Below are 98,901 nucleotides of genomic sequence, written 5' to 3' on the forward strand. Positions count from 1 at the left end.
TCGCGGCCTTCTACGAGAGCCAGTTCCAGCAGGCCGTCATGCAGTCCCAGATGAGCGGTGAAGAGCCGGACGAGGACGCCATCAAGGAGCAGTCCCTGGAGTCCATGATCGGCAACGAGCTGCTCATCCAGGACGCCGAGGACTCCGGCTACGAGGCCAGCGAGGGCGACGTCGAGGCGCTGTTGGAGGACACCGCGGAGCAGTCCGGCATGGAGTCGGTGGACGGCCTCATCGCCGCCTATGAAGAGCAGGGCATGGACGAGGAGCAGCTCCGGGAGGACGCCCAGAACCAGGTGCTCATCGATCAGGTGGTCGAGGACATCAACGTCGAGGAGCCCTCCGAGGAGGAGCTGCGGGACTACTACGACCAGTCCGTGGGTCAGCAGGCCCCGCCCGAGGAGGGCGCTGAGGAGGGTGCCGAGGGCGAGGCCCCCGAGGCCCCGGAGTTCGAGGACGTCAAGGACGAGCTCGAGGACCAGCTGACCAGCCAGAAGCAGGGTGAGGCCGCCCAGGCCCACGTGGACGAGCTCCGCGAGGACGCCGACGTGGAGACCCACCTCTGAGCCACTGACACGCATCGATCGGTCGATTCGAAGGGATTCTGAGGCCGGGGAGGCTGAGGGATCCCTTCGAATCGACCGATCGATGCGTCTGAGGTCAATGACCCATCAGGCTGCTGGAAGCGCGAACTGCGCGACGACGGCGGCCGCCAGATACGCGGAGCCCAGGGTGAGGAACCCGATGAGCACGACCTTCCAGCTCATCCTCTTCAGTCCTTCGATGTCGCGGCCGAGGCTCAGCCCGAGCATCGCGATCTGCGGAAGGCCGACCAGCAGCACATTGAGGTCCTGAGTCATGGCCACCAGGAACTCGGAGCCGGGGAAGAACGGCGCCGAGGCCAGGGTCGCCATGCCGAGCACCCAGATGCTCGCCGGCACTCCTCGGGTGTAGCGGGCCAGGAGGAAGGCCAGCACGGAGAGCCCGGTGACCATGGTGATGCCGATGATGCCGGTCAGGTTCAGCTCGCCGGTGCCCTGCCAGTTGATCAGCAGCCCGGCGACGCCGGTGAAGATGAAGGCGGCCACCCAGGCGGCGATGGTCTTCGGCGGCGGCGGGTCCTGAGGCTTCTTCGCCCGCGCGGAGCCCTCCTCCGGGGCGGGGGCAGGCTCGGCGGCGATGCTGCGCGCATCGGCCTCCTCCTTGCGGAGGATCTTGACCCAGACCCGGTAGAACCAGCGGGCGAAGGGCAGCACCACATAGACGCCCATGTAGAAGCCCACGATGTTGGTGACCAGGTTGGAGATCGCGGCCAACGCCATGATCTCGCCGGCCATCTCGGGGTAGAGCACGGTCAGTGAGCCGGCGCCGCCGAGCATCATGGACGCGGAGCCGAGCCCGCAGGCCAGGGCGAGGGCGCGGGGGTCGAAGATCTCCAGGCCGCCGGTGACGCCGGCGATCAGAGAGATGAAGGCCGCGCCGAAGACGGTGCCGAGCAGCCAGACGCCGAACACGCCCTGGTACTCCGGCGCCCGGACACCCCACTTGTCGATCGCGTAGGCCAGGTAGGACTCGCGGTTGGCCGACCAGGTTGCGCCGATGGCCACCCTCCCCAGTCCCATGGCCACGGCCACTGGAATGCCGATGATGACGGTGCCGAAGGCGTTGCCCAGCTCCTGCAGGGCGATGGCGGGTCCGATGTCCACCAGGTCCGGCAGGGAGGGGCCGATGCCGGTGCCCAGCAGGGCGAGGAAGACGACGATCCCGACCCGGATCAGCAGTTCGCTGACGGCTCGCGTGGGCCCGGTGACGGGACGCCAGGGCTGGAGTCCGACGACGGCGCCGATCAGCACTGCCCACAGCAGGGGGAACAGCACGATGGCGGCGAGGCCGATGGTGAGCTCATAGGTGCCGATGAGGACGGCGGCCGCCGAGACGCCGACGCCGAGTCCCATGGCCCACATCCAGGAGCGGCGTGTATGCCGCTGGAGCGGTGATTCGACGGCGATCGGTTCCGACTCCGCCGCAGTCTGTCCGGTGGTCTGCATTCAAGCCTCCCGCGTGAATTGGTATACCAAAACCATAGGGAGCCGTGTGACGTCCGTCAATAGCTGCTGTGAGGCATTTCACAGAGTGAGAAGGTTCTGTCGCTCAACAGCAGGCGCGGCGTCGCGACGCGGACGAGCCGGCCCGGGAGCAGGGGGAGACTCCCGGGCCGACCCGTACGGCGGCGCCGGTCCATGGCGCCGATCAGGGGAGCAGCGCCCTCTCAGGCGCGGCGTTCAGCGGATCGGGAAGCTCGGCGGCTGCAGCTCCTCCAGGCTCCGTCCGGCATGGTCGCTGACCGTGTGGGAGGCGATGTACTCGTCCAGGAGCTCCTGGGCGCGCGGGAGGTAGTCGCCGTCGTCGACGGTGAGGATCGCCCCGTCCTCGACGATGGTCCGTCCGGCCACCACCACGCGGGTGATGTCCCGGCCGTCGCCGTTCATCACCAGAGTGCGCACCGGGTCCGCATGGGGGCCCACATGGGTGCCGGTCAGATCCATCACGAAGTAGTCCGCCTGCGCGCCCGGCGCGAGCCGCCCGAGGTCCTCCCTGCCCAGGGCGCGGGCCGGGTCCAGGGTGGCCGAGCGGAACAGGTCATGCGGCTGGGCCGCCGGGCCCCGGCCGGTCAGCGTCTTGGTCATGGCCATCGCCAGGTCTAGGGCGCGGACCATGTTCGGCGGGGCGGAGTCGGTGCCGATCACCACCCGCACTCCGCGCTCCCGGTAGGACTCGTAGGTGTCCATCGCGGAGCCGTAGTGCCCGCTGGGGATCGGGCAGAAGATCACCGAGGTCCCGGACTCGGCCAGCAGCGCCAGGTCATCGATGCTGTCCCCGCCAGCCCCATGCTCCGGACCGCTGATCTCGGCAGGCATGTGCCGATGCCCCGGCATGGTCCAGGCATGCGGAATGAACGTGCGCTCGCCCAGGAAGCCGATCTCCGCCAGATGCGGCAGCGAGCGGCGCGCGGTGCGGGCGATCATCTCCCGGTTCTCCTGGATCCCCTGGGCGGCGTGCAGGCGGATCGGCACGTCCAGGTCGTCGGCCGCCTGCCGGGTGAGCCGCAGCGTCTGCTCGGTCTGCGTCTCGATGCGCGCCGGCAGCAGCGCCCCGCGGATGAGTCCGCCGGCGGCGCCGTCGTAGTCCTGGATGAACCGCACCGCGTCGTCCAGCCCCTCCAGGCCCTTCCGCTCGTCCCGGTGCAGCAGCATCTGCGTGCCGTCGGTGTAGGGCACATGGGTCCGGTAGCTGGGCCCCAGGTAGGCCCGGATGCCCAGCGCCTCTACCGCCTCGGCGGTGTCGGCCATGTCCTGGTAGTCCTCGCACCATTCCTTGTAGGTCTCGGCGGCGATCGGCATCATCGTGGTGATGCCGTTACGGATCAGCTGGCTGATCGCGAATTCGCGCCGGAACTTCTCCTGGGATCGCGTGAAGCGCGGACCGTGATCGTGCAGGTACTCCTCGGACCAGGCCAGGCCCAGCAGCCGGGAGGCGTCGGGCCAGCAGTCGAACAGGGCGTGGTCGATGTCGGCCAGTGCGTTGAGGTCGATGAAGCCGGGGGAGATGACGGCGTGGCCGGCGTCGATCTCCCGGTCGGGGGTGCCCGGCCAGTCACGGCCCACGAAGAGGATCTCGGCGTCGTCGTGGACGAGCTCGCCGTCGGGGATCAGGCAGTGGTCGCCGTCGGCGTAGCCGATGACGAACCGGGCGCGGATGCGGGTGATCATCAGCGGACACCTCCGATCAGCTCGCCGCCGGAGGCCACCAGCCGGCCGGCGGAATAGACGTCACGTGCGGCAGGGCTGTCCATGACCGCCGCGGTGACCGTGTCGGCCTGCAGCAGGATGAAGTGCGCGGGAGCGCCGACGGCGAGGCCGAACTCGGCGTCGTCGAGAAGGCTCACGCCCTCGGGGCGGGCTCCGGCCATGACCATCGCCCCGCCGCGGGAGGCGATGTCCACGCAGGCCTCGACGTCGGCGTCGCGGCGGAACCCGTTGGTGAAGGCCAGCTGCCAGGTCCGGCGCAGCAGGTCGCCGTCGCCGTAGGGACTCCAGTGGTCACGCTGCCCGTCCTCGCCCAGGCCGAGTGCGACCCCGTGCTCACGCAGCAGGCCCTGAGGCAGGGAGCCGATGGAGGGGGCCACCGTGGTCAGCGAGACGCCGGCCTCGGCGAGCTGCTCCACCACGCGGGCCACCTCCTTGTCCGGATTGGTGTGCAGGGCGAAGGCGTGGGAGACCGTCACCTTGCCCTGCAGGCCCAGTTCCCGGGTGCGGTGGGCGATCTCCTCCATCGAGAAGATGCCGGCGGTGCCGGACTCGTGCAGGTGGATGTCGGCGCCCGCACCGTGTTTCTCGCACAGCCCGAACACCACGTTGAGGTGGGAGACCGGGTCGCGGTCATAGAGGACGGGGTCCAGGCCGCCCACCAAATCCGCGCCCTCGGCCAGCGCCTGGTCGAGCAGGTCGACGACGCCGGCCTCCCGCTGGATGCCGGCCTGGGGGAAGGCCACGATCTGGTGGTCGATGATGTCGGTGTACCGGGAGAGCCCCTCCTGCACGCCGTGGAACCGCTCCAGGCCGCAGTCGGAGTCCACCTGGGCGTGGGAGCGGATCCGCACTCCGCCGGAGGCGATGATCTGCGCCAGCGCGTAGGAGGCCTGGTCGGCCACGCTGCGCTCGCCGTCGCGCCATTTGCGACGGTCGTTCATGATGTAGCCGTGCAGCGTGCCGTCTGCGGTGTGGGGCAGGAAGGTCTGCCCGAGGCGGTTCGAGTCCAGGTGGGAGTGGACGTCGCCCAGGGCCGGAAGCAGGACGCGGCCGCCGCCGTCGACGATGTCCGCGCCGTCGGGGGCGGGAGTGGTCCCGGCCGGGATGATCTCCGCGATGCGGCCGTCCTGGACCGTGAGGTCGACGGCGGGTTCGTCGGGGGTGCGCGGGAAGAGTCTGACGTCGGTGAATCGGGTGGTCATCCGCTGTCTCCTGGATGGTCGGTGATGTCGGGCGTCGACGGCGTCGGTGGAGCTGACAGGGTCAGTCTCGGGCGACCTGCCGAGGGAGTGGGAGAAATCACGTCCAGGTATTATGGTATACCAAACAGGAGTGGCACGATATTGAGGTGACAGGATCAGGAGGCGGGCATGAGAACTGACGCGCAACCCGGACGGGGCGCGACGGCCCTGGCCGTCCTGGCCCTGGCGCTGCTGGCCGTGTGCCTGCGTCCCGCCGCGACGTCGCTGGGCCCCGTGCTGGCCGAGGTCGAAGCTGCCTTCGCGCTGCAGGGGTGGCAGTCCGGACTGCTCACCGCGCTGCCCGGAGCCGCCTTCGTGATCTTCGGGGCGATCTCCTTCCTGCTGCTGCGTCGACTGGGTCTGTTCTGGTCCCTGGCCATCTGCGCGGCGGCCATCGGCACCGGGCTGGGCCTGCGGGTGCTGGTGGACAGCTGGTGGGGCTTCGCGGCGTTCACCACGCTCTCGCTCGCCGGCATGGCGATGGGCAACGTGGTGCTGCCCGTCTTCGCCAAAGCGCGTTTCCCCGAACGCCAGGCCGTCTCGGTGACCGTCTTCATGGTGGGACTGGGGCTCGGCGCCTCCGTCCCAGCCCTGCTCACCGCGCCCCTGGCCGAGCATGTCGGCGGGTGGCGCCTGGGGCTGGGAGTGTGGGCCGGACTGCCGCTGGTCGCGCTCATCGCCTGGGCCGCCCTGCGGCGCCTGGGCGGCGTCCCGGCCGCCTCCACCCAGAACCGCGGCGCCTCCGGGGCGGTCGGCCGCATCACCGCTTCGTCCGGGGCCTGGATCCTGCTGCTCTACTTCGGGCTGCAGTCCCTCCACGCCTATACGCACTTCGGCTGGCTGGCCCGGATCTACCGCGACGCCGGCCTGGACCCTGTCGCCGCCGGCGCCATGGTCGCGATCATCGTTGCCGGAGGCATCCCGGGCGGCTTCATCGCCCCCCAGATCGTGGTGCGCCGCTGGCATGTGCGCAGCGTGCTCATCGGCTACGGCCTGATCTCCGCCGTCGGCTACACCGGTCTGCTGGTCGCCCCCACCGCCACCCCATGGCTGTGGGCGATCTGCCTGGCCATCGGCGGGTTCTCCTTCCCCTCGGCGCTGGCGCTGATCACCGCCCGCACCCGGGATCCGGAGGTCACCGCGCGGGCCTCCGGCTTCATCCAGTCCGGCGGCTACGTCTTCGCCGCCCTCGGCCCTCTCGCCATCGGCGTGGTCCTGGAGCGCACCGGCACCTGGACCGTGCCGCTGGTGGGGCTCATCGTGCTGGCCCTGGCCATGGCCGTCGTCGCCTGGTGGGCCTCCTCGCCCGACTCTCTGGATGATGAGGTGGCGCCCGACGGGCCGCCGCCGGGCGAGTCGCAGGAGGCGGCCGATGCGAAGACGGGCGGCGCGGAGACGAGCATTCCCGAGGCGGGCCCAGCAGACGCGGAGTGGAACAATGAGGCCTATGGCCGAGCCAGAGAACAGAGAGTCCGAGACGACGCGCGTGGCCACCCGGCTGCGCGAGCAGATCATCGACGGTGAGCGCCCGCCCGGCAGCAGGCTCGTCGAGCGTGAGCTGGCCGCCGAGCTCGGCGTGAGCCGGGTGCCCGTCCGCGAGGGTCTGCGCCTGCTGGCCGCCGAGGGTCTCATCACGCCCCGGCCCCGGACCTGGGCCATCGTGCGCGAGTTCACCGAACGTGATGTGCGCGAGCTCGAGGAGGTGCGCACCTCCCTGGACACGCTGGCCTTCACCTCGGCCGCCCGGCGCCACGACGATGCCGGACTGGCGCGCCTCGAGCGTGTCCTGGTCAACGGGGAGGCCGCGGCCCAGGCCGGCGACGCCGTCACCGCCCACCGTGCCGCGGCCGCCTTCCACTCCACCGTGGTGGAGCTGGCCGACAACACCCACCTCCAGGAGCTGTGGGGCACCATCCAGAGCCGGGTCCGCTGGATGCTCAGCCAGCATGACGACCTGCTGGTGGTCACCCAGGAGCACCGCGGCCTGTTCGAGGCGCTCGCCTCCCGGGACGAGGAGCTTCTCGAACGTCTGGTCGTGGAGCACGCCCAGACCAGCCGGGACCAGCACCGCGAACGTCAGGCCCGCCGCAGCTGAGCGGCGACCGTACGAACAGGAGCGGCGGATGTGGCGGGGACCGAGCTCCGAGACATAACGTTCCGTGGGGTCACCTATAATCAACTTATCGTTTTGTGATGTCCCATCCACTGTCATTATGAAGTGCACCACACTTCTGTACCGATGACCCGTGGAGGACAAGATGAGGAACCGCAGTGCACTCTTCGCCCCTTGGGCGGTTCTGGCCTTGCTGGCCGTGACGGCCTGCGGGCCGCAGGGCGGAGACGGCTCTGACTTCCCCTCCCAGAACGTGGAGCTTCTCGTCGGCTTCGCGGCGGGAGGCCATAATGACGCCACTGCGCGCAAGTTCGCCGAAGGGCTCGAGGCCGAGCTCGATGCGAACGTGCTGGTGGTCAACCGGGAAGGCGGAGGCGGCGCCATCGCCGCGACGGAGGCTGCGAATGCGGCCGCCGACGGCCACACGTTGCTCTTCGCCCCAACCGGTGCCTTCACGTCGGTGCTGCTTCAGCAGGACGTCTCCTACGGCATCGAGGATTTCCGTTCCGTGGAAGCCGTCGCTGAGAACGCGTTCGTGATCGTGGTCCCCGATGACTCGCCGGTGGAGAGGTTCGAGGACCTTGAAGACGTCGGCGACCGGATGACCTACTCGGCCTTCGGCGAGGGCCACCAGACTCACCTGATCGGAGAGGGGATCGTCCAGGGTTACGGCCTGGACGCGGAGGTGGCGACCTTCCCAGGCGGCGCCCCTGCCTTGCCCGCGCTCGTCAATGGTGATGTCGACTGGGGCGTCCAGGACATCACCAGCGCCCTGCCACGAGTCCGGTCCGGGGAGCTTCGCATCCTGGCCATCAGCACCGACTACCTCCCCGACGCTCTCGATGAGGAGGTCCCGACACTCGGCGAGTTGGGGTTCGAAGAGCTTCAGACGGCCGGTTCCCAGGCCCTCGTGGTACCGGCCGATACGCCCCAGGAGGTCTACGACGTGCTGGCCGCGGCGTCGACCGCTGTCGTCGAATCCGACGAGTTCGTGGAGTTCGTGGAGCAGTCCGGCGGTGCGGTCCCAGATGTGGAGGGAGAAGCCTGGTTCAGCGAGTACATGCCGACTGAGCTGGAACGGTTCCGGTCGCTGTTCGAGGATCTGGGCCTTGAGGTTCCGTGAGTCCGATGGCGATGCGGAACTCTCAGCCCGCACGGGAGCAGGAGCCCCTGCGCGAGCACCTCGATGACTTTGAGGGCACTCCTCAGCTGGATGAACCCGGACCCGTCGACTGGTGGTCGCCGGTGGTTCTGGCTGCCCTGGCCGCCGTCGTCATCATCCCCGCGGTCCAACTGGGCCTTGGCTCCATCGCCAGGCCGGGTCCGGGCCTCTGGCCCTTCCTCAACGCGATGCTGGTGGTGGCGGCCATTCCGCTGCTGCTGGCGACCCGGCACCGGTTCCATCCGCCGAATCGGTCTGAGCTGACCCGGGTCGCCCTCGTGGCCGGCCCGCTCCTGCTCTTCGTCCCCGCCTATGACTGGCTGGGCCTGATTGGGGCGGGGGCTCCCGTGATGTTGATCGTGGCGCGCTTCGTGGCACGCATGAGGTGGCGGACGTCGATCCTGATCGCTGTGATCGCACCCGCCGCCGTCTACGCGCTCTTCGCCCTGGCCCTCGGGGTCAACCTCCGTCCGTTCTGATCCACCTGAGAGAAGCGACTTTTCCCATGACCGACATCCTCGCGGGGCTGGGGCACGGATTCAGCGTGGCGTTCCAGCCCGAGAATCTGCTCTTCGTCCTCATCGGCGTCACGGTGGGCACACTGATCGGCCTGATCCCGGGGCTCGGGCCGGTGGCGACCATCGCACTGCTGCTCCCTCTGACCTTCTCGCTCGACCCCGCCGGTGCCGTGATGATGCTCGCCGGGATCTACTACGGATCCATGTACGGGGGTCGGATCCCCGCTATCCTGCTGCGTCTGCCGGGTGACGCCTCTGCGGTGGTGACCACGTTCGACGGATATCCGCTGGCTCAGCAAGGCCGTGCCGGACCTGCGCTGGGGATCACGGCGATCGGTTCGTTCCTCGGGGGCACGGTGGCCATCATCGGGTTGTCCTTCCTTGCTCCGACGTTGGCAGGGGTGGCCAAGTCGGTCGGAAGCCCGGACATGTTTGTCCTGGCCGCGATGGGGTTGCTCATGATCGTGTTCCTCGGCTCGGGGTCGAAGGTCAAGGCGATCGTCTCGGCCGCGCTGGGGGTGATCGTCGCCACTGTCGGGTTGGATCCCACCACGGCTGATCCACGGCTGACCTATGGCAGTTTCGAGCTGACGGCCGGTGTCAGCATCGTCGCCGTAGCAGTGGGGCTGTTCGGGATCGGCGAGATCCTGTACAACGCACAGCAGGGCTTCTACGGCGGTCTGGCCCGATCGGCGATCGGTAGGGTCCTCCCAACGCGCGCGGACTGGCTGATGACCCGGATGGCGATCCTGCGGTCCTCGATCATCGGATTCTTCATCGGCATCATCCCAGGAGGAGGGGGCACGATCTCCGCGGTGGTGGCCTATGGGGCCGAGCGGCGGTTCTCCCGCCATCCGGAGAAGTTCGGCAAAGGTGCCATGGACGGCCTGGCCGCCACGGAGACCGCCGACAACTCTTCGTCGAACTCTTCCTTCCTCCCGCTCCTGACCTTGGGCGTGCCCCCGAATCCGGTCCTCGCCCTGATCTTCGGTGCGCTGCTGCTGCACAACATCACGCCGGGCCCGCAGCTCATCGATGAGCACCCGGACGTCTTCTGGGGCGTCATCGCCTCCATGTACGTCGGCAACATCCTGCTGCTGATCCTCAACCTGCCGCTGATCGGCCTCTTTGTGAGACTCCTGCGCATCCCGGGCGGAATCATGGCTCCGATCATCCTGATGGTCGCCGTGGCCGGCGTGTACTCGGTCCGGAACTCGATGTTTGACGTGCTGCTTGCGGTGATCTTCGGCATCGTCGGTTACGTGCTGCGCACTTTCAACTTCGGGCTGGGACCCTTCGTCCTGGGGTTCATCCTGGGACCGCTGCTGGAGGAGCATTTCCGGCGCTCAATGGTGCTCTCGGACGGATCGTTCATGATCTTCCTGACCCGCCCGATCCCCCTGGTGCTGATGTCGCTGCTTCTCGCGGTGATCATCTGGACCGTGGTGGACTCCCGCCGGAAGAACATGCGCCCCACCATCGACCAGTTTCGGGAGGCCGAGCGTGCGGAGGGTGTGGTTGCCGAGTCCGACTCAGGAGCCCGCCCGGGGTCAGAGGGCGAGCCAGTTGCAGAGGGTGACACGCCGCGTCATCCGGGAACCGATCCTCGACACGACGCCTGACGTCAGACCATCTGGTCCTGAAGGTGCCGCAGCGCCTCTCGCACGCGTGCAGGCAGCTCTTCGGAGGGAGCGGTGAGCGCGATGATGGGATTCGCTGGGATGTCGTCGAGGATCGGCACGTAGGACACCTTCAGGCCGTCATAGGTGATGTCCGTCTGAGGAGTCACATTCACGAACGCCCAGCCGAGTCCGTGCCCCACGAGAGACCGGACCGTCTCGAAGTTCGACGACGACCACTGGACGCGGGGCTGCAGCCCAAGGTCCATGATGATCTGGGTGACGCGTTCGACGCTCGGCGGAATGTCCACCATGATCATCGGCTCCTGGATGAGTTCGCGAAGCTGAATGCCGGGACGATCGGCGAGCGGGTGCTCCGCAGGGAGCATCACGTGATGCTGATTCGTGCCGATCCGCGTCTCGTCGAGATCCTCGGCTGACTGGCGTGCATAGGCGAACCCCAAGTCGGCCTGTCCGCTCCGCAGCATCTGATGGATCTCGGGAACGGTGGCCTCCGCGATGGTCACGTCCACCGCGGGATGCTCCGCAGCGAAATGTGACACGAGTCGAGGAAGCACGTGCGGTGACACAGTCATTGAACTGACGACGCGCAGCGTGCCGCGAATCTCGGAATGGTCGTTGCTGACCGCCTCTGATGCATCAGAGATGGCTGTGGCGGCCCGCCGGGCATGGGGCAGCAGGGCCTGGCCGGCAGGTGTGGGTTGGGCGCGACGTGCCGGAGCTCGGTTCAGCAGCTCTGCGTCCAGGCCCTTCTCCAGCTGCCGGATCGCCACAGAGATGGCCGCCTGGCTGATGTGCAGCTGCCGGGCTGCGGCGCTGATCGAGCCGTGGTCAACCACGGCGAGGAAGTACTCCAGTTGACGAAGGGTGATCTCCGGCATCGTGTCTCCTCGAGGCGTGGCGAGTCGAGCATGAACTTAATCTGAGTCGAAGTCTGCCATGACTTAAATTCGCTTTCCACTATGGGGCAGCCCGAGCAGACTGGATCCACGAGACGGGCGTGAGCAGGCGCCAAGCGGACAGTGAGGAGCGGAGACCCGTGAGCGGACTGACGAAGCAGAGTGGACACCACGTGATCACACTGGGCACGGCCGGCGGGCCGCGGTTCTGGCGGGACTCTTCGCGCACCGGCATTGCCACGGCCATCGTGGTCGACGACGGCTTCTATCTGGTGGACTGCGGCCACGGTGTCGGCCGCCAGATCGAGAGGGCAGGGCTCGAGATGAGCAGACTCAAGGGCATCTTCCTCACGCATCTGCACTCGGATCACACGGTGGACCTCAACACACTGGCCCTGTTCGGGCTCTTTGAGCTCCAGGACAGGATCGGCCGACCTGTGCCGATCATCGGTCCCGGTGACCGGGGCGCCCTGCCGCCGGTGTCTCCACTGGCCGCCGTCGCGCCCAGTCCGGTGGCTCCGTACAGTCCCACCCCGGGGACTGCGGAGATGTTCCTGCGGCTGATGGAGGCCGCTGCGACAGACCTCAACGACCGGGTCATCGATGCCCTCAGGCCGTCGCCGCTCGACATCTTTGCTGCGCAGGACATCGAGATCCCCAGCTCCTTGGAGTTTCACCCCAATGAGAATCCGGTGCCGGCGACGAACGGCTTCGAGATCTTCCGGGACGAGTCAGTGGTCGTCACGGCCACCCTTGTGCAGCACCCGCCTGTCGCCCCGGCCTTCGCTTTCCGCTTCGACACGGCCCAGGGCTCGGTGTGCGTCTCGGGGGACACGACGTACACACCGAATATGGTTCGACTGAGCCGGGACGCCGGACTGGTACTGCACGAGGCCATCGATTTCGACTTCATGGAGTCGATGTACCGGGGCAAGGACGACGAGATGTCGCGTGCTTCCTTGGCGCATCACTACAAGTCCCACACCTCGGTGGCCGATGCGGTTCGCGTGGCCCGTGAGGCGGGGGCGCGGCGTCTGGCGCTGCATCACCTGGTGCCCGGCTCCGGCGCCATTGCCTGGGAGCGGGTGGCGGCTGAAGGGTACTCGGGAGAGTTCCTCGTGCCAGATGACTTGGCGGTCATCCCTTTCGGGACCTGATGTCGCCCCTGTCTGCCGCCTCGGAGGGGACTTCCTGCATGGCAAGCTTGTGTCCACGGGCCTCACGGCGGTCCGAGCGATGACCGAGGAGGGGAGCCCCAATGTCTGTGCCCATGGTGGTCCTCGTCCTGGAGTTGGTGGGCACTTTCGCCTTCGCAGTCTCCGGGGCGCTGCTGGCTGCGCGCAAGGGCTTCGACCTGGTGGGCTCACTGCTGCTGGCCAGCCTCGCCGGCCTCGGTGGAGGGGTGATCCGGGACCTGGTGCTGAACACCGGGGTTCCCAACGCCTTCGCCGCCCCGCAGTACCTCGTGCCGGTGGTGCTCGCAGTGCTGGCGGTGTTCATCCGGCTCATCCATGAGGACAGGCTGCGGCGCACGCTGCTGGTCTTCGACGCGCTGGGTCTCTCGCTGTTCTGCGTCATGGGCGCGACCATCGCCCATGAGGTGGGGCTGAATCCCATCGCCGCGGTGCTGCTGGGGGTGACGACCGCCGTCGGGGGAGGGACGCTGCGGGACGTAGTGGCCAATGAGGTGCCGCAGATCTTCAACCCCCGAGGCGTCTACGCCGCGCCCGCCTTCCTGGGCGCCGGGGCGACCGCCCTGCTGCTGGAGGTCGGCCTCTTCAGCGCCGTCAGCGCTGTGGTGGTGGCGATGCTGGTGCTCACTCTGCGGCTTCTGGCACTGCGCTACCGGTGGCGGATTCCCCTGGCCGTGCTGAAGCGGGGATGAGGCCATGATCGGCGAACGGGCCGGTGAGATTCCGAGGAACGAGCAGCTCATCGAGGGCCTCTCTGCTCATCAGGCCCTTGTTGAGGACCGTCTCCGTGATGGTGCGCCCGGAGAGCAGGGCCTCCTGGGCGACGAGCGACGCCTCGGCGTACCCGATGTACGGGCACAGGACTGTCACGAGTCCGATCGATCGATGGACCGTGTCGTGGAGCTCCTCCTGGTTGGCGGTGATCCCCCGCACGCACTTCTCATCGAGGGTCCGGCAGGCCGCTGTGAGGTGCGTCAGCGAACGGAGCAGGCTGATCGCGATCACCGGCTCGAAGGCGTTGAGCTGGAGCTGCCCGCCCTCTGCCGCCAGCGTCACCGTCACATCGTTGCCGATGACCTCGTAGGCCACCTGGTTGACGACCTCAGGTATCACCGGGTTGACCTTCCCCGGCATGATGCTCGACCCCGCTTGCACGGGCGGAAGGTTGATCTCGTTCAACCCCGCTCGAGGTCCGGATGAGGTCAGACGAAGGTCGTTGCAGGTCTTCGAGAGTTTGACAGCGACTCGCTTCAGCACGCCGGAAAGCTGGACGAAGGCGCCGACGTCCTGGGTTGCTTCGATGAGGTTCTCTGCCGTGCGCAGTTCTGCGGAGACCAGCTCGGAGAGTCTTGAGCGCACCAGCTCGGCGTAGTCGGGATGGGTGTTGAGCCCGGTCCCGATGGCTGTCCCGCCGAGATTGATCTCGGTCAGCAGGCCCGTGGCCTCCACCAGTCTGCTGCGGTCCTCCTCGAGCATGACGGCGTAGGTGAAGAACTCCTGTCCCAGAGTCATGGGGACGGCGTCCTGCAGCTGTGTCCTTCCCATCTTCATGACATGTGAGAATTCCTGAGCCTTGTCGCGGAACGTGCTCGCGAGATCTCGCATGGCACGGCGGAGCAGGCGAAGCTCGCCGAGGAGAGCGATCTTCAGCGCAGTGGGATACACATCATTGGTGCTCTGCCCGAGGTTCACGTGGTCAAGAGGATGAAGGTTCTCATAGGTGCCCTTCCTCAAACCCATTCGTTCGAGGGCGACATTGGCGATCACCTCATTGGCGTTCATGTTGGTCGACGTGCCTGCACCGCCCTGGAGCACATCCACGACGAACTGGTCATGGAAGCCGCCGTCCCGGATCTCAGAACACGCGCCTTCGATGGCGTGGGCGCGTTCTGCGCTGAGGCCTCCCAACGAATGGTTCGCGTGAGCGGCGGCCTGCTTCACAGCTGCGAGCGCGTTGATGAGGCCCGGGTACGCGGATATGGGCGTGCCGCTGATGCGGAAGTTTTCGGCCGCGCGGGCGGTGTGCACACCGTAGTAGCACTCGGAAGGGATAGGCAGAGTGCCCAGGAGATCGTGTTCTGTTCGGGTGGTATGCATGACTGTGCTCTTCCTGGTCCTCATGCCGGCGATCCGTCAGCGGATGTGCGTCGTGTCTGCGGCCGAAGTCGTCTCCGGCTCGGCGAGGGTGTCGTCCCAGCGCTCCTCGTCGAAGTCTTGCTGGCGACGTCGAATCTTGAGAAGCAGGTCGGAGCTTCGTGGCCTCGTCAGAAGGCTCACGCTGATGAAGACGACCACGTTCAGCAGAAGCGACAGCAGGCCGGCGCCATGGACGCTGAACGGGCCGGGGACCAGCGCCGGGAAGATCGTGAACAGCACGAGAGTGGTGATTCCCACGATCAAGCCTGAGGTCGCACCAGCCACGCTGGCACGTCGCCAGAAGAGCGCCCCCACAGTCGGAACGATCACTTGGGCGAGTCCTGCGTAGGCGACCAGGCCGATGGCGATGAGCAGCCCAGGAATATAGAGGGCCATCACATAGGCGATGGCGCAGAAGGCCAGGATCGCCCAGCGGCCCACCCAGATGCGCTTCCGCTCAGGCAGGTCCTTCTGGATGTAGCGACTGTGGAAGTCGATGGTGTAGCTGGCCGCCATGGCGTGGACCTGGGAGTTCGCCGTGGACATGGCAGCGCCGGCGCCCGCCGCGATGACCAGCAGTGCCAGCAGCAGCGGCGCGTACTCGAGGAGCATGATCGGCAGTACATGGTCAGGCTGCTCGACGTCGGGTTCGAGCAGGACTGCCGAATTGCCGATCACCATGGCCCCTATGTAGGCGATCGCCACGAGACCCAAGAGGAACGGCATCAGGTCGAACGATCGAGGGCTCTTCGCCGCGTACATCCGTGTCCACAGTTGGGGCGTCATGAGCGCACCGACCGGTGTGATGACCGCCAGAGCGATCCAGTACATCCACATGCCGTCGCCGAGAATGAGGTTCTCCGGACGTACCTGTTCGATCTGGTCGAACATGGTGCCCATTCCGCCCACCTCGCCCAGGACGAACACGCCTGCGGCGATGAGCCCGAAGAAGATCCCGACGCCGTAGAAGATGTCGGTCCAGGCGATGGCGCGGAGTCCGCCTGCCCAGACGTAGGCGATGATGACGGTATAGAAGAGTAGGCCACCCACCCAGAAGGGGATGGTGCCTCCGGAGGCCACGTCGATGAGGTAGGCCCCGCCCGTCAGCTGGATCTGCAGGTGAGGAAGGGAGAAGACGAGAAGGATGACAGCGATGAACGTGGCGAGTCGAGGTGACCGATAGAGGTCGACAAAGAAATCACGAGCTGTCAGGTATTTTCCTGTCTTTCCGTGGAACCAGACCTTTTTCCCGATCCAGTAATACATGATGCCGAAGAAGATGTTGAAAATGACGGCCGTCCAGTAAGCCGGGCCATAGAGGTAGAAGTTTGCGTTGGACCCGAGGAAGGCGAAGGCGCTCCACCACGTGGCCTGTACGGTGAAGAACAGGGCGATCGGCCCCATTGCTCGTCCCTGGACGAAGTAGTCGCTGGTGGTCGGACGCGCCTTCATGGAGGCGATCAGTCCGATGACCAGTGGAATCGCGAGGGCCCCACCGATGGCTGCAATGCCGAGGATCTCCTGGGTGTTCATCAGTCTCTGTCCTTCTGAGCGTCGACGGCGGTCGTGGCGGTGCGTGTGTTGCGGCCCCAGTGAGCGATGTGCGCCCAAAGGAGGACACTGCAGAGGAGTGCCCAGATGATGATGATGTATCCGTAGATGAATGGCATGCCAAAGATCCTGGGTTCTGCTGCGTCATGGAAGAAGAGCACGCCGGGAAACAGAGATATGCCCAGGAGAGTGATGATGAGTGACCAGATGACCTTGGTCTTGAGTGTGTAGGGTCCTGTTCGCACACGATCCTCCTCGTCCGGCGCTGAGTGCCGCTGGTGCGCCGCAGTGCCAGCGATGTTTTGGGGTGGCCCCATTCTTTATTGCGAAGGAAGCGTGTTCAATAAGTGAAAAAAGAGGAGGTGCATCACAAGATGTGATGTCAGGCGGCCGGCGTGGGCGACGGCCCCAGGGTGGATGATTCGACCGCCGTCGAGGGGGTGCAACGGTGCCCAGCAGTACCGAGCCTCCTCAAGGTGCAGAGCCCGCCCAGCCCTCCGCTGTCGATGCATGAACGGCAGTGCCTGCTGCAGAACGAGCGGCGAACCCTGTGGGGCATCTCGTGGCCTCCCCGGGGGGAGTGCAGCGGGTTGTTCGAGATCACCACCCGGGCGGCGTCGTTGATGATGGTCAGGCTGGGGAGGACATTGCTGGAGGTGCCAGGATGATCTCCAGGGACTCGACTGCGACGTTCGGGCAGCTGACGCCGATGAGCCGATCGTCCAGGATCAGTGGCACGGAGCTGGTGAGTGTGACTTCCGTGCTGCACAGGTAACCCACGGAGGATTCGGTGACGTTGGAGCGATGGGTCTGCGCAGGGATCCGGAACCACTCCAGGCGTTGAGACTCTACGAAGTAGCGGTTGCAGGACTCGGCCTTGCCCGGCAGTCAGTCATCCGGGATGCGGAAGACGTCGGCGACGAAGTGGTTCACGGCGTCGATGGTAAGCAGCATAGCAGCGCACTCGGCGATGGGCCGCTCAGCGGAAGGCGGCCTCCCCCGTGAGCCGCTGGCCGATGATCAGCGTGTGAACCTCATCAGTGCCCTCATAGGTGCGCACCGACTCCAGGTTGTTGGCATGCCGCAGCGGCGAATGCTCGGCGGTGATGCCATTGCCGCCCAAGATGGTGCGGGCCTCTCGGCAGATCTCGATGGCGGCCCGGCAGTTGTTCAGTTTGCCTACGGAGATCATGTGGTTCTCCAGCGTGCCGGTGTCCTTCGCCCGGCCCAGCTGCAGGGCCAGCAGCTGGCCCTTGGTGAGCTCCAGGGCCATGTCCGTGAGCTTCTTCTGGGTCAGCTGGTAGCCGGAGAGCGGGCGACCGAACTGCTGGCGCTCCGCCGCGTAGTCCAGGGCCGCCTCCAAGGCGTCTCGGGCCGCGCCCATCGCGCCCCAGGCGATGCCGTAGCGGGCCTCCGAGAGGCAGGAGAAGGGGCCCCGCAGGCCCGGGTGCTTCGGCAGGATCGCATCGGCCGGCAGGCGGACGCCGTCCAGGACGATGTCGCACTGCAGCGAGGCCCGCATGGAGAGCTTCCGTTCGATGGCCTCGGCCCGGAACCCGAGGGTGTCGGTCGGCACGATGAAGCCGCGCACCACCTCGCCCGCGTCGTCGGGTCGGGTGCGGTGCTCATCCTCGACGGCGGCCTCGGAGTCCGCGGCTGCGACCTTGGCCCAGATGATCGCCACATCGGCGATGCTGGCCAGCCCGATCCAGCGTTTGGAGCCATTGAGGACCCACCCATCGCCCTCGCGGCGGGCCCGGGTGGACATGCCGCCCGGGTCGGAGCCGGCGGTCGGCTCGGTCAGCCCGAAGCAGCCGATGATCTCCCCGGCCGCCATCCCCGGCAGCCAGCGCTGCTTCTGCGCTTCGGAGCCGTGCTTGTGGATGGCCGACATCGCCAGCGAGCCCTGCACTGAGACCACCGTGCGGATCCCCGAGTCCCCGGCCTCCAGCTCCTGCATGGCCAGCCCGTACTCAGTGGCGCTGCGCCCCGCGCAGCCGTAGCCGCTCAGGTGCATGCCGAACATCCCCAGCTCCGCCATCTCACCGAACAGCTCCGTAGGCAGGACCGCCTCGTCGTACCACCGAGCGATGTGCGGACGGATGCGGCGATCCACGAACTCCGCCACCCTGTCCCGGGTGGCGATCTCCTCGGCCGAGAGCTGAGCCTCGATGCCCATCAGATCGGTGCGGCGGAGGGCGGGGGTGCTGGTGGTCATCAAGACTCCTTCGTCGCGTGGCGCGGGCGGGCTGCGGGCGGGAGGCGGAAGCGTGAGGATTCCGACGGCCTGCCCCTCACTGTGGCTGACAACACGTAATCAGCGTCTGGAGCGTTTGGCAACGTGGACCCTGCGGTCCAGGGGGTTGAAGGCCGCCGGTGGCTGCCGTGCGGGGTTCAGTTCGGGGGAGTGAGGCCCGATCCGGCGCGCTATTCCGTCACAATGCATATTCTGGGGAAGATTGATACGGATGGAGGAAGAATCGTCGGCGACGTCGGCGGCTCACCGGGACGGGGAAGGCGATCGCGGATCGGGGAAGGCGTCCTGCGCGATCTCGATCACCGTGTGCAGGGCGGGATTGTCATCGGTGCGCCGCCAGATCATGCGCACTTCCAGAGGTCTGTCTTCCCCGGCGATGGAGCTGAACACGACGCCCTCGGAGGAGACGTTGTCTCGGACGGAGTCCAGGCTGAGTCCGCACCCCATCTGTGCGCCGACCAGCACCACCTGGGTCCAGGAGTCCGGGGCCGTCTGCGCGACCCGGGGGACGAAGCCGGATGCCATGGCCAGAGAGTTCAGGCGGTTGGGCAGGGCCGCCCCCAGTCCGCCGGGCAGCGTGATCCACGCTTCTTCGGCCAGGTCGGCCATGTCCACGGACGACTGTGAGGCCAGCGGATGAGCGGAGGGGAGGACGACCATGACCTCCTCCAAGGCGATCACCGCGGAGTCTACTTCGGCAGGGAGGAAGTCCCAGCGGCCGATCACCAGGTCCAAGGAGCCGTCCAACACCCGCTCCAGCCCGAGGTGGGAGAACTGGGAGCTGTAGAGCTCGAGCATCAGCCCGGGGCGGGCCGTGCGCACCTGCCGGGCCAGCTCGCCGACCTTCCTGTTGATGGAGGCGCCGGCGAATCCGACGCGCACGCGACCGGTCTCCCCCGTGAGGGTGCTGTGCACTGCCCGCTCCGCCGCCTCGGAGGCTTCGACCAGATGGCGAGCCGGATCCAGAAGGGCCCTTCCTGCCGCGGTGAGCTTCACGTGGCGGGTGCTGCGCTCGAAGAGCGGGGCGCCCAGGGAGCGCTCCAGCTGCTTGATGAGCCGGCTCAAGGGCGGCTGGGCCATGCGGAGGCGGGCCGCCGCTCGCCCGAAGTGCAGCTCCTCGGCCACTGCGATAAAGGCCTGTGCCTGATGAACCTCCACCGAGACCCTGCTTCCTCACCGTCCGGCGATTATTGCTGATGCGGCATCAGCTGTGACGCGAATCTGTCTTAGACAAAGCCTAATCACCGTGGTTGTGTGGTGCCAGACACAGCATCGACGGCGATCGGGGGCAGGATGGCAGACACTGCAGAGGTGGGCCCCGGCCCGCTGGCCGGCGTCGTCGTCGCGGACTTCTCCCGAGTGCTGGCCGGGCCCTACTGCACCATGCTGCTGGCCGATATGGGAGCCACCGTGATCAAGGTGGAGGGCCCCGGCGGGGATGACACCCGCCAGTGGCTGCCGCCGGAGCGCGACGGAGTGAGTACCTACTATCTCTCGGCGAACCGCAACAAGCAGTCGATCGTCCTGGATCTCAAGGAGCCCCGTGATCTGCAGACCGCCCACGAGCTCCTCGATGTCGCCGACGTCTTCGTGGAGAACTTCAAGCCGGGCGGGCTGGAGAAGTTCGGCCTCGACGCCGCCTCGGTGGCTCGCCGCTGGCCTCAGGTGGTGCATGCCAGCATCACCGGATTCGGCACCGAGGGTGGCCGGACGATGCCCGGATATGATCTGTTGGCCCAGGCGGTCTCCGGCTTCATGTCGGTGACCGGGGATCCGGATGGGGCTCCGCAGCGGGCCGGAGTGGCGATGTTCGACGTCATCACCGGGCTGCACTGCGCTGTGGGGATCCTCGGGGCCCTGCGCGAGCGGGAACGGTCCGGCCAGGGGCAACACCTGGAGCTGGATCTGCTCTCCTCGGCACTGTCCGGACTGGTCAACCAGACCTCCGGGTACGTGGCCGCCGGCAACGTGCCGCGCCGGCTGGGGAATGACCATCCCAGCCTCTACCCGTACGGGCCGTTCCCGGCGGCCGACCGAGACTTGGTCATCTGTGTGGGCAACGACCGTCAGTTTCTCAAGCTGGTCGGTGTGCTGGGCCTCGCGGAACTGGGTGAGGATCCACGGTTCGCCACGATGGCGGGGCGGAACACGAACCGTGATGAGCTGCGGCCCCTGCTCGTGGAGGCACTGGCGACGTCGTCGGCCGATCACTGGTTCGAGGCTCTGCAGGCTGTCGGCGTCCCATGCTCGCCCATCCTCGGCATCGATGAAGGCGTCGAGTTCGCGGCCTCGTTGGGACTGGCGCCCGTGGCACAGGCCGGGGAGGGCGACGACGCGGTCCCGACCGTCCGGCACCCGGTGACCTACAGTCGGACGCCGGCGACGTACGCGAAGCGCCCGCCGACACTGGGGGAGGACCAGGAATCCGTGCTCGAGTGGCTGCGGCGGCGCCGGGCGGAGTGAGCCTGACGGGGCCGGCTCAGGGATCCAGCCGCTTGACCAGCAGCTCTTCGGTCTCCGCGGCAATGCGGGCCACGCCGTCGTGGTCGAGGTAGGAGTACGTGGTGGTGGTGCGCTCGCCGGTGGGCCGGTAGCCCAGCCGCTTGTAGAGCCGCCGGGCGGCAGGGTTGTCCAAGCCCACGTGCAGCCGGAGCTCCAGCGCCTCTTCGTCATCGGCAGGATCACCATCGTCCGGCGGCTCCCCCTGTGCGGCCCGCTCCAGCACCGCCTGCTCAGCCGCGTTCATCAGCGCGGTGCCGATGCCGCGCCCGCGCCAGGGCCCGACGACGTGCACGTTCCTCACCTCGGCAGGCCAGGTCCAGCACAGCTCCAGTGACCCGGTCAGCTCCTCCCCGCAGAAGGCCACCAGGCCCGTGCCGATGCCGTTGGTCTGCTGGCGCACCAGGTACGGGCCCATGCTCGCGGCGTCCGGCCGGGCGGTGAGGAAGGCCGGGAGGTCGGTCGCGCGGATCTCGCGGACCTGGTGGCGAGCGGCAGGGGCGGTCGTGGTCATCTATTGATACTTCCACGGTCGCCGACGCTCCTGGAGCGGCACGGATTTCGTTCAGCTGAGGTACCCGTATCGGTCCGGCTCGACGCGCTCACCCCACTACGCGCGCCGGCGCCGACGGCTCCACAGTCAGGAACCGCGGAGCGGTGAACCCCTGCTCCTGGCACACCCGGGCCGCGGCTCCGATGACCGCATCCTCACGGTCGCGGGGCACCAGCGCGAGCACGGAACCGCCGAAGCCGCCGCCGATCAGCCGCGCGCCCAGCGCCCCGACCTCGGACACCGTCTCCACCAGGGCATCCGCTGCGGGGAAGGACACCTCGGCGTCGTCGCGCATCGAGGCATGTCCGGCGGTGAGGATCCGACCCACCTGGGCGGCCGCCGTCGTCGGTTCCAGCCCCTCGTCAGCGAGGATCCGGTCCAGCTGTTCAGAGCGCAGCATCTCCGTCAACGCATGCCGCAGGCGACGCCGGCATGCCGCCGTGCTGCGCCCCTCGAGCCCCTCTGCTTCGCTGGCCAGCTCATGGCCGCCGGTCAGCTCATCGAACCGTGCCAGTGCGGCGTCGACTTCGCCAGTCTCCGGGTGCTCGGGCAGCAGGTCCCGCAGCCGGTCCACACCGAGCAGGTGCATCGCCGCCTCCGAGTCGGCGCGGCGATCGTCGAACTGCCCGTCGCCCAGCCAGTGGGCCTGCCGGGTGTCGATCGCCAAGAAGGCGTGCTCGGCCAGCAGTCCGTCCATCGGCAGGCGCTCCACCGTGAAGTCCCGGCAGTCCAGGGACACCACATGTCCGGCCCGCCCCCGCAGGCTCACCGTCTGGTCCAGCCCGCCGGTGCCTGCACCGACCACCTCCACCTCGGCGCGCATGCAGGCCGCAGCCAGCCGGGCCCTCAGCTCGTCGTCCAGGGCCGAGTCCAACGCGGTTCCTGGATTCGCCGCGCCCAGCGGGGTGGCCAGGGCGACGAACGCCAGCATCGCCGAGCACTCCAGCGCCGCGGAGGAGGACAGCCCGCCGCCGATGGGCAGGGTCGAGCAGATCAACAGGTCCGCGCCGAAGCCCTCCGGCACCGCCAACTCCGGAGTCTCCTCGCCCAGCCGGGCGAGCGCCCACAGGGTGCCGGCCACGTACCAGGTCCAGCCGGAGACCTCGCCGGGCACCAGCGTGTGCACATCAGTGATCACCGGCGCCTCTATCTCTGGGGCCTCGCCGTCGTCAGGGGCGCGGGAGTCATCACCGACGACGGCGTCCACCGCCGCGACGCTGAGGGTCTGCACGCCGGCGTCGAGCTCCGGGTCCAGGGTGCGCAGCCGCAGCAGGCCGTCCTGCCGCGGGGCGGCGGCCACATAGGTGCCATGCGCCAGAGCCATCGGCAGGCACCGACCACCATGGAAGTCCACGTGCTCACCGTTGAGGTTCGCCCGCCCGGGGGCGAACCAGACGCCGTCCGGATCCCGGCCGAACTCCTCGACGAACCGGGTACGGAGCCCTGCGCTGATGCGGTGCGGCTCCCCGGGGGAGAGGCGGGCGGCGTCGTCGGAATGCATGGTTCCCTATTCTGCCTGGCGGATGGCTCGGACACGGCATCGGTGACACGAGCCAGGCTCACCGGCGACGTCCCGCACCCGGGGAGGACTGGTTGAACAGCGCACAGCTCTGAGCGAATACCCGCACGAACCCCTGGTCAAGGCCGGACAGATGTGTTGTTCTGATGCAGGACTGATCGTCGACCGAGAGGAGATCACCATGGAGACCCTGTACACGGCGGAGGCCATCGCGACCGGGGGAGGCCGCAACGGCCACACCCGCACCGACGACGGCCGCGTCGATCTCGACCTGGCCGCCCCGAAGGCCATGGGCGGATCCGGCGAGGGCGCCAACCCGGAGCAGCTCTTCGCCGCCGGCTACGCGGCCTGCTTCCACGGCGCGCTGCAGCTCGTCGCCAGCCAGGAGAACGCCGAGCTGGGCGACTCCTCCGTGGGCGCCAAGGTCGGCATCGGCAAGCTGCCCGAGGGCGGTTTCGGCCTGGAGGTCACCCTCGAGGTGGTCGTGCCGGACCTGCCCCAGGACGAGGCGCAGAAGCTGGCCGACAAGGCCCACGAGGTGTGCCCCTACTCCAACGCCACCCGCGGCAACATCGAGGTCAAGGTCGTCGTCACCGACGACTGATCGACCCGCGAGGAGAAGCGCCCGCGCTTCCTCCGGACACGCTGTCGGCCCGTCTCCCTGATCAGGGAGACGGGCCGACGTCGTCTCAGCGGCGGTGGACCTCCAGGGCGGCCGATCCCTGAGGGATCGGGCGCCTCCGCAGAGAGGAGGGGCCCGACCCGAAGACCCACCGGCACCATTCCTGGTGGGCGGCGGCGACCTGAGGGGCCAGCGTCCGACGGTCCGAGGCGTCCGCGGGGGACGGAGGGGCCGCCTCGGTGCGGCTGATCCCATGCTGGCCGAAGGTCGACGCGACGGTTCCGGCGGGGACGGCCGACGGAACCACGGTCTCCGGGTCGGGGGACTGTGGGGTGATGAAGCTGTGGGGTGGTGCGGCTGTGGGGTGGTGCGGTCCACGAGCGTCGCAGGCCCGGCTTGGATGCTGGACCAGCCCGAGCGCTCGAGACCACCTGGGCACCAGGATGACCGCTCACTGTGAGAGTCTGATGAGAGAGGCGATGCCGTGGGGCTCTCGCCCCTGCGGTCCTGTCGGATACAGTGGAGATCATCAGATGATTCAAATCTGAATGACCATCGTGGTGGATCGTCGGAGGTGCCAGGATGAGCAATGTGGAGCGCGCCCCGCAGGAGCGGGTCTGTGTCAACGGCCCCCAGGTGGGCGGCACCGGGGGACTGCGCGACGGCGTCGCCGTGGCTGACTCCGGCGTCGAGATCCTTGAGCCGCGGGAGGTGCCGCTCGGAGGGCCGCGGGCCATGACTGTCCGCCGAACCCTGCCACAGCGTGCGCGCTCCCTGGTGGGGGCCTGGTGCTTCCTGGACTTCTACGGTCCTGACGACGTCTCCGCGTCCACGCCGATGCGGGTGCCCCGCCATCCGCACACCGGACTGGCCACCGTCTCCTGGCTGTTCTCCGGCCGCATCGACCACCTGGACTCCGCCGGACATTGGGCCACCGTCCGTCCCGGTGAGCTGGCCCTGATGAACGCCGGGCGAGGCATCAGCCACTCCGAGTACTCCACCGAGGACACCACCGTGCTGCATGGCGCGCAGCTGTGGTTCGCGTTCCCCCAGGACCACCGATTCTCGGAGCCCTCACTGGCGGCGTACCGCCCTGAGGCCGTCACCGGACGGGGCTGGGAGGCGAGGGTCTTCCTCGGCGAGCTGCTCGGCAGCAGGTCGCCTGTGCCCACGCCTCTGCCGCTGACCGGCGCCGAGCTGCGCCTGGAGCCCGGTGCGAGCCTGGAGCTCACGATCCCCGCAGACCACGAACACGGCCTGCTCCCGGTCTCCGGCCGGGTGCGCGTCGACGGTGCGGACGTTCCCGCCGATCATCTGGCCGTGGCCGACGTCGGACGCACCGCTCTGCGGATCGACGCCGGTGAGGAGCCTGTGGTGGCGTTGCTGCTGGGCGGCCTGCCCTTGGGAGAGCGGATCGTGATGTGGTGGAACTTCGTGGGTCGCAGCCACGAGGACATCGCCGCCTACCGGGCCGCCTACCAGTCGGAGATGGGCTTCGAGCCTCCTCCTGCGGGTTCCCCGCTGCACCGGCGCCTGCCGGAGGGCGAGTCGCTCGGGGTGCCGCTGTCCGGGGAGCTGCGGGACGCACTCGCCGGGGAGACCTACGACGACGGCCGCCCCTTCCCACAGTTCGGGGACTTCCCGCCGCACACCGAGCCGCCCCTGCCTGCCCCGGCTTTGCCGACCACTCGGATGAAGCCGAGGGGATGAGCTGACCCTCAGACGTTGACCCCGGAGCGTTGGTCGGAATCCACGCACTAACGCGAGGTTTAGCGGCACGATCTCCGGGGTCAACGTGGGGCGGACGCCAGCGCCCGCGAGATCAGGACAGGATCTGTCCTCATCGCTCCATAGCGTGGGTGCATGATCACCACAGCGCCCCGCCAGCCGTCCCGTCAGCCGCCATGCCCATCCTCTCCGGCGGCGCCCGCACCGGCACCCCCGCCGCGCGCCGAAGCTCCTGCGTCTCCGCCGCGGGTTCCCGCGCCCCGGCCGAACGACCCTCCGTCCGAAGGGCCGGACGCTCCGCCCCGTCGGCAGGATCGCGCCGCACGCCGGGAGGCGCGGCGCCGTCGTCGGGCTCTGTCCCGCGAGGTCCGACTCGTCCGCACTCGCGAGCAGGCCCTGCTGCGACTCGACGCCGAGCGGGCGGCCCGCGGGTGGCGCCTCGGGAACTCTGGGGACTTCCGCTGGCTCTGAGCAGGGGTACCCGAGGGCTGACTCGGCTCCGCCTTGGGCGCTCACCGTCCCGTCACCTCCTCCCGCCCGCAGGGGCTGTCATGCCAGACTGGCACCGTCGACGACGGGAAAGGAGCGCAGATGGCGCGGATCGGGTACATCGTGGGCAGCCTTGCGGAGGATTCGGTGAATCGGAAGCTCGCCGAAGTGCTGGTGGCTCAGGCGCCTGAGCGGGCAGAGCTCACAGAGGTCGACATTCGGCCCCTGCCGCTCTATGACCGGCACCTCGACGAGGACTTCCCGGCCGAGATGACCGCCTTCAAGGAACAGGTCTCGGCCTGCGACGGCCTGCTGCTGGTCAGCCCGGAACACAACCAGAGCTTCCCTGCTCCGGTGAAGAACGCGATCGACATCCTCACCCGACCCCCGCGGCAGGGCGTGCTGCGCGGTAAGCCAATGGGCATCGCCGGTGCCTCGCCCAGCAGGTTCGGGACCATCAACTCGCAGACCCAGCTACGGACCTTCCTGCCCCTGCTCGGAGTCAAGCTCATGGGCACCCCGCTGATGGCCGTGCAGGTCACCGAGGACACCTTCGGCGACGCCGGCCCCGACGAGCAGATCGCCACGCGCGCCGCCAAGTACATGGAGGCGCTCACCACCTGGGTGGAGCAGCACTCATGAGCTCTCCCGGGAAGTCCGCGCCACGATGACTCCGCGGGCTCACAGAGCCGGATAAGGGCCCAAACCGCAGAGGCAACTCGGTCCGCAGAGGCAGCGCGGCCGGCGAGGGCTCAGCGGCCGTGCGCCAGCAGCCCGCAGGCCTGGGCCGCGGTCTGCGTGATCAGCTCGGGCGCGCGCTCCAGCAGCTCCTGAAGCTCCGCGGCCCCAGGGGCGATGGAGAATGCCCCGGTCAGCCCCGCCTCCCGACATTCGGCGGCGGTCAGCTTCACAGTGCCGGCGATGACGACGACGGCGGCACCCGCCGGCGCGTTGCGGCGCACCGCCTCCACGACCTTCCCACCCAGCGACTGGGAGTCCAGGGAGCCTTCGCCGGTCAGCACGATGTCAGCATCGGCCAGTGACTCGGCCAGACCCACGGCCTCGCCCACCATCTGCGAACCCGGCACCACCTCGGCCCCGAGCAGGCTCACCAGTCCCACGGGGATGCCGCCGGCGGCCCCGAACCCGGCGGCCTGCCGGTAGTCCTCGGCGGCAGCGCCGGTGTGGGCGGCGAGCACCCCGGCCAGGTGGGAGAGGCCGGCGTCGAGCGCGGCGACGTCGTCCTCATCCGCGCCCTTCTGCGGACCGAAGACGGCGGCGGCCCCGCGCTCACCGGTCAACGGATTGTCCACGTCCACGGCGATCCGCCACCGCACCTCGGCGGCGCGGGGATGCAGTCCGGAGACGTCCACGGCAGCGATCTCGGCCAGCCCATGCCCGCCGGGCGCCACCGGGGCGCCTGCGTCGTCCAGGAACTCCACGCCCAGGGCGCGCAGCAGCCCGGTGCCTCCGTCGGTGCTGGCCGAGCCGCCGATGCACAGCAGGATCTCCTCCACCTGGGTGCCTCCGGGCGCGGTGTCCAGCAGGTGCTGCGCGATCAGCCCGACCCCGTAGGTGTCGGCTCGGCGCGGCTGCAGCGGCACATCGCTGACCTGCGGGAGGCCGTTGCCCTGCGCCGCCTCCAGCACTGCGGTCCGCCCGTCTGCCGAGCGGCCCACCAGGGCCGTGGCGGGTCGCCCGATGGCGTCGAGGACCTCCAGCTGTTCAGCCTCCTGCCCCCAGACCGCCAGCAGCGCCTCCAGGGTGCCTTCGCCGCCGTCGGCGAAGGGAAGTTCGGTGATCTGCGCCTGCGGGAACACCTCCCGAGCGCCGCGGGCCAGCGCGGCGGCGGCCTCGGCGGCGGTGGCGGAGCCTTTGAACGAGTCGGGGACGCAGACGATGCGCGGGGCCATGTCGAGGGGCGAGGCAGTGCCGGAGCGCGGGCCGGAGGTGATGTGGCTCATGCGCACGACTCTACGACGCCTCGACCACGGCCCGGCGCATCAGATGATCGGCCAGCACCTGCTCATCCGGGGCGAAGCCCAGTCCGGGATCCTCGCCCAGGGTGATCGTCGGTCCCGCACCGTGCAGGCGATGCAGCCGCTGCGGCCACTGCAGGAACGGAACCTCCACCTGGACGTCCTCGCCCAGAGTGGCGACGAGCTCGGCCGTGGCATGGAGGGCAGGACCGTAGTAGAAGCAGTGCGGGACGACGGCGACGCCGGTCTCCCGCCCGGCGGCGATCACCTCACGCATTCCGGAGACCCCACCGATCTTGCCCACACTCGGCTGGGCGTAGGACACCGCCCCGGCACGCATCTGCTCGACCATGCCGTGGACACCGGAGGCGTTCTCCCCGGCGGAGATTCGGCCGGAAGCGCGGTTGAGCCGGGCCAACGCGTCGGTGTCGTCGGGCGGGAACACCGGCTCCTCCAGCCAGAGCAGATCGGCTTCGGCGAAGTCCTCGAGCGCCTGCGCGGCGCCGGCCTCGTCCCATCGGCAGTTCACATCCGTCATCAGGGCGGCCTCGGGGCCGGCTTGGGCGCGGGCGGCGGCGACCGCGCCGGCGGTGGACTCATGCAGCTTGAAGGCACAATATCCCGCCTGCTGGGCGCGCCCGATGTGGTGTGCGACCTCCACCGGGTCCTCCCCGTAGTGGACCAGGGAGGCGTAGCAGCCGACGGTGTCGCGGGCCCGCGGGTCCAGCAGGCGGCGCAGCGGGACCCCGGCGCGCTGCGCGGCGAGGTCCCAGAGTGCGGTGTCCACCGCGGAGAGCGCGTAGTGGACCGGGCCGGTCCGCCCGAACGCATGGAACGCGTATTCCGCTTCGGAGCGGACGGCCTGCGGATCGGCGGCGCGCCCGAGGAAGAACGGTCCGACGATCTCCTCCAGGGCGGCCCACGTGGCCGGGTTGCTCCGATGTCCGAAGGCCTCGCCCCATCCCACCCGGCCCTCGGAGTCGGTGACCTTCACCATCAGCGCCTCCATGCGGGTGAAGGTCTGGGAGGAGGCGTTGTACTCGTCGATCGACTCTTCGCCGGTGACGCGGCGCGCCGCGGAGAACGGGAGGGCGGTCAGCAGCATCTCGAGGCGGGTGACGGTGGGCTGACTGGGGCTCATGGCTCTCCTGGACGGGGGTTCGGCAGGGGTTCGGCAGGGGTTCGGCGCGGGTCGGACGGAGCTCGGCGGGGGTTCGACACGGGTTCGGCATGGGACGGCGCGGCCTCGGCGTCGTCGGAACGGGTTCGACGAGGCGAGCGGCGGCCGCAGGGTGCGCGGGCCCGCACGCCGCGAGACGACGCCATCTTCGAGCCTAGTGCGGCCTTGTGATGCCGTCCACGGCATTCATGGCATGGATTAATACTGGAAAGGCATCATGCAAATCGATTCAATCCACGTTCCCTGGAAATCCGCGGAAGCGCGCGCCTCCTCGCCAGATGCAACGCCCGCTGTGACCTGATCCGCGCGGTACGGCGCCAGGATGCGGGCTCCGGTGTGCTTGACCTCACAATGTGGCCTCACTTACCGTTGACGGAACGTACCTGGAAAGCGATTTCCCAAAGTGTTGAGGAGGCAGCCATGCTGTCCCAGTCGCAGAGCAGAGACCTCGCCGCGGAGCACCGCCGCCACGCGGGGCGGGAGGTGACGCCATGAGTGTCGTCGCCGAACTCCAGCAGCTCAAGAAGGCCCCGCAGGGGCAGCGCAAGCGGAGGCACAAGGACAACAAGGCAGGGCATCTGTTCCTGCTGCCGTGGACCATCGGTCTGTTCGGCATCACCCTCTTCCCGATGGCCGCCTCGCTGTACCTGGCGTTCACCAACTACAACCTGCTCCAGCCGCCCGAGTGGATCGGCATGGACAACATCACCCGGATGATGGGCGATGATCGCCTGCACAACTCCATCCAGGTGACCTTCACCTACGTGTTCGTCGGCGTGCCCATCCAGCTGGCCGTCTCGTTGGCCATCGCGATGCTGCTGGACCGCGGCATGCGCGGCCTGCCGTTCTACCGCTCGGTGTTCTACCTGCCCTCCATGCTCGGATCCTCGGTGGCCATCGCGGTGCTGTGGCGCCAGATCTTCGGCCACTCGGGCCTGATCAACCAGCTGCTGGGCATGGTCGGCATCGAAGGTCAGGGCTGGGTGTCCAGCCCGGACACCGCACTGGGCACGCTGATCATCCTCCACGTCTGGACCTTCGGCGCCCCGATGGTGATCTTCCTGGCAGGGCTGCGGCAGATCCCGGACATGTACTACGAGGCGGCCTCGATCGACGGTGCGGGAAGGATCAAGCAGTTCTTCACCATCACGATCCCGCTGCTGACCCCGATCATCTTCTTCAACCTCGTGCTGCAGCTGATCGGCGCTTTCCAGAACTTCACCCAGGCGTTCATCGTCTCGGGCGGATCCGGAGGCCCGGCCGACTCCACGCTGTTCTACACGCTCTACCTCTACCAGCAGGGCTTCGGCCGGTTCGACATGGGTTACGCCTCGGCGATGGCCTGGCTGCTGGTCCTGATCATCGCGGCGATCACCGCCATCAACTTCTGGCTCTCCAAGTATTGGGTGCACTACGATGACTGATTCTCCTCAGACCACCACCGGCGCGTCCACGATGAGCCGCGCCGACGTCGCCAAGTCCGACGCCACCGCCGCCCTAGCCGGGGCGAGCTCCATCGCCTCGGAGGACCGGGCCCCGATGAAGTCCGTCTCGCCGGCCCAGCGCGCGGTCAAGGCCACCGTCAAGCACATCGTCATGATCGCCGCCTCGCTGGCGATGATCTACCCGCTGCTGTGGATGCTGGTCTCCTCCCTGCGCCCCAACGAAGCGATCTTCCGCGAGCCGGGCATCCTGCTCACCACGCTGGAGTTCAACAACTACGTGCAGGGCTGGAATGCGCTGAGCCACCCGTTCAGCCACTTCCTGTGGAACTCGGCGATCGTCGTGTTCGCCTCCATCCTGGCCAACCTCATCGCCTGCTCGATGGCGGCCTACGCCTTCGCCCGGTTGGACTTCAAGTTCAAGATCCCGATGTTCGCGGCGATGCTGCTGACCATCATGCTGCCGGTGCACGTGGTGATCATCCCGCAGTACATCCTCTTCTCGAACCTCGGCTGGGTGAACACGTTCCTGCCGCTGATCGTGCCGAAGATCCTCGCCACGGACTCCTTCTTCATCTTCCTGATGGTGCAGTTCATCCGCGGCATCCCGAAGGACCTGGACGAGGCGGCCCGGATCGACGGCGCCGGCCACATCCGGATCTTCTTCCAGGTGATCCTGCCGCTGATGGTCCCGGCCCTGGCGACCACCACGATCTTCACCTTCATGTGGACATGGAACGACTTCTTCAGCCAGCTGATCTTCCTGACCTCACCGGACATGTACACCGTGCCGCTGGCGCTGCGGGCCTTCATCGACTCCACCGGCGAGTCGAACTGGGGCGGCATGTTCGCCATGTCGATCATCTCGATCCTGCCGCTGTTCCTGATCTTCCTGTTCGGTCAGCGGTTCCTCATCAAGGGCATGGCCACCACCGGCATCAAGTGATCCGCCCGACCGTACGACGGTCGTCCGTCGCTGCCTGCGGCGGGCGGCCGTCGTCGGCGTCTGCGGGGTGGATGCCCACGCGGCACATGTGCCATCCACGGAAGGCATGGGCGGATCGCTTCTCATTCCCCGCCGACACGGCAAGACTGCTGGGGAGGACCTCCCCGGATGCACACCACCTGTTCACCGCATGAAGGAGCTGGCTCACCCGTGAGCACTGAGAACGCCCGCACCCGCTACGTGATCATCGGCATGGGCAGCCGGTGCAGGATGTACACCGACGCGATCGCCGGCCCCCACGCCGACGTCGCCGAGCTCGTCGCCCTGGCGGACACGAACCCCGGCCGCGTCGAGTACCACCGCAGCCGCATCCGCGAGGAGCACGGCGCCGACGTCGCCACCTTCGACCCTGCCGCGCTGACCTCCGTCATCCAGGAGCAGCACATCGACCGGGTCATCATCACCAGCCCGGACTTCACCCACGCCGACTACATCGTGGAGTCCCTGCAGGCCGGGGCCGACGTCGTCGTGGAGAAGCCGCTGACGGTGGACGCCGAGTCCAGCGCCCGGATCGCGCGCACCGTGGAGGCCACCGGGCGGGAGGTCATCGTGACCTTCAACTACCGGTACTCCCCACGCAACACCGCGCTGAAGGCCGCGATCCTCGAAGGCCGGATCGGGCAGGTGACCTCCATCGACTTCACCTGGGTGCTGGACACCGTCCACGGTGCGGACTACTTCCGTCGCTGGCACCGGGTCAAGGAGAACTCCGGCGGACTGCTGATCCACAAGGCCAGCCATCACTTCGACCTGGTCAACTGGTGGCTCGCCGACGCCCCGGAGCGCGTCTATGCCTCCGGCGGGCTGAAGTTCTACGGGGCGAAGAACGCCGCCGCCCGCGGCATCGCCCCCGCCGAGCGCGGCACCCGCGAGGGCTCGTCAGCCGACCCCTTCGCCCTGGACCTGCGCACCGACGAGACCCTGCAGAAGCTCTACCTGGACAACGAGCACCACGACGGCTACATCCGTGACCAGGACGTCTTCGGCGAAGGCATCACCATCGAGGACAACCTCGCGCTGATCGTGGACTACACCCGCGGCGCGGTGCTGAACTACTCGCTCAACGCCCACGCCCCCTGGGAGGGGTACCGGGTGGCGGTCAACGGGACCGAGGGTCGGTTGGAGCTCGACGTCGTGGAGCGGGCCGCCGTGCTGCCCGCTTCCGGCGGCTCCCCGGTGGACCCCTCGGTGTCCGACGACGGCCGTTCCGGCGCGGTGCGCTCCAAAGGTGAGTGCCTGGTGCTGCAGCGCCACTGGGGCGAGGCCGAGGAGCTGGAGATCGTCCAGGGTGAAGGGGCCCACGGCGGTGGCGACCGGCTGCTGCTGGCCGACATCTTCAACGGCCCCGGCGAGGACCCGTACGCCCGTCCCGCTGGTCTGGTCGACGGCATCCAGGCGATCGCCGTCGGCGTCTGCGGCAACCGCTCCCTGCAGACTCGCGGCCCGGTGACGGTGGCCGACGTGGAGCTGGGGCTGGCCCCCGCGTCTTCCTCCGGGGCCGATGCCACGGGCGCTCGCGCCGACGCCACCGTCGCGCACTGAGCAGGGACTGAACAGGGGACCGAGGAGGACAGCCATGGCAGAACGGATCATCGTCACCGGCGGCTCCGGACGGCTGGGCCGCAGCGTGGTGGCCGGGTTCGCCGCCACCGAGCACGAGATCATCAGCGTGGACCGCGCGCTGCCCGAGGAGCCAACTGACGGGGTGGCGTATCGCAGCATCGACCTGCTCGACGCCGTGGCCACCGAGGCCTTGTTCGCGGAGCTCGCCCCGACGGCGGTGGTCTCCCTGGCCGCGATCGCGGTGCCGTTCAGCGCGCCGGAGGACGTGATCCTGAAGACCAACGCCGGCATCGCCCACAATGTGACCGCGGCGGCCGTGGCCTCCGGGGCCACGAAGGTCGTGATCGCTTCCAGCCCCTCGATCATGGGATACGGATCCCCTGCCGGCTGGGTGCCGCCGCGGCTGCCCCTGGACGAGGAGGTGCCGCCGCAGCCGTGGCATGCCTACGGGCTGAGCAAGCATGTGGCCGAGCAGGTGGCCGCGATGTTCGCCCAGCAGACCGATGAGGTCACGTTCGTGTCGTTCCGGCCGTGCTACGTCATCGCTCCGGAGGAGTGGGAGGGCGCACCCACTCAGCAGGGGCACACGCTCACCGAACGCCTGGACGACCCGGCGCTGTCCGCCGTCGCGCTGTTCAACTACGTGGACGCCCGGGACGTCACCGACTTCCTGCTGACACTGCTGGCCAAGATTGACCAGGTGGAGAACGGTTCCGTGTTCTTCGTGGGGGCGAAGGATGCGCTCGCGCGCAGGCCCCTGGCCGAGCTCATCCCGGAGCATTTCCCGGATCTGGCGCATCTGGCCGGAGACCTCACCGGGGACGCCCCGGCGTTCTCCATCGAGAAGGCCCGCCGCGTGCTCGGCTGGGAGCCGAAGCGCTCCTGGCGGACGGAGCTGGTCGGTGAGCGGGGCGAGGCCTCCCTGCCGTGAGCACGCGCGTCCCGGCGGTGCGCTGCCGTCACCGATGACCTGCATGAGCGCGGCAGAACAGCACGAGGACAGCACGCCATGCGACGACGGCGGCCCCGGCATCCGGCCGGGGCCGCCGTCGTCGTTCCTCCCGGGTGCATGACATGGAATTCATCGACCGTTGAAAAAGCACCTCATGCCTCGTACCCTAAAATTCATCACACGATGAAATTCAGGAGAGGACGTCATGGCGCGCATCCTGGAGACGCTCCTCGCGGCAGTGATCGGCCGCCCGAAGTCCGCGCTCACCGTCCTGCTGCTGGTGACTTTCGGCTTCGTCGCCGCCGCGTCGCTCAATGACGTCGAGGTCGACATCACCCAGCTCGGGCGCGAGGACTCTGCCACGGTGCAGACCATGGCCCGCGTGCAGCAGGAGTTCGACGACCCCTCCGCCGTCGTGCAGGTCATCGTGGACGCCGGCCCCGGCGGGGACATTCTGACCTCAGAGGGGCTGGCCGCGGTCAGCGAGGTGCAGCGGCACGTGGCCGATGCGCTGGGGGAGGATCTGCGGGAGCCCACCGACGGAGGGCCGAGCCTGCTCTCGCTGCCGGTGCTTCTCGGGCTCGATGAGCGGACTCCGACGGAGGACGACGCCCAGGACGCGAGGGAGCGACTCCGCGCCGTCGCAGCTCAGCCGCAGGCCGCCGCCCTGATCTCGGGGGACTATGACGCCGACGCCGGCAGTGCGCGGGCCACGGTCATCGTCGCGTTCCTCCGGGAGGGCCTCAGCGAGCAGGATCGCACGCAGGCCGCGCTGCGGGTCCAGGAAGCCGTGGCCGAGACTCCAGAACAGCAGATCATCGTCTACAGCCAGGGGCTGTTCGTGGAGGGCATGCTCGACGCTGTCCGCGGCGAGGCGCCCGCGCTGTTCCTGGTGGCACTGTTGGCGGTCCTGGTCCTGCTGGCGGTGACGTTCCGGTCGGCGCTGGTCGTCGGAGTCGGTCTGGTCGGTCTGGCGATGACGGTGGTCTGGACCTTCGGGCTGGCCGGTCTTCTCGGACCTCAGGGGCTGGGCTGGATCGGGCCGCTCTCTCAGTTGGCGATCATCGTCCCCATCCTGCTGGTCGGGCTCGGCATCGACTTCGCGGTGCACCTCATGGCCCGCTTCCGTGAGCTCTCCGCGCAGGGGGCTGCACCCTCCCCGGCCGCCTCCGGGGCGGTCCGCGCGGTCGGCCCTGCCCTGGCCATCGCCGCGGTCACCACCGGAGTGGGATTCGGCGCGACGGCGACCGCGCCACTTCCCCTGCTGGCCACCTTCGGAGTCCAGGTGGCCCTGGGGATCCTGTGCGCCTTCCTGGTGATGATCATCCTGGTCCCCGCGACCCAGGCTCTCTGGGGACGGCGCCTCGCCGCGGCGTCTGCCAGGCGCCGCCGGCGGGACTCGGGCGCCCAGCCCACAGGGCGCGAGAGTGCGCGGCCGTCCTCTGGCGTCCTGACCCGCGCGGCGGTCCGCACCGCTGATCGGAGGCCGCTGGCCGGTCTCGTCGTGGCATTGATGCTCATCGGCATGGCCGTCCTGGCCTCCGTCCGCCTGGACACCCAGTTCGACAGGAGTGACTTCCTCCCTGAGGGGTCCGACATCGAGGCGACCCTGGCGCACCAGGAGGAGCTCTTCGGGTCCCAGATCATCGAGGCGACCTTCGTCCTCATCGACCCGCCGGAAACCCGTGCCGATCTCGGGTCGGCGCTCGACAGGGCCAGCCAGCAGGTGGCCGAGGTCGAGGGTGTGCGGGTCTCGGGCGGAGAGGCGCAGATCATGGCGCGTCAGGCCGCCGAGTCGGACACTCTGCTCTGGCAGATCCGGACCACCGCCGGCGACGGCGGAGCGGAGCAGCTGGCCGAGGACCTGGCTGCCGCGCTGGACCCCGTCACGCAGCAGGGGGCAGAGGTGTCGATCTCCAGCGAGCCGATGGTGGTCGCCGAGATGAACCGGGATCTCGCCGAGTTTCAGGTGAGGTCCATCCTGCTGACGCTGAGCATCGTCACCGTGCTGCTCATGGCCACCTACCGGCTGTGGCGTCGTCGAGCCGTGCTCGGGGTGATCGCCATGATCCCTGCGGTGACGAGCGCAGCAGGGGTGATCGCCATGATGTGGGTGCTGGGCATCGACCTCAACGTGCTCAGCGCGACGCTGACGGCCATGGCGATCGGGATCGGCGTCCCCTACGGCGTCCACGTGGTGAACCGCTTCCTCCAGGAGCTGCCCATGAGCACTCCCGAGGGAGCGGTCTCCTCCACCGTGGGGACCACCGGGGCAGCGCTGACCGGATCCGCCGTCACCACCTTGGGGGCGCTCCTGGTCCTCTCCTGGTCGGCCCTGGTGCCGATCCAGACCCTTGGTAGGCTCGGTGCCGTCGCGATCGTCGTCGCGCTGGTCGCCGGCGTCTTCGTCACTCCGGGGGCGCTCGTGCTGTGGGCCCGCCGAGCGGGCAGAGGGGAGTCCTGATGGTCGCCGACGCCGACCCTGACCCTCAGCCCGGTGAGTCGGCCCGCTACGGCAAGGGGCGCCGTGCCGGCCGGCCCGACACGAAGGGTCAGATCCTCGCGGCCGCCCGTGAGAGCTTCGCCGAGGCCGGCTACGAGAAGGCGTCCCTGCGCGGCATCGCTGCCCGCGCCGGAGTGGACCCCGCCCTGGTGCATCACTATTTCGGCACCAAGGAGAAGCTGTTCGCCGCCGCGGTGGACGTGCCCTTCGAGCCGCAGGGCGTCGCCGCCGCGGTGCAGGAGGCTCCGCTGGAGCTGCGCGGCCGTCGGCTGGTCCACGTCTTCCTCGGCGTCTGGGATGATCCGGTGCGCCGCGCACCGCTGCTGGCCCTGCTGCGCGCCGCCATGTCTCAGGATTCGGCAGCGGCCCTGCTGCGCGGCTTCGGACGGCGCGTCATGGTGGCCCGGATCGCCCAGGGCATGACCGGGGAAGATCGTGAGCTGCGGGCTGAGGCCGCCGTGGCTCAGCTCTTCGGACTGGTGATCGCCCGCCACGTGCTGCGCATCGAGCCGATGGCCTCCGCCTCTGTCGAGGAGCTGGAGGAGCTCGTCGGTCCGGTGATCCAGCAATACTTCGACTGACGACGACGGCGGCCCCGGCGGATGCCGGAGCCGCCGTCGTGGCTGCTGACGCTGGGTCTGACGCTGGGAGTCAGTCCGCGTAGGTGTTGGCGATGTAGACGTCGCAGGTGGCGTTGTGGGAGACCGAGTTGGCCACGCTGCCGAGCACGCGACGCACTCCGCGCATGCGCTGGTTGCCGACGACGATGACGTCGGCGTCGATCTTCTCCGCATAGCTGATCAGGGCGTCGGCCGGCTTGCCGTGCACGGAGCGGGGCAGGATCTCCACGCCCGGGGCCTTGAGCGACTCGGAGACCTTCTCGGCGATGTAGCGGGCGTTGTCGGCGTCTGAGACGACCCACTGGTCCGACCCGCTGTTGACGACCTCGGTGCGGTCGTCGGCGTAGGCCGAGACGACGTGCAGCGGGGCGTTCAGCCTGGTGGCGAGTTCACGGGCCTTCTCCGCGGCCTTGCGGGCCGTGGGGCTTCCGTCGACGCCGACGATGATCGGACCTGACATGGTGCGCTCCTTCAGGGGCTCAGAGATGTGACGTGTTCAGCCTAATCGAGGATGCCAGCTGGCGGGAGTGGGGTGTGCTGCTTCACTCTGCCTGACGCCGCCCCTTGAAGCCGACGGCGCCGCAGGTGAGGATGGACGCGGTCGGGGTCCGTGTCTGAGAGCCCCGCCGCCCAGTCATCAGCCGCCGTCAGCCGGGAGGAGCCGGAATGCCGTCACCTCGCGCGTTCACCAGCGCCTCCGAGGCAGAGAGCTGGGAGCACGGCATCCCTGTGGGGACCGGTCGTGTGGGGGCCCTGCTGCATGGGGAGCCGACCGAGCACCGCGTGGACCTCACGCATGAGGAGTTCTTCCTCCCCGTGAACCCCCGAGGCCCGGCTCCGGACCTGCGGGACCGACTGCCCGCCCTGCGGCGGACACTGTTGGCGGGCGACGTGGAGGCCGCCGGCGGGCTGCTCGCCGCAGCGGCCGCCGAGCACAGCCCGGACGGCACTCTGATCTGGACCGATCCGTTCGTCCCGGCCGCGCGTCTGGTGATCACCGATCCGGCCGCGGACCCCGTGCCGGGCAGCCGACGGCGTCATGTGGACCTGCACACCGGTGTCGCCGTGATCAGCTGGCAGGACGCCGTGAGGGGGCTTCAGGCCCTGCAGATCCGGCCGGACCACGGGGAGCAGAGCCTCACCCTCGCCTTCAGCTCCGAGCAGTCCTGCGAACTGCAGCTGCGGCTCTCCTCCGGCGCTGAGGGGGTCGCGACCGAGGGGAACCTGGCCCGAGTCCGGGCCGTCGCGCGCCTGGAGGGCGACCGGGCGCGGCTGTGCGTCAGCGCCGATGAGTCGGCCACTGGGGAGGAGACCGCCGAGACCACCGTGGGCCCGCTGAGCGGCGCGGAGCAGGCGAAGAACGGCGTCGTCCTGGCTCCGCTGAGCCTGCTGTCCGGCACGGAGACCGTGCTCCACGTGCACGTAGGGGTCGACGGCGCCCCGGCTCCTGACCCGAGCCTGGCCGCCTCCGCCGCACGGCAGAGCCTCCCGCCGCGTGAGGTTCTCGCCGGTCGCAGCCGGTTCAGCCTCGGAGGGCTGACCCGCGCCCAGGGTCGGTGGCACCAGCTGCCCACCGACGAGCTGCTGGCTGAGGCTCGGGCGGGCGACTCGGCGGCAGAGGACGCGCTCGTGGAGCTCATCTACGCCGCCTCCCGGCACACCATCATCTCCTCCACCGGAGTGCTGCCGCCGAACCTGACCGGCCTGTGGCAGGGCACCTGGACGCCGGCCTGGTCCGGGGACTACACGCTCAACGGCAACGTCACCCTGGGCGCCACCGCCTCGATGATCTCCACCGGCATGCCGGAGCTGCGCCTGAGCCTGCTGCGCCTGATCTCCCGGCACCTTCCGGATTTCCGCGAGAACGCACGCCGGATCTACGGGGCCGAGGGAGTGCTGCTCCCCGCCCGGCTGAGCACCCACGGACACGCCAGCCACTTCTCCCTGGACTTCCCTCATCTGTTCTGGCTCGGCGGCGGGCCCTGGGTGCTGCGGCAGGGATGGGACCTGTTCTCCGCCACCGGCGACACCGGACTGCTGCCGTGGCTGTGGTCCTTCGCCCAGGAGGTCATGCGCTGCTGCGAGACGGCCGTCCATCACCATGACGGCGTCGCCCACCTCGTGCCCAGCTATTCGCCGGAGAACACCCCGCGCGGGGCGGCGAACCCGCTGGCCGTGGACGCCACCTCCGACATCGCCGCGATCCGCGATGCCGCCGTCGTGGCCACGCGGATCGGCCGGCTGATGGGGGACGAGTCGCACGCCGCGGGCTGGGCCCGGCTGCGGGACAGCCTCCCGGCGCCGCGGCTGACCTCCGAGGGTGCTCTCGCCGAGTGGGCGCACCCCGGCTTTCCGGATGAGCCGCACCACCGGCACACCTCTCACCTGTATCCCTTCGGAACCGAGGGCGACGAGGCCTTCGCCACTGAGGAGATGCGGGCTGCGGCCCTGGCCACGGTGCGGCAGCGGCTCGCCCACCGGGAGTCGGGCCCGCCGGAGAGCATGGAGATGGCCTTCGGCCTGTGCGAACTCGGCGTGGTGGCCGCCCGACTCGGTGACGCTGACCTCGCCCTGCGGGTGGTGCGCGCCCTCGCCGGCAACTACTGGCGTCCCAGCATGATGTCCACCCATGACCCCGGATCCATCCTCAATGCCGACGCCTCCGGCGGGTTCCCCGCCGTCGTGTCGGCCATGCTGCTGACCAGCCGGCCGGGGCGGGTGACGCTGCTTCCTGCCCTGCCGAGTCGGTGGGCTGAAGGCTCTGTCACGGGCCTCTGCGGGCACAGCGGGGTCATCATCGACCAGCTCACTTGGGCGCACGGCTGCGCCCGGGCCACGCTGCGCCGCCGTCCCGGGTCCCAGGCGGCCTGGACGATGCCGACGCTGGAGGTCTCCGGGGGCGGCACCTGGCGGCACGACGACGGCGCACCGTGCCGCACCGTGGTGCTCGGCGAGGAGCCGGTGACCCTCGAGCTGCGGCAGGCCTGAAGAGCCCCAGGGCTCGAACCCACGGTCCACCGCCCCGTCCCTCTACGATGGAGACCATGCTGGAGCCCAAGGCCACCATCGTCGCGATCGCGCATCAGCTCGGCCTGTCCAAGACCACAGTGTCGGATGCGTTGAACGGCACCGGACGGGTCTCGCCGGCCACGGTGGCTCGGGTGCGGGACGCCGCTGAGGAGGCCGGATACGTGGTCAACCGGGCCGCGCGTGCGCTGCGGCAGAAGCGAGCGGGGGCCGTGGGCATCCACCTGCCCGCCGGCTCGCGAGAGCTCGACTTCTACATGCAGTTCACCTTCGGCGTCAGCGACGTCGTCGGCGAGGCTGACCTCGATCTCAGTCTGCTGCACCGTGGCCGCGGCGAGGAGCGTGGCTTCCACCTCGACGGAGCGCTTGTGCTCGACCCGACGCCCGAGGATCCGGTGCTCGCCGCTCTGCTGAGGGCCCGGGTCCCGGTGGTCACGGTCGGCCGTCACCGCGGAGCTGGCGCGGAGCAGGTGGCCGGCATGATCCGGGCGCGTCATGAGGAGCTGCAGCGCGAGGCGCTGGCCACGCTGCCTCCGCGCGGCCGACGCCGCCCGGTGTTCCTCGGGATCGACGAGGGGCTCCCCGCCTCCTGGGCGCTCGAGGCCCGCGCGGCCTATGAGGCCTGGTGTCAGGAGCATGACGTCGAGCCGTGGGTGGTGGAGGTCTCCCCGGAGCTGCGTATCCCGGAGCTGTCCGACCTGATCGGCTCCGTGGTGAGCGACGGCGCTGATGCGATCGTCTGCTGCGCCCAGGGGTACGCGGCCCAGTCTCAGAGCATCCTGCAGGGCCTCGGGCTCGAGCCCGGCCGGGACGTGGATCTGATCTCCTTAGCCGGTGACGAGCTCCACGAAGTGCGTGAACCACGGATCACCGCTGTCGCGCTGGAGCCGCGGGCCTACGGGACCGCTTCCGCGGACCTGCTGCTGGAGGTCATGGCGCGGCCGCAGGGGAGCGCGCGGATCCGGAACTTCGACGGCGCCCATGTGGTGCCGGCCGAGAGGTCTCCAGGAGAGGGCAGTTGCTAAGGTCCTCCCATGGGTGTCACACCGAACACAGGGTCGGACAGGCCTGAGGGCGACGGGGGCATGAGCCTCCGGGGAGCGGCTGCCGTGGTGACCGTGCTTCCTCTGCTCCTCACCGGATGTATCACGTTGTCCGACCCTGACGAGCATGATCCTGACGCCGGTGAGACGGGCGTCGGGGCCGAGACGGACGCCGGCGCTCCGACGGTGGATGCCCTGCTGGACGTCGAGACGTTGGAGACGCTGGTCCCCTCGGGCCGGGACGTCCCGGACGGCTACACCCTGGAGGAGCCGAACGCCTCCGAGGACGACCCCGGCTGGACCTGGGAGGACTGGCGCAGTCAGATCGCCGGGGATGAGGTCCTCGATGATTGGGAGGCCTCCATTCCGGACGACGCCGACCCCGTGCAGGAGGCGCTGTGCACCGCCTCCATGGCCGAGCACCGCCAGGCGATCCTTGACGCGATCGACGCCCTCGAAGCCTCCGACGCCGCGGATGCGACTGGGAACTCCTGGGTCTGGGAGACCTACCGGGGCGAGGACGGGGAGGTCATCGAGGTCACGCTGGAGGGGTATCCGGCCGTCGTCGGCGGTGACCTCGACGAGGCCTGGCATCAGCGCTCCGTGGACTGCTGGCCCGTGATCAACCACGCCCAGGAGGATCCTTACGCCCGGCACCTGGAGCTGGACGGGCTCCTCGGCGTCGCGACGGGGTCCACGGACGAAGGCACCGAGATCAATGTGACCGCGGACCACGGCCAGCTGTGGGTGAACTACACGGCGCTCTCAGAGCGGCCCGGCGACGTCGATGCTCTCCTGACGACCGTGCAGGAGATCCACTCGCACATCCTGGAACGCCTCGGCGCGCACGCCGACTGAGGCGTCATCGCCGCAGCACGGCCGGCCGTGCCAGCCCGGCGACCTCCACCGTCGGCCAGCGCTCGTCCACGCTGAGCACATCGATCCAGAGCCCGCTGTCGTGTCCCGCGGCCCCGCCGCCGGCGGCGCGCAGCACCACGGTGTCCTCCACCTTCGCGCCCAGGCCGAGCTCCGCGCTCCAACCGGTGGGGTTCCACGCGAACGGCTGGTTCTCCCGGATCAGGTCCGGCACTCCGGGCGCCACGCGAGGATCCCGGCCCTGGTATCCGGCGGCCCCGCCCTGATGATGCTTCGTCCACTCGTCGGCGGGGAACCCATGCCGCACATAGGACTCCTGCAGCGTCTCCAGCACCGACTCCAGACGGGCTCCGGGGCGCAGCGCGGCGAACACGTCGGCCTCCACGCCGAGGATCCGCGCATCCAGGTCGTCCTCCCCGGCGACGGCGCCCCCGAAGTCCACCCAACGGGTCACGTCGGCGATCAGCCCCTGACGGCGCGCGCACACCACCGCCATGGCGCGGCGGCCCAGCGGCGCATCGGTGGGCAGCGGGTGGCGGTGGGCCGCTCGGGACTCACCGTTGACCAGCAGCACCACCGGGTCGGCGCCGGCGGCGATGATCCGCGGCGCCAGGGCGGCGGCCAGCTGCCGCTCGGTGGTCTCCGGGGTGACCTCGGAGAGCACGTCGGTCAGTGCCTCTGCGGAGGACCGGCACAGCGCCCGGTAGCGCTCCACCTCGACGTCCAGCAGCGAGGCTCTCACCGCTCGGAGCTGCTGGGCCGCCCCCGCCTCCCGGACCAGCGTCCAGCCGGCGGCCTGCGGCAGCCAGCCGACGACGTCGTCCACATCGGCGTGCCACGGCAGCTCGTGCAGGCTCACGGTGCCGGCGTCGAGCAGCGCGGCCAGCGGCGCCAGCTCCTCGTCACGGATGCGGGCGAGCTCATTGGTGAACACCCCCACCGAGACGCCGTCGCCGTGCACCACGGCCCGCAGGATCGGGGCTCCGGCGAGGCTGATGTGCACCCGCGCCCCGGCCAGCAGCCAGGAGATCGCTCCTTCGGTGTCCAGCACGACGGCGTCGGCGCCCACCTCCTCCAGCACTCCGGTCAGCCGTGTGTGCTTGGCGTGGAACTCCTGCTCGGGGGTCATGCTCCTCCTCGTGGTGGGTGGTCAGCGTTGCCTCCGGAGCCGTGGTCACTAAACTTCGCGTAAGTCCTGCAGATCCGACCACAGCTCCGGAGTCATCGGGTGGTGGGGCTGGGTGCGGTGCTCAGCTCCGCGCCCAGGGCCGCGGCCGCCTCCCGGTCCATCAGGCCGTCGACGACGGCGGCGCGCACTCGGCGCGCCACCGGCTCGCCCGGGCGAGCCACCACGGGGGCGTCCCAGGCCAGCGACCTGCCGACTCCGGGATAGCCGGAGTATCGCACGAACCAGGGGTCCTCGTCGGCGGAGGCCAGCACCAGTGTGGCCTCCCCGGCCCCCAGATGGGGGGCGACCTGCGCGGCGTCGAAGCGCCCACTGATCGCCAGCCAGTCGCTGACGCTGCCGTGGACATCCTCCTCCCCGGAGGCCTGCGCGGTGAAGATCTCGGCCTCCCGCAGGGCGGGAAGCCGCCAGAAGAAGCCGCCGTAGCCGCCGCCTGCGCGCCCGTTGGAACCGGGGCTGCCCAGTGAGACCCCCCGGTCCACGGCCGGTGCGAGAGCGAAGCGGAAGTCCAGCACCCAGGACCGTTCGTCGCGGCCGGTCACCGTGACCTCCCGGTCCTCCCGCAGCAGTGTGGCACCGGTGCGGTCGATCCATTCCAGCTGCTGGGCCAGCCGCTGGCTGTGCGCGTCGTCGTCGAGCTGCTGCGCACGGATGACGATCCGGCCGTGGTCGTCGCGCCAGATGTACCGGCCGTCCTCCCGGGTGTAGGTGCGCCCGCCCCAGAAATTGGTGCCGTCCACATCCTGCAGTGCGACGCCGACGCCCAGGTGCCAGGTGTGGTCCAGCGGCTGCTGATCGGAGACCAGCACTCCGCCGCGCGTGCGCACCCGGTCCAGGAAGGGCCGTGGGGAGTCGGTGGGGGAGATGTCGTCGCCGGTGCGCAGCTCTGCCACGGTCTGCGCCTCATCCGCGTCGGCGCCGGGAAGCGCCAGGGAACCGCTCGTGGCGGCGGGGGCCGCCCAGGGTGCCCCCAGCGAGGAGAACGTGGAGGGGGCCTTCACCGCGCGGGCGGCATAGTCCTCGATATGCGGGATCACCGGGTGCCGCTCGGGGCCGGAATCCACCTGCTCCACATGCTCCTCGCCGATCTGTGCCGGATCCTCCGCAGTGCGGACCTCCTCCAGCACGCGCATGAACGCCCCGGACTCGCGCAGCGGGGAGAGCAGCCTCTCGGCCTCCCCGGTGCGCACGTCGATCAGGTTCTCCAGCAGGTTGCTGCGCTCGAACTCCAGCGTTCGCGGCTCGCCGGCATCCCCGGCGTTGAACGGCGCCTCCCGGTTGGGCGTGATCTCCAGCCGGTCTTCGGTGTAGTAGAGCACCGCGTGGCCTTCTGTGCCGTAGATCGTCACCCACGGCGGCCGGTGGTCCTCCGGCGCGCAGAGCGTCAGCGCCGCGGTCACGGGGATTCCCTCGGTGGTGCGCAGCGAGACGGTGGACGTGTCGTCGGCCTCGATGCGGTGGGCGTGCAGCAGCTCGGTGCCCAACTGGGCGACGTCGTCGGCGTCCCGGGCGCCGGCGATGTGCAGGGCGGTGCGCACTGCGTGGGCCAACGGGTTGGTGATGACTCCGTCGACCACCTGGACGCCGTCGAGCACCCGTCGGCCCGCCCAGGGAGCGCGGGCGTAGTAGGCCTCCCGGCGCAGCCACAGCCCGGTGGCTCCGACCGCGCGCAGCTGTCCGATGGCACCCGGGGCGTCGGGGGCGGCCAGCAGCTCCTCCAGCGCAGGCAGCGCATGGGACCCCAGCGACTGGAAGCCCACCTGGATGCGCCGGCCGAGCCGATCGGCGGCGTCCAGCAGCTCTTCATACTGGGCGAAGGTCGCCGTCGGCGGCTTCTCCAGCAGCACGTCGGCGCCCATCTCGAGCGCCTCCAGTGCGAGGTCCCGGTGCGTGTTGATCGGCGTGGAGACGATGACGACGTCGGGGCGGTGCCCGGCCTCGCGCGCCTCGGTGAGCGTGGGGTGCACCGGGATGTCCCCGCGGACCTCTGGGCCGGGGTCGCTGTAGCTGGCGCCGGCGATGAGCCGAGCCTTGCCCGATGCGGCCAGGCGCTGCAGGTTCAGCAGATGCTGGCGGCCGAAGCCGTCCAGGCCGACCAGCAGCACCGACGTCGGGGCGGATCCTTCAGCGGTCATGGCTCTCCTCGGAGTGACTGGCGCATCGAGTGGCCACGAATCCCGGCATCTGCTTCCCCGACACGGCGTGTCAGCCGGGAGATCCCGTGGTTCGTGGCCACTCGATGGGTGGGGATGGTCAGACGGCGGCGGACGGGGTGTGCGCGGACGCGGCCGTCAGGAACGGCTCCACCAGGTCGGCGTAGCGCGTCTTCATCGTCTCCAGCGTCACGGCGGCGTCCTGGGCATTGATCTCCTCGTTGAAGATCTCCACCTCGACCGGTCCCGTATAGCCCGCCTCGGCCACCCACCGGGAGATCGTGGGGAAGTCCACATGGCCGTCGCCCATCATCCCGCGGGACTTCAGGGCGTCGGCGGCAATCGGCAGGTTGAAGTCGCACACCTGGTAGCTGGCGAGACGACCCTCGCGGCCGGCGCGGGCGATCTGCTCCTGCAGCTGGGGGTCCCACCACACATGGAACGTGTCGACGACGACGCCGACCGTCTCCGCCGGATGCGGGGCCGCCAGGTCCAGCGCCTCTCCCAGCGTGGAGAGCACCGCACGGTCCGCCGCATACATCGGGTGCAGCGGCTCCAGCACCAGCCGCACGCCGTGCTCGGCGGCGTAGGGCACCAGCTCGGCGATGCCGTCGGCCACGCGGGCGCGGGCGTCCACGATCGACTTGTCCGCGCGGTCGCCCTCCCCGCCCAGCAGGTGCGCGGCGGAGGGGAGCCCGCCGACCACCATGATCAGCTCACCGGTGCCGATGGCGGCCGCCTCACGGATCGCCGCCCGGTTGGACTCCAGCGCGGCGGCCCGCCCTGCGGCGTCGGCCGGGGTGAGGAATCCGCCGCGGCACAGCGTGGTGGCGCTCAGTCCGGCGCCGGAGATGATCTGCGCGGCCTTCTCCGCCCCGCCAGCCTGCTCCAGCAGGTGACGCCAGGGGCCGATGTGGGAGAGCCCGGCGGCGGCGACGGCGTCGACGGCCTCCTGCAGGGACAGCTGCGGGGTGGTGCCCGTGTTCAGCGATAGCTCGAAGCTCATGCGAGGCCTCCGGTCTTCAGCAGGCTGGCCATGCGCTCGGCGGCCAGCTGCGGGTCGGGGAGCAGCCCGGCCTGGTCGGCCAGGACGAAGGTGTGCGCCAGGTGCGGCAGCGAGCGTCCCGCGTGCAGTCCGCCGACCAGCTGGAAGCCGGACTGGTGTCCGTTGAGCCAGGACAGGAAGGCGATGCCCGACTTGTAGTAGAACGTCGGGGCGCTGAAGATGTGCTTCCCCAGCTCCCGGGTGGAGTCGAGGATGGCGCGCCCGCGGGCCGCATCGCCGGCGTCGTAGGCCTGCAGAGCCGTGGACGCCGCCGGGTAGATGGCGGCGAAGATGCCCAGCAGCGCATCCGAGTACGCCGTGTCGTCGCCGTCGATGAGCTCCGGGTAGTTGAAGTCGTCGCCGGTGTAGAGCCGCACGCCCTCCGGCAGAGCGGCGCGCAGGCGCTTCTCGTGCTCGGCGTCCAGCAGGGAGACCTTCACGCCGTCGACCTTCTCCGGGTTCTGCCGGATCAGGGCCAGGAAGGTCTCGGTGGCCTCGGCGACGTCGTCGGTTCCCCAGTAGCCGGCCAGCGCCGGGTCGAACATGGGGCCGAGCCAGTGCAGCACCACCGGCTCCTGGGCGGTGGTCAGCAGGCGGGTGTAGACGTCCAGGTAGTCCTGGGCCCCGGAGGCGACCTTGGCCAGGGCGCGGGAGGCCATGAGGATCACCTTCGCCCCAGAGGTCTCCACGACCTCCAGCTGCTCCAGGTAGGCGGAGAGCACGGTCTGGATCCCGGCCTCGTCCGGCCCCACGGAAGCTGGGTCCACCTGGTCGGTGCCGGCGCCGCAGGCGACGAGGTCGCGCACGGTGCGGCCGGCCAGCGCCGGGTAGGTGCCGGCCTCGACGACCGCCGCGGCCTCCGCCGCCGAACGACGGATGAGCTCCTTGGTGGCCTCATAGTCCAGGCCCATGCCGCGCTGGGCGGTGTCCATGGCGTCGGCGACGCCGAGCCCGTAGGACCACAGCTCGTGCCGGTAGGCCAGGGTGGCCTCCCAGTCCAGCTGGGCCGGCGCGCCGGGGACGTTGTCCGCGGACATCACCGGCACCACATGGGCGGCGGCGTAGACCTTCCGGGAGGTCAGGGGCTTCTCCGGGCGGGTGAACGGCCCCAGGGAGGGGTCGGCCTGGCCGGTCATGGTGTACTCCACGGTGCTGCCGTCGAGCGACGGCAGCGTCAGCGTGGGCAGGGGCGTGGTCTGCTGCGCGGGGGCGCTGGCAGCGCTGGTGGTGCTGGTGGTGCTCACAGGGTGATCTCCGGGATGTCGAGGGTGCGGCGCTCGGCGTGGGACTTCAGGCCGAGCTCGGCGAGCTGGACGCCGCGGGCGGCGGAGAGCAGGCCGAAGCGGTGCTCACGGCCGGCGACGACGTCGGCGAGGAACTCCTCCCACTGCAGCTTGAAGCCGTTGTCCAGCTCGGCGTTGGCGGGGACCTCCATCCACTGGTCGCGGAAGGACTCGGTGACCGGGAGGTCCGGGTTCCACACCGGCTTCGGCGTGTGGGCGCGCTGCTGGGCCACACACTTGTTCAGGCCGGCGACGGCGGAGCCGTGGGTGCCGTCGATCTGGAACTCCACGAGTTCGTCGCGGTAGACGCGCACCGCCCAGGAGGAGTTGATCTGGCCCACCACCTGGTCGCCCTGCGGGGTCTCCAGGTCGAAGATGCCGTAGGCGGCATCGTCGGCGTCGGCGTCGTAGGACTCGCCGTTCTCGTCCCAGCGCGTGGGGATGTGGGTGGCGGTCCTGGACGTGACGGACTTGACCGTGCCGATGATGCCTTCGAGCACGTAGTTCCAGTGGCAGTACATGTCGGTGGTCATGGAGCCGCCGTCGGCCAGACGGTAGTTCCAGGAGGGGCGCTGGGCGGGCTGAACCTCGCCCTCGAAGACCCAGTACCCGAACTCGCCACGCAGGGAGAGGATGCGGCCGAAGAAGCCCTCGTCCACCAGGCGGCGCAGCTTCACCAGGCCGGGCAGGTAGAGCTTGTCGTGGACGACGCCGGCGGTGATGCCGGCGGTCTTGGCCTGGCGCGCCAGGTCCACGGCCTCCTCGAGGGTCTCGGCGGTGGGCTTCTCGGTGAAGATGTGCTTGCCGGCGGCGATCGCCTTGGACAGCGTGGCGGGGCGCAGGGAGGTCATGGAGGCGTCGAAGACGATGTCCACTGACGGGTCGTTGATGGCCCCGTCGAGGTCGGTGGTCCAGTGCTCGACGTCGTGCCTGGCGGCGAGCTCCTTGATCTTGGACTCGTTGCGACCGACGAGGATCGGCTCGACGGTGACCTTGGAGCCGTCGGCGAGCGTGATGCCGCCCTGGTCGCGGATGGGAAGGATGGAGCGCAGCAGGTGCTGGCGGTAGCCCATCCGGCCGGTGATGCCGTTCATGGCGATGCGGAGGACGCGGGGCTCAGTCATGGAATCGGGGCTCCTTGCAGGGGGTCTGGCGGGGCGATGATGTTGGAATGCGCTTTCCAAGGTAGTATCGCTCCAAAGAGTGTGTCAACTGTCACAGGCAGGAGCTTCAGATGGCTGTCCGTCTGGCCGACGTGGCCAAGGCCGCCGGGGTGTCCCAGTCCACGGCCTCCCGAGTGCTCAACGGATCCACCCGTCGGCCCAAGCCCGAGATCGCCGACCGTGTGCGCGCGGCCGCCGAGGAGCTGGGCTATTTCCCCAATGCGCAGGCGCAAGCGCTTGCCCGGTCCTCGGCCGGCCTCATGGGCCTGATCGTCCATGACATCGCCGATCCGTACTTCTCTTCGATCGCCCGCGGGGCGCAGCGCGGCCTGGCCGGGACCGGCGTCCAGCTCATGCTGGCCTCCACGGAGCGCGAGGCTGCGGCGGAGGTGGAGGCGGTGCGCGCCTTCATGTCCTATCGGACCGACGCGATACTCCTGGCCGGCTCCCGTGGGATGGAGGACGACGCCCTGCTGCAGAAGGTCCTGGAGACCTATCAGGACAACGGCGGGAAGGTCTCCATGATCGGCCAGCCCTTCCCGGCCGCCGGCGGCGTGCAGATCGACAATGAGGCCGGGGCTGCCGCGCTGGCCTCCGAGCTGCTCAAGCTCGGGCATCGGCGCTTCGCCGTGCTCAGCGGCGAGCCGGAGCTGTCAACCTCGGCGCAGCGCTCGGACGGGTTCATGGCCAAGCTCAAGGCCGCCGGCGTCGCCCCCGAGATCGTCAAGGCGGGCACCTTCACCCGCGACGGCGGCTACTTCATGATGGGCGAGCTGATCAGTTCCGGTGCGGTGGCCGCGGAAGAGCGGGTACCAGAGGATGCGCCGCTGTGCGTGTTCTGCGTCAACGACGTCATGGCGCTGGGTGCCCTGGCGGCGATCCGCGAGGCGGGACTGCGCGTTCCCGAGGATGTCGCGCTCGCCGGCTTCGACGACATTCCGACGCTGGCCGACCAGTTCCCCTCGATCACCACGGTCCGGCTCCCTCTGGAGGAGATCGGCCGGATGACGGCGTCGATGACGCTGGCGCCCGGCGATGCGGAGCGGCGCATGGTCGTGGAGGGTGCTCCTGTGCTGCGGGAGAGCACCCGGCTGCGCTGAGCCCCGGCCTGTCTCTGACGGGTTGGTTGTCTCTGGGGACGATCATTGACCTGTGATCTGTGTCACCTTAGATTGGCAGGACAAGGTGAACGATCACACCCCAGGGGGACACCATGGATCATCGACGCTCCACGCCCGTGCCTGACATCAGACCGGGAACCGCGACGCCACCGCGTCGCCGCCGGCGCGCGGCGGCACTGACCGCCGGGCTCGCCGCCGCCACCCTGGTGCTCGCCGGCTGCGGAGGACCAGGGGGAGACGACGGCGACGTCACCCTCCGCTTCGTCTGGTGGGGCTCGGATGCGCGCCACCAGAACACCCAGGAGATCATCGACGCCTTCGAAGCGGAGCATCCGCACATCACCATCAACGGAGACTTCGGCGACTGGGACGGCTACTGGGACCAGCTGGCCACGCAGACCGCCGCCGCCGACGCTCCGGACATCATCCAGATGGACGAGCTGTACCTGCGCGAGTACGCGGACCGCGGCTCGCTGCTCGACCTGGACCAGGTGGACACCTCGCAGATGGACGAGACCGTCGTGGACAACGGTCGCACCGAGGGCGGGCTGTACGGGGTGACCATCGGCATCAACGCGTTCACCATCCTGGCGAACCCCGACCTCTTCGACGAGGCCGGAGTGGACATGCCGGACGACACCACCTGGACCTGGGAGGACTACCGGGACATCGCCGTCGAGCTGAGCGAGAACCTCGACGGCGCCTGGGGTGCCGGCCGCTTCGGCGAGACCGGCGGATTCCAGACCTGGGTCCGCCAGCAGGGCGGACACCTCAGCGACGAGGACGGGCAGCTCGGCTTCACCGTGGAGGACGCCGAGAGCTACTTCGAGTACCTCGTCGAGCTGCTGGAGGCCGGAGCCACGCCGTCGGCCTCCGCGCTCGCGGAGGAGCAGGGAGTGGGTCCGGACCAGTCGCTGACCGCCGCCGGCCAGCTCGCGATGTGCGCCTGGTGGTCCAACCAGTCGGTGGCGCTCTCCGAATCGGCGGGCACCCAGCTGGAGCTGCTGCGGTTCCCCAGCCACACCGGCAGTGCCGCGGATGCCATGCCCTGGTACAAGTCCTCGATGTTCCTCTCCGGCAGCGCGACCACCGATCACCCGGAGGAGGTCCAGCAGTTCATCGACTTCTTCGTCAACTCGGAGGAGGCCGCGCTGATCGACATGGCCGAGCGTGGCATCCCGCCGAACAACGAGATCCGCCAGGTGGTCACCGAGGAGCTGGACGGCGCCCAGCTGGTCATGGCCGAATACATCGACGAGATCGAGGGCGAGCTCGGTCCTTCCGAGCCTGTGCCGGCCATGGGCGGGTCCGCGTTCCAGCAGATCCTCTACCGGTACCAGGACGAGGTGCTCTTCGACCGCATGTCTCCGGCCGACGCCGCCGAGGCGATGGTCTCCGAGATGGAGTCCGAGATCCGGTAGCGGGCTGCGCGCCTCTGTCACCCTGTCCCGCGCGCCCCGCTGCACCTGTCCCGCGCGCCCCGCTGCACCTGTCCCGCTCTGCCGCGCCCGCCCCGTCCAGATCTCTGATCCCCACGCAGATGCGAGGGGCTCGAGAATCTGGTCGGGGCGCGCGCGGGTGCCATTCCCGCGCTGTATCGCCGCATGCCGCATCGGCACCGGAAAACACTCTCCTCAGCATTGAGCAGTGACTCACCTCACACATAGGGTCAGGGGGTCTCACCGCCCACTCCCTGAGGAGATCCATGGATTCCCCACGCCGCCGCATCCGAGACCGCGCACCGCTGGCGCTGCTCACCGCCTCGGCCCTGCTGGCCACCACCATCACCAGCGCCACTGCTGCCACGGAGAGTGCCACCGGCCCCGAAGACGCCGACCGCTGGCACACCGCCCACGCCGGAGTGGGCTCCGGCGGCGAGGTCATCACCCACGACGACGGCACACTCACCTTCGACGCCGTCGGCAACAGCGGCAAGATCGCCGACTCCGAGGACGGCTTCTGGTACCACTACACCGAGGTCGACCCGGAGACGGAGAACTTCACCCTGGAGGCGACCTTCGAGGTCGAGGACGCCTCCGGCAAGGACAACCAGTCCGGGTTCGGGCTGATCGCCGTCGACGACTTCATTCCGAACTCCGGCGCCGCCCGGTACTTCAACTCCGCCGGGACGCAGGTCGCGAAGTACCACACCAGCCTCGACGGCGAGACCGGCACCCGCTACGGCACCCCCGGCGGGAAGGTCGTCCACGGCTATACGGAGGCCCCCACGCAGAACTCTCCGGACCGGGACATGACCGATTCCCGGGCCTTCGACTGGCACCACAAGGACGGCCTCGTGGAGGGGGACAACACCAACCCGCCCCGGTTCGAGGCCGGGGACGTCTACGAGCTGAGCCTGCGGAAGTCCAACACCGGGTTCCACGCCATGTGGCACCGCGACGGCGAGGAACTCGAGTCCGTCAGCTACGACCCGGACATGCTCCTGGTCCAGGACGAGGAGCGCTACTACGTCGGGCTGTTCACCGCGCGCAACATCCGCACCGCCGTCACCGACTGGAGCTTCACCACCATCCACCCGGACGACGACGAGGATCCGCTGGAGCGTCCCACCGAGCAGGTGACACCGACCCTGTCCACAGACATCACCAGCACCACCCCGCATGCTGAGATCGAGGTGCCGCTGCTCGCCGACGCCTACGGCGAGGCCGTCATCCTCGACGAGGACGGCGAGGAGGCCACCGAGACGGTGGACCTCGAGCCCGGCCAACGCGAGCTGGTGGAGCTCGCCGGACTGGAGCCCGGGGACAACTCCTTCACCGCCCGGCTGACCCCACACGAGGAGCAGCTGCACTACGAGGACTGGGAGGAGCTGGCCTCCACCGATCCGGTGGAGCTGGAGCTGAGCTTCCATGTGGCCCGCTACGGCGACCCGGGAGAGTCCCTCCACGTGGCCCCGAACGGCGACGCCGACGGTGACGGCACCCAGGCGGACCCGCTGGACCTGCCCACCGCCGTCGCCTACGCCCAGCCGGGTCAGCAGATCGTGCTGGCCGAGGGCGCGTATCGGCTGCAGGAGGCGATCGTCGTCGAGCGGGGCCGCGACGGCACCTCCGAAGAGCCCATCACGCTGATGTCGTCCCCCGAGGGCCGGGCCACCCTGGACCTCTCGGAGTCCTCCAGCGGCGGCCTGGTGCTGCGGGGCGACCACTGGCACATCCATGACCTGGAGATCACCCGCTCGCGCGGCTATCAGAAGCCGCTGCTCATCCAGGGTCACCACAACGTGATCGAACGGATCGAGACCCACCACAACGGGGACACCGGACTGCAGATCTCCGGCAACGGCAACGAGCCGTTCGAGATGTGGCCCTCCCACAACCTGGTGGTCTCCTCGGAGTCGCACAACAACGCGGACCCCAACGTCAACGACGCCGACGGCTTCGCCGCCAAGCTCACCGTGGGGGAGGGCAACGTCTTCCGCCACACGATCTCGCATCACAACATCGACGACGGCTATGACCTCTATGCGAAGTCGACCACCGGGTCGATCGGCACCGTGACCATCGAGGACTCAGTGGCCTACAACAACGGCTGGCTCGAGGAGCAGGGTCTGGACGTCCTGCGCCAGGGCAACGGCTTCAAGCTCGGCGGCGAGTCCATGCCGGGGGACCACCTGCTGCGCAACTCGGTGGCCTACAACAACCTCTCCCACGGGGTGACCTCGAACTCCGGCCCGGATGTGCGCCTGCAGGACGTCACCACCGTGGGCAACGGGTTGGTCTCCGAGGAGATGGGTGGGTCCGGCATCCAGCTGCACACCAACGCGCCGGAGACGGCCTATGAGATCACCGGTGCGCTGTCCTGGCGGGGCAGCCGCGAGGACTCGCTGCAGCTGGACCAGGAGGACACCTCGCTGCTGCAGGACCCGAGCAACTACTTCGACGGGCAGCGGGCCGGTGAAGACGACTCCCGCCCGGCGGAGGTGACCGAGGACTGGTTCGAGTCCGTGGACGTCGACGGCGTCCGCCCCGAGATCGGTGAGGACGGTTCGGTGCAGATGCACGGTCTGCTGGAGCTGACCGACGTCGCCCCCGAGGGCACCGGCGCGCGCATCGGCGCCATCGAAGAGCCCACGGTCATCGAGCTGATGCCGGAGGTCGGCAGCGGCTCGGGTGACGGCGGCGCGGGCGACGGCGACCGCACGCCGCCGCGCGGGCCGGGCAACAACAACGGCAAGGGTCATGGCGCCGGGGAGCATCCGGTGCGCGGCTGAGCGACGCTGTCGGCGCTGCCCACGCCCCACCCAGATTCTCGATCCCCAGGCAGGTGGTCGGGGCTCAGCGATCTGGGTGGGGCGTGTCGGTGCATCGGACGATGCGCGACGGGCATCGCCGAATATGAATCGATTCATTGACTGTGCTGTGTGTCACACATAGCCTGATGAGCAACCTGATCGCACAGGGGCGGGGCGCGAGATTGAATCGTTACACTTCGGGATCGGAGCCCCATCACCGCATACACGAGGGGACACGCATGAAGCACACGAAGCTGGTCACGCTGACCGCGGCGGCCGCCGTCGGGGCCGTGGCGCTCACAGCCTGCGGCGGCGGAGACGGCGGAGGCGACGCCGGAGGGGACGAAGAGGTCCACCTCCGCGTGGCCTGGTGGGGATCCGACCACCGGCACGCCAACACCCAGGCGATCATCGACGACTTCACCGAAGAGCACCCGCACATCACCATCGACGGTGAGTTCAACGACTGGACCGGCTATCAGGACACCCTGGCCACCCAGGTCGCCTCGGGCGACGCTCCCGACGTCGTGCAGCTCGACGACGAGTTCATCCGCGAGTACGCCGACCGCGGCGCCCTGCTGGAGCTGACCGACGTCGACACCTCCGGCATCGACCCCACGATCGTGGAGGGCGGCCAGTCCGACGGTGTCCAGTACGCCATCCCCACCGGCGTCAACGCCCTGGTCATGATGGCCAACCCGGAGCTCTTCGAGGAGGCCGGCGTGGAGATTCCCGATGACACCACCTGGACCTGGGACGACTTCATCGACATCTCCTCGACCATCCAGGAGGAGACCGGCGCCTACGGCACCAACAACCCCATCGCCCAGACGCTCATGGTCTGGCTGCGCCAGCAGGACAAGGGGCTGTTCACCGAGGAGGGCCAGCTCGGGGCGGAGGCCGAGGACATCGAGGAGTACTTCACCTTCCTCGAGGAGCTCATCGACGAAGGCGGCCTGCCGAGCGCCTCGGAGATGGCCGAGGAGGAGTCCGCCGTCATGGAGGACTCCCTGATCGCCACCCACCGCGCCGCGATGGGCATGTCCTGGACCAACCAGCTGCCCGCCCTGACCGAGGCGGCCGGAGTGGACCTGATCCCGCTGCGGTTCCCCAGCCCCACCGGTCAGGCCGAGGACAACGGCCTCTGGTTCAAGAACACCATGCTGCTGGGCGCCACCGCAGGGACCGACCACCCCGAAGAGGCGCAGCTGTTCATCGACCACTTCATCAACTCGGTGGACGCGGGTATGCACAACATGATGGACCGTGGACTGCCGTCCAACGACGAGGTGCGCGAGGCCGTGGTCGAGGAGGTGGACGGGCAGGACCTGGTGGTCGCCGAGCTGGTGGACGCGCTCGGGGACGAGATCACCTCGGCCGAGCCCATGCCGCCCGTCGGATTCACCGGCATCTCCGACGAGCTCTCCCTGCGCAGCCAGGACGTCTTCTTCGGCCGCATGGATGCCGATGAGGCCGCGGAGTCCTTCGTCGACGCCGCGAACCGCATCCTCGAGTGATGGGCATCCGCACCGCACGCCTGACCGGCGCCGCACTCGCCGCCGTCGTGGCCCTCACGGGCTGCGGCGCCGGCGGTGCGGGCGACGGGGACGCCGCAGCGGCGGACGAGGACGTCACGCTCCGCTTCGCCTTCTGGGGCTCGGACACTCGGGTGCAGAACACCGAGGCGATCATCGAGATCTTCGAGGAGGACCACCCGCACATCGAGGTGGTCATCGAATACAACGACTGGGACGGGTTCTGGGACCAGCTGGCCACCCAGGCCGCCGGAGGCCAGGCGCCCGACATCTTCCAGATGGACGCCCCCTATCTGCGTGAATACGGGGAGCGCGGTGCTCTGCTGGACCTCTCGGCGGTGGACCTGAGCGCAATGCCGGAGGAGATCATCGAGTCCGGCACGGTCGACGGCGAGTACTACGGGCTCGCCTCCGGAGTGAACGCGGTGGCCGTGGTGGCCAATCCGCGGCTCTTCGAGGAGGCCGGCGTCGAGATGCCCGACGACTCCACCTGGACCTGGGATGACTTCGCGCAGATCGCGGAGCAGATCAGCGCGGAGCTCGACGACGTCTACGGCGCCTCCGGGCCCGCCGAGCCGCAGTCTCTGCAGGCCTGGGTGCGCCAGCAGGGCGTGCAGCTCACCGACGCCGACGGTCAGCTCGGAGTGGAGGTCGAGCACCTCGAGGAGTATCTGCGCTTCACCGACGAGCTGCGCCGTTCCGGGGCCTACCCGCCGGCGGAGATCATGGTGGAGGAGCTCACGGCCCCGCAGGACCAGTCGCTGGAGGCCACCGGCGGCGCGGCGATGGCGTTCAGCTGGACCAATCTGCTCGGTGCCCTGCGCGATGCGGGCGGGGAGGAGCTCGAGCTCCTGCGCCTGCCCAGCCCCAGCGGAGACGTGGCCGACGCCCAGCAGTGGTACAACACCGGCATGGTCTCCGCCTCGGCGACCACCGAGCATCCGGAGGAGGTCGTGGAATTCCTGGACTTCTTCGTCAACGACCTGCGGTCGGCGGAGATCAACATGACCGACCGCGGTCTCTCCGCCAACACGGAGATCAGGCCGCAGCTGATGAACAGCATGGACGAGGCCAATACGGCCGCCACGGAGTTCATGGACACCATCGAGGACGAGCTCGGCGAGCCGGTGCCGGTGCCCGCCACCGGCTTCGGGCAGCTGGCCGACATCATCCACCGCTATGAGGCCGAGGTGTTCTTCGAGCGCATGACCCCTGCCGAGGCGGCCGAGGCCATGCACGCCGAGTTCGAGTCCACCATCGGCTGAGGACGGCCGACGCCGGGCCAGCCCGGCATAAGACGCGCCGCCGGGTCCCTGTGATCCGCCCGGCGGCGGAGGCCCCGCGGGGTCTCATGGAGGGGACGGCCTGGTGCGAGGTCGTCCCCTCCAGCACGACCACCCATCCGACACCGTTGAGAGGCACTCCATGACGCCGGCCGCTTCCCCCGCCCAGACTCGCGCTGAGACCCCCGCCCAGACTCCCGCAGAGGTTCCCGCAGGGGCCCAGGTCGCTCGGGCGGAGCTGCTGGAAGGCTTCCGTGCCCCCGACCCCGCCGCCCGCCCCATGATGCGCTGGTGGTGGTTCGGTCCCGACGTCGTCCGGGACGACCTGGTACGGGACCTGGACAGGATGCGCGAGGCCGGCCTGGGCGGGGTCGAGGTCGCCGTGGTCTACCCGCTCAGCGCCGGGACGGACCGCTACCTCTCGGGCACCTTCCTGGCGGATCTGCGGTTCGCGGCCGAGGCCGCACAGCAGCGGGGCCTGCGCTTCGACGTCACCCTGGGCTCCGGCTGGCCCTACGGCGGGCCCCATGTGGACGAGTCCACGGCGGCCCGGAAGATCAGCTGGACCCACGAAGAGGTCGCGATGGCCGCGCATCGGCTGCCGATCCCCGCCGTCTGGCCCGGCGACGAGTTCATCGCCGGCTACATCGGCGAGGGCACCACCCACGAGACGCCTGAGGGCTTCACCCCGCTGGCGACCGACGGCGGGGACCTGCTCATCCCGGAGGGCCGGGGGCCGCGGGTGGTACTCATCGCAGTGTCCCGGCTGACCCGGCAGGCGCTGAAACGTGCCGCCGTCGGGGCCGAGGGCTGGGCGCTGGACCACCTCTCGGCCGAGGCTGCCCGCGCCCATCTCGACGCCGTCGCGGAGCCGCTGGTCGAGGCCGTCGGGGTCGAGCGGATCGGCACCGTATTCTGCGACAGCCTCGAGGTCTACGACGCCGACTGGACGCCGCGGCTGGCGGAGGAGTTCGCCGCCCGACGCGGCTACGACGTCGTGCCTCACCTGTGGAAGCTGCCCCTGCCCGGGCAGGAGGGCGCCGCGTTCCGCGCGGACTACCACCGCACGCTCACCGAGCTGCTGGAGGAGAACTTCTTCCGCGTGATCGGCGACTGGGCCCGGCAGAAGGGCCTGCCGTTCCGGATCCAGGGCTATGGGGAGCCTGCCGCCACGGTGAGCTCCTACCGGTACGCGGACCGCTATGAGGGCGAGGGCTGGGGCTGGGACGTGGTCACCGCCTGCCGGTGGGCCAGCTCCGCCGGGCAGACCCACGGCCAGCAGGTCATCTCGTCCGAGGCCTGGACCTGGACGCATTCGCCGTCCTTCCGTTCCACCCCGCTGGACATCCTGGCCGAGGCCCAGGACCACCTGCTGATGGGCATCAACCAGTTCATCGGCCACGGCTGGCCGAACTCTTCGCGGCCCGAGGACGCGAGCCTGGGGCGGGTCTTCTACGCCTCCGGGGCTCTGGATGATCGCAACACCTGGTGGGCCGCCGCTCCGGCCCTGTGGGGCACCGTCCACCGGCTGTCCTGGCTGATGCGGCAGGGGCGCCGCCTCTCCGACGTCGGGATCTACGTGCCCGCCCGGGACGTCTATGCCGGATTCGCCGCCGCCGGCCGCCGCGACCTATACAAGGAGACCCGGCAGCACATCGGCGACGAGCTGCCGCATGCGCTGCGCACCGCCGGGGCGGACTTCGACCTGTTCGACGACGACGCCGTCGCCCACCTGGATCCGGGGCGGTTCCCCGTGGTGGTGCTTCCGTCCGCCCGCGACATCCCCGAGCCCACGCGGGCCTGGCTGGCCGCCGTGGTGGAGGCCGGCGGGGCGGTGCTGGACCTCGGCGGCACTGCGCGGCTCGGGGTGAGCGTGGACTCGGGCGCTGAGGCGGCCCGGTGGGTGTCCGGCCCGGTGCGCCTGGCCGGAGCCGACGGCGCGCCGAACGAGACCGTCGCCGTGACCACCCGGCAGCTGGGGGCGGGCCGATCGGCCCTGCGGGTGCACTTCGTGGCGAACACCGGCTCCGCGCCTGCCGAGGTGACGCTGTCCTTCCGACAGGACCCCGGGCGGGACCCCGCCGGGTCCACGGTGGAGCGTTGGGATGCGGAGACCGGTGAGGTGCTCAGCGTCCATGACCTGCCGTCAGGCCACGACGGCGCGGCCCTGTCGCTGCGCCTGGAGGCCTATGAGGCCGCCGTGCTGATCCAGCACGACGGCGAGCCTCAGGAGGGTGACCAGGTGAACCCGAGCGGCACCTCGGCGGCCGGGGACGAGGCCGCCGTCGAGCTCACCGACTGGCAGGTGCGCTTTCCGGACGAGCCGGAGCCGCGTCCCGTCTCGCTGCCGCATCAGTGGGAGCAGGTGCCCGGGCGGGAGCTGTACTCCGGCACCGCCGAGTACACGACCACCCTCCGGGTGGACGACGAGGCCCGGCAGGTGATCCTCGACTTCGGCGCCGCCGAGCCGCACAAGTTGGCCGACCCTGCCTCCAGCGGACTCATGGAGGCCTCCTTCCGGGCCGAGGTGACGCCGCCGGTGGGCGTGGTGGCGGTGGTCCGGGTGGACGGGCGCGAGGCCGGCGTGGTCTGGCGGACCCCGTACCGGGTGGACCTCACCGGACTGACCACCCCCGGGAACACCCATGAGCTCACCGTGGAGGTCGCCAATGTCACCAGCCACCGACTGGCCGCCGACGACGCCCTGACCCGCATGGTGGAGACCGCCCGGGAACATCACGGCCGCCGCTTCGGCATGCAGGCCCTGGAGCTGGCGCTCGCCGACGTCGCCTCCGGGCTGCTGGCGGTGCCGCGGCTGCGGGTGGGCGCGCGGTGAGTCTGACGGATCCTGCCCCTCAGAAGCCCGTTCGTCCCCGTCGTTCTCGTCTATGTCCTGAGACTTCACACCGTGGAAATCGGAGGGGACAGACGAAGACGACGGGGACCAACCGCTGGGCCTGGGGTCTTCCCGTCCCCTGGTCGTCCATGAGATCAATGAAGCCTGACCACAGAAAGGCGAGCCCTTCCATGACCCCAGGTCACCAGCACATCGTCCGTCCCGGCGACATCCTCCCCGGCTCAGGGATCCGCTTCCCCGAGCCGGACTGGGAGGCCAGCCCGTACACGGGATACACGCGCGCCCACTGGGAGACGATGGCGGACCACCTGGTCGGCTCGGCCTGGCAGTGGGCCAGCCCGGCCGGGGCGCATCTGAACCTGCCGGGTCCCGCGTCGGGCAGCGGGGTCCGCTCGGACGGCCTGGAGGGCTTCGCCCGCTCGTTCCTGGCCGCCGCCTTCCGTGTCCGCGGGGCCGACGGTGCCGACCCGCACGGCTGGCTGGACCGCTACGCCGAGGGCCTGCGGGCCGGGACCGCGCCCGCGGGGTCTCCCGGAGCGGAGCCGTGGCTGACCATCCGGGACCATGACGTCCAGGGGCAGCCGATGGTGGAGTCCGCCTCCATCGCGCTGTGTCTGCGCCTGACCCGCCCCTGGCTGTGGGACCGGCTCGACGAGAACGTCCAGGACGCCGTGGAGTCCTGGCTGCGCGGAGCGATCACCTCCCTGCCGGCGGCCAACAACTGGTACTTCTTCCCCTACTCGGTGGCCGGCTTCCTGGAGTCCGTGGGCCGCGGGGACGAGCTCACCGCGGCCGCCCGGGAGCGGGCCCTGCACCTGCTGGAGCAGTGGAACCTCGGGCAGGGCTGGTACACCGACGGCGACGGGCAGAGCATCGACCACTACATCGGCTGGGCGCTGCACCTCTACCCGGTCCTGGACGACCACCTGCGGGGCGAGCCGGGGATCCACGGCTCCCGCCTGAAGGAGTTCCTCCAGGAGTACCGGCACCTCTTCGGCGCCGACGGCGCCCCGCTGTTCCAGGGCCGCTCCATGACCTATCGGTTCGCCGCCGTCGCCGCCGTCGCGCTGGGGGCGGTCACCGGGGACACGCCGATGCCCCCGGGGGAGTCCAAGCGGCTGCTGAACGCCACCCTGCGCCACTTCCTGGAGCATGGCGCACTCACCGAGCACGGGCTGCTGAGCCTCGGCTGGCACGGTCCGCATCCGGCCACGGTGCAGCGCTACTCCGGGCCGGCCTCCCCGCTGTGGGCCGCCAAGGCGTTCGTCGGGCTGCTGCAGCCCGATGACGCACCGCTGTGGCGCAGCGTGGAGGGGCGCCGACCCCTGGACGACCATGACGTCGCCTTCGGCATGTCCGCCACCGGCTGGGCGGTGCAGGCCACCCGTGACGACGGCGTCGTGCGGATCCACAACCACGGCAGCGACCACCTCCGCCCGCACCAGGGGGAGGAGTCCGGCGTGGAGGATCCGCTCTACTCCCGGCTCGCCTATTCCACGGCCACTGGACCCACACCGCGCGGCGAGGTTCCGGACAACCACGTGGCCATCCGTTTCCGCGGGCGCACCAGTGTGCGCCGTCGGATCCACCGCATCGGGGCCGGCGGTGGCGGCGGATGGGCGTGGGCGGCCTCCTGGCACACGCCGATCTTCCCGCAGGGTGCACCGGCGATCCCCGGGCTCCGCGTGCAGTCCTGGGTGGTGGCCCGGGGAGCCGACGAGGTCCGCATCGACCGGATCATCGGTGCATGCTTCCCCCTGGAGGTCCAGCACACCGGCTGGGCCGTGCAGCCCGGCGGACACCTGCGCTCCACCCTGCAGGGGCTGCACGGCTGGCACGGCGAGGAGACGCTGAGCTCCCCCGCCGGCACGGCATTCGCTGAATGGTGCGAGATCCCTGCGCTGCAGGCCTCGCTCAGCGGCTCCGTCACGGCCGGGCCGGCCGTGCTGGTGTCGCACGCCCGCGTGACGGGTCGGACGGCCGATGTTGCCGCCGGTCACGCCGAGGGCGACACTGGCTCCACGGGAGACGCTGACCTGAGGGTCGACGCTGATGTGAGGGCCAATGCCGACGCACCGGTCGGCGTCGTGGATCTGACCGTGACCCCGCAGGAGGTCTCCTTCCGCTGGGCCGGCGAGCCGGCGCTCATCACGGTGCGGTTCGAGGCCGCAGAGGTCCGGCGCTACGACGAGGGAGAAGGATCATGACCTGGAGGCTGAGCTTCAGCACGCTGGGGATGCCCGGCCGGCCCGTGGTGGAAGCGGTCCGCACCGGGCTGGATCACGGCTGCGACGGGATCGAGCTGCGCGTGCATCCCGATGAGGAGGTCACCCTCGGCATGGGGGAGACGGCCGCCCGGGAGGCGGCGAAGCACGTCACCGACGCCGGACTGCAGATCTCCTGTCTGGCCGGCTATGCGCGGGTCTGCGGCGGCGAGGATGGGGACGACGACGCCGTCATCGAGGAGCTGCGTGCACTGATCCGGCTCGCTGAGGTCATGGAGGCGCCGGCGATCCGCGTGTTCCCCGGCGGGACCTCCGCCGGCCGCCCGGCCGCACGGCGCAGGATCGAGGCGGTGCTGGAGGACCTCGAGGCCACCGGGGTGCAGCTGCTGTTGGAGACCCACGACTCCCACCCGACCGCCGAGGACGTCCTGGCGCTGCTGGGGCCGCTGGCCGACGACGCCCGGGTCGGCGTCATCTGGGACGTGCTGCACCCGTACATCAACGGAGAGGAGCCGGCAGACTCCGCCCGCCTGCTGGGTGAGAACGCGCACTACGTGCAGGTCAAGGACGCCTCGATGGACCGCGGGTGGACTCCGGCCGTGACCGGGGAGGGTGACCTGCCGCTGGAGGAGATCGGACGGCTGCTGGCCGGCGGCTCCGGCTGGATCTCCCTGGAGTGGGAGCGCGCCTGGTATCCGGAGATCCCGGAGATCGCCGTGCCGCTGGCCGCCACCGCCGCGTGGTTCGAGAAGACCCTGCGGTGACTCCTGCCCAGGGACCGGGGTGGTTCCGCCGGCAGGTGGAGGACCACCTCCTTCCGCGGCTCCAGGCGCGAGGTCTCGTGATGCACAGCGTGCTCGTGGTGCACCGCGGGGCGCTGCAGTATGAGACGTACTGGCGGCCCTACGGACCCGACCGTCCGCATCGGCTCTACTCGGCGGGCAAGTCACTGGTGGCGCTGGCGGTCGGGGTGCTCCTCGACGACGGCGCGCTCAGCCTGGATGACCGCATCGTCGACCACTTTCCCGAGCATGCCGACGGCGCCCACCCATGGATCCGGGCCATGGAGGTTCAGGATCTGCTGACCATGCGCACCGCGCACGGGCAGAGCACCTACACCCAGGTGGCGGACCCGGACTGGGTCCGCACCTTCTTCACGGTGGCGCCGACCCGGCCTCCCGGCGCCGTGTTCTCCTACGACACTTCCGCCACCCTGGTGCTCACAGCCCTGGTGGAGCGGCTGACCGGGCTGCCCTTCGAGGAGTTCTTCGCCGCCCGCATCGGCCGCCCCCTGGGCATGGGGCCGCTGCGCGCCCTGCGCAGCCCGCTGGGGCTCCCAGAGGAGGCCTTCGCCGGCCGACCCACCTGGCGGGAGGTCGTGGAGAATCCGGGCGGCGTCGCCCATGGCGGTTCGGGGCTGTTCGCCGCCCCGCGGGACCTGGCGCGGATCGCCCAGCTGTGCCTCCAGCGGGGACGCTGGGGCGATGCGCAGCTGGTCTCCGCCGAGTTCCTGCAGGCCGCCACGGCGGAGCAGACACCCACGGTCACCGGCGGCTTCGCGCATCCCGAGGCACAGTGGGGTTATGGGTACCAGATCTGGCGCTGCCGGCGAGAGAGCTACGCCGCCTGGGGGATGGGTGGTCAGATCATGCTGGTGGTGCCCTGGCTGGACGCCGCCGTCGTCGTGACCGGAGACAACCAGCACCTCGAGTCCGACGCGCAGCTGCTGCACGACGCCCTGTGGAGCGAGCTTCTCGAGCCGCTGGCCGCGTGGACGCGCAGCGGCCGGTCTCCCGAGCCTGAGTCTCCTCCCGAACTGGAGCCTGAGCCCGTCCGGACCCGGGGGCTCACGCCGGTGGCCGGCGTCGCGCTGCCCGCGTCCGCGCCGCGCGACGCCGAGAGCTTCCGCGTCCGCGTCCGCCTGGAGGGGGCGTCGTCGGCAGAGTTCGACTCCCTGGAGCTGACCTGCGGCACGGACGGCGGAGAGCTCCTGCTGACCACCGCCGACGGCGACCGCAGGGTCTTCCCCTACCGCGTGGGAGGCCACCGAGAGCACCCGCTGCCCGGCTACGGCTACGAGACCCACACCTCCGCGGCCTGGCAGGGGAATGCGTTCTTCCTGCACGCCCATGTGGTGGGAGACTGGCTCGCCCAGCTGCAGGTTCTGGTCCAGCTCGCCGCGGATGCGGACGGCGCCCCCGACGTCGTGTGCCGGATGCAGGCCTCTGCTGAGCACTTCGCCCAGGAGTACGAGGGCCTGCTCATCGGGCGGAAAGACTGACGCCGCGATGCTCGGGTGCTCACCTGAGCGCGGTCACCCATACGCGGTGAGAATCACTGCATGTCCAAGGGGCAACGGCGAAGGCCGGTCAGTCCGTTGACGCTGTCTCCGACACCGCTCTACAGTCAGTGGAAACCGCTTGCCCAGTGATGGTTGTCACACCTTCGCAGCTCGGGGGCCGGCGGTGACTCGCACCGTATCGCTCGATGAATGAGGACTCCATGACGACGTTCACACGACTGTCCAGACTAGTGGCGGTGGCCTCGCTGTCAGCACTGGCGTTGACGGCCTGCGGCGGAGACGCCGACGGCGGCTCGGGGGAGGGCGGCGGGGACGAGGACGTCCAGCTGCGCTTCACCTGGTGGGGCTCGGACTCCCGCCACCAGACCACCCAAGAGATCATCGACGCTTTCGAAGAGGAGCACCCGCACATCTCGATCTCCGCCGAGTACGGCGACTGGTCCGGCTACTGGGACCAGCTGGCCACCCAGTCCGCCGGCGGAGAGATGCCCGACATCATCCAGATGGACGACAAGTACCTGCGCGAGTACGCGGACCGCGGAGCCCTGCTGGACCTCAGCGACGTGGACGTCTCCGAATTCGACCAGGACGCGGTGGACAACGGCCGCACCGAGGAGGGCCTGTTCGGCATCACCACCGGCATCAACTCCCTGGCGCTGATCGCCAACCCGGAGCTCTTCGACGAAGCTGGCGTTGAGATGCCGGACGACACCACCTGGACCTGGGACGACTTTGCCGAGATCAGCGCCGAGCTGAGCGAGAACCTCGACGACGGCTACGGCACCAATGACCCCAACGAGCCCGGCGGCTTCCAGATCTGGCTGCGCCAGCAGAACCAGCACATGACCACCGACGAGGGTGAGCTGGGCTTCGACGCCGACGACGCCGCCGAGTACTTCCAGTACTACCTGGACCTGGTGGACGAGGGCATCCCCTCGGCCGCGGTGATGTCGGAGAACCAGTCCAGCGGCCCGGACCAGTCCCTGCTGGGCACCGGCCAGGTGGCCATGGCCCCGTGGTGGACCAACCAGATCAACGGGCTCTCCGAGGCCTCCGGCGTGGACCTGGAGCTGCTGCGGTTCCCCAGCAGCACCGGCAGCGCGGAGGACAACGGCATGTGGTACAAGTCCTCCATGCTGATGTCCGCCGCGGCCACCACGGACCACCCGGAGGAGGCGCAGCTGTTCATCGACTTCTTCGTCAACTCCGAGGAGGCCGGAATGCTGAACTTGGTGGACCGCGGGCTGCCGGGCAACAATGCCGTCCGCGAAGCGATCCTGCCCGAACTCGAGGGCCCTGATCTGGCCTCGGCCGAGTTCATCGCCGACATCGAGGACGAGCTGGCCGGGCCCGAGCCGGTGCCGTCCCTGGGCTTCTCCGGCCTGCAGGACATCATCTACCGGTATGAGATGGAGGTGTTCTTCGAGCGCCAGTCGCCCCAGGATGCTGCGGAGAACATGATCTCGGAGATGGAAGCGGAGCTGAACTGACACCCCGGATCACCGCCGCAGAGAAGTGGATCTCCCGGGACGGGGAGCCCTGGTTCCCCGTCACCGGGGAGGTCCACTTCAGTCGGATCGCGCCCGAGCACTGGTCTGATGTGCTCGGTCTGGCGCGGTCCGGCGGACTCACGTCGGTGGCCAGCTATGTGTTCTGGCGGCATCATGAGCCCCGCCCCGGTGAGTTCGACTGGAGCGGTGCGCGGGATCTGCGGCGTTTCGTGCGGCTCGCCGCCGCCCACGGACTCGACGTCGTCGTCCGGCTGGGCCCGTGGTCCCATGGCGAGATGCGCCACGGAGGCTTCCCGGACTGGCTGGTGGACGCCGGCATCCCCCTCCGGCAGGACCACCCCGAGTACCTGCGCCTGGTGCGGCGGCTCTACGGGCAGATCATCGCCCAGCTGGAGGGGCTGACCCACGACGACGGCGGCCCCGTCATCGCCGCGCAGATCGAGAACGAACTGGCGGATCAGCCGGAGCACCTGGCCACGCTGCGGGGCATCGCCGAGGAGCACGGGCTCCGGGTTCCGCTGTGGACCGCCACCGGCTGGGGGCGAACCCTGCTGCCCCGGCGGGACCAGGGGCTGCCCCTGCTGCCGGTCTGCAGCGGCTACGCCGACGGCTTCTGGGCGGACTCATCCGTCGATCAGCCGCCCTTCGCCGCCGCGCACTTCCACTACGAGGAGGTCCGCGACGACCTCGACGACGGCCAGCCCGGTGAGATCCAGCCCGGTGAGGCCCCGCCCGGCGCGGTGCTGGCCAGCGCCGCCGACGCCCCGTTCATCACCTGTGAGCTGGGCGGCGGCATGCATGTGGCCTATCACCGCCGCCCGCTGGTCACGCCCGAGGACGTCGCCGCCCTCGCCCTGGCCACGGTGGGCAGCGGCTCCGTCTGGCAGGGCTACTACATGTACGCGGGAGGCAGCACCCCGGACGGGGATCAGGAGTCCCAGGAGGCCGGACAGCCGCAGGATGTGCCCCGTATCAGCTATGACTTCGGCGCGCCGCTCGGCGAGCACGCCACCGTGCGGGCGCACCACGGGATGCTCCGCCGCCAGCATCTGTGGCTCGCCGCGGAGGGCTCCCGGCTGGCCCCCATGCGCAGCACGGTCGGGGGCGGGGCCGCGGATGATCCACGCAGCCTGCGCTGGGCGGTGCGCACCGACGGCGAGTCCGGCTGGCTCTTCCTGAGCACCTATCGCCCCCACGGACACCTCGACCCCCAGACCCAGCTGCAGCTCCATCTGGGTGCCCGGGAGGGGCTGCGCCGGCCCCAGACCGTTCCTGCCCGTCCGCTCGACCTCCCGGCCGGGGTGTCCACCGTGTGGCCCCTGAACCTCGCGCTCGGCGGACCGGACGGGCCTGTGCTGCGCTGCGCCACCGCCGAGGTGCTGACCCGGCGCCGGATCGCGGGCGGCTCCACTGAGCTGTTGGTGCTGACCGCGCGCGCCGGCGTCGCCGTCCAGATGCTCCTCGCCGGTGAGCCGGAGATCACCGGCCCGGGCCGCCGCTCGGTGACCTCCGCCGGCGACACGCTGCTGGAGTTCAGCGTCGCACCGGGCCCGGATGACCTGGTCAGCTGCGGGGATGTGCGCATCATGGTCCTGGACGAGACCGACGCCGATCGACTGGGCGTGGTGGCTGACCGGATGGTCCTGAGCTCCGCACCCGTGCACGCGGATCCGGAGTCCCCGGGCGGGCTGGTGGTGCACACGGAGGAGTCGGAGGTGGAGCTCGCGGTCTTCGACGACGCCGCGGCCCGGTGGCGGCGTCGTCGCGTCCACGCTCCGCGCGCCGGCGTCCAGCTGGTGCTGGCTGATGACCTGGCCCCGCCGGCCGCGGTCCCGGTGCCACGAGCCGGCGGCCCGGAGGGTCGGCTCGCGGCGCCCCAGGACTTCAGCGGCGCCGCCGTCGTCGAGCTGAAGGTCCCTGCGGAGCACCTGATAGGCGATGGGCGGCTGCTGGTGCGTCTGGACTGGACGGGGGACGTCGGAAGGGCGAGGATCGGCGGGAGGCTGGTCGGTGAGCACTATTGGCACGGGCGGGTCTGGGAGATCGAGCTGACCCCGTGGCGGGATGCACTGCGCACCGCTCCGCTGGTCCTGGAGCTGCTGCCCTGGTGCGCCGAGAGTGGGGTCTGGGTGCATCCTTCCGTGCGGCAGGTGCCGGACGGCGTGCACCTCAGAAGGGCGTGGTTGGTGCGCCGTGAGCGACACCTCGTCGCTCCATGTTGATTCATGTTTGATCATGGTGGTTTAATGGCTGTGACGTGAACCACCTACCTCTGTGAGGTCCCATGCTGGCAGCCCAGCGCCAATCCCGCATCGCGGAGATCGTCCAGACCGACGGCGCCGTGAGCGTCACCGCTCTGGTGGAGCAGTTCGGCGTCTCCGACATGACGATCCGCCGTGACCTGGACGCCCTCGCCGCCCAGGGCGCCCTGGTGAAGGTCCACGGCGGGGCTGTGAGGGCCGAGACCCGCCGCACCGAGGAGCCCGGCTTCGAGGCCAAGTCCGGCCAGATGGAGGCGGAGAAGGCCGCGATCGCCCAGGAGGCGGCCCAGCTGGTGCGCCCGGGCACGTCCGTGGCGCTCTCGGCAGGCACCACCACGTGGGCCCTGGCCCGCCTGCTCCGCGAGGTCGAGGACCTCACGGTGGTCACCAACTCCACCCGCATCTCCGACGTCTTCCAGGCGGAGCCGCGCGCAGACCGCACGGTGATCCTCACCGGCGGCGTCCGGACACCTTCCGACGCCCTCGTCGGACCACTGGCTGCGGCCTCTCTGCGCAGCCTGCACGTCGATCTGGCCTTCCTCGGCGCCCACGGGGTGTCCGTGCCGGAGGGCTTCACCACGCCGAACTACCTCGAGGCCGAGACCAACCAGGCCCTGTTGGCCACAGGGCAGCGACGCATCCTGTTGACCGACCACAGCAAATGGGGCGTGCTGGGCATCTCCACCTTCGCCGAGCTGACGGAGGTGGACATGGTCATCCTGGACGACGCGCTGCCGGCGGAGGCGGCGGACGCGCTGCGCGACCACATCGACGAGGTGCGTCTCGTCAGCCCGCGTACGGCGCGTGCCGCCGGCTGATCGGCCCGTCCCCTCGCCCACCCCTCAGGAGAGAACACCGGTGAACAGAACCCAGGCCACGCTCGCCGACGGCCGCGAGATCTTCTTCTACGACGACGTCGCCCGCACCCGTCAGGTGCATGACACCCGCGATATCAGTCGCCCCGGCGGCGGCTCCGAGCTGCGCTGGGACGCCTATCTGGGCGAATGGGTAGCCGTGGCGGCCGCACGGCAGAACCGCACCCACAAGCCTGCCACCAACGACTGTCCGCTGTGCCCCAGCACTGAGGAGCGGGCCACCGAGATCCCCCAGCCCGACTATGACGTGGTGGTCTTCGAGAACCGCTTCCCCTCCCTGGCCGGCGGGCCCGCCCTGCCCCCGGACTTCGCGAAGGCGGCCATCGCCGCCGGAGAGGACCTCACCACAGTGCGTCATCCCGGCGCCGGACGGTGTGAGGTCGTCTGCTTCACCCCCGAGCACACCACCTCGCTGGCCCAGCTGGACGTGAGGCGCCTCCGCACCGTCGTCGACGCCTGGGCGGACCGCACCGCCGCCCTGCTGGCGATGCCCGAGGTGGATCAGGTGTACTGCTTCGAGAACCGGGGTGAGGAGATCGGGGTGACGCTGCATCACCCGCACGGCCAGATCTACGGCTACCCGTTCCCCACTCCCCGGACCTCGAGGATGCTGGAGCAGGCACGAGTGACCCGCGAGGCCACCGGAGAGGACCTGTTCGCCCGGACGCTGGCCGCCGAGCGGGCCGCCGGGCAGCGGGTCATCGCCGACAACGAGCACTGGACCGCCTTCGTGCCGTCCTGGGCCCGCTGGCCCGTGGAGATCCACCTCATGCCGCACCGCAGCGTGCGCACCCTGCCGGAGCTGACCGACGACGAGCGGGACGCTTTCGCCGCGCTGTATCTGGACGTGCTGCAGCGCGGGGATCGGCTCTTCGCTACGCCGCTGCCCTACATCTCCGGCTGGCAGCAGGCGCCGGCCTCCGCCGAGGGCACCGACTTCCGGCTGCACCTGCAGCTGTTCTCCATCCGTCGGGCGGACACCAAGCTGAAGTACCTGGCCGGCTCCGAGTCCGGCGTCGGGGTGTTCATCAATGACATCCCGCCCGAGCAGATGGCTCAGCGACTGCGGGAGGCAGGTGAGACCCGGTGACGGAGGTGCTGCTGGAACGCGCAGAGGCGCTGCAGGAGGAGTTCCGGAGGGTCTTCGGCGAGGCCGCCGACGGCGTCTGGGCCGCCCCGGGGCGGGTGAACCTCATCGGGGAGCACACCGACTACAACGACGGCTTCGTCCTGCCGTTCGCCCTGCCGCAGGCCACGCTCGTCGCTGCCCGCCGGCGCGCGGACGGCCTCGTGCGGGCGCATTCCCTGTTCACCGGGGAGACCGTCGAGTTCGCGCTGGAGGAGCTGCGGCCCGGCGGCGTGGACGGGTGGGCGGCCTATGTGGCGGCCATGTGCTGGTCTCTGCGCACCGCGGGCCAGGCGGGTCTGCTCGCCGAGGACGTCGACGTCGTCGGCGTGGACCTGCTGATCGAGTCCGACGTCCCGCACGGGGCGGGGCTGTCCTCCTCGGCGGCGCTGGAGTGCTCCGTGGGGCTGGCCGTCGCCGACCTCACCGGCGCGGCGGTGCGGCCCCTGGAGATGGCGCGCCTCGCCCAGCGTGCCGAGAACGACTACGTGGGCATGCCGTGCGGGCTGATGGACCAAATGATCTCCATGCTCGGGCAGGCCGGGCATGCGGTGCTCTTCGACACCCGCAGCCTGCAGCCCACCCCGGTGCCGCTGGCCCCGGAGGGCGACGCCGAGGTGCTGGTCATCGACACCAGGGCCCCGCATCGTCTGGTCGATGGGGAGTATGCGGCCCGACGTCGGCAGTGCGAGGAGGCGGCCCGCGTCCTCGGTGTGGAGTCGCTGCGGGTGCTCAGCGACACGGAGGCCGACGTCGCCGAGATCCTCACCCCGGTGGAGGACGAGGTGCTGCGGCGCCGGGCCCGGCATGTCATCACGGAGAACCGTCGCGTGATCGAGACCGTCGATCTGCTGCGCGCCGACGACCTGGCCGGCGTCGGGGACCGGATGCGCGCGTCTCACCTGTCCCTGCGGGACGACTATGAGGTCACGGTGGAGGAGATCGATGTGGCCTTCGAAGCGGTCTCCGCCCAGGGCGTGCACGGCGCGCGCATCACCGGAGGCGGCTTCGGCGGCTGTGTGATCGCCCTGGCTCCGGTGGGGCTGCATGAGCGGGTGCGGTCTGCGGTGAGGGAGGCCTTCGCCGCGGCCGGGTTCACCGAGCCGGAGGTGTTCCGCGCGCCCCCGGCCGCCGGTGCCCGCCGCGTGGTGTGACGGGGGTGACCCACCCGGTCACGCCCGCAGGTCGAGCACCTGTCGCAGGCCCTCGTCGACTCCGTCCATCAGGTGGGCAGGCACCTGACCGACAGGGTGAGCATCGAGGTCCCGACGGTCGACGGTCATGAGCGCCGTGACATTGGCGACGGAGTCACGAGGAAGACCCGTGAGGGCTGCTGGCAGGAACCTGTTGCCCGGCATGGCAGCGAGTGCGGTGTTGGAGGTCAACGCCACGACGATCGTGGTCGCCAACCGACTGGCATTGTATGAATCGTCCTGGATGATCAGCACGGGGCGCCGCTTGGCGGGGGCGCTCGAGGTCGGAGGCGGGAGGTGGCACCAATGGATGTCGCCCCTCCTCACCATTCGTCGTCCCCGTCAGCCATGCGATGTCCGGAGGCGACGGCGAAGCGAGCCGATTCGTCGGCATTGACCACATCCACGACGCTGTCGATGGTCGCTGTCGTGTCGTGGGCATCGAGCTCGTCCGCGTAGCGCTCGGCGGCCTTCGCGTAGAACTGCGACCTGTTCATGCCGTGTCTCAGTGCCACGCGCTCGGCGCGTTCGAAGGTCCCGTCGGGTACTGATATCGCAGTCTTCATGACTCGAGTATAACCGGGTATGACTCGGAGCTCCAGGAGCTCACCGCTTGTGCTCGAGCAGCTGGATGAGATTGCCGCAGGTGTCGTCGAAGACCGCCATGATCGCGGGGCCGATGTCCATGGGCGGCTGGGTGAACTCCACGCCCCGGGCGGTGAGGCGCTCGTGCTGGGCGGCGACGTCGTCTACGGCGAAGGAGGCGAACGGGATGCCGTCAGCCACCAGCGCCTCCTTGAACGGAGGGACGGCCGGATGGCCGCTGGGCTCGAGCACCAGCTCGGTGCCGTCGGGGTCTTCGGGCGAGACCACGGTGATCCAGCGGGCCTCGCCCATCGGGATGTCGTGGCGGACCTGGAAGCCCAGCACGTCGGTGTAGAACTGCAGTGCGCGGTCTTGGTCGTCGACCATCACGCTCATCTGGTGAAGTCTCATCGGGGTTCCTCCTGGTCAGGTGGGGTGGTGTGCGTCGGGCGCAGCCAGCGGTCCACGATCGGCTGCAGCGGGGCGGTGTTGATGCGGTGGATCTTGTAGCGGCCGCGCCGGGAGGTCTCCACCAGCCCGGCCTCCTCCAGGACGTCCACGTGCTGGGAGATCGCCTGCCGGGACGAGCTCAGCTGGTGCTTCGCGTAGAGCCGGGAGCAGATCTCGAAGAGCGTCTGCTCCTCGTTCTCCGTGAGTCCGTCGAGGATCGCCCGGCGCGTGGGGTCGGCGAGGGCTTTGAAGACGTCGGCCATGCCCGCACATTACGCAAGTGACTGCTTGCATGTCAAGCATTCCAGGGCCGTCATTCCCGTCGAGGGTGACGGTCCTCTGGCAACGTCGGGCCTATATCGATACAGTGATGCTGATCACCAGTTCATGCCAGACCTTCCCATGCCTCAAGGAGAGACGATGTCTCAACCTGTCCGGATCGCGGTCATCGGCCATGCCTTCATGGGTGCGGCCCATCTGCACGCCTGGCGCACCGCGCCGCGCTTCTTCGATCTCCCGCGTCGGCCCGAGGTCGCGCTGCTCGTCGGACGGGACGAGGCCCGCACCCGCGCGGCGGCCGAGAAGCTCGGCGTCGAGGAGATCGCCACCGACTGGCGCGACGCCGTGACCCGGGAGGACATCGACGTCGTCGACATCTGCACCCCCGGTGACACCCACGCGGTGATCGCGGAGGCCGCCCTGGCCGCAGGCAAGCATGTGCTGTGCGAGAAGCCGCTGGCCAACTCGGTGCAGGAGGCGGAGTCCATGGCCGCCGCCGCGGCGCAGGCGGCCGAGCGGGGTGTCCACACGTTCTGCGGCTTCAGCTACCGCCGCACCCCGGCGCTGGCCCTGGCTCGCCGCTTCGTGGAGGAGGGGCGGCTGGGCGAGATCAGGCATGTGCGGGCGCAGTACCTGCAGGACTGGCTCTCCGACGCGGACGCGCCGCTGACCTGGCGACTGGACAAGGAGACTGCCGGCAGCGGCGCCCTGGGCGACATCGGCGCCCACTCCATCGACGCCGCCCAGTGGGTGACCGGCCAGCAGATCGACGGCGTCTCGGCGCTGCTGCACACCTTCGTCACCTCCCGCCCGGTCTCCGGCTCCGCGGAAGGGCTCGGCGGCGCCGGGGACGTGACCGGGGAGCGCGGGCCGGTGACGGTCGACGACGCGGCCGCCTTCACCGCCCGGTTCTCCGGCGGCGCGGTGGGCGTCTTCGAGGCCACCCGGTTCGCCCTGGGCCGGCGCAACGCCAACCGGCTGGAGATCAACGGCTCCCGAGGCTCGGTGGCCTTCGACTTCGAGCGGATGAACCAGCTGGAGTACTTCGACGGCGATGACCCCCAGCAGACCCAGGGATTCCGGACCATCCAGGTCACCGACGCCGTCCACCCCTACACCGACCACTGGTGGCCGGTGGGTCACGGCCTGGGCTACGGGGACCTCTTCGTGCACCAGGTGGCCGACGTGCTGACCGCCCTGGATGCCCCCGAGGGTGCCCGGCCCGACTTCGGGGAGTCCCTCGACGTCCAGCGCGTGCTCGACGCCGTGGAGCGCAGCGCCGAGGATTCCAGCCGGTACACCTCCGTGACCCGCTGAGGGCCGCCTGATCGCCTGACCACCCCTTCGTCTGACCACGTTTTCGTCTGAGGAGATCCATGACCAAGAGAGCGCTCATCGTCCGCGGCGGCTGGGACGGCCACCAGCCCATGGAGGCCACCGAGCTGTTCCTGCCGTTCCTTCGGGAGAACGGCTACGACTGCCAGGTGCACGATTCCCCCGAGGTCTACGCCGATGCGGACACGATGGGGGAGGTGGATCTGATCGTGCAGTGCATGACCATGTCCACCATTGAGGCCGACCAGCTCACGGGCCTGCGCACCGCCGTCGCCGGTGGGGCCGGTCTGGCCGGCTGGCACGGCGGCATCGCCGACTCCTACCGGAACAGCGACGGGTATCTGCAGCTGATCGGCGGCCAGTTCGCCCACCACCCGCCGGTGGCGCCGGAGGAGCGCACGGGTGAGCAGTCCGACTACTACATCCCGTATCGGGTGGACGTCCTGGAGAAGGACCACCCGATCACCCGCGGCATCGAGAGCTTCGACCTGGTCACCGAGCAGTACTGGGTGCTGCACGATGACCTGATCGACGTGCTGGCCACCACCACGCTGCCTCGTCGGGACTTCGACGATTGGGAGCGCCCGCACGTCAACCCGGCCGTGTGGACTCGCCGCTGGGGGAAGGGGCGGGTCTTCGTCTCCACTCCGGGCCACCGGGTGGAGGTCCTGGAGCATCCCAGTGTCCGCACCATCATCGAACGGGGGATGCTGTGGGCGAGTCGATGAGCGAGGAGATGAGCGATCAGGGAGGCCAGGTGCGGCCTGGAGCGGAGCACGTGCGTCTCGGCATGGTCGGCGCCGGGAACATCAGCGGCCAGTACTTGGAGACGATCAGCCGGCTGGAGGCCCTCGAGCTCGTCGCCGTCGCGGATCTTGACCTGGACCGTGCGCGAGCTGTGGCCGAGACCCACGGGGCGGCCGCGGAGGACCTGGACGGGCTGCTGGGGCGTGACGATGTGGACCTCGTGCTCAACCTGACGGTGCCGCAGGCCCACGCCGACGTCTCCTCCGCGGCGATCCGTGCGGGCAAGGGCGTCTACGCGGAGAAGCCCTTCACCGCCGACGTCGCCTCCGGGTGCGAGGTGCTCCGGCAGGCGCGCGAGGCCGGGGTGGTCATCGGCAGCGCCCCGGACACTGTGCTGGGCACCGGGGTGCAGACGGCCCGCGCCGCACTCGACGCCGGGCAGATCGGCACCCCCATGAGCGCCACGGCGACCATGGTCATCCCCGGGCACGAGGCCTGGCACCCGAACCCGGACTTCTACTACCAGCCCGGCGGCGGCCCGCTGCTGGACATGGGCCCCTACTACCTGACCACCTTGGTGACCCTGTTGGGTCCGGTCCGGCAGGTCATCGGTGCCGCCGGCGCGCTGCGGGACGAGCGGGTCATCGGCTCCGGCCCCCGAGCCGGGGAGCGCATCCCGGTCACCACGCCGAGCCACGTGACCGGCGCGCTGGTCCACACCTCGGGTGCCATCTCCACCGTGGTGATGAGCTTCGACGGCGCGGCCACCCATGCCTCGCCGATCGAGATCCAGGGCACCGCGGGCGCGCTCGCAGTGCCCGACCCCAACCGCTTCGACGGCTCCGTGTCCCTGTTCCGCGGCGGTGCCGGCTGGCAGGAGCTGCCGGTTGCGGCCGGTTACCGGGAGGCCGCCCGCGGCTATGGGATCGCCGATCTGCTCTGGTCCGGCGCCTTCGACGGGGACCCCCTGCGCGGGCGGGCCCAGGGAGAGCTGGGGCTCCACGTGCTGGAGGTCATGGAGGGGCTGCTGTCCTCGGCGACGGCCGGTCGGGCCGTGGACATGACCACCACGACGGAGCGTCCGGAGCCGGTGCCGCTCAGCTCCGCAGCGCATCCGGCAGCAGCGCAGCGTGCGCGGTGAGCAGCTCCTCGGTCATCTCACGGATCTCCTCCACGGTGAGCAGGGCGGCGGTGAGCGGGTCCAGGGCGACGGCGTGATGGACGTGCTCGCGCGAGCCCTCCAGAGCTGCGCGCACGGCCAGCTCCTGCACGTTGACGTTGGTCCGGTTCACCGCGGCCAGCTGCGGGGGCAGATCACCGAAACGGGTGGGCCGCACCCCGGCGCCGTCCACGAGGCAGGCGACCTCCACGCAGGCTGATCCCGGCAGGTTCGTGATCACGGAGCCTTGGGAGGCGGGGGCGAATCCGGCGTCGCTGTTGGGGACGTTGCCGTGCACCACGGCCGGCCGGCCGGTGATCAACGCATTGACGATGATCGCCCCGTACTCCACTGACGGCTTCAGCTCCGCCTGCAGCTCGGCCAGCTGATCGCTGAGATCCCCGGATTCGTCATGGGCGGCACAGATCTCGTAGTAGTCCCAGCGGCTGGGGATGTACTCCTCCACCAGCTCCGGAGTCTTGCGGAAGTAGGGCAGGTATTCGGAGGCGTGGTGGCTGGCCTCGGTCTGGAAGTGTCCGAAGGTCTGCATGATCGCTGTGCGGACCTGCTCGTTGCCGCCCTCGTAATCGCTGGCGGCGTCAGCCTCGCCACTGTGGTCGCCGTCGTCGGCGGTCAGCGATGCCGCCGCCCGTCCGCGCCGGTGCCGGGCGCCCATGACCTCTCGCAGCCGCGGGTACAGGTCCTCCTCCCCGCGGCGGAAGGAGAGGATCCAGGCCTGGTGATTGATGCCCGCGCTGGTGAAGGTGACGTCCTCATAGGGCACGCCCAGGGTGCGGGCCAACATCCGGGTGGTGCCCTGCACGCTGTGGCACAGCCCCACGGTGCGGAGCCCCTTGGCGTTCAGGTAGGCGGTGGCCATGGCCATGGGGTTGGCGTAGTTGATGAACTGCGCGTCGGGGCACAGCTCGAGGGCGTCCTCGGCGATCGCGTCGTAGGCGGTCACGGAGCGCAGGAAGCGGAACACGCCGCCGGGGCCGAGGGTGTCGCCCACCGCCTGGTCGATGCCGTGGCGGCGGGGGATCTCGACGTCGTGCCGGTAGGACTCGATGCCGCCCACCTGGAAGGTGATGATGACGACGTCGGCGCCTCGGAGGGCTTCGCGGCGGTCGGTGGTCTGCTCGACGACGGTGGGGAGCCCGTGATGCTCCACCAGGCGACGGGCCGCGCCGGCGACGCGGTCGAGCCGCTGCGGGTCGATGTCCATCAGGGCCAGCGTCGCGCCGCGCAGGGCGGGGAAGCTGACCAGGTCTCCGATGAGGCGGAAGGGGAACACGAATCCTCCGGCGCCGATGATGGCGATCCGGGGTCCTGCAGGTGCGTGCTCGATGCTGACGGGGGCAGGGGCTTCTGCTGTGATGTGGCTCATAGTTGCTACGCTAGACCGGGTGATGTTGAAGAAACTTCCGGATATCCCCCCAGATCCTCCTGGATCCTCAGCTGTGCAGGACATGCCTCCGGCGCTGTGGGTCCGGCGCGGCAGCCCCCCGGTGATGGAGCGGGCGCATCGGCATGATGATCTCGAGGTCAACATCGTGGTCAGCGGTCAGCTCGACTACCTGCTGGGCGGACGCCGGGTCAGCATCGGTCCCGGGCAGATCGCCCTGTTCTTGGCGGCCTTCCCGCATCGGCTCATCGACCCCGGTGAGGCGGACGTCTGCTGGGTGCACCTGCCGCTGAGCACCGTGCTCAGCTGGGGGCTGGGTGAGCGGGACATCGGGATGCTGCTGCGGATGCAGCCTGTGGTGGTGCCTCTGGAGGACGTGCCGGTGCGCGCCGTCGACCTCTTCGAGGTGTGGCGCACCGAGCTTGCCGGCGACGACGCCGAGATCGCCCTGCTGGAGGCGCAGGCTCTGGTGCGCCGGGTGCTCGCCTGCCACCGTGCGGGCACGGAGCCCTCGCCGTCTGCGTCGGGCCATGGTGCGGCCGAGCATGCGGTGGTCATGGCGCGCTTCCTGGCCACCCATCACCGCCGTCCCGTCACCGTGGCTGACGCCGCCGGGGCCGCCCACCTCTCGCCCACCTATGCGATGGGCGTGTTCAAGAAGGTGCTGGGCATGACCGTGGCCGACTATCTGACCATGTGCCGGCTGGCGGAGGCCAAACGCCTGCTGCTGACCACGGACTGGTCCGCCGCCGACGTCGCCCATGCCGCCGGCTTCTCCTCGCAGAGCAGCTTCTACGTGCACTTTCGGCGCGACGCGGGCACCTCGCCTTCCGGGTATCGCCGGCGGTATGACTCCGTGCCGGACTGACATGCTGGGCGGCGTTGACCGTGACATGGGCCACTCATAGTCTTATGGAACGATTAAATCCCGAGGAAGGCCCGCCATGCCCCGGCACGTGTCCCATCCCTTCTCACCTCGCGGGCTCCAGAGCGTCGCCGCCTGCGGAATCGGCGCCCTGGTGCTGACCTCCTGCTCCGCAGGGGGCGCCGGCACCGCCGACGGCGACGTCGACCTGCGATTCTCCTGGTGGGGCAGCGGCCTGCGCGTGGAGCAGACCGAGGCCATCATCGACGCCTTCGAGCAGGAGCATCCGCACATCAGCATCGAGGGCTCATACTCGGACTTCGGCGGCCACTGGGAGCAGCTGGCCACGCAGACCGCAGGCGGCGACGCCCCCGACATCATCCAGATGGACGACAAGTACCTGCGCGAATACGCCGACCGCGGCGCGCTGCTGGATCTCACCGACGTGGACACCTCCGGCATCGACCAGGATGCCGTGGACAACGGCCGCACCGAGGATGGGCTCTTCGGCATCACCACGGGCATCAACAGGCTGGCTCTGGGGGCGAACCCCGAGCTCTTCGCCGAGGCGGGGGTGGAGATGCCCGACGACGAGACCTGGACCTGGGAGGACTTCGCCGCAATCACCGAGGAGCTCAGTGCGAACCTCGACGACGCCTACGGCACCAACGAGACCAATGAGCCCGGCGGCTTTCAGGTCTGGCTGCGTCAGCAGGGCCAGCACCTGACCACCGACGAGGGAGAGCTGGGATTCGAGGTCGACGACCTCGCCGAGTACTACGACTACTGGCTGGAGCTCCTGCACGCCGGGGCCATGCCTGCGGCCGGAGTCATGGCGGAGAACCGCGGCGCCGACCCGGAGCAGCAGCTCATCCACACCGGGCGGGTGGCTCTGGCGCCGATGTGGACCAGCTCGCTGGCCGGGATCTCCGAGTCCGCAGGAGTGGACATGGAGCTGCTGCGCTTCCCCAGCCTCACCGGCAGTGCGGAGAATAACGGGCTCTGGTACAAGTCCTCCATGTTCCTCTCCGCGTCCTCCCAGACCGAGCACCCGGAGGAGGCGCAGCTGTTCATCGACTTCATGGTCAGCGACGTCGACGCCGGCCTGCTGGGCCTCACCGACCGGGGCCTGCCGGCCAACCCGGCGGTGCGCGAGGCGGTCCTGGACGCCATCGACGGTCAGGACCTGGTCTCAGCCGAGTTCATCGCCGACATCGAGGACGAGCTCGCCGGGCCCGAACCGGTGCCTGCGCTGGGATTCTCCGCACTCCAGGAGATCATGATGCGCTACGAGGACGAGCTGTACTTCGAGCGGCTCACGCCGCAGGAGGCGGCCGAGCGCGTCCATCAGGAGATGGAGGGCGTCCTTGACTGAGGTGTCCGGGCCTGAGGCGTCTGTGCCTGAAGTCTCCGTGCCTGAACTCTCCGTGCCTGAGCTCTCTCCGCCCGCGACGCAGGCGCTCGCCTGCCTGCGCGAGGCTGACCGATCCGCTCTCTCCTCCGCGCTCGCGGAGGGGCTGGCCGCCACCGGGGCGGGCTTCGCCGCCGTCGGGGGCCCGCTGCAGGAGAGGTGGGGCCAGGCGCTCGCGGACCTGGACGCCTGCCTCCGGAAGCAGCGTGGGGTCACCGTGCTGCATGAGGGCGGGGCGTACGACGGCGCCTGGGTCGAGTCCACCGGCACCATCAGTGCCGAGGTGCTCTCTCGGTTCGCCCCGCAGGCCGCTGCCGACACCTTCGCCCTCTTCGCCGAGCACCAGCGCGACGACGGGCTCATCCCCTATAAGGTCACGCGGGACGGTCCGGCCTTCAGCCAGATCCAGATGGTCACCCCGCTGGCCCGCTCCGTGTGGACCCACCACCGCCTGCACACCGAGAGCACCGCGTGGCTGCGCCGGATGTATGAGGCGATGTCCGCGCACGACGCATGGCTCGCCGCGCACCGGGACACCCGCGGCACCGGGGCGGTGGAGGCCTTCTGCACCTTCGACGCCGGCCATGACCTGTCCCCGCGGTTCTGGTTCGCCCCGGACCGATGCCTCGGCGGCGAGGCTTCCCGCTGCGACCCCGAGGCGCCGGGGGTGCCGTACATCGCCCCGGACCTCACGGCGAACGTGGCCTGCCAACGGACCTATCTGGCCCAGATCGCCGAGGAGCTCGGGGAGGACCCGACGCCGTGGCGGGCGGCCGCCGCCGCCAGCGGGGAGGCGCTGTTCGCCCACTGCTGGGATGCCGTGGACGCCGCCTTCTACGACCTCGACGCCGCGTGGCAGCCGGTGCGGGTGCTCAGCGATGTGCAGCTGCGCGTCATGGCCTGCGAGATCGGCGACGACGACCTCTTCGCCGAGGTGCTGCGCCGCCACCTGTTCGCCACCTCCCGGTTCCTGTCCCACTACGGGCTGACCTCCCTGGCCATGGACGACCCTCGTTTCGACGGCGACCACACCCGCAACTCCTGGGCCGGGCCGGTGAACATGCTCACCATGATCCGGGCGCCGCATGCCTTCGAGCATCACGGCCGTCCCGCCGAGCTGGCCGTGCTCCTGAAGCCCGTGCTCACCGCGCTGGCCGTCGCGGACCGCTATCCGCAGTGCCTGGACCCGTGGAGCGGGGAGGCCGGCTACACCTCCTGCTACTCCCCGGCGGCGCTGTGGGTGCTCGACGCCGTCGAGCGCCTCTGCGGCATCCTGCCGATGCCCTCCGGCGGCTTTGCGGTCACCTCCCTGGCGCCGACCCGACTGGAGCACGGCGCCGCGGCCGAGGCGGTGGCCGCCTCCCGCAGGCTGGGCGGGGTGACCTGGGAGGCCGTGTCCGACGACACCGGCACCGTGCTGCCGCGCGATGGGGCGGAGCATCTGCGGATCCCGCGCGGCTGGCGGGCCGAGCTGACTGAGGATGGCACGCTCACCGCCGTCGTCGGGGTCGCTCCGCGGCCGGTGACAGGGCGGCTGACGGGACCGGGCGCGCCGGGCGCCCCGGACGGCGCAGCAGGTGGCGGTGAGCTCACCCTGGCTCCGGATGAGCGGGTGCGCTGGGCCGAGGGGGTCGTCGTGGACCGCGGCGGACCGACGTTCATCGCTCCCCGAGCGTGAGGGGCGTCTCGGACGGCGCTTTCCCGGGCGTATTGACAGGTGAGTGGAATCACATCTATCGTGAGAAAAAATCGTTTCAATTCTCTGGGACGAGTTGCACCCCCTCACCTAGACGGAGAATCCCATGCCCCTCACCGGATCCCACCTGTCCGGCCGCATCGGCCGCTTCACCTCGCTCGCCGCGGCGGCCACCGTCGGCACCCTGGCCCTGACCTCCTGCGGCGGAGGCGGCGACGACGACGGCGACGTCGACCTGCGCTTCGCCTGGTGGGGTTCCGACTCCCGTCATCAGGCCACCCAGGAGATCATCGACGCCTTCGAGGAGCAGAACCCCGGCATCACGGTCACCCCGGAGTTCGGCGACTGGTCCGGCTACTGGGACCAGCTGGCTACTCAGACCGCCGCCGGCGAGATGCCCGACATCGTCCAGATGGACGACGCCTACCTGCGCGAGTACGCCGACCGTGGTGCCCTGCTGGACCTCGACCAGGTGGACACCTCCGGGCTGGACCCGGACGTGGTGGAGAACGGCCGCACCGAGGACGGGCTGATCGGCATCACGACAGGTATCAACGCCATGGTGATCATGGCCAACCCGGACGTCTTCGACGAGGCCGGGGTCGAGATGCCGGACGACTCCACCTGGACCTGGGACGACTACCTGGAGATCACCTCCACCATCACGGAGAACGTGGACGGCGTCTATGGCGCCACCGGCCCGGGCCAGCCTGCGGACCTGCAGATCTGGCTGCGGCAGCAGGACAAGAACCTCACCACCGAGGACGGTGAGCTCGGCTTCGAGGAGTCCGACGCCGCCGAGTACTTCGAGCACCTGCTCGAACTGATGGAGGAGGGCGGCTACCCGCCGGCTTCGGTGATCGCGGAGGACCAGACTCCCGGTCCGGACGAGTCCATGACCGCCTCCGGCGAGGTCGCCATGGGCATGTGGTGGACCAACCAGCTGGCGGCGATCTCCGGGGCCGCAGGCGCGGACATGGTGCCGCTGCGCATGCCCTCCCACACCGGCAGTGCCGAGGACAACGGCATGTGGTTCAAGTCCACCATGCTGATGTCGGTGGCCTCCACCACCGATCACCCGGAGGAGGCCCAGCAGTTCGTGGACTTCATGATCAACTCCGAGGAGGCCGGCGAGGCCAACCTGACCGACCGCGGTCTGCCCACGAACCTGGACGTCCGGGACGCCGTCGTCGACCAGATCGACGGCGCCGACCTGACCTCGGCTGAGTTCATCGAGGAGATCGACGCCGAGATCGGCGACCCCGAGCCGGTCCCCGCCATGGGCTTCTCCGGGATGCAGCAGATCCTGCAGCGCTACGAGCTGGAGGTCTTCTTCGAGCGGCTCTCCCCGGAGGACGCCGCCTCCCAGATGATGTCCGAGATGGAGAACGAGCTGCGCTGACCCCCTTGTGCCCCGTCAAGGTTCCCCGGCCCCTGTCACATTCGAGGGGTTGGGGAATCGTGACGGGGCGTGAGTGATATCGGGTCTCCCCGGCCCCACCACCAGGAGATGAGACGCATGACCGCCTCGGAGCACGACGCCACCACCCGCGACACCACCCGCCTCGGCTGGCCAGCCGTGCACGGCCTCGCCTACGGCGGCGACTACAACCCCGAGCAGTGGCCGCAGGACGTCCGGGAGGAGGACGTCGCACTCATGCGGCAGGCCGGGGTGAACCTGGTCAGCGTCGGCATCTTCTCCTGGGCCATGCTCGAACCCCGCGAGGGCGAGTATGACTGGGGCTGGCTCGATGATGTGTTGGACCGTCTCCATGCGCAGGGGGTCTCCGCGGCACTGGCGACCGCCACCGCCTCGCCCCCGCCGTGGCTGACCCACCGTCACCCGGAGATCCTGCCGCAGGATGCCGACGGCACGATCCTCTGGCCGGGTGCGCGGCAGGCCTATTCCGTGTCCTCCCCGGTGTTCCGCGAGTACGCGCTGCGCATGACCCGGGCGATCGCGGAACGCTATGCGCAGCATCCGGCCCTGGCCCTGTGGCATGTGGACAATGAGCTGGGTTGCCACAATGCCCATGACTTCTCCGACGACGCCGCGGCGGCCTTCCGCGCCTGGCTTCAGGCCCGGTACGGCACGGTGGAGGAGCTCAACGCCGCCTGGGGCACGGCGTTCTGGTCCCAGCGGTACAGCAGCTTCGAGGAGGTCCTGCCGCCGCGCAGGGCCCCGATGTTCGTGAACCCCACCCAGCAGCTGGACTTCCATCGGTACTCCTCGGACGAGTTCCTGGCCTACTTCCGGGAGATGAAGGCGGTTCTGCGGGAGGTGACCCCGGGCGTCCCGGTGACCACGAACTTCATGTGCACCACCCGGTCCAAGACCATGGACTACTTCTCCTGGGCCGCAGAGATGGACGTCATCGCCACCGACCACTACACGATCGCCGACGACGACGAGCGGCACATCGAGCTGGCCTTCAGTGCGGACCTGACCCGTGGTGTGGCCGCAGGACGCCCCTGGATGCTGATGGAGCACTCCACCAGTGCGGTGAACTGGCAGCTGCACAACCGCACCAAGTCCCCGCAGGAGATGCTGCGGGACTCGCTGGGGCATGTGGCCCGCGGGGCGGATGCGGTCATGTTCTTCCAGTGGCGGCAGTCGGCCGCCGGGGCGGAGAAGTACCACTCGGCGATGGTTCCGCATGCGGGCCCGGACTCCGACGTCTTCCGCGCCACCGTCCGGCTGGGGGAGGCGCTGCGGGCCCTGGAGCCGGTGCAGGGGTCCACCGTGGACGCGCACGTGGCGCTGGTGTTCGACTATGAGGCCTGGTGGGCCTCCGAGCTGGACTCGCACCCGCGCAATGACTTCTCCTACCCGGAGGAGGTCATGCACCTCTATCGGGCGCTGTGGCTGGCCGGGATGACGGTCGACGTCGTCCATCCCTCCGCCGAGCTCTCCGGCTACCGTGCCATCGTGGTGCCCTCCCTGTATCTGGTCCGGGATGAGCACGCGCAGGCGCTGGCTGACGCCGCCGGGGCCGGAGCGTCGGTGCTGATCAGCTTCTTCAGCGGCATCGTGGACGAGCACGACGCCGTCCGGCTGGGCGGCTACCCCGGGGCGTTCCGCGAGCTGCTGGGCATCCGCACCGAGGAGTTCTGGCCGTTGCAGGGCGCGGAGTTCCACGCCCTCCACGGCGGCGGCCGTGGCGAGTTCTGGGCGGAGAACACCCATCTGGAAGGAGCGGCTGAGGTGCGCACCTGGGCCGAGGGTCCGTTGGCCGGGCGGCCGGCGGTCACGCGTCGTCCGGTGGGCCAGGGTGCGGCCTGGTATCTGGGCACCCGCCCCGACGCGGAGACGCTGCAGTCCCTCGTGGGCCGGGTGCTCGATGAGGCCGGCGTGGCGGCTGAGGCCGAGGCGCCGGAGGGCGTCGACGTCGTGCGGCGCCACGGCGAGGACGGAGCGACGTACCTCTTCGTGCTCAATCACACGGCGCAGGACGCCGTCATCGGCGCCGACGGCCGTGAGCTGATCACCGGCGCCGAGGTGGCTGGAGACCTCACCGTGCGGGCTGGGGAGGTCGCCGTCGTCGCGGAGGGTTGCTAAGGTTCCGGTACGGCCACGCGAGTGCCGCAAGGGGGCGCCATGGACCTGCCGGAGAGCTTCGTCATCCGCGAGTCGGGCTCACGCATCCTCAATCCTCTGGACCCGGCCAAGCTGGACCAGCTCGGCCGCTCCCTGCGTCTGCCGCCCGGCAGCCGCCTGCTCGATCTGGCCTGCGGCAAGGGGGAGGCGCTGTGCACCTGGGCGCGTGATCTCGGGTTCACCGGTGCCGGCGTGGACATCAGTCGGGCGTTCCTGGCCGATGCGGAGGCTCGTGCGGAGGAGCTCGGGGTCGCGGAGGCGGTGCGCTTCGTGCACGGGGACGCCGCCGAGCACGTCGCGGAGGAGCCGGTGGAGGTGGTCTCCTGTCTGGGGGCCAGCTGGATCGGCGGTGGCGAGGGCTGGGAGACCCACGTGAGCGGCACGGTGGCCCTCATGCGCCGCAGCCTGGCCCCGGGCGGGATGCTGCTGCTCGGTGAGCCCTGGTGGCGCAGGGTCCCGGAGACGCGGGAGGCGTTGGACGGATGCTACGCGGGTTCCGTGGAGTCCTACGCGGAGCTCCCTGCCTTGCTGGATCTCCTGGACCATGAGGGCTTGGACGTCGTGGGCGCCACCGTGGCGGATCCGGACAGCTGGGACCGCTACGCCGCCCCGCAGTGGCTCTCCGTGCGGCGCTGGCTGGACCGCCATCCGCGTCACCCGCTGGCCGATGAGATGCGGGAGGATCTCTCGGTCGCCCCGCGGTGCCACCTGCTGCACCAGCGGGAACATCTGGGCTGGGGCGTGTTCACTCTGATGCCACGGTGAGGCGGCCCTGACCTCAGAGTTCGTCCAGCAGCTGCTCCAGCCGGGAGATCTCCGCGGTCTGGTCGGAGTGGACGTGGCCGGCCAGCTCCTGGACGGCCAGGTCGATGCCGTGCGCCTGGGCGCCTTCGCTCATCTCCAGGGCGCCCTCATGGTGGACGATCATGCCTTCGAGGAAGAGGCGGTCGAACTCCTCGCCCTCGGTCTGCCGCAGTTCGGTCATCTCCTCCTGGCTGAGCATCCCTGGCATCGGGGTTTCGCCGTGGGAGTGGGTGTCCGGCGAGGGGATCTCGCCCTCGGCGACCTCCCGGGCCTCCTGGGGGACCGGCTGATCGCGGGCCTCCAGCCAGTCCGCCATGTAGCCGATCTCGCCCTTCTGGGCCAGGTGCATCCGTTCGGCGAACGTCGTCAGCTGCTCGGACTCCGCGCGGGCCGGGACCAGGGCGGTCATCTCGAGTGCCTGGGCATGATGGGCGATCATCATGGTCATGAACTCCGCGTCCACGTCATTCCACTCGTCGCTGAGGCCCTGTACACCCTCATAGTCCTCCGGGTCCAACCGCTCGGTGTCCTCGCCGGGCCCGGAGGGCAGCAGGACCGAGGACGACGGCGCGGCCGCCTCCTCGGGCTCCGGACCCTCGTTCCCGCAGCCGGCGAGGGCGAGTGCGCCGCCCAGCAGCGCTGCGGACAGGGTCGTCCGCAGCCGGTCAGATGTCGGCCGTACGACCGAGTTTCCGCGCTGACCTGGGGTGATGCGGGCGAGGCGTGTCACAGAGAGACCTCTCCATCGATAGGTGATCAGGCGAACAAATATGTCGTCAACCCTAGACCTGAAGCAGTTGATTCGTAATACTACCTCTATCCGATCTAGGAGGTGTTGACGCCCGTGCGTCTTCCACGAATCACTCGACATCAGGCGAAGGCCGGGGCGGGGGCGACCATGTCGCTGCTGCTGGCAGGAACTGTCATGACCCTGTCGGCCCCTCTCGCCGCCGCTGCCCCGGACGACGGTTCCACCGTCCCGGAGGACGCCTTCAATGAGGACTTCTTCAGCGAGGAGGAGGTCAGCGAGGAGGCCTTCGACGAGGAGGAGGTCAGCGAGCGGCTGAACCAGCTGGAGAGCGGCCCCGGGGAGCCCGACGTGGGCCCTGGCGAGGTGGCCAGCCACAATATGGAGCACCTGAGCAACGTCCCGAAGAACGGGCTGCTGCAGTCCACCGGCTCTGACATCGCCTTCCAGGGCGAGTATGCCTATGTGGGCAACTATGACGGCTTCACCGTCTACGACCTGGCCGACCCGGCGAACCCCGAGCAGCTGGTGCAGGTTCACTGTCCGGGCCCGCAGAACGATGTCTCGGTCTACAAGGACGTCCTGGTGCTCTCTGTGGATGCCCGTATGGAGGACGACACCTGCGGCGCGGACCGCACCTCCGACACCGAGGAGTACTGGGAGGGCCTGCGGATCTTCGACATCAGTGACCCGTCCTCGCCGGAGTATGTGAAGGCTGTGGAGACCAAATGCGGCTCGCACACCAACTCGCTGGCGCCGTCGAAGAACGGCAACATGCTCTACGTGTACGTCTCCTCGTACTCGCCGAACCCGGCGCTGGCGAACTGCCAGCCCCCGCACGACCTGATCTCCGTGGTGCAGATCCCGGTCAACGCCCCGCACGCCGCGAAGGTGGCCTCCGAGCCGGTGCTGTTCCCCGACGGCGGCTACGAGGGCGATGACCGCGGCGGATACACCGAGACCAGCGGCTGCCACGACATCACCACCTACATCGAGCACGACCTGGCCGCCGGCGCCTGCATGGGCGACGGCATCCTGATGGACATCTCGGACCGCAAGCGTCCGAAGGTCATCAGCCAGGTGCGCGATGTGGAGAACTTCGCGTTCTGGCACTCGGCGACGTTCAACAACGACGCCAGCAAGGTCGTCTTCACCGATGAGCTCGGTGGTGGCGGCTGGGCCACCTGCACCGAGGAGTTCGGCGAGACCCTCGGCGCGAACGCCATCTATGACATCGTCGACGGCGAGCTGGAGTTCGCCTCCTACTACAAGATCCCGCGCATCAACTCCGAGAACGAGAACTGCGTGGCGCACAACGGCTCGCTGATCCCGGTGGATGGTCGGGACCTGATGGTGCAGTCCTGGTATCAGGGCGGCGTCTCGGTGTTCGACTTCACCGACTCGGCGAACCCGGAGGAGGTCGCCTGGTTCGACCGCGGCGAGGGCATCAGTGACGGCGGCACCTGGTCGTCGTACTACTACAACGGCTACGTGTACTCCTCGGACCTGTCCATCGGCTTCGACACGTTCCAGCTGGACCCGTCCATCGACGGCGACGCCCGCAGGGACCTGCCCGAGCTGAACCCGCAGGGTCAGGAGAGCTTCTGACCTGAACGCGTACGAAGCGCCGAGCCGGATCACCGGCTCGGCGCTTCTGCGTGTGGAGAGGGCGGGCGGGGTCAGCCGGTGAGCTGGACCTGCCCGTCCACCCGTCGGTTGAGGTTCCACGGGTTGGCGGCCTGCACGGGGGCGGGCAGCAGCTCCTCGGGAAGGTTCTGGTAGGCCACGGGACGCAGGAACCGCTCGATCGCCAGCGTGCCCACGCTGGTGGTCCGGGAGTCGGAGGTCGCGGGGAAGGGACCGCCGTGGACCATCGCGTGGCCCACCTCGACACCGGTGGGCCAGCCGTTGGCCAGGATGCGCCCGGCCTTCTGCTCCAGGACCGGCACCAGGGGCCGGGCGGTCTCGTGGTCGCCGTCGGTGACGTGCAGGGTGGCGGTGAGCTGCCCCTCCAGGCGACCGGCCGCGGCCAGCAGGTCCTCGACGCCGTCATAGCGGACCACCAGGGAGGCCGCGCCGAAGATCTCCTCGTGCAGCACCGGGTTGTCCAGGAACTGCGCGGTGGTCGCGCTGAACACCACCGGGGCAGGGGCGTTGGCGCCCTCGCCGGTGCTGCCGCGGCCGACCAGTGCCACGCCGGCCTGCGCACCCAGCTGCTCCACGCCGGCGTTCCAGGATTCGGCGATGGACCGGGTGAGCATGGTCTGGCCGCTGTGCCCGGCGGCGGCTTCACCGACGGCGGCGACGAAGGCGTCACCGGCCTCGCCGGTCGGCACGAAGACCAGGCCCGGGGAGGTGCACAGCTGGCCGGAGGATCCGGTCACGGAGGTCAGGTAGGCGGAGGCCAGGCTCTGCACGGACTCCGGGCCGCCGGAGAGTGCGCCGTCGAAGAGGAACACCGGGTTGATGGAGCTCATCTCCGCGTACACCGGGATCGGCACTTCCCTCGCCGCGGCGGCCTTCATCAGGGACACCCCGGCTGCACGGGAGCCGGTGAATCCCACCGCCTGGATGACCGGGTCGGAGGCCAGCGCCTGGCCGATGGAGGCGCCGGGTCCGTAGATCAGGGAGAACACTCCGGGGTGCAGGTCGAAGGCCGCGACGGCGTCGGTGATGGCCCGGCCCACCAGCTCCGAGGTGCCGGGGTGGGCGTTGTGGGCCTTGAACACCACGGGGCAGCCGGCGGCCAGCGCGGAGGCGGTGTCGCCCCCGGCGGTGGAGAAGGCCAGCGGGAAGTTGGAGGCGCCGAAGACGGCCACCGGCCCCAGGGGGATGCGGCGCTGGCGGACGTCCGGCTTCGGCAGCGGGCTGCGCTGCGGGTCCGGGGTGTCCAGCCGGGCGCCCCGAAAGTCGCCCTGACGCACGACGGCGGCGAAGAGCCGCAGCTGGTTCACGGTGCGTCCTCGTTCGCCCACCAGGCGGGCTTCCGGGAGGCCGGTCTCCGCCATCGCGCGGGCGGTGAGCTCCTCACCGAGCGCGTCGATGTTCGCGGCGACCTGCTCCAGGAAGGCGGCGTGGGTCTCCGGGGCGAGCTGGGAGAAGCTCGGGTACGCCTCGGCGGCCGCGCCGGTGGCTTCGGCGAGCTGGGACTCGTCGATCAGCGAATAGCCCGGTTCGAGTGCCTCATCGGTGGAGGGGTCGAAGCCGGTGACGGTGCGGCCGGTGCCGGCCACGGAGCGTCCGGCGATGATCGACTGCCCGGTGAGGGCGGTTGCGGTGGTCTGTGCGGTCATGCTCAGCTCCTTGTGGGTGCGTGGCGTCTGATGTCGATCCTCTCAGACGGCGGAGAGGGCGGGGGAGGGGTTCGCGGGGCGGATACCGGCGGCGTCGATCAGGTCGCGGAGGTCCTGCAGGTCGCCCTCTGTGAGGTCCTGCAGCGGCGGGCGGACCGGGCCGGCGTCGCGTCCCACGGCCTTCAGTCCGCCCTTGACGATGGAGACGCCGTAGCCCTTCACCCGGTCCCGGATCTCCAGGTACGGCAGCACGAAGCGGGTGAGCTTCTCGGTGACGGCGGCACGGTCCTGGCGGCGCACGTCGGCGTAGAACTCCAGGGCGAACTCGGGGACGAAGTTGTACATGGCCGAGGAGTAGGTGCTCATGCCCAGCTGCAGCATCGGCAGGGCGAAGGTCTCGGCGGTGGGCAGTCCGCCCAGGTAGAAGAGCCGGTCGCCGTTGGCGGCGACCACCTTTGTGACGGCCTCGATGTCACCGGTGGCGTCCTTGAAACCGATGAAGTTCTCGTGCTTCTCCGCCAGCCGGGCGACGGTCTCGGCGGAGTAGACCGCGTTGGCCCGGTTGTAGACGATCACGCCGATGTCGGTGGCGGAGCAGACGGCGTCGACGTGGGCCTGCAGGCCCTGCTGATCGCATTCGGTGAGGTAGGGCGGGAGGAGCAGCAGCCCCTGGCAGCCGGCGGCCTCGGCGGCCTGCGCGTTGGCCACGGCCTGGGAGGTGGACCCTCCGGCGGAGCCGAGCACCGGCACGTGGGCGCCGGCCTCCTCCACCGCGAGCCGCACGACCCGGGCGTTCTCCTCACCGGAGAGGCTGAAGCCTTCGCCGGTGCCGCCCGCGGCGAAAAGCCCGGCCACGCCCTGGCGCGCCTGCCAGTTCAGGTGCTCGCGGTACGCGTCTTCGTCCAGGGCGAGGTCCTGCGTGAAGGCGGTGACGGGGAAGGAGAGCAGGCCGTCCTTGAGGTGCTCGGCGAGCTCGAAGGGGGTGAACTGCTGGATGGAGTGCTGGGACACGGGGGGCCTTCCTGGATCGGGATGCGGCGAGCACCGGGGGCGACTCGTGACCTTCACTGTAGGAAGGCGGTCAGCCGGGCGTCCAAGGCCGCTTCGGCATGAGCTCATGTTGAGCTGACATGACCGTCGAGGGCGGACAGGAGGCGGTGCAGGGCAGGGTTGCGCTGACCCCTGCGCCAGATGGCATGGAGCTCGACGACGTCGGTGGTCTGGTCGGCCAGCGGCAGGTGGGTCACCCCGGCGACGCCCAGGCGCTGGGCGGAGGCGGGCACCAGGGCCACGCCGCGGCCGGCGGCGACCAGGGACACCATGGTGAGGATCTGGCTGACGGTGTGCACCACATTGCCGTGTTGGATGGGCACATTGCGGATGGCGAGGTCGTAGAAGTACCGAGCCTTGGTGGGGGAGTACATGATCAGCGGGACCTCGCGGAGGTCGGCCCCGGCGACGGGCCGGTCCAGGGCGGCCAGCGGGTGGCCCTCCGGGACGACCAGCTCGAGGGCTTCGGAGAGCAGCAGGCGGGACTCGAAGAGCTCGTGGTCGATGGGCGGGCGGGCCAGGCCCAGGTCGATCTCGCCGTTGATCAGCGAGTCGACCTGCTCCCGGGTCACCTGTTCCCGCAGGTCGACGTCGACGTCGGGCAGCTGCTCGGAGAGGGTGGAGAGCAGCGTGCCCAGCACGGAGAATCCGGACGCGGCGGTGAATCCGATGCGCAGCACGCCGGCCTGACCGCGGGCGATGCGCCGGGCGGTCAGCGGTGCCTGCTCCGCGGAGACCAGCAGCTTGCGGGCGTCGGCGAGGAACGCCTTGCCGGCGGTGGTGAGAGCGACCTTGCGGTTGTCCCGTTCGATGAGCTGCACCCCGACCGTCTTCTCCAGCTTCTGGATCTGTCGGCTCAGCGGCGGCTGGGTCATGTTGAGGCGCTCGGCGGCGTGGCCGAAGTGCAGCTCTTCGGCGACGGCGACGAAGCTGCGGATCTGGTCCAGCGTGAACACTATGCACTCCAAGTATTGATAAGGTGGCGAGTGATCCCTTCAGTGCATCATGGTGTCATGTGCGTCACAGCCCTTCAAGGCGTCGTGGCTCTGATGCCGAAGGGGCATCGCGCAGTGCAGAAAGAGACGTCGCGCAGTGCTGAACGGGTGGTTCGGGAGTGATGTCAGGCCAGGACCCGGCGCCGGGAGGCGGTGAGGTGGGCGCGCATCGCGGAGGACGCCGCCCGGGGATCGGCCTCCGCGATCGCGTCGAGCACCGCATGGTGCTCCGCCAGCGCCGCAGTGGCCGGGGCCTCGCCATCCGGCGCCTCAGCGCCCTGTGGTGCCTTCTCCTCGCCCTCCAGCCGGCGGCGCGGCATAGCGATCATGGATGCTCCGAGCTGCTCGACGGCGGTGAGCAGGTGCGGGTTCCCGGAGGCGGCGGCGATCTCCCGGTGGAAGGCGAAGTCCTGCTCCACAGCTGTGGCCGGATGGTCCGCGCCCGCGGCGAAGGCGGCCAGGGCCGCCCGCAGATTCTCCAACTGCGCGGGGCTGCGGCGTTGGGCGGCGAGCGCCGCAGCCTCACATTCCAGTGCCATGCGGAACTCGATGAGCGTGGCGCGCTCCTCCGGGGTCCGGGGTGGGGGAGGAGAGTCCCGTGGGTGTTCGGCCGGCGGGGTGAGTGCGAAGCTGCCGGCGCCGCGCCGGGTACGGATCAGCCCGGCGGCCTGGAGGCGGCCCAGCGCCTCCCGCACCACGGTGCGGCTGACGCCGTGCTCGCCGATCAGTTCGGCTTCGGAGGGCAGCTTCTGGCCCACGGTGATCTCGCCGTCGAGGATCTGGCGGCGCAGGGTCTCGGTGAGCCGGGCGGTGCGGTTGGTGCTCATGTGCCGATTCTGCCTCAGCGGGTGCCGAACTCCACGGTCTCGGTGGTCCACGCGCGGGCCTGCTCGCTCAGCGTGATGCCCAGTCCGGGGCGGTCAGGCACCAGCATGCGACCGTCGGCGATCTCCAGGCGTTCCTCGAACAGCGGGTCGAGCCAGTCGAAGTGCTCCACCCAGGGTTCGGTGGGGTAGGCGGCCGCCAGGTGCAGGTGGATCTCCATGGCGAAGTGCGGGGCCAGGGTGAGCCCGGCATGGTGAGCGAGTCCGGCCAGTCGCAGGAACTGGGTGATGCCGCCGACGCGCGGGGCGTCGGGCTGGATGATGTCGCAGGCGCGGGCGGCGATGAGCCGCTCATGCTCGGTCACTGAGGCCAGCATCTCGCCGGTGGCGATGGGTGTGTCCAGGGCGGAGGTCAGTGCGGCGTGACCCTCGGCGTCGTAGGCGTCCAGCGGCTCCTCGATCCAGATGAGGTCGAACTCCTCCAGGCGGCGGCCCATGCGCAGGGCGGTGGCCCGGTCCCACTGCTGGTTGGCGTCCACCATGAGCGGGACGTCGTCACCGAGATGCTCGCGGACGGCGGTCACGCGGCGCAGGTCCTCGGCGGTGTCCGGCAGGCCGACCTTGATCTTGATGCCGCCGATGCCGGCGGCCAGCGACTCCTCGGCCCGTGCGGTGATCTCCTCCACGGAGGCGTGCAGGAAGCCTCCGGAGGTGTTGTAGGTGCGCACGGAGTCCCGGTGGGCGCCGAGCAGCTTGGCCAGGGGCAGTCCGGCCCTCCTGGCCTTCAGGTCGTAGAGGGCGATGTCGAGCGCAGCCAGGGCTTGGGTGGCCACCCCGGAGCGGCCGACGGAGGCTCCAGCCCAGAGCAGCTTGTCGTACAGTTTGGCGATGTCGTTGGGATCCTCGCCGAGGGCGTTCTCGGCGACCTCCCGAGCGTGGGCGTACTGGGCGGGTCCGCCGGCGCGCTTGGAATAGGAGAAGCCGACGCCCTCGTGGCCCTGCTCGGTGGTGATCTCCGTGAAGAGGAAGACAACCTCCGTCATGGGCTTCTGCCGACCGGTGAACACCTTGGCGTCGGAGATGGCGGTGGCCAGGGGCAGTGTGGCAGTGGAGAGGCGGATGTGGCGGATGGTGTCGGGAGTGTAAGCCATGCCACAGATCGTACAAGTAGCCCACTTGTATGACTACTGCTGGTCGTGCATGATGTGATGCCTCAGAACAGAGATGTTCCAGTGCGGTGCTGATCCCGTGACGCCTGCGGGTCCGGCCGCCTACAGTGGGCGTGACCGGCCGATCCCTCGGCGAGCCCCGCCGACTCGCCCGACCAGGACGGAGGAGTCCATGAGTTCAGCCTCGACGCCACCGGAGGGCCGCCCCGGCCCCGAGCCGGAGGAGACTCCGGGTCTCGAGCCCGGAGGAAGGGTGCCGCCGGGCGAGACGCCGCCCGAATCAGGAAGCACTGCGGAGACCCATCCTGAGACTGCGCCGCGTCGGCCGCCGCAGGCGAAGGCCGTCATCACGATCATCGCCGTGCTGGTGGGGCTCCTCCTGCTGATCTTCCTCGGCTACATCGTCGGCATCCTCGGCTGACCGGCGCCTGAGCTCAGGCTCCGACCGTGGACTCCCGCGGCACCAGGGTGGGGGTGAACACCGGGTGCTGGACCGGGGAGTCGGGGTCTTCGATGGCTGAGACCAGCAGTTCGGCGGCCCGTTCGCCCATCTCGGCGGCAGGCTGCCGCACCGAGCTGATAGGCACCGTCGCGGAAGCGGCGAACTCGATGTCGTCATAGCCGATCAGCGCGATGTCCTCCGGAACGCGCACTCCGGTCCGGGCCAGCTCCTGCAGCACACCCAGGGCGACCAGGTCGTTGGTCGCGAAGATCGCATCCGGGCGCTCCCCGGGAGACAGATCCAGCAGCTCACGGGTGGCCTGCCGTCCCGACCCGACGTCCATCGCCCCGGTGTCCGACATCCGTACCGAGACGCCGTCGTGCTCCGCCGCTGCGGCATCGGCGCCGGCCAGACGGTGGGCGACCTGCCGAATGCCCATCGGACCCCCGATCACTGCGATCCGTCGGCGTCCCTGGGCGATCAGGTGTTCGGCGGCCAGGCGGCCCCCGAGTCGGTCATCGGTGGAGACGGAGGAGAACTCGTCGGCCCCGGACTTGCGGTCCACGATCACCACGGCGGTGCCGTGCTCCTTGAGCCGGCGCAGCCGGGTGAGCACGTCGCCCACCGGAGAGATGAGCAGCCCGGAGACCCGCTGCTCCTCGAACAGCCGGAGGTGGGTCAGCTCCCGCTGGCGGTCCTGCCCGGAGTTGCCCAGCAGCAGGGGCCGGTTCATCTCGCCGAGGCTCTTCTCGGCGCCGGAGGCGACATCGGCGAAGAACGGGTTCGCGACGTCGAGCACGATCATCCCGACGGCGCGGTTCTGCCGCTGCCGCAGCTGCCGGGCGGCGTCGTTGCGCACATAGCCCAGCTCCTCGATGGCCGCCTGGACGCGCTCGCGGGTGGCCTCGGAGACCTTCTCCGGGTGGTTCAGGGCATTGGAGACCGTGGCCGGCGAGACGCCGGCACGTGCCGCGACGTCCCGCACTTGAGCCATAGCCATGGGGACAGAATACCCATCCCGCACCCGTCGGCGGCGATTCCGCCCTCGCATGGCTCAATGCCTCCAGTGTTGCTAGCATCACATCGGACTGACCAGGGAGGATGCAATGACGCAGACGGCACACCGGTTGACGGCCTTCGGGCCTGACTTTCCGTTCCCCTATGACCGGTGGCTGGAGCACCCCGCAGGGCTGGGCGAGGTGCCCGCCGACGCCCATGGGCGGGAGGTGGCGATCATCGGCGGCGGCATCGCGGGGCTGGTGGCCGCCCATGAGCTGATGCGCCTGGGCCTGCGCCCGGTGGTCCATGAGGCCGAACGGCTCGGCGGCCGGCTGCGCTCGGAGCCGTTCCGCGTCCCCGGGCAGGAGGACTCCCAGGTGATCGCCGAGCTGGGCGGGATGCGGTTCCCCCGTTCCTCGGCCGCGTTCTTCCACTACGTGGACCTGCTGGGACTGGAGACCGCGCCCTTCCCGAACCCGCTGACCGAGGCGGCCGGCAGCACTGTCATCGAGCTGGGCGGGCGGTCCTGGTACGCCCGCACCGTGGAGGACCTGCCGGCGCTGTTCCAGGAGATCGCCCAGGCCTGGGACGGCGCGCTGGATTCGGTGCTGCACCTGAGCGCGCTGCAGGAGGCCATGCTCCGTCGAGACTCCGCGGCGGTCAAGCAGATCTGGGACGAGCTGGTGCCCGCCTGGGACGACCACAGCTTCTACGAGTTCATCGCCTCCTCTGCGGAGTTCTCCCGGCTCTCCTTCCGGCACCGGGAGGTCTTCGGCCAGGTGGGGTTCGGCACCGGCGGCTGGGACTCCGACTTCCCCAACACCATGCTGGAGATCCTCCGCGTCGCGGTCTGCGAGTTCGACGACGACCAGCACCTCATCCGCGGCGGCGTCGAACAGGTGCCGCGCGGCCTGTGGGCCCAGCCGGTGGACGACGCCGCCCACTGGCCGGCCGGCACCTCCCTGGCGGATCTGCACGGCGGCCACCCCCGGGGCGCGGTCACCCGAGTGTTCCGGGCCGATGACGGACGCTTCGGCGTCGTCGACCACACCGGAGAGGAGCGCCGCTACGACGCGGTGCTGGCGACCTGCCAGTCCTGGCTGCTGACCACTCAGGTGGAGGTGGAGGAGGAGCTGCTCTCTCAGGACCTGTGGATGGCCCTGGACCGCACCCGCTACATGCAGTCGGCGAAGACCTTCGTGATGGTGGACCGCCCCTTCTGGCGGGATGTGGACCCAGAGACCGGCCGCGAGGCGATGAGCATGACGCTGACCGACCGGCTGACCCGCGGGACCTATCTCTTCGACGACGGCCCCGACCGGCCCGGCGTGATCTGCCTGAGCTACTCGTGGATGAGCGACGCCCTGAAGATGCTCCCGCATCCCGTGCAGCGACGCGTGGACCTCGCCCTGGACGCCCTGAGCCGGATCTACCCGGACGTGGACATCCGCTCCCACGTGGTGGGGGAGCCGATCACCGTCTCCTGGGAGAACGACCCGTACTTCCTGGGGGCGTTCAAGGGGGCGCTGCCGGGACATTACCGGTACAACGAGCGCATGTACTCCCACTTCGTCCAGCGCGACCTCCCCGAGTCCGAGCACGGCATCTTCCTGGCCGGGGACGACATCTCCTTCACCCCCGCTTGGGCGGAGGGCGCGGTGCAGACCGCTCTCAATGCCGTCTGGGGGATCATGACGCACTTCGGCGGGCGGAGCGCCCCGGAGAATCCGGGCCCCGGTGATGTGTTCGACGAGCTGCGGCCCGTGCGGCTCCCGGACTGAGGAGGCTGACAAGATGGCGCTGGCTGAGGACGCGACGGCCGAGTCCCTGACCCTGGCTTTGGCTCAGGTGCCGCCGGTGGAGATCGGCGACGACGCCGTCGAGCGTGCGTTGTCTCGGACGGATCGTCTGGCTGCCGAGGCCGCCACGTCCGGTGCGGACCTGCTGGTGCTTCCGGAGATGCACCTGAGCGGCTACGCGATCGGTCGGGGCGCCGTGGAAGCCTTCGCCCAGGAGCCAGGAGGGCCAGCGCTGACGAGGATGGCGGAGATCGCCAGGACGTACGGCGTGGCGATCTGCCATGGGTTTCCCGAGCGCGACGGACATCGCGTGTACAACAGTGCGGCGTTCATCGACGAGCACGGGACTGAGCTGCTGCGCTGGCGGAAGCTGCACCTCTTCGGCGACGTCGATGCGCGACAGTTCGACCGGGCAGGCTTTTCTGACGAGGGGCTGACTGGCGAGGGGTTGGTGGCGGACTGGCGCGGCTGGAGCGTGGGCCTGGCCATCTGCTATGACATCGAGTTCCCCGAGACCGCGCGGCGACTCGCGCTCGCCGGGGCCGACCTGGTGGTGGTGCCGACGGCGAACATGGTCGGGTTCGAGGCGGTCTCGCGCCTGCTGGTGCCGGCGCGGGCGCTGGAGAACCAGATGTATGTGGCCTACGCGAACTACACGGGTGAGGACCCGGAGTTCCAGTACAACGGGTTGAGCCTCATCGCCGGGCCTGACGGCGCTCCCGTCGTGGCGGCCGGGGCGGGAGAAGGGCTGCTGATCGGTCGGATCAGTGCCGAGCGGCTGGTCGCCTCGCGCCGCGAGAACCCGTACCTGGAGGACCGGCGCGGTGACATGCTCGGCTGAGGAGGTCAGGCACCGGGGCGTGCGTCAGCGTGGCAGCGGGGCTGTCGGCAGCTCACGTGTGGCTCAGTGGTGTCGTCTGTCGGCGTCGTAGAGGATGGCCACTGTCGCACCGGACCCCGGGGTGGTGTGGCGGGCTGCGATGAGATCGGTGTGCCGCTGTGGCGCGAGGACATGCCGCCCTCGTCCCGGGGGTCGGGTAGGCGGCAGTCGGCGAGAGCGCAGCCCGGGATACGGCAGTGAAGACGTCGACCGCTGTGATGGTGGTGGCCCCTGTGATGGGGGCGGCGCCGGAGCCCGCGGCGGTGGTGGGGCGGTGGTGTCCGGTGCTGCCTGCTCGGGTTCGGGCAGGGTGAGCAGTCCGTGGGACTTCAACCGGTGGTGTCTGCGGCACAGGGCCTGCAGGTTGGGTCCGCTGGTGGGGCCTGTCGGGTAGGGGAGCCGGTGGTCAAGATCGCAGCGCTGCGCTGGGATGGTGCACCCCGGGGCCTGGCAGACCCCGTCACGGAAGATGATGGCGTCCCGCAGCCGGGCCGGGGCGTAGCGGCCGGTGTAGGTGATGGCGAGGATGTCCGGAGAGACGTCTCCTGCGCCGGGCTGGATCGGGCCGGGCTGGGGTGGGCTGGTGGTGGCGTGGTACCAGTCGTGGCAGGTGCGGGGATCACCGGCGAGGTGGCGGGCATCGTTGGCTGGGATCACCCAGTTCCGGTCGGCACTGATGCCGGGGTCGTCGCTGTGTCCGGTCAGGGTGGTCTCAGGGATCATGACCGCGATCTTCGCCTCCACCGGGGCGCCCTCGACCCGACCGGAGAGCAGCCAGGCGGCGAACAGATCAGCCTCCAACTGAGCCAGAGTCCGAGGATCCCGTGCATCGGCTGGATCTGTGGGTGGGGGTTCGAGGCGGTCGGAGTCTCCAGGG

The 98,901-nt window shown here is 69.7% G+C and carries 80 protein-coding genes (1 of these 80 cut by a window edge); 48 read left to right on the top strand and 32 right to left on the bottom strand.

Features of this window, described 5'->3' with window-relative positions:
- A protein-coding gene (locus ABD658_RS04900) for a SurA N-terminal domain-containing protein (RefSeq protein WP_344684669.1) crosses the window boundary here: on the top strand, window positions 1-563 show its 3' portion. Its footprint begins 268 nt before the window's first position; the window shows 563 of its 831 coding nt (coding positions 269-831); the start codon falls outside the window, past its left edge; it ends in the stop codon at window positions 561-563.
- A 105-nt stretch (window positions 564-668) separates the two neighbouring features.
- Here the strand turns inward: ABD658_RS04900 and ABD658_RS04905 are convergent, their stop codons facing one another.
- The 3 genes from ABD658_RS04905 to ABD658_RS04915 all read right to left on the bottom strand — a co-directional run bounded on the left by ABD658_RS04905 (window position 669) and on the right by ABD658_RS04915 (window position 5,008).
- Window positions 669-2,045: a DUF3100 domain-containing protein gene (locus ABD658_RS04905; protein ID WP_344684671.1), complete on the bottom strand. Its 1,377-nt coding sequence runs from the start codon at window positions 2,043-2,045 to the stop codon at window positions 669-671.
- Between the two features lie 234 nt (window positions 2,046-2,279).
- Window positions 2,280-3,767 (bottom strand): chlorohydrolase family protein, encoded by a 1,488-nt coding sequence (locus tag ABD658_RS04910; protein ID WP_344684673.1) that lies wholly within the window; start codon window positions 3,765-3,767, stop codon window positions 2,280-2,282.
- Window positions 3,767-5,008, bottom strand: coding sequence for an amidohydrolase family protein (locus ABD658_RS04915; protein WP_344684675.1), 1,242 nt, complete (start codon window positions 5,006-5,008; stop codon window positions 3,767-3,769). Before ABD658_RS04915 ends, ABD658_RS04910 begins: the two co-directional genes overlap by 1 nt.
- A gap of 168 nt (window positions 5,009-5,176) precedes the next feature.
- On the opposite strand from ABD658_RS04915, the gene ABD658_RS04920 reads away from it, so the two are divergent.
- From ABD658_RS04920 to ABD658_RS04940, 5 genes are all read left to right on the top strand, one after another.
- Window positions 5,177-6,571, top strand: coding sequence for an MFS transporter (locus tag ABD658_RS04920; protein ID WP_344684677.1), 1,395 nt, complete (start codon window positions 5,177-5,179; stop codon window positions 6,569-6,571).
- Entirely contained in the window at window positions 6,495-7,142 is a 648-nt protein-coding gene (locus ABD658_RS04925; RefSeq protein ID WP_311025655.1) for a GntR family transcriptional regulator, read from the top strand. Before ABD658_RS04920 ends, ABD658_RS04925 begins: the two co-directional genes overlap by 77 nt.
- Window positions 7,143-7,305: 163 nt before the next feature.
- Window positions 7,306-8,283: a Bug family tripartite tricarboxylate transporter substrate binding protein gene (locus tag ABD658_RS04930; RefSeq protein ID WP_344684683.1), complete on the top strand. Its 978-nt coding sequence runs from the start codon at window positions 7,306-7,308 to the stop codon at window positions 8,281-8,283.
- An 11-nt stretch (window positions 8,284-8,294) separates the two neighbouring features.
- Complete coding sequence (locus tag ABD658_RS04935) at window positions 8,295-8,801, top strand: tripartite tricarboxylate transporter TctB family protein (RefSeq protein ID WP_170922591.1); 507 nt, start codon at window positions 8,295-8,297, stop codon at window positions 8,799-8,801.
- A gap of 26 nt (window positions 8,802-8,827) precedes the next feature.
- Window positions 8,828-10,462, top strand: a complete 1,635-nt coding sequence (locus tag ABD658_RS04940) for a tripartite tricarboxylate transporter permease (RefSeq protein WP_344684685.1) — start codon at window positions 8,828-8,830, stop codon at window positions 10,460-10,462.
- Between the two features lie 2 nt (window positions 10,463-10,464).
- Here ABD658_RS04940 and ABD658_RS04945 read toward each other — a convergent pair whose 3' ends face one another.
- The gene (locus ABD658_RS04945; RefSeq protein ID WP_070161325.1) at window positions 10,465-11,361 is read right to left on the bottom strand and encodes a LysR family transcriptional regulator; all 897 of its coding nucleotides are present in this window, start codon (window positions 11,359-11,361) and stop codon (window positions 10,465-10,467) included.
- A 158-nt stretch (window positions 11,362-11,519) separates the two neighbouring features.
- Here ABD658_RS04945 and ABD658_RS04950 point away from each other — a divergent pair, with 158 nt between their 5' ends.
- A complete protein-coding gene (locus ABD658_RS04950) occupies window positions 11,520-12,536 on the top strand; it encodes an MBL fold metallo-hydrolase (protein ID WP_344684687.1) in 1,017 nt (338 codons plus the stop codon).
- 101 nt (window positions 12,537-12,637) lie between these two features.
- Window positions 12,638-13,264, top strand: coding sequence for a trimeric intracellular cation channel family protein (locus ABD658_RS04955; protein WP_344684689.1), 627 nt, complete (start codon window positions 12,638-12,640; stop codon window positions 13,262-13,264).
- Here ABD658_RS04955 and ABD658_RS04960 read toward each other — a convergent pair.
- The 4 genes from ABD658_RS04960 to ABD658_RS04975 all read right to left on the bottom strand — a co-directional run bounded on the left by ABD658_RS04960 (window position 13,197) and on the right by ABD658_RS04975 (window position 19,674).
- A complete protein-coding gene (locus ABD658_RS04960) occupies window positions 13,197-14,669 on the bottom strand; it encodes an aspartate ammonia-lyase (RefSeq protein ID WP_344743998.1) in 1,473 nt (490 codons plus the stop codon). The two genes, ABD658_RS04955 and ABD658_RS04960, sit on opposite strands and share 68 nt — an antisense overlap.
- Window positions 14,670-14,705: 36 nt before the next feature.
- A complete protein-coding gene (locus ABD658_RS04965; RefSeq protein ID WP_344684693.1) occupies window positions 14,706-16,241 on the bottom strand; it encodes a sodium:solute symporter family protein in 1,536 nt (511 codons plus the stop codon).
- Window positions 16,242-17,238: 997 nt separating this feature from the next.
- On the bottom strand, window positions 17,239-18,477 hold the full coding sequence (locus tag ABD658_RS04970; RefSeq protein WP_344684695.1) for an acyl-CoA dehydrogenase family protein: 1,239 nt from the start codon (window positions 18,475-18,477) through the stop codon (window positions 17,239-17,241).
- Window positions 18,478-18,759: 282 nt separating this feature from the next.
- On the bottom strand, window positions 18,760-19,674 hold the full coding sequence (locus ABD658_RS04975) for a LysR family transcriptional regulator (protein ID WP_344684697.1): 915 nt from the start codon (window positions 19,672-19,674) through the stop codon (window positions 18,760-18,762).
- A 135-nt stretch (window positions 19,675-19,809) separates the two neighbouring features.
- Between ABD658_RS04975 and ABD658_RS04980 the strand changes: the two genes are divergently transcribed.
- Window positions 19,810-20,979: a CaiB/BaiF CoA transferase family protein gene (locus tag ABD658_RS04980; protein ID WP_344684699.1), complete on the top strand. Its 1,170-nt coding sequence runs from the start codon at window positions 19,810-19,812 to the stop codon at window positions 20,977-20,979.
- A 16-nt stretch (window positions 20,980-20,995) separates the two neighbouring features.
- Here the strand turns inward: ABD658_RS04980 and ABD658_RS04985 are convergent, their stop codons facing one another.
- Both ABD658_RS04985 and ABD658_RS04990 read right to left on the bottom strand, forming a co-directional pair.
- Window positions 20,996-21,529 (bottom strand): GNAT family N-acetyltransferase, encoded by a 534-nt coding sequence (locus tag ABD658_RS04985; RefSeq protein ID WP_344684701.1) that lies wholly within the window; start codon window positions 21,527-21,529, stop codon window positions 20,996-20,998.
- 88 nt (window positions 21,530-21,617) lie between these two features.
- Window positions 21,618-23,069 (bottom strand): galactokinase, encoded by a 1,452-nt coding sequence (locus tag ABD658_RS04990; protein ID WP_344684703.1) that lies wholly within the window; start codon window positions 23,067-23,069, stop codon window positions 21,618-21,620.
- 199 nt (window positions 23,070-23,268) lie between these two features.
- On the opposite strand from ABD658_RS04990, the gene ABD658_RS04995 reads away from it, so the two are divergent.
- Window positions 23,269-23,691, top strand: a complete 423-nt coding sequence (locus tag ABD658_RS04995; protein WP_070161354.1) for an organic hydroperoxide resistance protein — start codon at window positions 23,269-23,271, stop codon at window positions 23,689-23,691.
- 85 nt (window positions 23,692-23,776) lie between these two features.
- On the opposite strand, the gene ABD658_RS05000 is transcribed toward ABD658_RS04995, so the two are convergent.
- Window positions 23,777-24,016 (bottom strand): hypothetical protein, encoded by a 240-nt coding sequence (locus ABD658_RS05000; protein WP_344744002.1) that lies wholly within the window; start codon window positions 24,014-24,016, stop codon window positions 23,777-23,779.
- 275 nt (window positions 24,017-24,291) lie between these two features.
- Between ABD658_RS05000 and ABD658_RS05005 the strand changes: the two genes are divergently transcribed.
- Window positions 24,292-25,419: a pirin family protein gene (locus ABD658_RS05005; protein WP_344684708.1), complete on the top strand. Its 1,128-nt coding sequence runs from the start codon at window positions 24,292-24,294 to the stop codon at window positions 25,417-25,419.
- A gap of 609 nt (window positions 25,420-26,028) precedes the next feature.
- A complete protein-coding gene (locus tag ABD658_RS05010) occupies window positions 26,029-26,568 on the top strand; it encodes an NADPH-dependent FMN reductase (RefSeq protein ID WP_344684710.1) in 540 nt (179 codons plus the stop codon).
- A 110-nt stretch (window positions 26,569-26,678) separates the two neighbouring features.
- Here the strand turns inward: ABD658_RS05010 and ABD658_RS05015 are convergent, their stop codons facing one another.
- Complete coding sequence (locus tag ABD658_RS05015; protein WP_344684712.1) at window positions 26,679-27,890, bottom strand: glycerate kinase; 1,212 nt, start codon at window positions 27,888-27,890, stop codon at window positions 26,679-26,681.
- A 10-nt stretch (window positions 27,891-27,900) separates the two neighbouring features.
- Entirely contained in the window at window positions 27,901-29,046 is a 1,146-nt protein-coding gene (locus ABD658_RS05020) for a mandelate racemase/muconate lactonizing enzyme family protein (protein ID WP_344684714.1), read from the bottom strand.
- A 530-nt stretch (window positions 29,047-29,576) separates the two neighbouring features.
- On the opposite strand from ABD658_RS05020, the gene ABD658_RS05025 reads away from it, so the two are divergent.
- The 6 genes from ABD658_RS05025 to ABD658_RS05050 all read left to right on the top strand — a co-directional run bounded on the left by ABD658_RS05025 (window position 29,577) and on the right by ABD658_RS05050 (window position 37,132).
- Window positions 29,577-30,509 (top strand): carbohydrate ABC transporter permease, encoded by a 933-nt coding sequence (locus ABD658_RS05025; protein WP_344684716.1) that lies wholly within the window; start codon window positions 29,577-29,579, stop codon window positions 30,507-30,509.
- Between the two features lie 31 nt (window positions 30,510-30,540).
- Entirely contained in the window at window positions 30,541-31,473 is a 933-nt protein-coding gene (locus ABD658_RS05030) for a carbohydrate ABC transporter permease (protein WP_344744025.1), read from the top strand.
- 168 nt (window positions 31,474-31,641) lie between these two features.
- Complete coding sequence (locus ABD658_RS05035) at window positions 31,642-33,075, top strand: Gfo/Idh/MocA family protein (protein ID WP_344744005.1); 1,434 nt, start codon at window positions 31,642-31,644, stop codon at window positions 33,073-33,075.
- Window positions 33,076-33,109: 34 nt separating this feature from the next.
- Window positions 33,110-34,027: an NAD-dependent epimerase/dehydratase family protein gene (locus ABD658_RS05040; RefSeq protein WP_344684720.1), complete on the top strand. Its 918-nt coding sequence runs from the start codon at window positions 33,110-33,112 to the stop codon at window positions 34,025-34,027.
- A 226-nt stretch (window positions 34,028-34,253) separates the two neighbouring features.
- Window positions 34,254-36,512 carry an efflux RND transporter permease subunit gene (locus ABD658_RS05045; RefSeq protein ID WP_344684722.1) on the top strand — a complete coding sequence of 753 codons (2,259 nt, stop codon included), beginning with the start codon at window positions 34,254-34,256 and terminating at the stop codon, window positions 36,510-36,512.
- Complete coding sequence (locus ABD658_RS05050; protein WP_344684724.1) at window positions 36,512-37,132, top strand: TetR/AcrR family transcriptional regulator; 621 nt, start codon at window positions 36,512-36,514, stop codon at window positions 37,130-37,132. Before ABD658_RS05045 ends, ABD658_RS05050 begins: the two co-directional genes overlap by 1 nt.
- Window positions 37,133-37,202: 70 nt before the next feature.
- Here the strand turns inward: ABD658_RS05050 and ABD658_RS05055 are convergent, their stop codons facing one another.
- Window positions 37,203-37,631, bottom strand: a complete 429-nt coding sequence (locus ABD658_RS05055) for a universal stress protein (RefSeq protein ID WP_344684726.1) — start codon at window positions 37,629-37,631, stop codon at window positions 37,203-37,205.
- A gap of 206 nt (window positions 37,632-37,837) precedes the next feature.
- On the opposite strand from ABD658_RS05055, the gene ABD658_RS05060 reads away from it, so the two are divergent.
- From ABD658_RS05060 to ABD658_RS05070, 3 genes are all read left to right on the top strand, one after another.
- Window positions 37,838-40,159, top strand: a complete 2,322-nt coding sequence (locus tag ABD658_RS05060; RefSeq protein ID WP_344684728.1) for a glycosyl hydrolase family 95 catalytic domain-containing protein — start codon at window positions 37,838-37,840, stop codon at window positions 40,157-40,159.
- Window positions 40,160-40,215: 56 nt separating this feature from the next.
- Window positions 40,216-41,223: a LacI family DNA-binding transcriptional regulator gene (locus tag ABD658_RS05065; RefSeq protein WP_344684730.1), complete on the top strand. Its 1,008-nt coding sequence runs from the start codon at window positions 40,216-40,218 to the stop codon at window positions 41,221-41,223.
- 87 nt (window positions 41,224-41,310) lie between these two features.
- On the top strand, window positions 41,311-42,099 hold the full coding sequence (locus tag ABD658_RS05070; RefSeq protein WP_344684732.1) for a hypothetical protein: 789 nt from the start codon (window positions 41,311-41,313) through the stop codon (window positions 42,097-42,099).
- 4 nt (window positions 42,100-42,103) lie between these two features.
- Here the strand turns inward: ABD658_RS05070 and ABD658_RS05075 are convergent, their stop codons facing one another.
- The 5 genes from ABD658_RS05075 to ABD658_RS05095 all read right to left on the bottom strand — a co-directional run bounded on the left by ABD658_RS05075 (window position 42,104) and on the right by ABD658_RS05095 (window position 48,908).
- The gene (locus ABD658_RS05075) at window positions 42,104-43,246 is read right to left on the bottom strand and encodes a M24 family metallopeptidase (protein WP_344684734.1); all 1,143 of its coding nucleotides are present in this window, start codon (window positions 43,244-43,246) and stop codon (window positions 42,104-42,106) included.
- Between the two features lie 92 nt (window positions 43,247-43,338).
- Window positions 43,339-45,438, bottom strand: coding sequence for a DUF6807 family protein (locus ABD658_RS05080; RefSeq protein WP_344684736.1), 2,100 nt, complete (start codon window positions 45,436-45,438; stop codon window positions 43,339-43,341).
- A 118-nt stretch (window positions 45,439-45,556) separates the two neighbouring features.
- On the bottom strand, window positions 45,557-46,462 hold the full coding sequence (locus tag ABD658_RS05085) for a sugar phosphate isomerase/epimerase family protein (protein ID WP_344684738.1): 906 nt from the start codon (window positions 46,460-46,462) through the stop codon (window positions 45,557-45,559).
- Window positions 46,459-47,688 (bottom strand): dihydrodipicolinate synthase family protein, encoded by a 1,230-nt coding sequence (locus ABD658_RS05090; protein ID WP_344684883.1) that lies wholly within the window; start codon window positions 47,686-47,688, stop codon window positions 46,459-46,461. The genes ABD658_RS05085 and ABD658_RS05090 overlap by 4 nt, the downstream gene beginning before the upstream one ends.
- A 53-nt stretch (window positions 47,689-47,741) precedes the next feature.
- A complete protein-coding gene (locus tag ABD658_RS05095) occupies window positions 47,742-48,908 on the bottom strand; it encodes a Gfo/Idh/MocA family protein (protein WP_344684740.1) in 1,167 nt (388 codons plus the stop codon).
- A gap of 110 nt (window positions 48,909-49,018) precedes the next feature.
- On the opposite strand from ABD658_RS05095, the gene ABD658_RS05100 reads away from it, so the two are divergent.
- The 14 genes from ABD658_RS05100 to galK all read left to right on the top strand — a co-directional run bounded on the left by ABD658_RS05100 (window position 49,019) and on the right by galK (window position 71,452).
- Window positions 49,019-50,047: a LacI family DNA-binding transcriptional regulator gene (locus tag ABD658_RS05100; RefSeq protein ID WP_344684742.1), complete on the top strand. Its 1,029-nt coding sequence runs from the start codon at window positions 49,019-49,021 to the stop codon at window positions 50,045-50,047.
- 137 nt (window positions 50,048-50,184) lie between these two features.
- The gene (locus ABD658_RS05105; RefSeq protein ID WP_344684744.1) at window positions 50,185-51,489 is read left to right on the top strand and encodes an ABC transporter substrate-binding protein; all 1,305 of its coding nucleotides are present in this window, start codon (window positions 50,185-50,187) and stop codon (window positions 51,487-51,489) included.
- A gap of 284 nt (window positions 51,490-51,773) precedes the next feature.
- On the top strand, window positions 51,774-54,302 hold the full coding sequence (locus ABD658_RS05110; protein ID WP_344684746.1) for a right-handed parallel beta-helix repeat-containing protein: 2,529 nt from the start codon (window positions 51,774-51,776) through the stop codon (window positions 54,300-54,302).
- A 260-nt stretch (window positions 54,303-54,562) separates the two neighbouring features.
- Window positions 54,563-55,840, top strand: coding sequence for an ABC transporter substrate-binding protein (locus ABD658_RS05115; protein ID WP_344684748.1), 1,278 nt, complete (start codon window positions 54,563-54,565; stop codon window positions 55,838-55,840).
- Window positions 55,840-57,123, top strand: a complete 1,284-nt coding sequence (locus tag ABD658_RS05120; RefSeq protein WP_344684750.1) for an ABC transporter substrate-binding protein — start codon at window positions 55,840-55,842, stop codon at window positions 57,121-57,123. The genes ABD658_RS05115 and ABD658_RS05120 overlap by 1 nt, the downstream gene beginning before the upstream one ends.
- Before the next feature lie 160 nt (window positions 57,124-57,283).
- Window positions 57,284-59,977 (top strand): glycosyl hydrolase, encoded by a 2,694-nt coding sequence (locus tag ABD658_RS05125; RefSeq protein WP_344684753.1) that lies wholly within the window; start codon window positions 57,284-57,286, stop codon window positions 59,975-59,977.
- A gap of 191 nt (window positions 59,978-60,168) precedes the next feature.
- Window positions 60,169-62,205: a DUF2264 domain-containing protein gene (locus tag ABD658_RS05130; RefSeq protein ID WP_344684755.1), complete on the top strand. Its 2,037-nt coding sequence runs from the start codon at window positions 60,169-60,171 to the stop codon at window positions 62,203-62,205.
- Window positions 62,202-62,987, top strand: coding sequence for a sugar phosphate isomerase/epimerase family protein (locus ABD658_RS05135; RefSeq protein ID WP_311024998.1), 786 nt, complete (start codon window positions 62,202-62,204; stop codon window positions 62,985-62,987). Before ABD658_RS05130 ends, ABD658_RS05135 begins: the two co-directional genes overlap by 4 nt.
- Window positions 62,984-64,504, top strand: a complete 1,521-nt coding sequence (locus ABD658_RS05140; protein WP_344684758.1) for a serine hydrolase domain-containing protein — start codon at window positions 62,984-62,986, stop codon at window positions 64,502-64,504. Before ABD658_RS05135 ends, ABD658_RS05140 begins: the two co-directional genes overlap by 4 nt.
- Window positions 64,505-64,725: 221 nt before the next feature.
- On the top strand, window positions 64,726-66,015 hold the full coding sequence (locus tag ABD658_RS05145) for an ABC transporter substrate-binding protein (RefSeq protein ID WP_344684760.1): 1,290 nt from the start codon (window positions 64,726-64,728) through the stop codon (window positions 66,013-66,015).
- A 29-nt stretch (window positions 66,016-66,044) separates the two neighbouring features.
- Entirely contained in the window at window positions 66,045-68,258 is a 2,214-nt protein-coding gene (locus tag ABD658_RS05150) for a beta-galactosidase (RefSeq protein ID WP_344684885.1), read from the top strand.
- Between the two features lie 62 nt (window positions 68,259-68,320).
- On the top strand, window positions 68,321-69,115 hold the full coding sequence (locus tag ABD658_RS05155; protein ID WP_311025001.1) for a DeoR/GlpR family DNA-binding transcription regulator: 795 nt from the start codon (window positions 68,321-68,323) through the stop codon (window positions 69,113-69,115).
- Window positions 69,116-69,155: 40 nt separating this feature from the next.
- Complete coding sequence (gene galT / locus ABD658_RS05160; protein ID WP_344684763.1) at window positions 69,156-70,262, top strand: galactose-1-phosphate uridylyltransferase; 1,107 nt, start codon at window positions 69,156-69,158, stop codon at window positions 70,260-70,262.
- Window positions 70,259-71,452 (top strand): galactokinase, encoded by a 1,194-nt coding sequence (galK, locus tag ABD658_RS05165; protein ID WP_344684765.1) that lies wholly within the window; start codon window positions 70,259-70,261, stop codon window positions 71,450-71,452. The genes galT and galK overlap by 4 nt, the downstream gene beginning before the upstream one ends.
- Before the next feature lie 18 nt (window positions 71,453-71,470).
- Here the strand turns inward: galK and ABD658_RS05170 are convergent, their stop codons facing one another.
- Genes ABD658_RS05170 through ABD658_RS05185 form a run of 4 tightly spaced genes read right to left on the bottom strand, consistent with a single transcriptional unit; the run spans window position 71,471 to window position 72,789 of the window.
- Window positions 71,471-71,821 carry a type II toxin-antitoxin system PemK/MazF family toxin gene (locus ABD658_RS05170; protein WP_070159774.1) on the bottom strand — a complete coding sequence of 117 codons (351 nt, stop codon included), beginning with the start codon at window positions 71,819-71,821 and terminating at the stop codon, window positions 71,471-71,473.
- Window positions 71,815-72,057, bottom strand: a complete 243-nt coding sequence (locus ABD658_RS05175) for a hypothetical protein (RefSeq protein WP_070159772.1) — start codon at window positions 72,055-72,057, stop codon at window positions 71,815-71,817. The genes ABD658_RS05170 and ABD658_RS05175 overlap by 7 nt, the downstream gene beginning before the upstream one ends.
- A 40-nt stretch (window positions 72,058-72,097) precedes the next feature.
- On the bottom strand, window positions 72,098-72,487 hold the full coding sequence (locus tag ABD658_RS05180) for a VOC family protein (protein WP_344684769.1): 390 nt from the start codon (window positions 72,485-72,487) through the stop codon (window positions 72,098-72,100).
- The gene (locus ABD658_RS05185) at window positions 72,484-72,789 is read right to left on the bottom strand and encodes an ArsR/SmtB family transcription factor (protein ID WP_344684771.1); all 306 of its coding nucleotides are present in this window, start codon (window positions 72,787-72,789) and stop codon (window positions 72,484-72,486) included. The genes ABD658_RS05180 and ABD658_RS05185 overlap by 4 nt, the downstream gene beginning before the upstream one ends.
- Window positions 72,790-72,946: 157 nt before the next feature.
- On the opposite strand from ABD658_RS05185, the gene ABD658_RS05190 reads away from it, so the two are divergent.
- The 3 genes from ABD658_RS05190 to ABD658_RS05200 are packed head-to-tail and all read left to right on the top strand — an operon-like array spanning window position 72,947 to window position 76,028.
- Window positions 72,947-74,122 (top strand): Gfo/Idh/MocA family protein, encoded by a 1,176-nt coding sequence (locus ABD658_RS05190; protein WP_344684773.1) that lies wholly within the window; start codon window positions 72,947-72,949, stop codon window positions 74,120-74,122.
- A gap of 59 nt (window positions 74,123-74,181) precedes the next feature.
- Window positions 74,182-74,868, top strand: coding sequence for a ThuA domain-containing protein (locus tag ABD658_RS05195; RefSeq protein WP_070159767.1), 687 nt, complete (start codon window positions 74,182-74,184; stop codon window positions 74,866-74,868).
- 8 nt (window positions 74,869-74,876) lie between these two features.
- Window positions 74,877-76,028 (top strand): Gfo/Idh/MocA family protein, encoded by a 1,152-nt coding sequence (locus ABD658_RS05200; protein ID WP_344684777.1) that lies wholly within the window; start codon window positions 74,877-74,879, stop codon window positions 76,026-76,028.
- Here the strand turns inward: ABD658_RS05200 and melA are convergent.
- Window positions 75,985-77,433 carry an alpha-galactosidase gene (gene melA, locus ABD658_RS05205; RefSeq protein ID WP_344684779.1) on the bottom strand — a complete coding sequence of 483 codons (1,449 nt, stop codon included), beginning with the start codon at window positions 77,431-77,433 and terminating at the stop codon, window positions 75,985-75,987. The genes ABD658_RS05200 and melA overlap by 44 nt on opposite strands.
- 82 nt (window positions 77,434-77,515) lie before the next feature.
- Here melA and ABD658_RS05210 point away from each other — a divergent pair, with 82 nt between their 5' ends.
- The 6 genes from ABD658_RS05210 to ABD658_RS05235 all read left to right on the top strand — a co-directional run bounded on the left by ABD658_RS05210 (window position 77,516) and on the right by ABD658_RS05235 (window position 85,786).
- The gene (locus ABD658_RS05210; protein ID WP_344684887.1) at window positions 77,516-78,319 is read left to right on the top strand and encodes a helix-turn-helix domain-containing protein; all 804 of its coding nucleotides are present in this window, start codon (window positions 77,516-77,518) and stop codon (window positions 78,317-78,319) included.
- 76 nt (window positions 78,320-78,395) lie between these two features.
- A complete protein-coding gene (locus tag ABD658_RS05215; RefSeq protein WP_344684781.1) occupies window positions 78,396-79,691 on the top strand; it encodes an ABC transporter substrate-binding protein in 1,296 nt (431 codons plus the stop codon).
- 37 nt (window positions 79,692-79,728) lie between these two features.
- Window positions 79,729-81,405, top strand: coding sequence for an MGH1-like glycoside hydrolase domain-containing protein (locus ABD658_RS05220; protein WP_344684783.1), 1,677 nt, complete (start codon window positions 79,729-79,731; stop codon window positions 81,403-81,405).
- 124 nt (window positions 81,406-81,529) lie between these two features.
- A complete protein-coding gene (locus ABD658_RS05225) occupies window positions 81,530-82,825 on the top strand; it encodes an ABC transporter substrate-binding protein (RefSeq protein ID WP_344684785.1) in 1,296 nt (431 codons plus the stop codon).
- A gap of 108 nt (window positions 82,826-82,933) precedes the next feature.
- On the top strand, window positions 82,934-84,982 hold the full coding sequence (locus tag ABD658_RS05230) for a beta-galactosidase (protein ID WP_425574480.1): 2,049 nt from the start codon (window positions 82,934-82,936) through the stop codon (window positions 84,980-84,982).
- 39 nt (window positions 84,983-85,021) lie between these two features.
- Window positions 85,022-85,786, top strand: a complete 765-nt coding sequence (locus ABD658_RS05235) for an SAM-dependent methyltransferase (protein WP_344684789.1) — start codon at window positions 85,022-85,024, stop codon at window positions 85,784-85,786.
- Window positions 85,787-85,799: 13 nt separating this feature from the next.
- Here ABD658_RS05235 and ABD658_RS05240 read toward each other — a convergent pair whose 3' ends face one another.
- On the bottom strand, window positions 85,800-86,555 hold the full coding sequence (locus ABD658_RS05240) for a DUF305 domain-containing protein (protein ID WP_344684791.1): 756 nt from the start codon (window positions 86,553-86,555) through the stop codon (window positions 85,800-85,802).
- A 195-nt stretch (window positions 86,556-86,750) separates the two neighbouring features.
- Between ABD658_RS05240 and ABD658_RS05245 the strand changes: the two genes are divergently transcribed.
- Window positions 86,751-88,181: an LVIVD repeat-containing protein gene (locus ABD658_RS05245; RefSeq protein WP_344684793.1), complete on the top strand. Its 1,431-nt coding sequence runs from the start codon at window positions 86,751-86,753 to the stop codon at window positions 88,179-88,181.
- A gap of 71 nt (window positions 88,182-88,252) precedes the next feature.
- Here ABD658_RS05245 and ABD658_RS05250 read toward each other — a convergent pair whose 3' ends face one another.
- The 5 genes from ABD658_RS05250 to ABD658_RS05270 form a co-directional block, all read right to left on the bottom strand.
- Entirely contained in the window at window positions 88,253-89,866 is a 1,614-nt protein-coding gene (locus ABD658_RS05250) for an aldehyde dehydrogenase (NADP(+)) (RefSeq protein WP_344684795.1), read from the bottom strand.
- Between the two features lie 42 nt (window positions 89,867-89,908).
- A complete protein-coding gene (gene kdgD, locus ABD658_RS05255; RefSeq protein ID WP_344744028.1) occupies window positions 89,909-90,862 on the bottom strand; it encodes a 5-dehydro-4-deoxyglucarate dehydratase in 954 nt (317 codons plus the stop codon).
- A 119-nt stretch (window positions 90,863-90,981) separates the two neighbouring features.
- Window positions 90,982-91,872: a LysR family transcriptional regulator gene (locus ABD658_RS05260; RefSeq protein ID WP_344684799.1), complete on the bottom strand. Its 891-nt coding sequence runs from the start codon at window positions 91,870-91,872 to the stop codon at window positions 90,982-90,984.
- A gap of 164 nt (window positions 91,873-92,036) precedes the next feature.
- Complete coding sequence (locus tag ABD658_RS05265; protein ID WP_344684801.1) at window positions 92,037-92,738, bottom strand: FadR/GntR family transcriptional regulator; 702 nt, start codon at window positions 92,736-92,738, stop codon at window positions 92,037-92,039.
- A gap of 14 nt (window positions 92,739-92,752) precedes the next feature.
- Window positions 92,753-93,886 carry an L-talarate/galactarate dehydratase gene (locus ABD658_RS05270; RefSeq protein WP_344684803.1) on the bottom strand — a complete coding sequence of 378 codons (1,134 nt, stop codon included), beginning with the start codon at window positions 93,884-93,886 and terminating at the stop codon, window positions 92,753-92,755.
- Window positions 93,887-94,076: 190 nt separating this feature from the next.
- On the opposite strand from ABD658_RS05270, the gene ABD658_RS05275 reads away from it, so the two are divergent.
- On the top strand, window positions 94,077-94,325 hold the full coding sequence (locus ABD658_RS05275; protein ID WP_344684805.1) for a DUF6480 family protein: 249 nt from the start codon (window positions 94,077-94,079) through the stop codon (window positions 94,323-94,325).
- A gap of 13 nt (window positions 94,326-94,338) precedes the next feature.
- Here ABD658_RS05275 and ABD658_RS05280 read toward each other — a convergent pair whose 3' ends face one another.
- Window positions 94,339-95,346: a LacI family DNA-binding transcriptional regulator gene (locus tag ABD658_RS05280; protein WP_344684807.1), complete on the bottom strand. Its 1,008-nt coding sequence runs from the start codon at window positions 95,344-95,346 to the stop codon at window positions 94,339-94,341.
- A gap of 106 nt (window positions 95,347-95,452) precedes the next feature.
- Here ABD658_RS05280 and ABD658_RS05285 point away from each other — a divergent pair, with 106 nt between their 5' ends.
- Entirely contained in the window at window positions 95,453-97,126 is a 1,674-nt protein-coding gene (locus tag ABD658_RS05285; protein WP_344684809.1) for a flavin monoamine oxidase family protein, read from the top strand.
- A gap of 13 nt (window positions 97,127-97,139) precedes the next feature.
- The gene (locus ABD658_RS05290) at window positions 97,140-97,985 is read left to right on the top strand and encodes a carbon-nitrogen hydrolase family protein (protein ID WP_344684811.1); all 846 of its coding nucleotides are present in this window, start codon (window positions 97,140-97,142) and stop codon (window positions 97,983-97,985) included.
- A 63-nt stretch (window positions 97,986-98,048) separates the two neighbouring features.
- On the opposite strand, the gene ABD658_RS05295 is transcribed toward ABD658_RS05290, so the two are convergent.
- Window positions 98,049-98,825, bottom strand: a complete 777-nt coding sequence (locus tag ABD658_RS05295) for an HNH endonuclease signature motif containing protein (RefSeq protein WP_344744020.1) — start codon at window positions 98,823-98,825, stop codon at window positions 98,049-98,051.
- Between the last annotated feature and the right edge of the window lie 76 nt (window positions 98,826-98,901).

It is taken from the genome of Nesterenkonia aethiopica, from assembly GCF_039534665.1.
Lineage (GTDB): Bacteria > Actinomycetota > Actinomycetes > Actinomycetales > Micrococcaceae > Nesterenkonia > Nesterenkonia aethiopica.

Coding starts and splice junctions, on each gene's coding strand:
- ABD658_RS05015 (WP_344684712.1), bottom strand. CDS start 27,890: ATGAGCCACATCACCTCCGGCCCGCGCTCCGGCACTGCCTCGCCCCTC.
- ABD658_RS04995 (WP_070161354.1), top strand. CDS start 23,269: ATGGAGACCCTGTACACGGCGGAGGCCATCGCGACCGGGGGAGGCCGC.
- ABD658_RS04985 (WP_344684701.1), bottom strand. CDS start 21,529: ATGACCACGACCGCCCCTGCCGCTCGCCACCAGGTCCGCGAGATCCGC.
- ABD658_RS04955 (WP_344684689.1), top strand. CDS start 12,638: ATGTCTGTGCCCATGGTGGTCCTCGTCCTGGAGTTGGTGGGCACTTTC.
- melA (WP_344684779.1), bottom strand. CDS start 77,433: ATGAGCCACATCACAGCAGAAGCCCCTGCCCCCGTCAGCATCGAGCAC.
- ABD658_RS05230 (WP_425574480.1), top strand. CDS start 82,934: ATGAGACGCATGACCGCCTCGGAGCACGACGCCACCACCCGCGACACC.
- ABD658_RS04920 (WP_344684677.1), top strand. CDS start 5,177: ATGAGAACTGACGCGCAACCCGGACGGGGCGCGACGGCCCTGGCCGTC.
- ABD658_RS05020 (WP_344684714.1), bottom strand. CDS start 29,046: ATGAGCCCCAGTCAGCCCACCGTCACCCGCCTCGAGATGCTGCTGACC.
- ABD658_RS05040 (WP_344684720.1), top strand. CDS start 33,110: ATGGCAGAACGGATCATCGTCACCGGCGGCTCCGGACGGCTGGGCCGC.
- ABD658_RS05005 (WP_344684708.1), top strand. CDS start 24,292: ATGAGCAATGTGGAGCGCGCCCCGCAGGAGCGGGTCTGTGTCAACGGC.
- ABD658_RS05085 (WP_344684738.1), bottom strand. CDS start 46,462: ATGAGCTTCGAGCTATCGCTGAACACGGGCACCACCCCGCAGCTGTCC.
- ABD658_RS05130 (WP_344684755.1), top strand. CDS start 60,169: ATGACCCCAGGTCACCAGCACATCGTCCGTCCCGGCGACATCCTCCCC.
- ABD658_RS04910 (WP_344684673.1), bottom strand. CDS start 3,767: ATGATCACCCGCATCCGCGCCCGGTTCGTCATCGGCTACGCCGACGGC.
- ABD658_RS05030 (WP_344744025.1), top strand. CDS start 30,541: ATGAGCCGCGCCGACGTCGCCAAGTCCGACGCCACCGCCGCCCTAGCC.
- ABD658_RS05075 (WP_344684734.1), bottom strand. CDS start 43,246: ATGACCCCCGAGCAGGAGTTCCACGCCAAGCACACACGGCTGACCGGA.
- ABD658_RS05065 (WP_344684730.1), top strand. CDS start 40,216: ATGCTGGAGCCCAAGGCCACCATCGTCGCGATCGCGCATCAGCTCGGC.
- ABD658_RS05235 (WP_344684789.1), top strand. CDS start 85,022: ATGGACCTGCCGGAGAGCTTCGTCATCCGCGAGTCGGGCTCACGCATC.
- ABD658_RS05200 (WP_344684777.1), top strand. CDS start 74,877: ATGAGCGATCAGGGAGGCCAGGTGCGGCCTGGAGCGGAGCACGTGCGT.
- ABD658_RS05050 (WP_344684724.1), top strand. CDS start 36,512: ATGGTCGCCGACGCCGACCCTGACCCTCAGCCCGGTGAGTCGGCCCGC.
- ABD658_RS05185 (WP_344684771.1), bottom strand. CDS start 72,789: ATGGCCGACGTCTTCAAAGCCCTCGCCGACCCCACGCGCCGGGCGATC.
- ABD658_RS04940 (WP_344684685.1), top strand. CDS start 8,828: ATGACCGACATCCTCGCGGGGCTGGGGCACGGATTCAGCGTGGCGTTC.
- ABD658_RS05125 (WP_344684753.1), top strand. CDS start 57,284: ATGACGCCGGCCGCTTCCCCCGCCCAGACTCGCGCTGAGACCCCCGCC.
- ABD658_RS05195 (WP_070159767.1), top strand. CDS start 74,182: ATGACCAAGAGAGCGCTCATCGTCCGCGGCGGCTGGGACGGCCACCAG.
- ABD658_RS04935 (WP_170922591.1), top strand. CDS start 8,295: ATGCGGAACTCTCAGCCCGCACGGGAGCAGGAGCCCCTGCGCGAGCAC.
- ABD658_RS05285 (WP_344684809.1), top strand. CDS start 95,453: ATGACGCAGACGGCACACCGGTTGACGGCCTTCGGGCCTGACTTTCCG.
- ABD658_RS05060 (WP_344684728.1), top strand. CDS start 37,838: ATGCCGTCACCTCGCGCGTTCACCAGCGCCTCCGAGGCAGAGAGCTGG.
- ABD658_RS05210 (WP_344684887.1), top strand. CDS start 77,516: ATGCCTCCGGCGCTGTGGGTCCGGCGCGGCAGCCCCCCGGTGATGGAG.
- ABD658_RS04970 (WP_344684695.1), bottom strand. CDS start 18,477: ATGACCACCAGCACCCCCGCCCTCCGCCGCACCGATCTGATGGGCATC.
- ABD658_RS04990 (WP_344684703.1), bottom strand. CDS start 23,069: ATGCATTCCGACGACGCCGCCCGCCTCTCCCCCGGGGAGCCGCACCGC.
- ABD658_RS04930 (WP_344684683.1), top strand. CDS start 7,306: ATGAGGAACCGCAGTGCACTCTTCGCCCCTTGGGCGGTTCTGGCCTTG.
- ABD658_RS05115 (WP_344684748.1), top strand. CDS start 54,563: ATGAAGCACACGAAGCTGGTCACGCTGACCGCGGCGGCCGCCGTCGGG.
- ABD658_RS05080 (WP_344684736.1), bottom strand. CDS start 45,438: ATGACCGCTGAAGGATCCGCCCCGACGTCGGTGCTGCTGGTCGGCCTG.
- ABD658_RS04915 (WP_344684675.1), bottom strand. CDS start 5,008: ATGACCACCCGATTCACCGACGTCAGACTCTTCCCGCGCACCCCCGAC.
- ABD658_RS05155 (WP_311025001.1), top strand. CDS start 68,321: ATGCTGGCAGCCCAGCGCCAATCCCGCATCGCGGAGATCGTCCAGACC.
- ABD658_RS05095 (WP_344684740.1), bottom strand. CDS start 48,908: ATGACTGAGCCCCGCGTCCTCCGCATCGCCATGAACGGCATCACCGGC.
- ABD658_RS05170 (WP_070159774.1), bottom strand. CDS start 71,821: ATGGTGAGGAGGGGCGACATCCATTGGTGCCACCTCCCGCCTCCGACC.
- ABD658_RS04945 (WP_070161325.1), bottom strand. CDS start 11,361: ATGCCGGAGATCACCCTTCGTCAACTGGAGTACTTCCTCGCCGTGGTT.
- ABD658_RS05225 (WP_344684785.1), top strand. CDS start 81,530: ATGCCCCTCACCGGATCCCACCTGTCCGGCCGCATCGGCCGCTTCACC.
- ABD658_RS05175 (WP_070159772.1), bottom strand. CDS start 72,057: ATGAAGACTGCGATATCAGTACCCGACGGGACCTTCGAACGCGCCGAG.
- ABD658_RS05215 (WP_344684781.1), top strand. CDS start 78,396: ATGCCCCGGCACGTGTCCCATCCCTTCTCACCTCGCGGGCTCCAGAGC.
- ABD658_RS05110 (WP_344684746.1), top strand. CDS start 51,774: ATGGATTCCCCACGCCGCCGCATCCGAGACCGCGCACCGCTGGCGCTG.
- ABD658_RS05250 (WP_344684795.1), bottom strand. CDS start 89,866: ATGACCGCACAGACCACCGCAACCGCCCTCACCGGGCAGTCGATCATC.
- ABD658_RS05100 (WP_344684742.1), top strand. CDS start 49,019: ATGGCTGTCCGTCTGGCCGACGTGGCCAAGGCCGCCGGGGTGTCCCAG.
- ABD658_RS04960 (WP_344743998.1), bottom strand. CDS start 14,669: ATGCATACCACCCGAACAGAACACGATCTCCTGGGCACTCTGCCTATC.
- ABD658_RS05120 (WP_344684750.1), top strand. CDS start 55,840: ATGGGCATCCGCACCGCACGCCTGACCGGCGCCGCACTCGCCGCCGTC.
- ABD658_RS04965 (WP_344684693.1), bottom strand. CDS start 16,241: ATGAACACCCAGGAGATCCTCGGCATTGCAGCCATCGGTGGGGCCCTC.
- ABD658_RS05180 (WP_344684769.1), bottom strand. CDS start 72,487: ATGAGACTTCACCAGATGAGCGTGATGGTCGACGACCAAGACCGCGCA.
- ABD658_RS05265 (WP_344684801.1), bottom strand. CDS start 92,738: ATGAGCACCAACCGCACCGCCCGGCTCACCGAGACCCTGCGCCGCCAG.
- ABD658_RS05055 (WP_344684726.1), bottom strand. CDS start 37,631: ATGTCAGGTCCGATCATCGTCGGCGTCGACGGAAGCCCCACGGCCCGC.
- ABD658_RS04905 (WP_344684671.1), bottom strand. CDS start 2,045: ATGCAGACCACCGGACAGACTGCGGCGGAGTCGGAACCGATCGCCGTC.
- ABD658_RS05280 (WP_344684807.1), bottom strand. CDS start 95,346: ATGGCTATGGCTCAAGTGCGGGACGTCGCGGCACGTGCCGGCGTCTCG.
- ABD658_RS05190 (WP_344684773.1), top strand. CDS start 72,947: ATGTCTCAACCTGTCCGGATCGCGGTCATCGGCCATGCCTTCATGGGT.
- ABD658_RS05035 (WP_344744005.1), top strand. CDS start 31,642: ATGCACACCACCTGTTCACCGCATGAAGGAGCTGGCTCACCCGTGAGC.
- ABD658_RS05135 (WP_311024998.1), top strand. CDS start 62,202: ATGACCTGGAGGCTGAGCTTCAGCACGCTGGGGATGCCCGGCCGGCCC.
- ABD658_RS05010 (WP_344684710.1), top strand. CDS start 26,029: ATGGCGCGGATCGGGTACATCGTGGGCAGCCTTGCGGAGGATTCGGTG.
- ABD658_RS04925 (WP_311025655.1), top strand. CDS start 6,495: ATGGCCGAGCCAGAGAACAGAGAGTCCGAGACGACGCGCGTGGCCACC.
- ABD658_RS05145 (WP_344684760.1), top strand. CDS start 64,726: ATGACGACGTTCACACGACTGTCCAGACTAGTGGCGGTGGCCTCGCTG.
- ABD658_RS05275 (WP_344684805.1), top strand. CDS start 94,077: ATGAGTTCAGCCTCGACGCCACCGGAGGGCCGCCCCGGCCCCGAGCCG.
- ABD658_RS04980 (WP_344684699.1), top strand. CDS start 19,810: ATGGCAGACACTGCAGAGGTGGGCCCCGGCCCGCTGGCCGGCGTCGTC.
- ABD658_RS05290 (WP_344684811.1), top strand. CDS start 97,140: ATGGCGCTGGCTGAGGACGCGACGGCCGAGTCCCTGACCCTGGCTTTG.
- ABD658_RS05245 (WP_344684793.1), top strand. CDS start 86,751: ATGACCCTGTCGGCCCCTCTCGCCGCCGCTGCCCCGGACGACGGTTCC.
- ABD658_RS05025 (WP_344684716.1), top strand. CDS start 29,577: ATGAGTGTCGTCGCCGAACTCCAGCAGCTCAAGAAGGCCCCGCAGGGG.
- ABD658_RS05270 (WP_344684803.1), bottom strand. CDS start 93,886: ATGGCTTACACTCCCGACACCATCCGCCACATCCGCCTCTCCACTGCC.
- ABD658_RS05045 (WP_344684722.1), top strand. CDS start 34,254: ATGGCGCGCATCCTGGAGACGCTCCTCGCGGCAGTGATCGGCCGCCCG.